The sequence below is a fragment of the Archangium sp. genome (assembly GCF_057119385.1).
On the sequence record NZ_DBNGVP010000125.1, the window covers coordinates 1 to 114,139 of the forward strand.

Sequence of the window (114,139 nt, forward strand, 5' to 3'; positions counted from 1 at the left end):
AGGTCACCACGTTGGGGTGCCGCACCAGGCGCAGCGCGGCGGCTTCCCGGTCACCTCGAGGGTGGAGGGCCACCAGCTTGACGGCGTAGGGCTTTCCGCTCCGCCTCGCGCGGTACACGGTGCCGAAGCTGCCGGAGGCGATCGTTCCTTCGATGGTGAAGCCCGCCACCTCCGTGCCAGGAGTGAGCTCAGGCACCGCCCCCCACGACTGACCGCCTTCGTCGAGCATGCATCCCTCCGGAAGCCGCAGACGCTACCAGAGAGAAGAGTGGGCGGACCCGGACCTCAGGGGTTGGGTATGCACGCGACTCCCTCGCGCTTGGAAAGGGCCGAGCGGAGCGCTGGGGACGAGCAGGTGCAGGGGCGTGTCCCGGCCCAGGGTGATGAAGGGCGCCCAGTCGTGGGGATGGGGCTGGGTGCTCCGGAGCGTGCGCATCGCCTCGCGCAGCGCCGTGGCGCGGCCCTGCCCCGCCAACAGGTGGGAGTAGTAGAGCTCCATCAGCGCGCGCGTCGTCTCGTCGTTCACCTTCCACAGGCTCATCACCACCGTCTCCGCTCCCGCCACCAGGAAGGCCCGGTGCAGTCCGTACACGCCCTGGCCGGGTTTGACGTCGCCTCGCCCCGTGTCGCACGCGGACAGGACGACCAGCTTCGTGCCCCACAAGTCGAGGCCCGCCAGCTCCAGCGCCGTCACCAGTCCGCTGTCGGGCGAGGGCGGCGCGGGACTGGAGCCGGAGGCCGCCGGGGTGGGCGCTCCAGCCAGGACGAGGCCGGAGCGCAGCATGGGGTCGGCGGGAGGCTTCGCGAGTGGATCCTCGCCCAGCGCTCCGAAGTGGCCGACGGCACGCGAGTCCTCGGACTCGGACGCGTCCCCCAGGAAGAAGCCATGGGTGGCCAGGTGGAGGATGCCGGGAGCCGGCAGACTCAGCAGCCGCGCCTTGGTGGCCTCGGGGCCCAGGAAGAGCCGGGCCTGCGGCATCAGGCGCTGGATGGACTCGGCCTCCTGCCGCGTCCCAGGCAGGGGAACGGGGGCCCAGCCCCGCTGGGCCAGGTGCTCGCGCAGCGTGGAGACGGAGCGCTCGACGGAGGGAGGGCGGCTGGCCCAGCCCGGAGTGCCTTCCTGGGTGGAAGGGGACGAGGCCGGGAGCGCGGGAAGGTGGGCGCTGAAGTCCGGGTCGGCCAGGACGACGACGGAGCTGGGGGGCGCGCTCTCCTGGGGGTGGGGCAGCAGGTTCCTCCCGGAGGGCAGGTAGATGAAGTCGAACGCGTCCACGAGGAACTGGTGGCCGTCGTGCAGGGCGGCGAAGGGCACCAGGGCCATCTGGCCATCCGGCGACAGGAAGAGCCGGCGCGTCTCCCCCAGCAGTGGCCGCAGCGGTTGGAAGACGAGGTGGTGGAGCGCCTGGGCGGGAGCCTGGAAGGCCGCGTCGCGGTTGGCCAGCGCGTGACGCAGGCGCGCGGCGGCGGCGTCGATGGGCCCGGCGGGGCCCAGGTCCTGGACGCGCACGGTGGCGTCCGGGAAGAGCACCAGCGCCAGGTAGCGCGGCTGGCCGGCGCGACGGGCCTCGGGGGCGCCGGGTGGGGGCACCAGCGGACGGTCCACGTAGGAGATGAGCTCGATGAGGGCTCCGTCCTGGGGCAGTGACGCGGCGACACGGTCGACCATCTCCGTGGGAGGGGGCCGGGAGATCAGCGCGCGCAGGGGGGCGGAGCGCCGGGCCAGGTCCACCTCGAGGGCCGTGCCTTGCGCGAAGAGCTCGTCGAGACGCCGTTGGTGGGCTTCCAGGGAAAGCGAGCCGCGGCCCTCGAGGGAGAGCTGGGCCAGCTGGCCGCGCAGCGCCCGGAGCTGCTCGAAGGTGGCGCGATCCCGAGGGCCCAGGCCGCGGTAGATGGTGCGGGAGATGTCGGCGCTCTCCTCGACGGAGCGGCCCTTGAGCAGGAGCGCGGCGCCGAGCGCCATGCGTTGGACGCGAGCGTCCTCGGGATGGGACCGCAGCAGCGCATAGAGCCGCTCCTCGTCGGAGCGCAGCAACTGGAGCACCTGGGCCAGGTGCACCTCGGACAAGCCGAGCATCTCCTGGCGCAGGCGCTGCTCGGACGTGGCGAAGGCGCGCGTGAACAGCGGCAGGGCCTCGGTGAGGCGATGCTGGGCCAGATGGCCCGCGGCCAGATGGTTGAGCGCTTCGGCGTTGCGCGGATGGTTCCTGCCGAACGTCGCGTCCCGGATGGCGAGCGCGCGCTCGTAGAGCGGCCTGGCCCGGCGGTACGACCCCTGGGCCGAGTAGAGGTCGGCGAGCTCCTGCAGCGAGTCGGCGGTGCCGGGAGCATTCCTGCCCCAGGCCGCTTCCGCGATGGCCAGCGCGCGCCGGAGGAGCGGCTCGGCGCGGGCGTACAGCCCCTGGGCCAGGTAGAGGTTGCCGAGCTTGCTGAGCGGAAGGGCGAGGTTGGGGTCCTTCTTGCCCCAGACCGCTTCCCCGATGGCCACCGCGCGCTGGAGGTACGGCTCGGCGCGGGCGTACGACCCCTGGGCCAGATGGAGGCTGCCGAGGCTGCAGAGCGCGCGGGCGACGGAGTGGCTCTTCTCTCCATGGGCCCCTTGCCGGATGGCCAGCGCTCGCTCGAGGAACGGCTCGGCACGCGCGTACAATCCCTGGGCCAGATACAGGTTGCCGAGGCTGACGACCGCGAGGGCGACCCGGGGATGGCTCTTTCCGAAGGTGGCTTCGCTGATGGCCAGCATGCGTTCGTAGAGCGGTTCGGCCCGGCCGTGCAGTCCCTGGAGCGTGTAGGACACAGCGAACGCGTGAAGCGTATCGACGAGGACGGGATGGCTCTTGCCGACAGCCGCTTCCTGAAGGGCGAGCGCGTGGGCGAAGAGCGGCTCGGCACGAGCGAACATTCCCTGGCGCATGGAGTGGAGGGCGAGTTGCCGGAGCGTGACCGCGACGTTGGGCGGGTTCTTGTCGACGGCCGCTTCCAGGAGGGACTGCAGCCGCGGATAGAGCGGATCGGCACGAGCGACCAGTCCCTGGGCCTCGTAGAGCTCGATGAGTTTCGAGAGCGGGATCGCGAGCTCCGGGGGGTTCTGGCCGAGGGCCGCTTCCCAGATGGCCACCGCGCGCAGGAAGAGCGGCTCGGCACGAGCGTACTCGGTCCGGTCCGAGTAGACGCTGGCGAGGTCGTTGAGTGTTCGCGCGAGCTCCGGGTGGTTCTGGCCGAGGGCCGCTTCCCGGATGGCCAACGCGCGCTGAAGGAGCGGCTTGGACCGCTCGAATGACCCCAGCGCCTGGTAGAGCTGGGCGAGGTGGTTGAGCGACTCGGCGACGAGGAGAGGGTTCTGGCCGAGGGCCGCTTCCCGAATGGCCAGCGCACGCGCATGGAGCGGTTCGGCCCGCTCGAATGAGCCCTGGGCCTGGTAGAGCTGGGCGAGGTGGGTGAGGGTTCGCGCGACCTCGGGGTGGTTCTGGCCGAGGGCCGCTTCCTGGAGGGTCAGCGCGCGCGTGAGGAGCGGCTCGGCCCGGGCGGGGTTTCCCCGAAGCAGGTGATGCGCGCCGAGCTGGACCAGGCACCCGGCGACGTCCGGATGGGTGTCTCCGAGCACGGCCTCCCGCAGTGCCAGCGCGTGCTCGCCCCGGGCGATGGCGTCATCGTACCTGCCCGCGTCCCAGAGCGTGGCCGCCTCGTCGAGCGCCGTCCGTGCCTCCCGCAGGCGCGCGTCCGGTGGGGCCTCCGCGTGCGCCACCGCTGCCGCACAACACACGGCCACCAACAACGACCACCCGAGAACCCGCCACATGTCATCCTCCGATCCCCGCTCCGTGGACCCCTCCACGCGGGTGGGTCCGGTGGGCAGGCCCCCCGTGAACGGCTTACGACACGCAATCGGCGGACAGCATAGGCGAGATGGAGCGCTTCACTCCGCGAGGGTGCGCACCTGTTCGCCGTCGAGCACCAGGCGCACGGTGGTCACCTGCGGCTCGCCGAAGTGGTCGTATGCGGCGCGCTCCAACTGCGGCACCAGGGCGGCGCGCAGGCCGCGGGCTCCCGTCTCGCGCTTGAGCGCCCGCGCCACCACCCACTCGCGCACCGCCGGCTCCACCACCAGCGTCAGCCGCTCGTGGGCGAACTCGCGCTCATACGCGCGCAGCACGTTGTCCTCGAGGATGTTGCCCAGCGTCTTCGCGTCCAGTGGCGAGAACGACACGATGCGGCTGAACCGTCCAATCAGCTCCGGGATGAAGCCGTAGCGCGCGAAGGCCGTCGTCTGCTCGAGCTGATCATCCGTCACCTTCTCCGCGATGGCCGTCTCGCGCTTGCCCGTCTCGCGCCCGAAGCCCATCCGCTCCTTGTGGCCGCCCAGCTCCTCCGCCGTGTGCTTCAGGCCGCTGAAGGCCCCGCAGGCGATGAACGTCAGCGCCGACAGCTCCATCGGCATGGGCGGCGTGCGGCTGGTGAAGCCGAAGTCCGGCGGGAAGTCCGCCCTCGGCGCGCTCAGCAGGTTCAACAGACTGCGCTGCACACCGAAGCCACTCACGTCCTTGGTGGTCTGCTGTCCGGCGAAGCGGGCATCGGAGCGGCTGGTGGCGAGCTTGTCGAACTCGTCCATGCAGATGGCCCCGCAGGCCGCCCACGCCGCGTCCCCGCCCGCCGCCTCGTACAGGCGCGAGAGCATCGTCGTCACGTCGTCGCCCACGTAGCCCGTCTCGGAGAACTGCGTGGCGTCCACGATGACCGTGGGCACCCCGAGAATCTCCTTGAAGAGCAGCTCCACCAGGAACGTCTTCCCGCTGCCGGTGGGGCCCAGGAACAGACAGTTCTCCCGCGTTCCCGGCTCGGGGTCCAACCCCTCCAGGTGGATGCGCCGCAGCCGCTGCAGGTGACGGTAGGCGAGCACCGACGCCGCGCGCCGGGCCTCCTGCTGGCCCCTGTAGCCCAGCTCGGAGAGGCGTTGGTCGATCTCACGGGGTGACAGCACCTCCAACGCGGCGACGCGCTCGCGGACGGACGCGTCGCGCTCGAAGTGGAGGGCCTGCAGGTGGTCGGGACGTGGGCTCATGAAGTGGGTGGCATCTTTCCGGTTCGGGACAGCCCTGGACAAGCGTTGCCTGCTCTCCATGCCAGTGCCCGCCCGCTCTCGGAGGGGGCATCCACCGTCCGAGCCGGGCCACCAGTGAACATCTCCCCGCCCTATTGGCCCACGAAACACGTTCCCCTGGCGTGAGGGTGGATAAGTAGAAGGCCATGGAACGAGCGGAGAGTACGCGAGGGCAGGCTCCTCGCCTGGGTGCCTGGGTGGAGCCGGGGGCGGGAGTGCGGTGGCGCGTCTGGGCACCGGGACACCGCGAGGTACAGGTGGTGCTGTACGGACGGGACGGCCAGCAGCCGGGCACCCCTCTGCCCATGGTGGACGAGGGAGGAGGCTTCTTCTCCGCGACCCTCGCCGGCGAGGGCCCGGGCGTGCGCTACAAGCTGAAGGTGGACGGAGAGGGGCCCTTCCCGGACCCCTGGAGCCGTTCACAACCGGACGGTGTGCACGGCCCCTCCGAGGTGGTGGTGCCGGACTTCGCCTGGACGGACGCCGCGTGGAAGGGGCCGGACCCCGAGGCCCAGGTCCTCTACGAGGTGCACGTGGGCACCGCCACGCCCGAGGGCACCTTCGAGGCCCTCATCCCCCGGTTGCGCTCCCTCAAGGAGCTGGGCGTCACCACGCTGGAGCTGATGCCGCTGGCCAGCTTCCCGGGCGTGCGCAACTGGGGCTACGACGGGGTGGACCTGTTCGCCCCGCTCGCCGCGTATGGCGGTCCCCAGGGCCTGCGGCGCCTCGTGGACGCCGCGCACGCCGAGGGGCTCGCGGTGCTCATCGACGCCGTCTACAACCACTTCGGGCCGGACGGGAACTACCTGCGCTGCTACTCGCCGCACTACTTCACCGGCCGCCACCACACGCCCTGGGGTGATGCCGTCAACTACGACGGCGAGGGCGCCGCGGTGGTGCGCCAGCTGGTGCTCTCCAACGTGGAGATGTGGATCCGCGACTACCACGCGGACGGGCTGCGCCTGGACGCGGCCCACGCCATCCTCGACGACGGCTCGCCGCACCTGCTCACGGAGATCTCCGAGCGCGCCCGGGCCTCGGCTCCCGGCCGCCGGGTGGTCGTCATCGCCGAGGACGATCGCAACGACACGCGCCTGGTGCGCTCCAAGGACAAGGGGGGCTACGGGCTGGACGGCGTCTGGGCGGATGACTTCCACCACCAGATGCGCCGCGCCTTCGCGGGGGACCACGAGGGGTACTACGCCGACTACACCGGCGGCATGGAGGACCTGGCCCGCACGCTGCGCCAGGGCTGGTTCTACGAGGGGCAGGTGTCCCAGGTGCACGGCCGCGTGCGGGGCACGCCCGCGCGGGAGGCGCAGCCCTGGCAGCTCGTGCACTGCATCCAGAACCATGACCAGGTGGGCAACCGGGCGCATGGCGAGCGGCTGGGCGCGGATGTCTCCCCGGCCGCCTTCCGCGCCATGAGCGCGCTGCTGCTGTTGTCGCCCTACACGCCGCTGCTCTTCATGGGGCAGGAGTGGAACGCGAGCACGCCCTTCCTCTACTTCACGGACCACCACGCCGAGCTGGGCAGGCTGGTGACGGAGGGGCGGCGCAAGGAGTTCGCCGGCTTCACCCGCTTCTCGGGCGACACGGTGCCGGATCCGCAGGCCGTGGAGACCTTCACGCGCTCGAGGCTCGACTGGAGCGAGGCGCGGAAGCCGGAGCACGCCGGGGTGCTCGCCCTCTACCGCGAGCTGCTGCGCCTGCGCGCCACGGACCCGTGTCTGAAGCACAACCGCCGGGACCGCTTCGACGCGCGGCCCCTGGGTGAGCACGGCCTGGTGCTCGAGCGCCGCGGCCCGAAGGGCGCGCTCCAGGTCCTCCTCAATGTGCGGGGGACGTTGGAGCACCGGCTGCCCGAGCGCGCTCCCGAGCACGTCCAGCTCGTGCTCTGGACCGAAGCACCCCGCTTCGGCGGCACCACACACGAGGCGCCGCTGCGAAGCGGGGGAGTGCGGCTCGAGGGACCCTCGGCCGTGGTGGTGCGGCTCACGGACTGAGTCCCCCGGAAGCCGGGGCGGTGTGCATCAGAACGCGCCGCCCAGCTGGAGACCGAAGTTGACGATGTTGCCGTCCTGCGCCAGTCCCAGGTCCTCGCCGCCCACCAGCCGGTAGGTGGCGCGCGCGCCGGCGGTGACGCCGCCGAACTTGTAGTCCACGCCCGCGGCCAACGGCACCTCGGTGACGACGTCGTTGTCGAAGAGGACCTCCGCGTCCTCGCTCGGGTTGAGCAAGCTCACGCCGAAGCCCGCGCCGACGAAGGGCCGCAGGTTGCCATTGGCGCCCAGCTCCGGGCCCACCTTGGCCAGCGCGCCCACGTTGTGCCGCCACAGGCCGCCGTTGATGTCCTCGAACGGGTTGCGCGAGCCCTCGTAGCCGAGCTCCAGGCCCACCAACGGCAGCGGCCGCGAGTTGGCCTGCAAGCCGAGGAATCCGCCCGGGCCCGTGTCGTCACCGATGTCACCGGTGTACGTGTTCAAGCCGCCCGTCACGGAGACGTTGAAGTCATTGAGGACGCCTCCGCTCCCGCCGCGGCCCGAGTCGTAGATGCGCTCGCCCCGGCTGGTGTCGTCGTCCGGGATGTAGTCGTCCTGGGCGAACGCGGGCACGGCCAGCAGCACGGACGCGGCGAACGCGCCGAGCCCCCATTTCGTCTTGAAGCTCATGGTGTTGCCTCCCTGTTCACCCCCCACGCATGCCGGGGGGGTCTGTCGAAAACTGGGCGTGAGCCCCGAGGACTGGAAGCGCACCCTCCGCATGCGTCCCCGCCACACCTCCCCTCCAGGCGGCCAGCGCGGCGCTCCCGGGCCCGGCTGGGGGTGGGCACGCGGAAGGTGACTTGCTATACCCGTCTGTCCCCGCCGACCTGTCAGGTCGTCAGGCAAGCAGCCGCCCGGTTTGGAGGTCCATCCGCCCGATGTGACCTCATGGGGAGGGTTGCGCTCGTAACTCCTTGAAAATCCTCAGAAATCTGAGGGAATTGATTCTGGGATCGAGTGTTTGGAGCCCAACACACGGGATGGGGTGCACGGGAAATTCCCCCGGCCGCGCCCAATCCCCTCACCACGAAGGAAGCGACACAGTGAATCGATCCTCTACCCGCGGCATGCGGCTGTCCGCCTTCGGACTCGTCTCCGTCCTCGCCCTCTCCGCCACTCCGGCGCTGGCGGCCGGCGGCTTCGTCTCCGCCTCCGCGAGTGCGAATGATGGCAACTTGCCTGGCAATGCCATCGACGGGAACCTGTCTACCCGCTGGTCCGCGGATGGCCGTGGCCAGTTCCTCACGGCGGACATGGGCTCCGTGCTGTCCCTCACCGCGCTCGACATCGCCTGGTACCGCGGCAATGAGCGCGCCAGCAACTTCGTCATCTCGACGTCCACCGATGGCACCACCTACTCGACGGCCTTCTCGGGCACCTCCTCCGGGAAGACGGCCGCCCTCGAGCGCTACACCTTCGCGGCCCGCAATGCCCGCTATGTGCGCGTGACGGTGAATGGCAACACGTTGAACACCTGGGCGAGCATCTCGGAGGTGGCCGCCATCACCGGCACCACCACGCCCACGCCCACGCCCACGCCAGGCACGGACGTCTTCGGCGTGAAGATGATCTACCCGACGAAGGCGGGCGGCGAGACGTGGTTCCTCAAGGACGACGCGCTGAAGGACACGCGCTTCGATCCGCAGGACCCCATCACCCGCAACGCGGATGGCTCCTGGAAGATGAAGAGCACCCAGGTGCGCATGCACGCGCTCACCTCCACGGGCTACGACTCGAAGAAGATCCCCACGTATGACCGGGACGTGCTGGCGGGCCGGGGCTACATGCAGGCCGCCAACGACTGGAAGAACGTGGAGATGACGGGCTTCATCAAGGTGAACGCCGCCAGCGACATGAGCGACAACTTCGCCTGGTACGCGCGCGGTGGCCGCCACACCGACTCGCTGGCCTGCGAGGGCTCCTCGTACAAGGGCAGCCTGCACTACGACGGCCGCGTGCGCTGGCAGAAGGAGTCCTGGCACGTGAGCTACGACCAGACGGCCTACAAGCCGGGCACCAGCTCGCTCAAGGGCCGCTGGGTGGGCTTCAAGTCCATCATGAAGAACGTCACCTCCAACGGGAAGCCCGCGGTGAAGCTGGAGCTGTGGCTCAACGAGAACGCGGACAAGGTGACGTGGAAGCAGGTCTACGACATCACGGACTCCGGCCAGATTGGCGGAGACGCCACCCACTGCGGCGGCGCCGTGGACGCCATGCCCATCACCTGGGGCGGCCCGCTGGCCACGTTCCGCTGGGACAGCGCCTCGGACGTGGACTTCAAGTGGCTGAGCGTGCGTGAGATCGCCGAGTAGCCATCGCCTCGCCCTCCAGGGGTGAAGCACGGGCGCGGGGAGGAAGGCTCCCCGCGCCTTTTTCATGTCCGGCGCGGGGTGGGGCGTCTATACCGGCCCCATGGAAGCACTCGAGCGTCTGTTCCACATTCGTGAGCGGGGCTCGTCCGTGGGGACGGAGCTGCGCGCGGGCCTGGTGACGTTCCTGACCATGGCGTACATCCTGCTGGTCAACCCGCAGATTCTGTCGGAAGCGGGGATGCCGGCGGCGGACGTGACGGTGGCCACGGCGCTGGGCGCGGCGTTCGGCACGCTGCTGATGGGGCTGTACGCCAACTTCCCCTTCGCGCTGGCGCCGGGCATGGGGCTCAACGCCTACTTCACCTACGGCGTGGTGAAGGGCCTGGGCGTGGACTGGCGCTTCGCGCTGACGGCGGTGTTCGTCGAGGGCCTGCTCTTCATCGTGCTGTCCTACGGCGGCATCCGCACGCTCATCCTCCGGGCCATTCCGCCGCCCATCAAGCTGGCCACCACCACGGGCATCGGGCTGTTCCTGGCGCTCATCGGCTTGCGCAACGCGGGGCTGGTGGTGGACAGCCCGGCCACGCTGGTGCAGCTGGGCGTGCTGCGCGCGCCGGGGCCGCTGCTGGCGCTGGCGGGCCTGGTCATCATCGGCGTGCTGTCCTCGCGCAAGGTGCGGGGCGCGCTGTTGATGGGAATCGCCGGGGTGGCGGCGGCGGCGTGGGGGCTGGGACTGGCGAAGGCGCCGGCCACGTGGGTGAGCGTGCCCTCGCTGCCCCGCGAGACGTTCTGGGCGTTCGACTTCTCGCAGGTGCTGACGGGGAAGTTCCTCACGGTGATGCTGGCGTTCCTGTTCGTGGACGTGTTCGACACGGCGGGCACGCTGCTGGGCGTGGGGCGCATCGGCGGCTTCCTGAAGCCCGACGGAGAGCTGCCGGGCGCGGGCCGGGGCTTCATGGCGGACGCGGTGGGCACGGTGGCGGGCGCGGTGTTCGGGACGAGCACGGTGACGTGCTACATCGAGTCGGCGGCGGGCGTGGAGGAGGGCGGGCGCACGGGGCTGACGGCGGTGGTGGTGTCGGGGCTCTTCCTGCTGTCGCTCTTCTTCGTGCCCACGCTGGCGGCCATTCCCCCGGTGGCCACGGCGCCGGTGCTGGTGGTGGTGGGCGCGCTGATGATGAGCGGGGCGCGCGAGCTGGAGTGGAACCGGATGGATGACGCGCTGCCGGCGTTCCTCACCATCGCGCTGATGCCCTTCACGTACTCCATCGCCAACGGCATCAGCGCGGGCATCGTGTCGTACGCGGCGCTCAAGCTGCTGTCGGGGCGCCCGCGCGAGGCGCACCCGGTGGTGTACGTGCTGGCGGCGCTGCTGGTGCTCCACTACGCCACCAGCGGCGGTGCCTGATTCCGAGGGGTTGGAGCCCGGGAATGGATGTCCCGCCTCCCGGGTTCCCTCCCCAGCCGCCAGTCACGGGCGCCACTTTTCGGAGACATTCGGAGGGGGGGCCCTAGGCACGCGCCTGAAAACGTGACACACGGCAATGGCTGCCCCTCACTGGGGTGCGGCCTCCGGCTCAACTCATTGAGGCCGGACAAGAAAGAAGACGAGTAATGGCAACTGGTACCGTGAAGTGGTTCAACGACGCGAAGGGCTTCGGATTCATCACGCAGGACGGCGGGGGCGAGGACCTCTTCTGCCACCACAGCGCGATCCAGTCCGATGGCTTCCGCTCCCTGCAGGAAGGGCAGAAGGTCCAGTTCGACGTCGCCCGCGGCCCCAAGGGCCTGCAGGCGCAGAACGTCCGCCCCAACTAAGACGCGCCGTCAGGACCGGCACCGGGCCTGGTCTCCTTCGCGAGGCCGGGCCCTTTTCATTGCGAGCACGAGGAGTGGCATCTCCCATCCCTGGTGCTTAACTTGAATGCTCCCGCTGGCGGCACCTTCTGTGTCCGGTGGGGCGCTTCAAGGCATTTCAACACCCTGTAGGCATGGGCCCGCTCCCGGCAAGGGGACGGGCCTGGCTCTCACCTGGGAGACCCATGACGGTCACATTCATCAAGCGTCAAAAAGAGCGCGCGCGTCAGCAGCGCAATCAGGACAAGCAGGTCAAGCGCGAGGAGCGCAAGCGCGAGAAGGCCGATCGCCCCGACCGCGTGGTGGGCGGAGCGGATCCGGACATCGCGCACATCATCCCGGGCCCCCAGCCGCCGCTGGACATGTGAGCCCTCGCTCGCCCGCCAGGGGGACACCTCTCCGGAGACTTCCGGACGGTGTCCCCTTTTCTATTCCGGGGTGCCCTTTCCGACGAGCTCGACCTTGAGCCCCCCGGGCACGATGGCCATCCGGTGCTCGGCGGAGGAGTGCTGGGAGCCCCGCATCTTGAGCACCGACATGGTCCGCTCCAGGCCCTCCGGCTTGCGCGCGTAATCCATCACCAGGATCGCATCGGGAATCGTGGACAGGTAGGGCGCCGCGGCGTCGTCCCGCACGAAGGTGCCGATGGTCTGGGTGAGCAGGGCGCTGCGGCTGTGCTCGCGGATGAGCGAGGACAGGCCGATCATGAACTGCCGGAAGCCCCGCTCCGAGGTGGAGTGCTCGATGGAGGAGATGCTGTCCACGACGATGAGCGAGGGTTTGAAGTTCGCCAGCCCCGCGCGCAGCTCCACCAGCAGATCCTCCGGGCTGGTCGCTTCCGGGTAGCGGCACTCCACCTTGAGGTTGCCCGAGGCCTCGAGCTCCTTCAGGGGCAGGCCCACCTTGGCGAAGTTGCGCATCAGGATGGGCCTGGTCTCCTCGAAGCCGTAGTAGATGACGCGCTCGCCGCGCAGCGCACCGGCCCGGGCGTACATGCCGCAGAGCGTCGTCTTGCCGCTGCCCGAGGGCCCGCGCACCAGCACGATGGAGTCGCGCAGCCACCCGCCCTGCGTCATCTCGTCCAGCCCCTTCACGCCGCTGGGCAAGCGCTCGTCCTCGTTCAGCTCCTCGCTCTGCCGCGCATCCAGCGGGAAGACGGTGAGCCCCTGCATCGTCATGGTGCAGGGGTACTCGCCCTTGTAGTGCGGACTGCGCCGGTACTTGTGCACCTCGATGGAGCGGCGGCGGCGCTCCCCATCCACGAGGTTGCGCAGCATGAGGACCGTGTCACAGACGAAGTCCTCCACGCCCAGCGTGGTGAGCTGCCCGTAGTCCGAAGGAGACTCCGCCGTCAGGAGGGAGGTGAGCCCCAGCTGCCGGAAGGCCGAGACGAGCCGGAAGAACTGGCTGCGCAGGTTGGCCTCGGTGGGCTTGGGGCTGAAGAGGGCCGTCACCGAGTCCAGCACCACCCCGGTGGCCCCGCTCTTCTTCACCAACTCGCCGACGAGGTGGACGAGCCCCTCCACGTCGAAGTTCCCGCTGACGTGCGTGGGCCCCTCCATGGGCCGCGTGAGGTCGGTGATGAGCACCTTCCCGTCCTTCACCAGGTCGGCCAGTCCGAAGCCGAGGGTGTCGGCGGTGGAGAGGAGATCCTCGCCCGTCTCCTCGATGGTGACGATGATCGTCTTGATGCCCGAGCGGGCCAGGTTGCAGGCGATCTGCAGGGACAGGATGCTCTTGCCCGCGCCGCTCCTGCCGGTGATGAGCGTCGCCCGCCCCTTGGGGATACCGCCATACGTGATGACGTCGAGCCCCGGGACTCCCGAGGGCAGCTTCTGGATGGTGCTCATTCCCTCCGCTCTACCCCGGAATGCTCCAGCAAGTCCTCGATGAGTGAGGTGTCTTCCAGGTCGCCCACCACCCAGGTTCGCGGCAGGGGGCGGTGCTGGACCAGGGTCGGCGTGAGCAGGATGTGGTCCTCCTCGGCCGATGCGGGCCTGCCCTGGGCCAGATCGACGACCTGGAAGTCCACCTGGGTGGAGTCGTATCGGGCGAGCAGGCCCTTCATCTGCCGGAGCGCGCGCAGCGACGCGGGGGAGGGACCCGCGGTGTAGAGCACCAGCTCGATGCGTGCCGTGGCTCTCTCCTGCGGAGCGGAAGGTGGGGAGACCCGGTGCGGGGGTTGTCCGGGCTCGGGTCCCAGCAGCTTCAGCACCTGGGCCACGATGTGGTCCGTGCCCCGCTCCTTGGCGATGATCTTCAGGTCCGCGGCGTCCTTCACGTCCGGACTGCCCGTGAAGATCAGGACCTCCGTGTCTCGCAGCAACCCGGCGGCAGTGGCCTGCTTCAGCATCCACGTCCCCGTCCCGTCCGGCATGTTGTAGTCGCTGATGACCAGCTGGAACCGGCGCTGCTTCAGCAGGGCCAGCCCCTCGTGTGCCCCTCCCGCGGTGGTGACGGAGAACCCCGCGAGCTCGAGCGCCCGCTCGAGGAGGTAGCGGGCGACCTCGTCATCATCCACGCACAGCACTTCTCGGCTCATGAGACAGGGATGATACCCGGACCGCTTCACGTGGAGTCCGGCAACTGGTGCGGACCCGTCGCTTGCTGTTCATCCGTGGGCGGTGTTAGGGCTGCCCGGCATGGGTGAGCTCCACGCGGCGTCCCGGTATATCGGTCTCCTCTCGCTGTCCGCGGCCCTCCTGGAAGCGCTGATGCTGAAGTTCGTCTTCAAGCGCTCGTACGACTGGCGCTCGGGCCTGGCCTCCATCGCGGTGGCGTTGATCCGCTCCGTCAACCTGTTCGTTCCCGTGGCGCTCGCGCTGCCGGGGGCGTACTGGCTCCAGAAGCACCGGCTCTTCGATGCCACGAGCCTGGGCGTGGGCTCGTGGGTCATCCTGTTCTTCGGCGTGGAGTTCCTCTACTACTGGTACCACCGGCTGGGGCACCGCACGCGCTGGTTCTGGCTCTCGCACGCGGTGCACCACACGCCCAACGAGCTCAACCTCACCACGGTGGCCCGGCTCGGCTGGACGAGCAAGATCACCGGCGCCTACGCCATCTTCGCGCCGCTGGCGCTGCTCGGCTTCTCGCCCGAGTCCATCCTCACCGCGTACAGCCTGAACCTGTCCTACCAGTTCTGGATCCACGCGGACTGGTTCCCCAAGCTGGGCCCGCTCGAGGGCATCCTCAACACGCCGTCGGCGCACCGCGTCCACCACGCGGCGAACCTCGAGTACCTGGATGCCAACTACGGCGGCGTGCTCCTCCTCTTCGACCGGCTGTTCGGCACCTATACCCCCGAGCGCGAGGACCTGCCGTGCCGGTACGGGCTGGTGCATCCGCTGCACACGTACAACCCGTTCAAGATCGCCCTGCATCAGTTCGGTCCGTTCCTGAAGGACCTGTGGAGTGCACGGAGCGCGCGCGAGGTGTTCGGCTACTTCTTCGCGCCGCCGGGCTGGCGGCCGGATGGCACGGGCGAGACCACCGAGGACATGCGGCGCAGGGCCGCGGCCGGGAAGCAGCAGGTGGTGGTGACCCAGGAGCCCGCGCCAGCGACCGCCGCGTAGCATTGGGGTAAGACGGGGGGCAGGAGGGGATTTCCATGCCGGAGAGCATCGATCTCAGCTCATGGCGTACGGGAGCGGAGGTCCACGAGTTGGAATGGCGCCAGGGCCGCTGGTCGCCCGCCACGGATGTGTCCGAGACGCCCGAGCAGCTCCTGTTCGAGGTGGAACTGCCAGGCCTGAATCAGCGGGACATCGAGCTGACCTTCGCCGGCACGCATCTCGTGCTCGAGGGGGTCCGCAATCCCCCCGCGGTGGAGGGACGGCTGCTGGTGGCGGAGCGCCAGTTCGGCCCCTTCAAGCGGGAGCTGCTCCTTCCCCGGGAGCTCGCGGAGGAGCCCGATGCGGGCTACCGCGACGGAGTCCTCACCATCCGCTTCCCGAAGCGAGGGCGCCCGGAGGGGATGGACACGGAGTCCCTGCCGGAGCCGGGACAGTGGCCGCCCATCGACGTGCTGGATACCGGGAGCGGGTTGATGCTGCTGGCGGACCTGCCGGGCGTTCCCCAGGCGGCGATCGACATGCGCTTCGAGGGGCGGACGCTGAGCCTGCGCGGGCGGCGGGAGGTGGAGACGCTGCTCCGGCGCTACCTCCAGTCCGGGCGGCGCGCGGGCGCTTTCTCCCGCTCCATCCTGCTGCCCGAGGGGATGGACGGCGAGCGCATCGAGGCCTCCTTCAAGGAGGGCGTGCTGTCCGTGACGCTGCCGGCGGGCGGGGCCACCGCGCGTCCCCGGAAGATGCTCGGGCGTTCCACCCGGCCTCCTCCCCAGGACCCGCTGCAGCAGCTCCGCGGAGAGCTGGAGGAGCTTCGCGCGCAGCACCAGTCCCTGCGCAACGAGATGGATGGCTTCTGGCTGGCGCTCGGGTGCGGGTTGCGGATCGCGCAGCTGCCCCTCCACCAGCATCTCCCGGTGGAGGTCTCCCTGCGCGACGGGGAGCCCGCCGTGCAGCGGCAGGTGATGGAGGCGGTGCGGCGGTTCGTGGAGTTCGCCGGCTTCGACGTCTGGCGGGAGTACCCCTCCGAGGGCGGGCCCTTCCTGGAGCGGTGGCAGGTGCGCACGCGCCGCAAGGAGAGCCAGCTCGAGCTCCAGCAGCGGGTGCTCCGCATGCAGGAGACGCTGGAGCTGGCCCGCTGGGGCGCGACGCAGGCGCAGGAGCCCCGGCCCGAGGACTTCCAGAACGCCGGGCATCAACAGCTCCCGGGGGAGGCCGCCGAGGCCTGGGCGGAGACCGTCTTCACGCTCGCCCAGGCCCTGCGCACGGCCGCCGCCGGGGCCTCGCTCCTGCTGGGCACGCTGTCCCTGGAGAAGCAGGAGATGGCCATGAACCTGCGCGCCCTGGGCGAGGAGGAGCTGTCCTCCCGCCTCAGGAGCTGGGCCGCGGCGGACTGAGGGCCCGCCGCCTACGCCTTGCGGAGGCCCACGACCTCCCCGTAGCCGCCGGGGATGAAGAACTCGTGGGTGTTCATGCCCATGATGCGCAGCGCGGTGGTGACGGCGTCCGCGGCCCTGGGCACGCGCTTCGAGGCCTGGCCGTTCTCCTCGATGATGTCCACCGGCACGCCGAGCCCGCGCGGGGTGTACGAGCCCACCTGCCGGTTGGCCGCCACGTTTCCACCCGCGAACATGACCGAGGTGTACGGGTGGTGGTCATCCGGCAGCGAGTAGCTGCCGTCGCTCGAGCGCGAGGCCCAGCTGCGGCCGAACTCGCTCATCACCAGCACGAGCGTGTCATCGAGCAGCGTCTTGCCCGGCTTGCCGGGAGCGGGCGCGGCCTTGAGCTCGCCGAGGAAGCGCGCGACGCAGTCCATGAGCCCGCGGCCGTGCGCGCAGCTGTAGCCGTGGCCGAAGCCGTTGTGCGTGTCGAAGTCGAGCTGCAGCGAGACGTGCACCGAGGTGCAGAGGTCCGACTTGAGCAGGCGCAACGCCAGGTCCATGCGCGGGTCCAGCCCGGTGAGGTGGAAGTTCGCCAGGCCGAACGAGTACGTGAAGGACTGGTTGGAGAGGTAGCTCGACATGTACGCGGGACGGTTGGCCGTCAGCGTGTCGATGCCCTTGGTGTTCTCCAACACGGACACCACGTCCGTCGCGAGCACGCGCGAGACGGACGCCAGCGAGCCATGCAGGCCCTCGAGGTAGTTGTCCACCTTCGCCGTCGAGCGGCCCATCATCCCCGGGGTGCGCGAGAGCGAGAAGCGCTCGATGATGTTCGTCTTCAGGGTGGCGCCGGTGGGCTGGCCGCGCGCGTCCACCTCGGCCGTCGCGGTGCGCGCATCGAGCCCCGTCCACCAGGGGTTGTCCGTGGGCTTCGAGGAGAGCTGCGGCTTGAGCGCCTGGATGGACGGAACGCGCACGGGTGAGGCGTGCGAGGGCAGTCCCATTCCAATGGGCGTGCCGCGCTCACCCGAGACGACCACGAAGGGCAGGGGCCGGCTCTCGCGGTACCTCTCGTACAGGTGGTTGGCGATGACGGAATGAACGGCGGGCGCCCGGTAGTCCGCCCCGGCGACACCGCTCATCGAGGCGATGAAGGCACTCGAGTGGTCGTTGCTGCCCTGGTCGATGCCGTGCAGCACGCTCACCTGCTCGTGCAGCGCGTAGTGCTGGAAGCCATACATGAGCGGGCTGTAGCCGCCGCGCGCGCCGGGGTTGGCGGGGTTCCACGACTGCCAGGTGCGCAGCGGCTTGTAGGGACCGTTGGCGGGCGCGAGGTTCACCACCTTGCTGGCGTCGAAGAAGACGGGCTCGCCGCTGTAGGTGGAGGGCGTGGGGACGGAGAGCGGAATGTCCGCGTCGTCCATCGGGGTGAAGTAGTACGCCGGCCGGTAGCCGCCCGGGATGTAGAGAACCACGAGCCGGGAGGGGACGTCGGTGTCCGCGGCGTGCGCGGCACTCGAGCCGAGCAGCCCCGCGCGCTCCAGGAGCGCGAACTGTCCCGCCCCGAGGGCCCACTTGAGCAGGGTGCGACGAGAAGTGGTCGTCATGGTGTCCTCGGTTCAGTAGGTGAGCCACAGCGGGTGACGGATGAGCGCCGCGCAGACGCCAATCCAGCCCAGGCGCGGGCTCTGCGCCTCGAGCGGGAGATAGACCTGCTCGAACAGCTGCCTGGCTTCCGCTTCCGAGGGCGGTTGTCCGAGCATGCGCAGGTAGAGCGCGCGCAGGTTCTTCTGCACGGCGTCCGGGTTCTTCGCGGTGGTGTCGGTGAGCGTCACGTAGCGCAGCACGGCCGTGTTGCCCTTCTTGTCCACCGCGCGCGCGCACCACGCCTGGGACATCTGCACCAGCGTCTGCGCGGCGGAGGGTCCGAAGCCCACGTCCTTCTTGCGGTACACGAGCGAGTTGCCGCCACCGAGCGCGTCGTACCGCTCGACGCTCCGGGAGTCGGAGACGTACTCGTTCGAGATGCCGGGGGACCAATCCCCGGGCCACACGAAGAGCTTGCCGCCATTCACCACGTACGCCTTGTTGCGCCAGTTGGGATCCGTGGTGCTGACGAAGTCCTCGAGCGTGAGCCCGAGCTGATCCATCAGGCTCACCACCATCTCCTCGGCGGAGAGCCAGCGGACGGAGAACGCCTGCGGATCCGCGACCTCCAGCCGCTCGGGCGGAGGAGGCAGCTCGCGAATCCAGGTCTTCACCTGGTCGATGGTCAGCGTGACGTGGCCGCTGGCGACCATCTCGTCGTAGCGCTGGCCCAGCGGCATCTGGCGGTAGCTTCCGGAGGCGGTGGCCTCGAGCAGCTGCACCAGCAGGCTGTTCTCGGGGTCTCCGCGCTTCACGTACCGCTCGTCGTACACGAGCCCGTTCTCGAAGGCGGTGAGCGAGGCGAAGAACGGCTTGTTGCCGGTGAGGTGGCAGCCCTCACACGCGGGCGCGAGCCCGAGCCGGATCTCATCGTTCCTGTTCACGGGGGCGCACGTCCCGCCATCGTCCGGGTTATCGGTGCCGCCCGGTGGTGGTTTCTCGGTGCAGGCCCCCACGGCGAGCGCCAGGGAGAGCAGCGCGGCGGTTCTCGGCATCCAACGCGGCGTACGCATCACAGACCCCTCCGCAGCTCGGGCTGCTCGAAGAGATAGCGGATGAAGGGACGGAGCTTGCGGTCGCGTGCGACGAACTCCTTCGCGAGCTTGTCGATGAAGTGCTTCTCGGAGGCCGGGTTCAGCTCCCGGCCGATGAACATGGCGTACAGCTTGCGCGTGGCGCAGCGGTCGAACTCGCCGGAGCGCACGAGCAGCTTGCCGAAGCCGAGCGGGCCCATGGTGCCGTCGCCGTGCATGCCGAGCAGCGTGTACGACTCGGGCATCGTGTCGAGCAGCACCGCCTCCGGATTGGCGGCGATCTGCTCGGGGGTGACGGGGGTGAGCACGGTGTTGGGAAGGAACGCGTTCCTCCACCGGTAGCCCGGGGAGGAGCCGTTGTGCGGATACTTGCCGGACAGCCACTCCTTGGTGATGCGCTGCTTGCCCACGCCCGGCATGAAGGGCCACGGGACGTAGTAGCTCGTGAACGGGGTGAAGTCCCACCGCTTGAAGGCGATGGCCGCGGGGTCGAGCGTCTTGTGGCAGTGCAGGCACGTTCCGCCGGTCGCGGGGTCCGTCTCGTACGGCGGGAAGTGCACGTCCGCGGGAGGCGGCGAGAAGCTCTGGCAGGCGAACATCTCGAGGAAGCGGGCGGCCCGGACGCGCTCGCGCGGGAACGAGGACAGCGCGCCCATCATGGTGGTTGGAGCCGGCCTTGCCGAGCACCTCGACGGTGGTTCCCGGGGCCCACCAGGGCTCGACCGAGTGCACCTCGGCCACGGCGGGATTGCCGTCCGGGTCCTGGTCGTTGCACAGCTTGCTCGGGGCCTTCGAGTCGTTCACGTGGTAGTACGCACCCGGGTGCAGGGTGTTGCCGGCGCACTTGTGGAGGTGGCCGGACATGTCACCCTGGTACGCGTCGCCGGAAGCACCGGTGGTGTACGCGCCCACCGCGAGCCACTCGTGCCCGAAGCGCAGCATGCGCTCGTAGAACTTCGGCGAGGCCAGTGCGTCCTCGAGCGTCGAGCTCAGGAGGGCCTCGCGCGCCTCGGGCGTGGCCGCGGACATCATCGCTTCGTATTGCTCGAGGGTCGGCGTGGTGCCGGTGAGCCCGAGCAGGATGCGCCGCATGAGCCGCGTGTCGCTCATCCGGTCATTGGGGGGTTCGACCTCTGTTGGAGCCTCGGGGCCGCATTGCTGGGCGTGCGCCTGGGTTCCGGCAATGCCTGAGATCGCGAACATCACGGCCATCATGGCCGCGCGCTTCGAGTGCAAATGCCAGTGCATGCTTCGACCCTAATGGTGTCGATATTTGCGAGTAAATAAGGGTTTCCGGGTATGCGGGTCGAGGAAGGCCGCGAGGGCACGCGGACCCGGTGCGCTCGGCCGTGCGCGGTATCACGTGTCGAGAAACCACGAGTCCTCTGGGAGAGGGGACTCAGCGCAGCAGGACCTGCTCGATGTGGGCCGCGAGCGAGCTGGGGTGGAGCTTGCCGGGGGACTCCGCCACCAGCTTCCCCTTGTCATCGAGCAGGGCGAGATACGGGATGTTGTTCGGGTACGTCCCTCCGAAGTCATCCACCACGCGCGCGAGGCTCTCGGGCTCATGGGGCGCGGCGCGCAGGGGCGTGAACACGGGGGGCGACCGCTGCAGATACCGGACGAGCTCGGACTCATCCGTGTCGAGCGAGAGGCCCACCACCTCCAGGCCCTGTTCACGGTAGTTGAGGGCCACCGCGTTCACGGTGGGGAACATCTTCCGGCAGGACGAGCACGACGAGGCGTAGACGAAGACGAGCGTGGCCTTGTTCCCCGTGCGCGTCCGCTCCAGCAGCGCGTCCACCTCCACGGTCTCGACGCGGCCGTTGAAGCCCGGAAGCTCGCGAGGTTTCTCCTCCTCGCTGGCGTCACCCGCGCTGGCCACCTTCAGCCCCGCGATCCCGGCGAGGTCGTCCGCCACCTTGGACTTCATCGCCTCCTGCTCCGTCAGGACACGCTGCCGCTCCTGGGCGATGCGCGCGAGCAGCCGGGAGGCCGCCTCCGCATCCATGCTCTGGGGAGGCACCCGGTGCAGCAGCTCCTCGATCGTCGTCATCTCCGGGTCGACATAGGCCAGGTCCGACTTCGTGGCCGTCAGCCGCCCGAAGGCGAGGTAGGCCTGGGTGTACTCCTCGGAGGGCTTCCTCTTCGTGCCGCAGGCGAGGCCCGTCATCAACAGCAGGCACGCGAGCAGCGAACGGGAGCGGAGCGATGGAGACATGTCTCCCCCAGTCTAGCGCGCGTTGGGGAAGGTCTCGAAGGGCCAGGGAGTCGCCCCGGGGCTGGCGAGCCACAGGTGCGGGGAAGCCGGGGAGCACCTCGGCCACCCGGTCGTCGTAGCGGAGCCTGCCCTCCTCGACGAGCCGCAGGATGGCCATGGCCGTGAACTGCTTGACCCCCTCCATACCTCACACCGTCCCGGCACACCGTCCCTCACCCGGAGGGACAGGGGCGGGTCAACGGCCCATCTTGATGTCCAGCGCGGGGTTGCGGCGTGGCGGCTTCTGCGCCGAGACCTTCGGGGTGAGCTTCACCGAGAACCCGGGCGCGTCGTCGGCGGACACCCAGCGCTCCGCCGTCTCGTAGTTGTCCAGCTTCAGCGCCACCTTCACCGGCTGCGCGGGGAGCGGCAGCTCCATCGGCGTCGGGCCGTACTGCTTCCCATCCACCTCCACCAACGCGCCCGCCGGCTCCGAGAGCACCTTCAGCAGCTTCGCGGGCGGGGGCTCCTCCTGCGCGGTCTGCCCGGTGGAGGGCGGCTCGGTCCGCGTCCGCACCACCGGGGCGGGCTCCGTCACCGGCTGCACCTCGGCCGGCTGCTGGCGCAACATGACGATCGCCGCCCCCGCGCACACCAGCAGCGTGCCCACGCTGGCCAGGAGGGCCACCCGCGGGATGCGCCGCTTGGGCTCGGGAACCGGTGGAATCGACAGCGTCTGGGGGCCGCGGCTGTTCGTCAGCGGCCGGGGCGGCGGAACGACGGGCGTTCCCGTCCCCCCCGGGGTGGGAAGCTTCGGGCCCGCGGGCTGATGCGATTGCGAGCGCACGCTGCTGCGCGACGAGTTGGACTTCGAGTCCAGGTCCGCGTCCTCGGCGAGCTGATCCAGGTTGGCGGGATCCGACTCGCGCGTGATGCGCTCGGTGTACAGGTCCCTCAGGTACGCGGACAGGTGCGCGTTGCTGGCCGGCAACCGGTACTGGAGGATGTAGTCCTCGATGGCCAGGCGGAAGGCCCCGCAGTCCGGGAAGCGCCCCTCCGGCGTGGGTGCCAGCGCCCGGAGCACCAGCTCGTCCACGCTCGGCGGCAGCTTCGGGTTGAGCTGCGTGGGCGGCGGCACCTGGCAGTCGCGCACCAGCCGCAGCGTCATCAGGTCCGACTCGCCCTTGAACAGGCGCCGGCCCGTCAGCATCTCCCAGAGCACCACGCCCAGGGCGAACAAGTCACTGCGCCCATCCACCGGCTGGCCGTTGGCCTGCTCGGGAGACATGTACGGGTACTTGCCCTTGAGCACCCCGGTGGCCGTGTTGGACGCGCTTCCCGCCGCCTTGGCCACGCCGAAGTCGATGACCTTCACGCCTCCGTCGAAGCCCACCAGGATGTTCTGCGGCGACACGTCCCGGTGCACCAGCTGCAGCGGCTGGCCCTGCGGGTTGCGCGCCTGGTGCGCGTAGTGCAGCCCCGCCGCGGCCTCCGCGATGATGCGCAGCACCAGCCCCACCGGCAGCGGCTTGCCCTGCGCCCGCGCGAACTTCTCCAGCCGGCGCACGTCGTCGCCCTGCACGTACTCCATGGCCAGGCAGTGCCGGCCGTCGATCTCCGTCAGCTCCAGGATGGTGATGAGGTTGGGGTGCGCCAGCCGGGCCACCAGCCGCGCCTCCTCCAGGAACATCGCGAGGAAGTCCTCATCCTCGGCCAGGTGCGGCAGGATGAGCTTGAGGACGACGAGTCTCTCCAGACCCGCGCCTCGCTCCAGCGCCAGGAACACCTGTCCCATCCCGCCGGAGGCAATCTTGCGCAGCAATTGGTACTTGCCGAAGGCAACAGCCATGACGCAACACAATAACCCGGCTTCTGAGAATCAGCGAATGTCCTCGCCGCGACATTCTGTCGCGGGAGCAGGCAGGCAACCGAGCGTTGGCCACTCAGGCTTTCAGTTTGTAGCCAGAGCGTAACGCGGCCCACGCCACGCCCGTGGCCAGCAGGGCGACAGCCACGAGGATGCTGGCGCCCAACAGCGGAGAGAAGCCGCTCTGGCCCAGCATGCCGTAGCGCAGCCCCTCCACCATGTAGACCATGGGGTTGAAGAGGCTGATGTGATTCCAGGGCGAGGGCAGCTCGCGCACCGAGTAGAAGATGCCGCCCAGGAAGGTGAGCGGCAGCATCACGAAGGTGGGGAAGAAGTTGATCTGCTCGAACTTCTCGGCCCACACGGCGGCCAATATCCCCAGCACGCTGAAGGTGTACGAGGACAGCAGCAGGAAGAGGAGCGCGGCGGGGGCGTGCTCCAGGCGGAAGCCGGTGAAGAGCGTGGCCACCGCCCAGGTGAGCCCGCCCACCATCAGCCCGCGCACCATGGCCCCGCCGATGAAGCCGGCCATCAGCTCCAGCGGCCCCAGCGGCGCCACCAGCAGGTCCACCACCGTGCCCTGAATCTTGGTGATGAAGAGCGAGGAGCTGCTGTTGAGGAAGGCGTTGTTGGCCAGGCCCATGAAGACGAGGCCCGGGACGATGAACTGCAGGTAGGGCACGCCCTCCACCTCGTGCACTCGCCCGGAGAGCGAGTAGCCGAAGACGAGGAAGTAGAGCGAGGTGCTGATGAGCGGCGAGAGGACCGTCTGGCCCGGCACGCGCATGAAGCGGCGGACCTCCTTGGCCAGCAGGGACTTCATCCCAATCGTGTTCATGTGGTCGTCGTGGGAAGTCGTGAGGAGTCGGGTGGGGCGCTCAGGCGGCGCCAGCGGCGGCGGGCTTGCCGCGCAGGATGTCGATGAGGATGTCCTCGAGGCGCGAGTGGCGCGTCTCCACGTTCCCCACCGGGAGTCCCTGGGTGTAGAGCGTGCGGAGGATGTCCCCGGCGGGAGCACAGCCCTCGCGCTCGGGGTAGGTGACGGTGCGGCCGTCGGCGGAGAGCGTGGCGCCCGCCTTGCGCACGGACTCGGGCAGCGGCGTGGTGACGGGCTCGGTGAAGGTGACGATGAGGCGCTTCTCGCCCAGCCGGCGCAGCAGCGCCTTCTTTTCCTCCACCAGCAGCAGCTTGCCCTCGTTGATGACGCCCACCCGGTCCGCCAGCTCCTCGGCCTCCTCGAGGTAGTGCGTGGTGAGGACGATGGTGGTGCCCTCGGACGCCAGCTTGCGCACGTAGTTCCACAGGTCCCGGCGCAGCTCCACGTCCACGCCCGCGGTGGGCTCGTCCAGGAAGACGAGCCGCGGCTTGTGCACCAGCGCCTTGGCGATCAGCAGCCGGCGCTTCATGCCGCCCGACAGCGCCCGCGTGAGCGAGTCCGCCTTGTTCCGCAGGTTGAGCGCGGTGAGCACCTCCATCACCCGCGCCTCGTCCCGCTTCTGCCCGTAGTAGCCCTGCTGGATGTAGAGTGACTCGGCCACCGAGAAGAAGGGATCGAAGTTGATCTCCTGCGGCACCAGGCCCACCTCGTAGCGCGGGCGCACCGGGTCGTCGTCCAGGTCGTGCCCGAAGACGAGAATCTTGCCGCTCGTCTTCTTCACCAGCCCGCAGACCGAGCCGATGAGCGTCGTCTTGCCGGCACCGTTGGGGCCGAGCAGGGCGAAGATCTCCCCGGGGCGGATGGTGAGGTTGACGTCGGTGAGGGCCGTGAGCTTGCCGCCGTAGTTCTTGGTGAGGCCGCGGAGCTCGAGCGCGGGTGTGGAGGACATGGTGGAGGACGCCTTTACCACCCCCAGGGCCGCCGGGAAGTCCCGAGCACGTTTCCGTGACGCGGGAGGGGGGAGGGGGGTCCCGGGTGGCGCGGAGCGTCGAGGGGGGGGATCCCGGCTGGAGGGCAGGGGGGCTCGGGAGAGCGGGGGAGGGGAGGACGCGGGGCGCGGCGTGGGCTGTTCTGGGTCGGAAGGGGCGGAACCCCGGGAAACCCGCGTCCTGTATCGCGAGCGGGCGGCCGAGCGCCTTGAGCCCGCCGCGGCTCCCTGGTATCCGCCAGCGTCTACGTCACCGAGTCGGAGGCAGAAAGAGCACGATGGCCCAGAATTTCATCTTCACCATGCAGGACCTGCGCAAGGTCAAGGGCGGCAAGGACATCCTGAAGGGGATCTACCTGTCGTTCTTCCCGGGCGCGAAGATTGGCGTCATCGGTCCCAACGGCTCCGGTAAGTCGACGCTGCTGCGCATCATGGCGGGCGTGGACACGGAGTTCTTCGGCACGGCGAAGCCGGACCCGAGCGCGCGCGTGGGCTACCTGGCGCAGGAGCCGCAGCTGGATCCCACGCTGGACGTGAAGGGCAACGTGGAGCTGGGCCTCAAGCCCATCCGCACGCTGCTGGACCGCTTCAACGAGGTGAGCGCGAAGTTCTCCGAGCCCATGGACGACGCGCAGATGGAGAAGCTGCTGGCCGAGCAGGGCAAGCTGCAGGACGCCATCGACGCGTGCAACGGCTGGGAGCTGGACCGGACCCTGGAGATGGCCATGGACGCGCTGCGTCTGCCGCCCGGGGACGCGGACGTGACGAAGCTGTCCGGCGGTGAGAAGCGCCGCGTGGCGCTGTGCCGGATTCTGTTGGAGAAGCCGGACCTGCTGCTGCTCGACGAGCCCACCAACCACCTGGACGCCGAGAGCGTGGCGTGGCTGGAGCAGGCCCTGAAGGAGTACAAGGGCACCATCGTCTGCATCACGCACGACCGCTACTTCCTGGACAACGCGGCCGAGTGGATCCTGGAGCTGGACCGCGGCGAGGGCGTGCCCTGGAAGGGCAACTACTCGAGCTGGCTGGAGCAGAAGCAGAAGCGGCTGGAGCTGGAGGAGAAGTCGGAGAGCGCGCGGCAGAAGACGCTCAAGCGCGAGCTGGAGTGGGTGCGCGCGTCGCCCAAGGCGCGTCAGGCCAAGAGCAAGGCGCGTATCTCGGCGTACGAGGATCTGCTCAACCAGACGCAGGAGAAGCGAGACCCGACGGGCGAGGTGACGATTCCGCCGGGGCCGCCGCTGCGCGGGCTGGTGGTGGAGGCCAAGGGGCTGCGCAAGGCGTTCGGGGAGCGGCTGCTCATCGACGACCTGAACTTCCGGCTGCCGCCCGGTGGCATCGTGGGAGTGATTGGCCCCAACGGCGCGGGCAAGACGACGCTCTTCCGGATGCTCACGGGCGTGGAGAAGCCGGACGCGGGCGAGCTGCGCGTGGGCGAGAACGTGAAGATGGCGTACGTGGACCAGAGCCGCGACGCGCTGAACGGGGACAAGAGCGTCTTCGAGGAAGTGAGCGGCGGGCTGGACTACATCGACCTGGGCCGTGCGGGGCAGATGCCGAGCCGCGCGTACCTGGCGGGGTTCGCGTTCAAGGGACAGGATCAGCAGAAGCGGGTGAAGGACCTGTCGGGCGGCGAGCGCAACCGGGTGCACCTGGCGAAGATGCTCAAGAGCGGCGGCAACCTGCTGCTGCTGGACGAGCCGACGAACGACCTGGACGTGGAGACGCTGCGGAGCCTGGAGGAGGCGCTGCTGAACTTCGCGGGGTGCGCGGTGGTGATCAGCCACGACCGTTGGTTCCTGGACCGCATCGCCACGCACATCCTGGCGTTCGAGGGAGACAGCCGGGCGTTCTTCTTCGAGGGCAACTTCCAGGACTACGAGGCGGACAAGAAGAAGCGCCTGGGCCCCGAGGCCCTGGAGCCGCACCGCATCCGCTACCGCCCGCTCACGAAGAGCTGAGCGAAGCACGGTGAACCCCTCCCTCTCCCGAGCGGAGAGGGAGTTGACTCGGGGCTCGACCCGGGGCCCGGATACCCTCACCCCGTCCCTCTCCCGGAGGGCGAGGGGAGGTTCACTCCCGGATTCCTCCTCGACGTGGGCCCTGGCCCGGAAGTGGGCGCCGCCCCGGGTCGCGCTATGGTGCCACGCCGAGCAAGAGGCCTCGCCCGAGCCCGTCCATGAACGTCGTCTTCATCTCCCCCCACTTCCCTCCTCAGTTCTTCCACTTCGTCTCCGCCCTGCGTGAGCGCGGCGTCAAGGTCCTGGGCATCGGCGACACCCCCTATGACTCCCTCCGCCATGAGCTCCGGGAGTCCCTCTCCGAGTACTTCTTCACCCCCAACCTCAACGACTACGACGCCCTCCTGCGCGCCACCGGCTACCTCACCTGGCGCCACGGCCGCATCGATCGCATCGAGTCGCTCAACGAGACATGGCTCGAGGTCGAGGCCCGCCTCCGCGAGGACTTCCACGTCCCCGGCCTCCTCCCCGCCGACATCGCCCGCCTGCGCACCAAGATGGGCATGCACGATGTCTTCAAGCAGGCCGGCGTCGCCCACCCCAGTTGCATCCCCGTCAAGGACGCCGCCGGGGTGAAGGCCTTCGCCCAGAACGTCGGCTACCCGCTCGTCCTCAAGCCCGACGTCGGCGTCGGCGCCGCCAGCACCTTCAAGGTCTCCTCCGATGCCGAGGTCGATGCCGCCCTGAAGGAGCCCCTCCCCCACTACGTCGCCCAGGCCTTCGTGCGCGGCGCCATCGTCACCTATGACGGCATCGTGGACCGCGAGGGCCACATCGTCTTCCGCCTCAGCCACGAGTACAGCGATGGCGTCATGGAGGTGGTCCTCGAGCAGCGCGACATCTCCTTCTGGAGCCTCAAGGAGATTCCTCCCGCCCTCGAGACGCTCGGCCGCCGCGCCGTGGCCGCGCTCGGTCTGCGCGAGCGCTGGTTCCACCTCGAGTTCTTCCGCCTCTCCGATGGCAGCTTCGTCGCCCTCGAGGCCAACCTGCGTCCGCCCGGCGGCTTCATGACGGACCAGATGAACTACGCCTGCGACATGGACGTCTACCGCCTCTGGGCCCGCCTCCTCACCGGCGATGACCTGCGCGACTTCCGCTACACGCCCAAGTACCACGTGTGCCACGTCGCCCGGCGCGCCTCCCGCCGCTACCGCTACTCCCACGCGGAGCTGGTGGCGAAGCTCGGCGACGCGCTCCTGCTCCACCGCGAGCTGCCCGCCGTCTACCACAACGCCATGGGCAACGAGATGTACCTCACCCGCTACGACAACCTCGCCGCCACCCAGGACGCCATCCGGCTCATCCAGGCCACCGTCTGACGCCTCAGCGCTCCTTCCAGCGCAGGAGGTACACCGTTCCCTCCTCCTCCCTGCGCACGATGGACGCGTGGGGCTCCACCGCCCCGCTCGCCTTCAGGAAGCTCACGAAGAGCGCCTCGGCATAACCCGGCGCGTCCAGCACCGAGTTCATCCACATCTCCCACAGGCCGGGCTCCAACTCCTCGAGCCGCACCTCGGTGTAGTTGTCTCCGCCGCGCAGCGCCTGCACCATCTGCCGCACCGTGCGCTTGGGCCCGAGCAGCCGCAACAGCCGCATCATCGCCTTGCCCACCAGCGTCTGCCCGTAGCCCTCCACGTGGTGCGCCGCCAGCCGCCGGAAGCCCTCCTCGCGCGGCACGCCCGGGTACACCTCCTCCAGGATGATGTGGAGGCAGTGCGTCCACTGGCTCACCGGGTAGGCCGGCAACAGCGGCCGGTCCAGGTCCAACCCCACCTGCCTCAGCCGCTCGCGCAGCCGCGGCGTCACGCGCTCCCCCACGCCGTGACGCAGCAGTCCCTCCACCACCTGGACGAAGACCCTCCGGTCCTCGACTCTGACCTCGCGGGGCTTCACCCGGGCCTCGTCAGCCGAGCAGCCAGTTCATCGCCACCGGCAGCCGACGCTGCCAGGCCGCCTCGTGGTGCAGCCCCTCCGGCTCCAGCACCAGCGCCAGCTCGTGGTCCGCGTACCCCAGCTGCTTGAGGTGGACGTAGAAGTCGCGCGTCGCCTCGCCGTAGGGCAGCGGCACGCCTCCGGGGTTGATCCACTCGTGCGTCCCGGCGTCCAGGTAGATGCGCGACCAGCGCCGGCTGTGGGACGTCCAGTGCTCGAAGAGCTTGTACTCGCTCCACATCACCGAGGGCGACAGCGCGCCGATGCGGCCGAACACCTCCGGGTACTTCCAGCCGAGGTACAGCGACATCAGCCCGCCCAGCGACGAGCCCATGATGGCCGTCCACTCGGAGCCCTGGCGCGTGCGGTACATGCCATCCACGTACGGCTTGAGCGTCTCGACGATGAAGCGGGCGTAGACGTCCCCCCGGGCCCGCACGTTGGCGCGTCCCTCGTTCCAGGGCGAGTACTCCTCCAGCCGCCCGGGGCCCGAGTCCACGGCCACGATGATCCACGGCTCCGCCCGGCCCTCGTCCACCATCCGCTCCAGCGTGAGGTTGGCACACCAGGTGTCGAAGACGGCCGACTCGGGATGGGCGAACACGTTCTGCCCGTCGTGCATGTAGAGGACGGGGAACCGGTGGTGGGGGGCCTGCTCGTACCCGTCCGGCGTGTAGATGCGCACGGTGCGGGTGAAGCCCTCCTGCGGGGATGCGAAGTCTCGGATGATGTGCACGTGACCCATGGAACGCCGGTGAGAAGCCTGTCGCAACGATAGATGGCCCCGCGCTCCCGGCCAACCCTCTCCGGGATGGAACCCCGACGCCGCCAGTGTGGGCGGACGGAGGTTTGGGTCCGCGGCCTGGATGGGCGTTTCCCGCCCGGGACACCTCGCGGGTGGGGTCCCCGAGGTGTCCTCGTTGGTCTCCTTCGTGCAGTGCGCCGGCCGCGTGAAAGCCGCCTGCCCGCCTGCCCTGCTGACGACCTGGTTGCTCCTCGCCGTGACGGGCGCGCGGGCCGAGCCGTACGACGTGGAGGTATCCCTCTCCGACGAGGCGGACCTCCGGGCGCTGTATGAGGACGGCGTCCTCGCGGAGGAGGACTTCGAGACGCTGCGGGAGTTGCTGCGCACCGGGGTGGATGTGCGCACGGCCTCGCGCGAGGCGCTGTACGCGCTGCCGGGCCTCACCTGGGCGCAGGTGGATGCGCTGCTCGCGTACCGGGCGCGGGGGGAGGGGGACTTCGCGCCGGAGGCGCTCGTCGAGGCCGGCGTGCTCACCGCGGAGCAGCTCCAGCGGGTGCGGCCCTTCCTGGCCGGGGAGGCTCGTGCCTCGAGCCCTGTCTCCGGGCGCCTGCGCCTGCTGACCGCGTATGGGGCGGCGGATGCGCTGGTGCCGCCGGTGCTGCTCCACGCCCAGGCCGAGGGCCCGTTGGGGTTGAAGGGCGGAGCCGTGGCCTCGCTCACCCGGCGGCGCCTGGAGGCCGTGCGCTACGAGCCTCGCCGCCGCGCACTGGTGGCCGGGCTGCCCGGTGTGGTGCCCCAGGTGCCGAAGCTTCACCTGCGGTGGGAGGGCGAGCACGCCTCGGTGCTGGTGGGGACGTACCGGCTGGGTTTCGGGCAGCGGCTCACCCTGGACACCACGGGCCGCCCGGCACCGGATGGCTTCGTACCCGATGATGGCTTCCAACCGCCTGGCGGCCCCGAGCGGCGTTGCATGCTGACGGGCACGGGCGCGTGTCCGGCGGAGGAGCCCCCGGGGCGTGTCACCCCGGACTTCGCCTGGACCGAGGGCTTTCGCGGCGTCGCCGGCACCGTGCGCGGGCAGGTGGAGGGCGTGACGCTGGCCTTCACGGGCTTCGGCTCGCACCAGTCGCGGGACCTGTCGCAGTACGAGCTGCTCGACACGCGGACGCGCAAGACGCCGGATGTGCTCGCCGTGCTCCCGGGGATGCGGACGCCGGGCTCCGTGCGCTTCGTCTCGCGCACCCTGCCGGATGTCTTCCACGAGCTGGCCGGGGGCGGCCATGTCACCGTGGGACTTTCCCCGAGGACCCGCGCGGGGCTGACGGGGTGGGGCGCCTGGCCGGTGTGGGCGGTGGAGGGCGCGGGGCTCGACCTGAAGCCGAGCTCGCGTTTCCCCGCGGGCGGTGGCTATGGCGCGGTGGGCGCCGATGCCACGTGGGGCGCCGGGCCGGTGGACCTCTTCCTCGAGGCCGTGCGGAGCTTCTCTGCGGCGGGTGGAGGTTTCGGTGCCGTTCAGCGCACCGTGCTCGGTGACCGGAGGCGCGAGCTGGAGCTGACGCTGCGCTACTACGAGCGCGGCTTCGACAATCCCTACAGCCGTCCCGTCTCCGGCCCGGATGAATTCGAGGGCCTGCGCGCGAGCAACGAGCTGGGCGCCCGGCTGCGCTACCTGCACCCGACGGAGGACGGCGCGTGGCGCATGACGGGCAAGGTGGACGTGTGGACGCAGCCACCGGGCGGCGAGGCCTCCGGCACCTTCCACCTGGGGACCTCCGCCCGTGTGGACTACGTGGGCGTGCCGGAGCTCCAGCCCTCGGTGTGGGTGGAGCTTCGCAACAAGGACCTCGGCCAGAACGGACCCGGGCTGTGCTTCGAGGGCGAGGACTGCGCCGGTGAGCAGTACCGCGTCGCGGGCCGTGTTCGGCTCGACGCCACCGAGAGTCTGCGATTGGCCGCTCAGTACCAGCACACCCTGGTGGGCAGCCGTCAGCGCCCCGGCAGCTTCCAGCAGGACGGCCGGGCCTCGTTCGAAGTGCTCGTGCGGCCACTGTCCTCGCTGCGCCTGCACGGACGCGCGAGCTGGCAGGACGAGGACCTCTCGGAGAACACCCGGCTCACGCAGTCCGTGCGCACCTCGCTGGAGGTGGCCTGGGACGCCGCCGCCGCGCTGGGGACGCGCGCCCGGTACGAGCTCGTGCTCGACCTGAAGGCACCCGTGGGCGCGCGCTCGCCGCCCGAGCTTCCGCAACACCTCTTCCGGCTGGAGCTGGAAGGCCGTTTCTAGATGGAGCCGACCTGGATGAGAGTCATTCCCAATCGCTGTTCTTCCCTGGCGCTGGTGCTGATGTGTGGCGCCTGTGGCCCTTTGTTCGATGACGTGGAGCCCGCTTGTGAAGGGTGGCGGCCCGGAGACGTCGTCTTCACCGAGCTCCTGCCGGACCCCGAGGGGACGGACACCGGGCAGGAGTGGCTGGAGCTCCACAACCCCGGGCGCGCGGCGGTGGACCTGCGTGGGCTGCTGCTCTACGCGGCCCGCCCGGATGGTTCGCAGGAGCGGGCCTATCTCTTCGAGGCGTCCGTGCCCGTGGAGCCGAGGGCCTATGGGGTGCTCGGCGACGTGCGCTCCGAGTCCCTGCCCGCCCATGTGACTCACTCGTACGGCGACGTCCTGGGCTCGCTGGGCAACGCGGGCGGGCTCGTGGGCCTGCGCTGTGGCTCCGTCGTCGTCGACGAGGTGCGCTACTCCGGGCCCCTCCGCTCGGGCGTGGCGCGCATCTACGACGGGAGGCTCGTCCCGGACGCGGTCGACAATGACGAGGCGGGCCGCTGGTGTGATGCGCCCGCTTCGGACGGTGGCACGCGGGCGAGCCCCGGCGCCGCGAACCCGCCTTGCGCGGAGGCCGCCACGGATGGAGGTGTGCCCGCGGGCTCGTGTCTGTCTTCACGCACGGGGACGGTCCGGAGTCTGTCGCGTCCGCGCCCGGGGGACCTGGTCATCACCGAGGTCATGGCTGACCCGAAGGCCGTGGCGGATGCGCAGGGGGAGTGGGTGGAGGTGTATGCCCTGCGCGATGTGGACCTCAATGGCGTGACGCTCGCCAACGAGGGGAGTGGCCGGGCCCTGCTCGGCGACTCGCGGTGTCTGGAGTTGAAGGCGGGCACCCATGGCGTGCTCGCGCGGAGCGCCGATACCACGCTCAACGGGGGGCTGCCTCCCGTGCTGGGAACCTTCGCGTTCGGTTTGAGCAATGGCCAGGAGCCCCATGTGCTCCGGTTGTCCCTGGAGGAGACGTTGCTCGACGAGGTGGCCTGGACGAGCGCCGCGACGCCCGGCGTGTCCCGGCAGCTCGATCCGGCGCGCAGGGATGCCACGCGCAACGATGCGCCCGAGAGCTTCTGTCCGACGCCCAAGGACTTCCGCTTCGGCCTGGGAGACCAGGGCACCCCTGGCGCGGAGAACCGTCCATGCACCTGAGGAATGGCTGGCGGGTGCTGTGCGTGGTGCTCGGGCTGGGGCTCGTCGTGCTGTGCGCGTGTGGCTCGGAGGCCGGGTGTGGACCGGGAGCTGGCGTGGTGTCGAGGGTCGTGGATGGGGACACGATCGTGCTCCAGAGCGGCGAGCGCGTGCGCTACCTGCTCGTGGACACCCCGGAGAGCACGGGCGGCAAGCATGAGTGTTTCGGCGCCGAGGCCCGGGACTTCAACCGCTCACTCGTGGAGGGACACCTGGTGCGGCTGGAGTACGGCGAGGCGTGTACCGACCGCTATGGGCGGCTGCTCGCGTATGTGACGGTGGACGGACGCGAGGTGAATACCCTGCTCGCGGAGGGCGGGTACGCCTGCGCCCTCTATGTGTCTCCCGCGGGCAGGTCCCGGCGCGCGGAGTTCGAGGCGCTCGAGTCCGCGGCTCAGCGCGCCGGGCGCGGCCTGTGGGGCCAGTGTTCTGTCGCGCCGTGTGCACGGTGAGGCCCATGGTGGGTTGAGGCCGCCCCGGTTTCGTTCACACACCCCATCTGTGGCTACATGGGAGGGAGTGTCCCTGGGTTGGGGGGAGCTGCGCCACCGTGTGCTTGCCGTGCACGTGGGGCGAGGCGAGGAATCTTCCGAGGAGCTGTCTGCCGGGGTTAAGGTGTGCCCCGGCATGATCACGAAGATCCACATCCAGAACTTCAAGTCGATCCTCGACTACACGCTCGAGCTTGGGCGGATCAACGTCTTCATCGGCGAGAACGGCGCGGGCAAGACCAACATCCTCGAGGCCTTCGCCACGGCGAGCGCGGCCGCTGACGGCACGCTTGAAATCGAGGACCTCTATACAAGAGGTGTCCGGATCGCCAAGCCGTCCATTACCATCAGCTCGTTTCTACAGAAGAAGACCATCCAAGACATCGCGCTCACGCTTACCGCCGAGGCCCGAACGTCATCTCCGGATGAAGTGGCCCCCCAGTTGGATCTTCGGTTGGTTCCAGATGCCAGCGACATCGATTCGGGCTGGCGAGTTGATGCAATCAGCAATACCCTGATTCTAGAGACTACATCCGACACGGCAGCCCTGGAGAGGCTTCTGCGACTCCTTGACAAGCATGATTTCAGCAAGGAGCCGTCCAAAGATATACTGAAGGAACTCTCGAAATTAAAACTCAAGCGTCCAAACACCTCCATCCTTCAGAAGCAATTGAAGAGCTTCTGCATCTACAATCTGAATCCACTGGCGCTGCGTGGCATCCAGAACACCAGCCGTAGACTCCCGCTGGGCATCCATGGCGAGAACCTGGACGTCTTCCTCGAGGAGTTGACCCAGGCACAGCGCCGCGAACTCGTGCGCTACAGCAAGTTCATTCCCTGGTTCGACAATCTCCTCATCGACACCCAGGATGAGCTGAAGTTCAAGGGGCACAAGCTCGGACGAAGCACTTCCCGGCTCTATTTCCGGGACCGGTTCATGAAAAAGGGCAACAACGTCTTCTCCGCCGAGAACGCGAACGAGGGCATTCTCCACATCCTCTTCTATCTGGCCCTGTTCCTGAGCGACAAGACACCGCCCATCTTCGCCATCGACAACATCGAGACCGCGCTCAACCCACAGCTCTGCCGCGAGCTGATGAAGTCCCTCGCGGCGATGGCCAAGGCGCATGACAAGCAGGTGCTGATCACCACGCATAACCCCGCCATCCTGGATGGGCTGGATCTGCACGATGACGATCAGCGACTCATCGTCATCCACCGCAACGACCAGGGGCACTCCGTGGGCAAGCGCATCAAGCTCAAGCCCCAGGCCAAAGGCGAGCCCAGTTACAAGCTCTCGGAACTGTGGATGCGCGGACACCTTGGCGGGCTCCCCAAGGCGTTCTGAACCGGGCCATGCGAATCGGAATCATCGCGGAGGGCCGGGGTGACCTCGCCGTCATCTCCAATATCTTGAGGGGACGGCTTGGCCTCGACTTCGAGGACATCCAGTTCCTGCGGCCTCAATATGCGCTCGATGAAACGGACCTCCACTCCATGTCGGAGGAGCAATTCAGCAACTGGGGGCTCGTGAAGCAGGAGTGCAAGACCGGCTCACTGTTGGAGGAGTTCCTGAACAGCCCCATCGACGAGGAGCGACTGGTCGTCATCCACATCGACACGGCGGAAGCGGAGATGGCCGGATACGACGTCACCCGTCCTTCGGGCTCGACGGGAGACTCCTCCATCGAGTTGCACAGGCGCGTCGCGGCGAAGCTCGACGAGTGGCTCTCCGGACGGAAGTCGGACCCGTTTCGCTACGCCATCGCCATCGAGGAGACCGAGGCGTGGATCCTGACGCTCTATCAAAAGAAGGAGACCTCCACCGCTCGCGATCCCAAGAAGGCGCTCAAGAAGGTGGTGGACCAGCGCCACTCGGACAAGGAGTGCAAGCAGCTCTCCCAGATGAGGGCCTACGAACACCACGACAAGCTGAGCCGGGGCTTCCGCAAGCGAAGTACGCTGGAGGACTGCGCCACACGCAATCACAGCCTGCGTCTTTTCTTGGAGTCACTTGTCTTCAATGAAGAGGGCTGACCCACGCTCCCCACCGGGTGAGGCAGCAGCGAAGGCGGAGCGGAAGAAGATGGGATTGATCCGTTTATGTGGACAGTGGGACCATGCTGCCCACTTCTGCGGGATTCAGCCATCAGTGGAAGCTCACGCTTCCAATCTCGACGCTCTGGGCTCCACCTTCATCCCAGAGCCGGAGCGTGAGCTTCTCGCGGGCCGCTCGTTCCAGCAGCTCCGTCTCCGCCACGACGAAGCCTCGGCCCAGGGGCGCGAGCGGGTGGGCCTGCCACACGCCGGGCTGCTTCACCTCTTCGCCCTCACGCACCAGGGCGGCCCTCGCTGCCGTCCAGGGGTGCGCCCCTGGGTTCCTCAGCTTCAGCACCACGGCCACCTGGACCAATGGCTCTTCACCGTCCGGGACGGCCGTGGTGTAGCGGTAGGCAAAGACTGCCTCGACGTCGAGGGCGTTGGCCGGATTCTTGGTGATGGACTTCGAGAGATCGTTGAACACGATCTCCTGAGTGCCTATCTCCATCCTGCCCCTGGCGAATAGCCCGGTGAGGGGTCCCTGTCCCTGGTACTCCGCCTGAAGTTGCTTCAGCGTTTGTACGAGCCTTTCGTTCTCCTCCCGCACCTCGCGGAGCTCGCGCTCCCAGGGCTCCTCCGGACGTCCGAAGCGGAAGACATCCACCTCCCGGGCGAGGCGGGCCGGGTGGACCACCAACATGAAGGCGACGCTCGCGGGGGCGGTGTCCCCCTCGAAGAACACCGTCAACCGCGAGGACTTCCCGTTGCGTGGTTTCCTCCTGGGCACGAGCACGAGGGTGCCCTTGTCCATGGCCACCCGCTGGAACCTCTCCGCGTCTTCCATCTCCACCCGGGCAACGCCGGAGTCGAAGACGAAGGTGGTGGAGAGCTCCGCGCTGATGCACACCTCGAGCGGCTCCCGGGCGGACTCCGCCAGTAGCTCGATGGAGCGCGCGGGCTCGTCACACGACTCCGGGTAGGGCCGACGGACCGCGGCCTGTGAGAGTGAGGAGCGCAGCAGGAGCGCGGCGGCGGAGGCGAGAAGCATGGTGGTTTGGAGAGAAGGGCGCGTCAATCGAAGTGGCGGAGTGGATGCGCATCGATGTTGGTGGAGAACGCCTCGAACTCGCCGCGGGTCTTTCCTGGCCTCAGCTCGAGGCCGCGCACGGTCGGTTCCCACAGCTCCGCGCAGATGGGAAAGGTGGTTCCCTGGGGCGTCCAGGCCCGGGTGAGGCGTGCGTAGGCGCGCCCTTCCGCGAAGTACATCTTCCCGGTGAGCACACTGTTCGCGGGCAGCTTGCCCCACCAGTCCGAGAGGAGGACCGAGATATCGCCTTCGCGCACGGGCATCCAGTGTCCGCTTCCATCGGTCAGGCGGATACCAGGTCCTTTGCCATGGAAGGGATTGCTGGCCCTGCTGAAGAGATTGCCGAGCGTCTGGGTCATGGCTTCCATGGAACCAGGCGGGCACTCCTCGGGTCCGGGGGCCTTGGCGATCTGGGCTCCCGCGCAGGCCATCTGCGTGGCGGCCGCGGCTCCAACACACAGGCCGCGCAGGCTCTTGTTGTTGGACGCCCTGGTCTGCTGCGGGTTCTTCGGCGGGGTGGGGCTCTTCTGCTGCTTCGTCTTCACGGGGGCCTCGTCCTCGGAGGACATCGCCTGGACGGCGACGGCCGCGGGGGTTGACTCCGAAAGTAGTGGAGCCGCGGCCGACCCAGTGTCAGAGGACTTGGCGGTTCGCGCCATTTCGTGACCCACGGGTGGAGGGGGCTTCACGTCGGGTCGTGTGGTCAGCCCGTACACGGCCGCCACGGCGAGGCCGAGTCCCAGTACCGCGCCCAGCCGCTTCCATGAGCGCGCCAGGCCACGTCTCGGTTGCCCCCGCGCCGCGGTGTCTCCGGCCCGCCTGCCTCTTCCCTTCGTGAAGTTGCCTCCCTGCGCGAGCCACACGCCGGGCGCGGGCGGTGTCATCAACCGCGTGGGCAGCTCCGGCCGGCGGATGCGTCGCGCGGGGGCCTCGCCCTCCAGTGCCGCCGGTACCTCCTCCCATTCGAAGAGGCTCGCCTCCCATTTTCCTCGCTCGCCGAAGGCCGCCGCCGCCATCAGCGCGTCGTGCACCTCGGCGCCGTCGCGGTAGCGCTCCCTCGGGTCCTTCGCCAGCATGCGCAGCAGCACGTCGCTCAGCGCCCTCGGCATCCGGCGGTTGATGGCCCGGGGCACGGGGACCCCCTGCGTGGCGATCGCCAGCACCAGCAGGTCTCCCAGCACCTCGGGCTTGAAGGGGTAGTGCCCCGTCGCCGCGCGGTACAGGCTCACCCCCAGCGCGTACAGGTCATCCGCGGGCCCCACCTCGTATAGCTCGCCCGAGTGCTTGCCGCGCTCCAGCCAGAAGCACATGGCCTCGGGGCTGCGCAGGTGCGTCGTGCCCGGTGGTAACGGCGCGGGCGTGAGTGGCGCGGCACCCTCGTAGGAGCCGATGCCGAAGTCCACCAGCACCGGCGCTCCGTCCGGCTCGCGGATGAGGATGTTCTCGGGCTTCACGTCCCGGTGCACCACGCCCCGCGTGTGCAACTCTCCCAGCGTCAGGGCCATCTTCGCCCCCACCCGGGCGAACTCGAGGAAGGACGTGTTGCGCGTCTCGGCCCACACGTCCAGCGGCAGGCCCGGCACCAGGTCCATGACGTAGTAGCTGTGGCCCTCGACCGGGTCCGGCCAGTGCCCGCAGCCGTGGAAGCGCACCACATGGGGGTGGACCGCCTTGTCCATCAGCAGCACCACCTCGCGCCCGGCGCGCGCGTCCCCCCGGCGCAGCGCCAGCTTGAGCGCCAGCGGCATGACGCCGGGATGATGGATGTCCTCCACCCGGTAGACGGCGCCGTAGCCGCCCACTCCCAGCCGCTCCACCACGCGCCAGTGGCCCACCACCGTGCCAGGTGGAAGTGCCTCGGGGTGGAGCGTTCGGGGCAGCGCGGGTTGTTGCATGGCCCGCCATCCTCCCGGGAAGGGGGTGACCTGGCAAGTCAGAAGCGCTCGCGGCCGGGAATGACCTCGCAAGTCATGGGACGGCTCCAAGCTCCGTCCCCTTGACATGCAACCCGTAGGTTGCATGATTCCAGGGATAGATGGACATGGACATCGTGTTCAAGGCGCTCGCGGATCCGAGCCGCCGGCAGCTCCTGGACCTGCTGTACCAGGAGAACGGGCGGACGCTCGGCGAGCTTTGCGAGCACCTGGACATGTCGCGTCAGGCGGTCACCAAGCACCTGGCCGTGCTCGAGGAGGCCCACCTCGTCGCCGTCGTGTGGCGGGGCCGAGAGAAGCTGCACTACCTCAATCCCGTGCCGCTGCAGGACATCTACGAGCGGTGGATCGGGAAGTTCGAGCGTCAGCGCCTGCACGCGCTGCACGCGCTCAAGACAAGGCTGGAAGAAGATGACGAGTCCTAAGCCGCAGTTCGTCTACGTCAGCACCGTGCGCCTCACGGTGATGCACGACGAACTCGTCGAGGGCGGCGCGATGATGAAGGGCATCTCGCAGGGCTGGCCGCCCATCCTCTCGAGCCTCAAGTCGCTGCTCGAGACCGGCCAGCCCCTGGCGATGACCACGAAGCGCTGGGGCGGCTAACCCCGGCGCCGGCGGCGGGTCAGGGCGCTCAACGTGCCCAGGCCCAACAGCAGCAGTGAGGCGTCCCCTCCCGTGGCCGAGCAGCCACTGCCCAGCAGGGCGAGGTCCGCGCCGGTGACGCGGAAGCTCCGCGTGGCCGGGGATTCGTCCACGTTGCCCGCCGCATCCCGGGCCCGCACCTGCAGGGTGTACGCCCCCTCGGCCAGCGCGTTGAGGATGAACGGCGACGGGCACGCGGTGAAGCCCGCATCGTTCACGTTGCACTCGTAGGTGACGTCCGGCTCCGTCGCGCTGAACTCGAACGTCGCGGTGTTCTGCCGGGTGAAGCCTGTCGGGCCAGAGACGATGGTGGTGTCCGGAGGCGTGGTGTCCACCGTGAAGGTGTTGATCTCGCTCCGGACGCTGCGCACCGCCAGCACCTCCGACACGGCCTGCACCGTATGCGGGCCATCGGACAGGTCCGTGGTGGGGGTGAAGGTGTAGTTGCCGCTGGCGTCGGACGTCACCCTGCCGGCCTCAATGCCATCGATGTAGAGGATCACCTCGACACCCGCGGGCAGCGCTTCGCCGGTGATGGGGGGACGGCGGTTGCTGGTGACCGCGCCGTTGCGCGGCGTGAGGATCGTGGGCCGAGCGGGCACGACGAAGCCGCCCGGCAGCACGGTGGGAGGGACATCCTTACCCGGTTGGGCTCCGTAGGCGGGCTCCGAGGTCTCCAGCTGGACTCCGGCCGTCGCGCCATTGGCGCTGATGGGGCAGGTGCCTCCCTCGGCCTGGAACAGCACCCGCCCACCGCCACCTCCACCTCCAGGCCCCACCCGGAGGGTGTTGACGTTGCCGCCGATGCCGCCCGTGGCGAGGAGTGCCCCGCAGTCGGCTGTCCTGATGACGCGCAGGTAGATGGAGCCACCCGCGCCACCGCCACTGCCTCCATCCAGGTTCGAGGCGCTGGCCGAGCCGCCCGAGGCGCTGAGGGTGCCCGAGGAGCCCGTGAGCTGCCCGGCCCGGATGAAGATGGCGCCACCTCCACGCCCTCCCGGTACGCCCGTGCCGTTGGTGCCATGACCGGCTCCTCCGCCACCGCCGAACGCCCATTGGGTCAAGGGCTCGTAGGTGAGTGCCGCGCCTCCCAGCCCGCCCACGTCCCGTCCTCCGTCGCTCGAGCGTCCTCCCTGGCCACCCACCCCGCCATGGCCACCGCCGCCTCCTCCCGACTTGACGCAGACTCCACCGCCCGCGCCATTGGCCACGTTGCCACGCCCGGTCTGGGTGGTTCCGTAACGCGTATTGACGATGCCCTCGCCTTTCTGAGCGCCCGAGGGGGCCGGCTGATCCAGTGCCGTGGTTCCCGCGCAGCCCGAGGCCCCCGTGGCATCATTCACGTACTGGCCTCCACGAAATCCAAGGGCGCTAGCGGTGATGACTCCATTGTTGTTCACCGTGGCATTGGCCAGGAACGCGACGATGCCTCCCGTGCTTCCGTCCCAGGCCGGGGCGGTGATGATGCCCGTCGAGGCGATGGTGACGTTGGTGTACTCGGGCACCCGGATGACCTGCGTCACGTTCGCCGCGTACTGCCGGACGAGCGGGGCCGTGAGCTCCAGCGTCGCCGTCGTCGTTCCCTCGGCCAGCCGCGCGAACTCCCAGCGCGCCACCCCCTCCGAAGCGGTGGTGATGTCGACCGGCTCCGGGGTCGCTGCCTTCACGAGGCTCGTCGTCTGGTGCACCAGCACCAGGTCACCGGCGGTGAAGCAGGTGACGTTTCCAGTACACGTTCCGATGGGGATGGAGGTGCTGCCCGCCGCGAGCGCCGCCGTCACGGGGGCGTAGCTATTGATGACGGTGTTGGGCGCATCCACCGAGAGCGCCAGATTGCGCCCCGTGCCCACGCCCACCGTGTCGGCCTCGGCCAGCGCCGCACTCGAGCCGAGGGCCAGCACGCACACCGCGGCCGCGAGCCACGTCTTCATGAATGGAGTCTTCATTCGTTTCCGGGGGTGACGAGGGTGAACGCCACGCGGCGGTTGGCCGCGCGGCCCTTGGCGGTCTTGTTGGGCAGCAGGGGCCGATCCGGCCCGTAACCCTTCGTGTCCAGGCGCGAGGCCTCCACGCCCTTCTTCACGAGGTAGTCCTTCACCGACTCGGCCCGCGCCAGCGACAGCCGACGGTTGGCGTCCGGGTCGCCGACGTTATCGGAGTGGCCCTCGATGACGATCTTCTCGATCTCCGGGTGCTGCTGGATGACCCAGGCCACCTGGTCCAGCATCCGGAAGGAGCGCTTCTGGATGGTGGCCTTGCCGGTGGTGAAGAACACCGCCTGTTTGATCTCCAGGCTGCCCTTCTGGATGGCCACGAGCTGCTCGTCCTTGGCCGGGCAGCCCTGGTTGGAGGCCTCGCCCTTCTGCTTGGGGCAGTTGTCCAGGTGGTCCGCCACGCTGTCGCCGTCCGTGTCCCTCGAGGGGCAGCCGCGAAGCTCCACCAGTCCCGCCTCGGTGGGGCAGGTGTCCCGGTCATCCACCACGCCGTCCCCGTCCGTGTCCTTCACCGGGCAGCCTTGACGCGCGGCCGGGCCCGCCTCGCGGGGGCACTTGTCCATGGCGTCCAGCACACCGTCTCCGTCCCGGTCCTTCGTCGGGCAGCCCCCGTTGTCGGCCGAGCCCGCCTCCTGCGGGCACTTGTCCGCCGAGTCCGGAATGCCATCGCCGTCCGAATCCTTGCCCTTCACCACGTCCGCGCAGCCCTGGTTCTCGGCGGGGCCCGCCTCGCGGGGGCACCGGTCCGCCGAGTCCACGATGCCGTCCCCATCCGTGTCCTTCACCGGGCAGCCCTGGCTCGCGGCCGGGCCCGCCTCGTTGGGGCACTTGTCCTGGTCATTGCTCACGCCATCGCCGTCGTCATCCCGCGCGGTGAGGGGCTCATCGGTCTCGGTGCCTCCCAGCGCCACGCCGAGCAGCACGCGGAAGGAGGGCGTGCCCGGCGTGTCTCCGAAGCCGGGACCTCCCAGTGCGTAGAGCTCGCCCAGGCTCCCCAGCGGCATCCGCAGGCCGGCGAGCAGCTCCAGCGAGCCCGGCTGCCGGGTGAGCGGCACGGTGCCTCGCACGTTGAGCTCGCCGCGCAGCCCGCTGCCCGTGGTGGCCAGCACCGCGCCCAGGCGCACCTCGTTGCCCACCTCGTCCTGGACGTTCTCGTCCGCGATGAGCGCGGAGGTGGGCCGCACCAGCACGCCCGCCTCCACACCGGCGCGCAGCAGGCCGAAGCGCCGGCCCACCATCACCTTGGGAGAGAATCGGAAGGTGGTGTCGCGCGCGAGCGCCTCGGCGCTGCCCACCGGAAGGCCCACGCCCAGCTCGACGGCCAGGTCCACCGGGTTCTCCCGCCGCTGCGAGAGCAGCCCCACCCTCACGTGCGCCGAGGGCGTGGACAGGCCCGTCGTCGCTGGCGCCCCGAGGCCCCGGGCGCTGAGGTCATCCCCGCTCTGCCACACCACCATGGGCAGCTGGGCGCCGAGCTCCAGCCACCTCAGGGGCGCCCACGCCACCAGCAGGTGCGCCGTGGCCCGGTGCCCCACCAGCGCGCCCACCGGGCTGCCGTCCGCGTACAACACCAGTGGATCCTTCTCGTAATGCCCCAGCAGCGAGAGGCGGAAGCCGCCCGCGGGCAGCAGCTCGCCGGTGCCCATGACCAGCGAGCCCCGGGCATTGGGGTTCAACTCCAGACGCTCCAGCTCGAACCCCGGCACGCCCGCGGGCTGCGCGAGCGCGGCCGAGGCGAGCAACAAGGTTGCGACGGCGGATAGACGCACGTGGCTCATGCTCCCTCCGTATCAACTTGTAGCCCGCTGGCAATGAATCGTCGCCCGTCGTGCCTCCGGGCCGCTCAGAACTTCACGCCGATGGAGGAGCGCAGTTGCGTGTCGAACCGCGACACTGTAGCCGGCGGGTCCGCGTCGTACGTGAGGACGAAGCCCATGCTGAAGGTGAAGCGTTCGTTGGGATGCACCGTCAACAGCGTCTCGTTGAGCACCCGCACGTCCCTCCACTGTGTCAGCCGCGGCTGCACGTACAGCGTCTCCACCAGGCTCATGTTCTTCATCAACTCCACCCGGCCCATCACGTAGCTGCTCAGCCGCGGGTCCAACCGCTCCTGCCCCGCGTCCGGCTCGCCGTCGTTGCGCAGCTGCTCGTACTCCAGCATCACCGCCGCGCCGAGCACGAGCGAGCCCGCCTCCGTGCTCCACAGCGTGAAGCGGGGCCCCGCGCCCGCCAGGCCGCGCAGCCGCAGCCGCCGGAAGGCATCCAGCTCGTGCTGCAGGAACGTCTCTCCCGCCAGCCACGGCGTGAAGCGGTAGCGGTAGCGCGCGTGCTCCAGGAAGCGGCTGACGATGAGCGTGTCCTGGGCATAGCCGTACTCGCCCCGCACCACGCCCAGCAGCGTGTGCTTCTCCGTGCGCCACTGGCCCAGCACCGTGCCGCGTGCCACCAGCAGCTCCGTGCTGCCCGTGCGCCAGTCCAGCGACAGCTCCGCCGCCCCCGACACTCCCAGGGGTGATGTCGCCTCGTCGAAGAGCGCCTGCACGTTGACGATCTGCGCCGCCGCCTCCACCGACGTCAGCAGCACCAGCACGAGCAGCCATGGAGCCACCCGCCTGAGCTGCCCGCGGGTGGAGTCGAATCCAATGTTCTGGGGAGGCGACGCCATCATTCGTCCGGGAGTCAATCAAAAGACCCCGGGGAGGTGGAGGGGCCTGTCAGCGTCCAGGTGCCCCGTGCTACGGCGACAGCAGGGCCTCGAGCCCGGGTGTCCGCCGCGAGAGCGTGGCGAGCTGGGCCTGGGACAGCCGGAGTCCCCGCAGCTCCTGCTTCAGGTCTCCCCGGAGCAGCTCTGGGTAGCTCGCCTCCGGCCCGGACACGTCCTCTCCCTCCGCCCGCGCGCTCGCGAGGGCCGCGCGCAGGTGGAAGGCCATCAGGAAGCGGGCGAGCTTCTCCACCCGCTCCTGTTCGAGGCCGAGCTCGCCTCCCAGCCGCTGCGCGACCTGGAGTGCCATCTTCTCGTCGACCCGGATGCTTCGCCGGGTGGACGTGACGGAGACGGGCCGGACCCTCTCCACCCGGGGCCCGGGCGCTCCGGGAGCACCCGCCTCCAGCGAGGCCAGGCGTGTCTCCAGACGGTACACGTGGACTCCGAGCAGTCCTCCCACGGCGAGGAGCGCGACGGAAGCCAGCATCCAGACCGGGCGGCGTGGGTTCATCGTGTCCTCCGGCTCAGTTGCCCGCCATGAAGTCGATCTGGAGGAACTGCCCCCAGTCGTTGCCGAAGGCGCCCGGATCCGTCCGCGTCACCACGAGCTCGAACCCCGTCTCCGACACGTTGCGGGTGGTGATGCTGAAGGTGTCCGCGCAGTTCCCGCACTCGCTCCGGGGCGTGACCTGGAGCGCTGGCACCGAGGAGAACGCCGCGGGGAAGGAGAGCGAGTACGTGTAGTTGCACTGGACGATCGGATAGCCGCCGCAGCTGCGGGGCGGATTCAGCACGAGCGTGCCCATCTGCACCTGGTTGAGCGGAGTGCCGCCGCCCACCTGGAGGGAGCCGACGCTCGCCCTTCCCGCAATCCACAGCCGGGCATCCTGCGGCGAGCCATCCTGGTTCTGGATGTAGTGGCCGCTGCCGGAGGGGACATCCCCACCGGACAGGGGGCTGCTGATCCACCCGGTGCCGGTGCTGCGCAGCACATTGCCCTCCGCGCCCGGCGAGGAGAGGCCCGTACCGCCGTTGCCGGGCAGCAGGACGCCGCTCACGTCGCCCTCCAGGGACACCGGGCCCCACGCGGGCGTCTCACCCCCGTGCAGCACCTGCGCGGGGGCGCCCGGGGTCAGCGCGCTCCAGCGGGAGCCATCCGAATAGAGGAGCTGTCCCGCCGCGCCCGGCACGGGCGGCAGCCGCGCATCCGAGCCCTCCGTGACGGTGCCCGGGCCCGTGCCGAACACCACCGAGAAGGTGGCCGCGGCCTGGCCATCGTAGCTGCCGCCCTGAAGTCCGGCTCCCGCCTTCAGGGACGAGGGCGTGGTGGGCACCCACTGGCGCCCATCGAAGCGCCATTGCTGCCCGGTGCTCGGCGTGGCGTTGGACACGGGCGTCTTCTGGATGGCCACGACGCGCGTGGACTCCTGCTGGCCGGTCACATCCCCGCGCAGCTCGCCCCGGAAGCGCAGGGCCTCCTCGGCGTGCCTGGCCCAGGCCGCGCTGGCCACCGGGATGAACCGCTGGTCCGTCAGCCGCACGTAGTCCCTGCCGGCGCGCAGGTAGAGCACGACGCGCAGGTCCGGCGTCGTCAGGACATTGTGGGGCCCCGGGTCGAGGTAGCGCTGCGCGAAGTCCGCCGAGGCGTCGCTCCCCTCGCGGTTGCCATCCGCGTAGATGAGCACCTCGCTGCCATTCTTCAGGGCGTAGAAGCGGCCGAACTCGGAGAACAGGAGCGAGCCCGAGGCCTCCTCTCCGAGCGTGCCACCGCTGCGCCAGTCCAGCCGGCCCTCGAACCAGCCATCGAGGGCCTTGCAGAGGCGCTCCTGCTCGTCACGCTTGTTCCCCGCGTCCTTCGCCGAGCACTGGATGCGGATGCTGACCGCGCTCGGGCTGGACTCCGCGCGCGCGGCGAGGGGGAGGGCCATCAACGCACATGTCGTGAGAAGGGGCAGTTTCGAGGGCATGCACTCTCCATCGAGGTGGGGCAACCGGTCCGCGGGTGCGGACCGGCGCGAAGGTGGAGAGCGCGTCCAGGCCGGGCAAGGGAACCGCCGCGGACGTGACAGGCCGGGTTTACAGAACAGGACCGTTGCTTGTCCCGAGGTGTCGCCTGGCGGGGTATGACTCCGGGACCGCCCGTGCACGGGCGGAGGAGGGCGCTGCGTGTTCGAGCTCGAACAGGTGTCCAGGCGTTTCGGCGGCACGCAGGCGCTGCACCCATTGGACCTGAATGTGCCCGAGGGTCGCACCACCGTCCTGCTCGGCCCGAGCGGCTGTGGCAAGTCCACGCTGCTGCGCTTGATGAACGGGCTGCTGCGGCCCGACACCGGCCGCGTCCTCTTCCGGGGGCAGCCCCTGCGCGAGGAGGACCTGCTCACCGTCCGCCAGCGGATGGGCTACGCGCTCCAGGGAGGTGGGCTCTTCCCGCACCTCACCGCCGAGGGCAATGCCACCCTCATGGCCCGCTACCTGAAGTGGCCCGCGGAACGGGTGAAGGCCCGCCTGCGCGAGCTCGTCGAGCTCACCCGTTTTCCGCCGGACGCGCTCGGCCGCTACCCCGGCCAGCTCTCCGGAGGACAGCGCCAGCGCGTCAGCCTCATGCGGGCCCTGATGCTCGACCCGGACGTGCTCCTGCTCGACGAGCCGCTCGGCGCGTTGGATCCGATGATCCGCTACGAGCTGCAGGGAGACCTGCGGGACATCTTCGCCCGGCTCGGCAAGACGGTGGTGCTCGTCACCCATGACCTGGGCGAGGGGGCGTTCCTGGGCGACCGGGTGGTGCTGATGCGCGAGGGACGCATCGTCCAGCAGGGCCCGCTCGCCGAGCTGGAGCGCGCTCCCGCGGACCCCTTCGTCACCCGCTTCTTCCAGGCGCAGCGGCTGCCTGTCTCGGGAGGACAGCCATGAGGGCTCTCGCCGTGGGTGTCTGGCTCGTGCTCGCCGCGTGCGCCGGTGCGCCATCGGAGGGCACCTCCGTGCGCGTGGGCTCCAAGAAGTTCACCGAGTCCGTCATCCTCGGGGACATGGTGACGCAACTGGCGCGGAGCACCGGCGCGCGGGCCGAGCACCGGCGCGAGCTCGGTGGCACCCAGGTGCTCTGGCAGGCGCTGCGGCGCGGGGAGATCGACGTCTACCCGGAGTACACCGGCACCCTGCGCCAGGAGATCTTCGCCGGCCGCGCGCTGCCGGATGACGCGGCCCTGCGCGAGGCGCTCGCCGCCGAGGGCCTGCGGATGAGCGCGCCCCTGGGTTTCAACGACACCTATGCGCTGGGCATGAAGGAGGCCGAGGCCGAGCGGCTGGGCATCCGGACGCTCTCGGACCTGCGCGAGCACCCGGAGCTGCGCTTCGGCTTCAGCAACGAGTTCATGGACCGCGGTGACGGCTGGCCCGCGCTGCGTGCCCGGTACGCGCTGCCGCAGCGGGACGTGCGGGGGCTCGATCATGACCTGGCCTACCGGGGCCTGGAGAGTGGGGCCATCCAGGTGACGGACCTGTACTCCACGGATGCGGAGATCGCGTACTACGGCCTGCGCGTCCTGGAGGACGATCTGCGCCACTTCCCCGTGTACGACGCGGTGCTGCTCTACCGGGAGGACCTGGCCGGGCGTGCTCCACAGGTGGTGGCGGCGCTCGGGCGGCTGGAGGGACGCATCTCGGAGCCGGAGATGGTGGAGCTCAACGCGCGGGCGAAGCTCCAGCGGGTGCCCGAGCCCCAGGTGGCCGCCGCGTTCCTGGAGCGTGAGCTGGGGCTCGCGGTGACGGTGCGCGGCGACAGCCTGGGGGCGAGCCTGTGGCGCCACACGCGCGAGCACCTGTTCCTCGTGGGCCTGTCCCTGCTGGCGGCGATCGCCGTGGCGGTGCCGCTGGGCGTGCTGGTGGCGCGCAGGCCGAGGCTGGGGCAGGGGGTGCTCGCGCTGGCGGGTATCATCCAGACGGTGCCCTCGCTGGCGCTGCTGGTGTTCATGATTCCGCTGCTGGGCATTGGGGCGCGGCCGGCCATCGTGGCGCTGTTCCTCTACAGCCTGCTGCCCATCCTGCGGAACACCGCGGCCGGGCTCACCGGGATTGCCCCCGAGGTGCGCGAGTCCGCCGAGGCGCTCGGCCTGCCACCGGGGGCGCGTCTGCGGCTGGTGGAGCTGCCCATGGCCGCGCCGTCGATCCTCGCGGGCATCCAGACGTCCGCCGTCATCAACGTGGGCACCGCCACGCTGGGGGCTCTCATCGGCGCCGGAGGCTATGGCCAGCCCATCCTCACCGGCATCCGGCTGGATGACACCTCGCTCATCCTCCAGGGGGCGGTGCCCGCCGCCGTGCTCGCACTGCTCGTCAGCGGCCTGTTCGAGCTCATCGAGAGGCTCGTGGTGCCCCGGGGGCTGCGGCTCTAATTCCCCTTCTGCTATGTCCGCGAAGGTGTGCCCCTGAGAAAAAGGGCCGACAACGCGGCCATTTCCCCTCGCCCTCCGGGAGAGGGACGGGGTGAGGGTGCCACGCCTCCAGGGTTGAACCCCCTGTCTCCATTTGAGGTCCACGGGTTCAAGAAGGGGGACAGATACCCTCACCCCGACCCTCTCCCGAGGGGAGAGGGGATATTGGTCACTGAAAGGGATTGGGGGCGCCCGGGAGGTGGCCGGTTCAGACAGCGCGCCGGGCCCGCTGCCGCCGGGCCGCCATCACCGCCAGCACCAGCACGAGCAGGGGCACGCCCAGCACCACCGGCCACAGCCAGAGCGGAGGCGCAGCCTGCACCACCGCGCGCAGCTCCGTGCCCCGGACGGTCTCGTCCACCAGGTCCACCAGGCTGTACTTCCACTCCACCGTGTCCTTCTTCTCGTTGAGCGTGCCGTTCGTCTCCGGGATCGTCTGCCCGTGCACGCGGATGACGAAGAAGTGGCTGCCCATCAGCGCCCGGGCCATCTGCGTTCCGAAGTCCTTGGCCATCCGCTCCGCCGGATCCTTCGTGCCGTCCGGGGCGCCGGGCTCGTTCTTCGGCTCGCCGAAGCGCTGGACGAAGACGTACTCGCCGAACCCGCGGCGCTCGATCTGGAAGCCCATGTCCGCCTTGCTCTTGCCCTGCTTCGCCTGCCTCGCCGCGGTGCTCCGCTCCATCGCCCGTTTCTGCAACTCGCCCAGCCGGGTGGCGTCCCTCACTGTCAGGTCGTACACGAGGTGCTGCTGCCCGTTCTCCTCGTACTCCCGGAACTCGAACTTCGTCACGTCCGGGTCGTTCTTCAACTCGGCCTCGGTGGCCTTGGCGTCCGCGCGCATCTCCTCGAGCGGGTCCTTCCCCTGCGTCCGCGCGAGGTCCAGGAACGACCTCGGCAGGCCCACGTCCAACACCACGCGCCCCGAGCCATCGGGGAGGATCCAGATCTCCTGCAGCAGATCGAAGCAGCCGGTGAGCGTGAGCAGCACCAGCGGGGCGAGCAGCCACCGCAGGCGCGGCGGAGGACGGATGGACGGGGAGGTCATGGCACCCATGGCCTCCCTTTCTATCACCTTGCCTCAGGTCTCGTGCTTGAGCGCGGCGTGGGCCGCGGCCAGGCGCGCGATGGGCACCCGGTAGGGCGAGCACGACACGTAGTCCAGCCCGATGCGGTGGCAGAAGGCGATCGTCTTCGGGTCTCCGCCGTGCTCGCCGCAGATGCCGATGTTCAGCTTCGGCCGCGTCCCCCGGCCCAGCTTCACCGCCATCTCCATGAGCGCCCCCACGCCCCGCTGGTCGATCGTGGCGAAGGGATTCTCCGGGAGGATGCGCTTCTGCAGGTACTCGCTGAGGAAGCCCGTCTCCGCGTCATCCCGCGAGATGCCGTAGGTCGTCTGCGTGAGGTCGTTCGTCCCGAAGGAGAAGAACTCCGCGTCCTGGGCGATCTGATCCGCGGTGAGCGCCGCCCGGGGGATTTCGATCATCGTCCCGAACTGGTACGCCACCTTCACGCCCTGCTCCTTCATCACCGCGCGGGCCTCGGTCTCCAGCAGCTCCTTCTCCACGCGCAGCTCGTTGCTGTGCGCGATGAGCGGAATCATCACCTTGGGGAAGACGCGCACGCCTTCCCGGGTGCACTGGCACGCGGCCTCGAAGATGGCCCGCACCTGCATGCGGACGAGCGCCGGCAGGTGGATGCCCAGCCGCACCCCGCGCAGGCCCAGCATGGGGTTGGCCTCGCGCATCGACTCCACCGCCTCCAGCAGGCGCCGCTTCTGGGCGAGCCGCTCCTCCAGGCCCTTCGCCTCGGGCTTGCCCTTCAAGAACTCCAGCCGCGTCTCCAGCGCGGTGACGTCGTGCAGCAGCTCGTCGTGGTTGGGGAGGAACTCGTGCAGGGGCGGGTCGATGAGCCGGATGGTGACGGGCTGCCCGTTCATCGTCCGGAACAGCCCGAGGAAGTCCTCGCGCTGGAAGGGGAGCAGCGTCGCGAGCGCCTCGTCCCGCTCCGCGTCGCTCCGGGCGAGAATCATCCGCTGCACGTGGGGCAGGCGGTCCGTCTCGAAGAACATGTGCTCGGTGCGGCACAGGCCGATGCCCTCGGCGCCGAGCTCCCGGGCCCGCTCGGCGTCACGCGGGTAGTCCGCGTTCGCGTACACGCCCATCTCGCGGAAGCCGTCCGCCCACCGCAGCAGCTCGAGGATGTACGCGTCCTTCAGGTCCGGGATGATGGTTTGCAGCCTGCCCGCGAAGAGCTCGCCGGTGGTGCCGTCGATGGAGACCAGCTCCCCCTCGCGGATGACGCGCCCGGCGATGGTGAGCTGCCGCTTCTCGCAGTCCACCTCCATGGCCGAGACGCCCACCACCGCGGGCTTGCCGAACTGCCGCGCCACCAGGGCGGCGTGGCTGGTGCGTCCACCGCGGCTGGTGAGGATGCCCTGCGCCGCCAGCATGCCGTGCACGTCGTCCGGCTTCGTCTCGGGGCGCACCATGATGACGGCCTTCTTCTCCTCCTTGCTCCAGCGCTCGGCGGTGTCGGCGTCCAGGGCCACCACGCCACTGGCCGCGCCCGGCGACACGTTCAACCCGGTGGCCAGCAGGTCCCCCCGCTCCTTCGCCGCCTTCTTGTCCGACGGAGCGAACTGGGGGTGCAGGAAGAAGTCGATCTGCTCCGGCTTCACCCGCAGCACGGCCTCCTGGCGGGAGATGCGCTTCTCCCGGGCCAGCTCCACCGCGATGCGCACCGCCGCCTGCGCCGTGCGCTTGGCGTCGCGCGTCTGCAGCATCCACAGCTTGCCCTGCTCGATGGTGAACTCCACGTCCTGCACGTCGCGGAAGTGCCGCTCGAGCTTCCCGCAGTAGCGCTCCAGCTGGGCGTAGAGCTTCGGGTGCAGCTCCTTCAGGGCGGAGATGCGCAGCGTGGGGCGCGTGCCCGACACCACGTCCTCGCCCTGGGCGTTGGAGAGGTAGTCGCCCTCCATCTCCGGCTCGCCGGTGGACACGTTGCGCGTCGTCACCACGCCGGTGCCCGAGCCCTCGCCCCGGTTGCCGAACACCATGGTAACGATGTTCACGGCCGTGCCCAGGTCATGCGCGATACCCGCCGCGTTGCGGTAGTCCACCGCGCGCTTGCCATTCCAGCTGCGGAACACCGCCTCGGTGGCCAGCCGCAGTTGCTCGATGGGCTCCTGGGGGAAGTCCCGCCCCGTCTTCTCGCGGATGATGCGCTGGAAGGCCTGGGTGATGGCCTTCAAGTCCTCGGCGGGCAGCGCCGCGTCGTTCTCCAGGCCCCGCTGGCGCCGGTACTCCTCCAGCACGTGCTCGAAGGGCTCGTCGGGCAGGTCCAGCACCACCGTGCCGAACATCTGCACCAGGCGGCGGTAGGCGTCATAGGCGAAGCGCGCATCCCCCGTCTCGGCGGCGAGGCCCACCACCACCGCGTCGTTCAGCCCGAGGTTGAGGATGGTGTCCATCATCCCCGGCATGGAGAAGCGCGCGCCGGAGCGGCAGGACACGAGCAGGGCGTTGTCCGGGTCCCCGAAGGTGCGGCCCGCCCGCTTCTCCAGCTTGCGCAGCGCCGCGAGCGCCTGCTCCCAGAGGCCCTCGGGGAAGCGGCTGCCCGCGGCGAGGAAGGCGTTGCAGGCCCGCGTGGTGACGATGAAGCCGGGCGGCACGGGCAGCCCGATGCGCGTCATCTCGGCGAGGTTGGCCCCCTTGCCGCCCAGCAGCTCCTTCATGTCTCCACGGCCCTCGTCGAAGAGGTACACCCACTTCTCCCGCGTGGCCTTGGAGGCGCGGGGACGCTTGGAGACACGGGCCGTCTTGGAGACGCGGGCGCTCTTGGGGGCGCGGGCGAGCCGGGGTCCGGGTTGGGCGCGGCGGGGCATGGTGAGCAACTCCGAGAAAAGGGCGTGGAAACCACGCAAGCGGAGTCGCAGCACGTGCCGTGCCAGCCGTACTTCAGGGCGATCAACCGTCGCCCGGCGCGCAATTCCTGCGGCCCCCGTGCTCCAAACTGGGGGCGCGCCGTCCAAGGGCGCAAGCTTTGCCTGCTCCCTCGCAACCTGGAGCTCCTACTACTTGCCCTGGGTGTATTGCCGCCTACTGAGTCTTGAAGAGCTGAATCTGCCATCCCCCCCTGGGTTTTGGCTCCAGTAGAGGCGGCAAGACCCTCTCCGCCACGGCTACGCGCGCCGTGTCATCCATCAAGAGCAGGAGGGGGCCTGTCCCTTGGGAAGACGGTTCCTCGGCCAGCAGGGTGTTGAGGGTACTTGCTACGGCACCCGAGCTGAGGCTGGCGTCTTTGCGTGTGGTGATTCCCGCCAGCCCCGAGATGTCGCGGTATCGGATTTGGAGCCGCTCGAAGAGGTTGAAGAACAGCTTCCGGTTCATGACACCCATGTCGAATCGAGGGACGGCCCGGAGGTCCATCAGCCATCTTGGGCGAACGTCTTCGAGCAGCGCAGTGAAGGTGCCTGCCCGAGCACCCGACATGTCCACAAGACCCAGCAGCGCAGACGGCTCAGGAAAGAGCGAGCGCTGAGCACTCGGTTCGTGACGTTTCGCGGGTGGCTTGACCGCAGCCTGCTTCGTGGGCTCGACCACCAACCGGAGATGAGAGACCGTTCCCTCTCTAGCCATGTGACGCCTCCACGTCCTGCATGAGCCTGGCCTCCAACTCCACGTAGCTCCCCTTGCTGATGTCCCAGGCCGTCTCCCAATCGGGCTCGCCAAACTGCAGGGTGCCGTCCACCGCGGATTTGAGCTCCCGGTCCTTGAGGAAGGCCCGTGCGTACATACGAGGCGCTACCCCCGTGAACGGCCTGAAGAGCACCTTCCTCTCCAGCTCTTCCTGGCCCTCGTGCTTCTTCGGAGCACTTGGCCGCAGCCAGTCACGAACAGTCATGGTGATGGAGTCCTCGTGGAGGTCCAGCGCGCGGCTCTTCGGATAGGGTTCGATGTACTGCACCTCATCCACTCCTGCGCCCACGATGTGGCGGGCGCAGTAGTGACATGGAAAGGTGGTCACGAAGAGTCGGCTGCCAGCGGTAGAGATGCCTTTACGTGCTGCGCTCAGCAATGCATCCATCTCCGCGTGAACGGCACGACTGAACTCGAGCAGCCCGCCAATCCGGGAACTGCGTAGCGCTTTCTTGAGTTCTTCTCGTTGCTCGCCCTGGAATTGAGCCAACGCGGGAATCTGTCCCAGCAGTTCCTCGATGATGGAGTTCTGCTCCTGGGTGTTGCTACAGAAGGGTTTCTTGCCGTCTGGATGCCGCTGGTAGACGCACCGGTGGTCGTGCCCCTCGGGTGTGTCGAAACCCTCGCCGTACACCCCGCCACCGGCGCGAGGGACCTCATTGGCTCCAGTGGCCACGAGGTTGCCGGCAGCATCGACCAACGAGGCACCGACCTGTCGCGACATGCAGGCGCTACGCATCTGCGCACCGTAGGCCGCATGCATGGCGGTCTCGGACGTCCTTGGGCGGACCACCTCACTGTGGGTGATGATCTTGACCAGGCGTGACAACTGGTCGGGTATGTCCCAGTCGGGGTTGGCGGTTCGTCCGTCCCTCTTGAACCGCTCCTCGCTGTTGTCGAGGAAGTAGTCGGACAGGTGGAATGCGTCCGAGACCCGTTGGCCGTACTTCTCCCTGGCCTTGGCGTCTCGTTGCATGAAGAGCTCCGCGTCCTTGCGGCCCGCGTTGCTGAACTTTTCCACGAGCCTTCCCAATCGCACTCTCTCATCACAGACGACGCCGATGAGCGCGAAGGCATTGCGGTAGATGCTCCGCAGAAGGAGGGCCTCCGCAGGATGGCGGAGCGCATCGAGAATGTAGGCGCGGCGCTTGCCGTCAGGGTGGATGGGGGTTCGGCCTGAGGCATCAGTGCCCTGCCTGAAAGCACGAGTCTGGCGGACCTTCCGACAGAGCGCGTTCGCGACGGCCGTGTGGTCGTTGCGTTCCTTGCGCATGGCATCGCCGAGGTTCTGCAGCATCGTGGCGTGGTGAAGGTTGCTACGCTGCAACCTCTTGGCCAGTTCCCCTTTGCTGGCCCACGTAATGAACTCCTCCCGGACCTGCCGAAGCGTCGACTCGTAGGCAGTGCCCGATACCGTGTCGTCCGCCAGCAACTCCGCCAGGGTCCCTTGCCGCTGGTGGGCCCAATCGATGATCTCGTCCCGTGCCTTCAGGAGCGTCACTTCGTAGGCGCCACTGGGAAGGGCCTCGTCTTCCAGAAGTTCCTTCAGCTTCTGGGCGATGGTGCTCGTGCCCGAGCCGACATGACCCACCACGGCGAAGACGAGCTCATGAGCCGCGTGGGCCTTGAACATTTCCTGGGCCCCAGACCCAGGAGTCGCATGGGTTGGCCTTGAGGAAAGAGGAATGGCTTCGGCAGCCTTGGTGCTCATTAGGGTCAGCGTACGTTGATGCCCCAGCGGCACGGAAGCCCGCGCTGGGGCGGCGGCATGTACTCCACAATCCTTCATCCGCCAATCGTGTTCACGTACGAGCCGTTGCCACTCCCGGTTCGTTCGGGAGCACAGGCGGTGTGTGCGCCTGTGCCCAGGTCCCCCCATGCTGTCCAATCGCTGGACTACTTGCCCTTGGTGTAGTCCCGGCTGGCGATGACGCCCTGCACCTCGGCCAGCGCGCGAGCACCCGAGGCCGACTCCAGCGCCTTCTCGGCGATGGCCTGCACCTGACGCTTGGCCTCGTTCAGCTCCGTCTGCAGCGAGAGGATGGCCTGCGCCTGCTTGGCGTTGGTCTCCTTCAGGGACGCAATCTCCATGCTGGCCACGCGCTGCGCCGTCTCGGCGTCCTTCTGCGCCAGGGTGAACTTCAGCTCCCAGTCGGACTTCACCTGGTTGCTCGCGATGGCCGCCGCCGCGCCCGTCTCCTTCTTCAGCACCGCCGGGAAGTCCGCCACCTGCTTGCGCAGATCCTCCAGCTCCTTCTCGCGCAGCTTCAGCGCCTCCTCGCGCACCGCCCACTCCTTCTCCAGCTTCTCCTTGCGGTCGCGCTCGGCGGCGGACTGCACCCGCATCTGCTCGGCGAAGGCGTCCTGCTCCTTCTTGCGCGACAGCTGCATGGCGTACGTGTACTCCTCCTCCGCCCGCTTGCGCGCCACCTCGAGCGCGTCCCGCTCGGCCGCCAGGTCCTGGGCGAACTTCGTGCGCGTGTCGGCGATCTCCTTCTGCAGCCGCTCCATCTCCGCCTGCAGCTCCTCCTTCTTCCGGTCGTACTCGGCCACCAGCACGTCGATGGCGCTCGCGGCGATGTCCTGGCCGTGCAGGGCCGTGAGCTCCTCCGTCTTGAGCTGGATGGCCTCGTCCAGCTGCTTGAGCTCCTCCACCAGCGCCATCACCTGCTCGTTGATGCCGGCCAGGGTGCGGTTGATGGTGAGGCCCGCCTCGGTGACCTTCTTCACCGCGGACTCGGCCGTGAGGCTGGAGACGTCCGTCAGCACGCTCTTGGCGTGGGTGGTGCGCGCCTCCTGCTCCTTGGCCGAGACCACCGGCTTGTTGCGGTTCTTCCGGGCCAACTCCTCGAAGGCGGCCTTGGTCTGCTCGGTGGTGCGGCTGCGGGAGGCCTTGCGGGCGGCGGCGGTGCGAGTAGCCATGTGTGTGATGCTCCAGGTCGGGTCCGGGTCCTCTCAGGTAGGGCCCGGACGTGGCGGTGGGAGTGCTCGGCCCCCTCTCGGGCGGCCATGCGTAAGAAATACCCAATGGGTCTGACATTCCCCGGGCTCCGAGGAGGCTCCCGGAAGGGGTTTTCCGCACCAGACCTGGGATGTCAGACCCACCCCTCCACGCAACCTCGCTGGTACGGTAGGGAAAGGCCTACGCACGCGTGCGTGGAAGGAGGCCCGGATGAGGCAGTGGACATGGCTGGCGGTGGGCGTGGTGCTGGGGGCGGGCGTGGGCGTGGCGCGCTCCCGGAAGCCGGTGGTGCGCGAGGAGATTCGCGTGAAGGTGGACGGCGTCACCGAGCGCTGGCGGCTCGAGTGGAAGGAGCCTCCCGCGCTCGCGTGCTTCGAGACGGAGGGCGTCTCGTGTCCCTGCGAGGGTTTCGCGCAGGGGGAGCGTGGCGCGTTGGAGCTCGTGCGCTCGCGCCCGGGAGGGCCCGAGGAGCGTCTCCCGCTCTCTCCGTTGTTCGCCGATGCCGGGCCGGGCGGGGCGCCCCCCCTGGCGATGTTGCGCGGCTGGGAGCCGGCCGCGGATGACGAATCCATCGACCCCGGTGAGCGGCTCCGGGTGCTCGGCCGCCGCAAGCGCGTGCGGGCGATGGTGCTCGGGGACTATGACCATGACGGGCAGGCGCGCGAGTTCGTGCTGCAGACGCAGGCCTACGGGTGCGGCATGCGCGAGGCGGTGCTCATCGGCGTGGACCGGCGCGATGGACGCGTACGCGCGCTGGGCACCGCCGAGCATCCCGGCACGCCCCTGGTGCTGGAGCCGGAGACCTGGGCGAGGCTGCGGGGCTCGGCGCGAATCGAGTCGGTCGAGACGCCGTGCGGGGACCACGGCAGCGAGCGGGAGCGGGTGCTGCGGGTGCACGCCGACGAGAAAGGGCTGCACGCCACGAGCGAGCTCTACCTGTGCACCGACACGGGGCGCGGCGCCCTGGACTCGAGCGAGGTGCTCTGAGCCGGGCGCCGCGGTTCCGCTTCAGTCCTCGTCCTTGAGCAGGAAGTCGTTGTTGATGACCTTGAACGACAGCCTGCCGCCGAGCGTGGGCGAGTGCCGCTCGGCGAGGGGGCGCACCACGATGCCCTCCTTGCGGTTGCGCGTGCCCGGGTAGAAGCCCTGGGCGAGCTTCAGGTAGTGCTCCAGGCCGTGCTCGAACGTCCGCGCGGCCTCGCCCGTGACGACGTGCTCCACCGGCACCGTGCGCAGCCCGTGCTCCGCGCAGAACGCGACGAGCTCGGCATGGCCGAGGGCGCGCCCGCTCCGCGTGTCGTGGACGCTGAAGACGAACAGGTCCGGCTCGGCGAGGCCCAGGCGGTTCTTCTGGATGCCGGGGCCACACACCTCGCCCTGCACGGCGAAGCCGGGCGGGAGCACGGTGTCGAGCTCGTACTTCCCGGCCATGCGCCACGCCGGGTGCGAGACCTCGCGCGTCAGCGCCCAGTTGCGCGAGCACGCCACCAGCTCGCCCTCCAGCGGCCGGAAGAAGGTCGCCGAGGTCCCATCCAGCTTCGTCGTCACGTAGAAGTCGTGGCCGCGCAGCTCCTCCAGCACGCCCAGCGCCGACTGGAGGCGGATCTCATCCGTCCTGGGCACCTGGCCCGGGAAGGCACCGGAGACCTCTCGCGTGTCGGTCACCACGGGCTCGTACTTCACGACGCCGAGCACGTCGCGCACGTCGGTGCCCTGGGGCGGCACCTCGCCGGGAAGGATGGAGACGGGCAGGGCGAGCCCCTGCGACAGCACGCCCCTCAGGCGCGCCGTCTTCACCCGGAAGCCTCGGGGCCGCATGAACTCCGCCCACGGGGCGCTCTCGGGCAGCAGGCTGTCGATCTCGAAGAAGACGCAGGGGTCGCCCGGGGAGAACTCGCCCTTCTTGACCACGACGTCCCAGCCCATCACCCGCGCCTTGAGGATGTTGTCGGCTCCCGAGATGGGCTCGAGGTGGTCGATGCGCTGGACGGATACGAGCTTTCTCTCCATGGCGGGGTCTCCGGGCGGGGCGGGCGGAGTGCGCGTCCCGCGGTCCCGGACGCGGGGCCGGCGCGCTTCCTGACCGGCCCGCGTCCGTGGACTTCAGGGGACCTGGACCAGCACGGCGTCGAGGGCCCGGTTGAAGCCCTGGGGGTCGTCCATCATGAGCCAGTGCGAGACGTCGGGCACGGTGGTGGTGGTGACCCCGGGGATGCTGCGCGAGGCGGTGAAGGGGTTCTCCTCCGCGGCGCCCTGGGCCTCGATGGCGAAGCGCGGCCCGGTGTAGCGGTCCAGTCCGGGGCGCGGCGAGAACGCGCCCATGGAGCGGCGCAGGGCGACGATGGTGGTGGGGTCGACACGGCCGACCGAGGCCAGGACGTGCTCGCGCGTCACGGGCCGGGCCTTGGGGCCGAGCATCTGCGCGAACTCCGCTTGCACCTGCGCGGGCCCGTAGCCTTCCGGGGGCTTGTTGAACCAGTCCTTCATCTCCTGGGGCGCCTGGCTCACGTCGCCCACCGCGTCGACGTAGAGGAGCGCGGCCAGCTTCTCCGGATGCTTCGCGGCGTAGGCGGAGATGACGCTGCCGGACATGCTGTGGCCCACCAGCACGAAGCGCTCGATGCCCAGCGCGCGCACCACGCGGTCCAGGTCCTCCGCGAGGGCCTTGATGGTGTAGACGCCGTCGCTCGCGGGCTGCGAGCCGCCATGGCCTCGCTGGTCATGGGCCACGGCCCGGCGCGAGGCCCGGACGTGGTCGAGCTGCGCGCGCCAGACCTCCAGGTCCGCGCCGAGTCCGTGGACGAAGACCACCGGCGTGCCGCCGCTTCCTCCATCGGAGACGCGGAGCTTGCCGGCCCCGCCCTCGACGAAGGTGAAGGTCTCCTGTCCGGATGGCGTGGCCGGGCGCGTCGTGGCGCATCCGAGCCAGGTGAGAACGAACAGACCGAGTATCCAACGTGGCATGGCGCTCCTCCTGAAGTGGGGCGCCAACATACCGGGGGGCGCGGTGGGGCACGGAGGCCGTCCGGGTGGGAGAGGTGTTCCACGCGTGCTGGCTCCGGAGTTCCATGGCGTCATGAAACACCCCGCTCATGTCGTCTCTTTTGCTTCTTCGTCAAGAAAGATTGAGGCTGGGAGGAGCGCCGTCCCGAGCCAGCAGCGAGAGAGGTGACCGTGAACAGCCAGGAACTCCGCCGTGCCGCCGATGTCCTCCGCTCCGCCGAGGCCCTCCTCATCGGCGCCGGTGCCGGGATGGGCGTCGACTCGGGCCTGCCCGACTTCCGCGGCACCGAGGGCTTCTGGCGCGCCTACCCGGCCTACGCGAAGCTCGGGCTCGACTTCGCCTCCATGGCCAACCCCCAGTGGTTCCGGAAGGACCCCGAGTTCGCCTGGGGCTTCTACGGCCACCGGCTCGGGCTGTACCGCGCCACGACTCCCCACCCCGGCTTCGAGTTGCTGCGCACCTGGGCCTCCCGCATGCGCCACGGCTCCTTCGTCTTCACCTCCAACGTCGACGGCCAGTTCCAGAAGGTCGGCTTCGCCGAGGAGCGGGTGCTCGAGGTCCACGGCTCCATCCACCACGTGCAGTGCCTCGGCTCCTGCCAGGGGATTGCCTCCGCCGCTCCGTACTCCGTGGAGGTGGACCCGGAGAGTTTTCGCGCCCGGCCTCCCCTGCCCACGTGCCCGCGCTGTGGCTCGCTCGTGCGGCCCAACATCCTCATGTTCGGGGACTGGGGGTGGGACTCCTCGCGTACAGAGGCTCAGGAGGAGCGGATCTCGGCGTGGATGGAGGCGGTGAAGCCCGGCTCGCTGGCCATCATCGAGTGCGGCGCGGGGACGGCGATTCCCTCGGTGCGGCACTTCTGCGAGCGCATGATGGCCACTGGCCAGGGGACGCTGATTCGCATCAACGTGCGCGAGCCGGAGGTCCCCGCGGGGGGAATCAGTCTTCCCCTGCGTGCTCTGGAGGCACTGCGGGGGATTGCACAGGAGATGGAGCGCGGGTGACTCAGGTGAGTGAGGGGGTTGGCGCCGGGCTCTCGTCCGCCCTCGGTGCTCCCACCGCCAGCCCCGCCGCGCTCAGCCGCACCAGGACGATCCACACCACGTCCGCCATCAGCAGGTGCACCAGCTGCATCCACACCGGCGCCAGCAGCAACAGGTTCACCACTCCCGCCATCAGCTGCAGCCCGTAGAGCACGCCCAGTTGCCCCGCCGCCCGTTTCGTCTCCGGCGAGGGCCTCAGCCGCGCCACCGTCGTCGCCGAGAACACCACCAGCGCTCCCACCACCACCGCCAGCGCCGGGTGCAGCACCCTCAGCCGCAGCAGCACGTGCGCCGTGGGCGAAATGTCCTGGCGGAATCCGTCCGCCAGGCTCGACGCCGGGAAGAGCGTGTCCCCCAGCGCCGCGATGGCCCCGCTCACCCCCAGCACCAGCAGCCCCACCAGGCTCCCGCCCACCAGCCACCCCGTCAGTCCCTGCTGGCGCCACGTCAGCCGCTCCCGGCCTCCCGCGAACCAGCACGTCAGCGCCATCGTCCCCACCAGCAGGAACGTGTTGATGAGGTGCGCCGCCATCCACCACGCCCGCGCCAGCGACTCGTTGCCCGCCACCATCTTGAAGAGCACCAGCCCCGCCCCCAACGCCGCCTCCGTCACCATGAAGACGAGCGAGAAGATGGCCGCCTTGCGCACCGGGTGCCCCTTCGCGTGCCCCCTCACCCCCCACACGCACAGCACCACCGCCAGGATCATCACCAGCCCGCTTGTCAGCCGGTGCGTGTACTCGATGAGCGTCTGCACGGTGGGCGCGCGGGGCACCACCTCGCCGTTGCACACCGGCCAGTGGTCTCCACACCCCGCCCCCGAGCCCGTGGCACGCACGAACGCGCCCCACAGCACCACGGCCAGCGTGTAGACGAGGGTGGACCAGCTCAGGACTCGGAAGCCTCGGGAGGACACGGAAGCGCTCATCGTCGCTCCCCTCCCTAGCCCACTTCGCCCCCGGCCGCCCCCTCGCGAGCCTCCGGCCTCGTACGTCTGGCTACTCGCCCGCTTCACCACCACCCATATCCACCGGGTATCCGAAAACCCCCCGGCTTCATCCTGGATATGGCGCTGGATGTGCCTGCCTGCTCCTGGAAGCCCCCTGGATGATTTCCAAACGGCTTCCCAGGGCCCGAAAACGTTGGCACGGCCCCTGCTACATGTCCTCTCGGTAACGATTTCGAGTTCGGGCGCCTCGGTGCCCGAAGCGCTCCGTGGGCCGGAGGCCCCCCACTTCGGCCCACGAGCGCATCTTTTCACGGCTGTAGTCGTAGCCATGCACCGCGGGTCGGGTTCGCCCCCTGTCCTGGCCCGCGGTGTTCTTTTTCAGCCCGCGATGCGCAGCCTGTCCGCCCCCAGCACCGCTGGCAGTGAGCCGAAGGCGAGCGAGCGCTCGATGACGTTGCGCAGCTCGCGCACGTTGCCGGGCCAGGTGTGCGCCACCAGCGCCGCCAGCGCGTCCGGCCCCAGCTGCGGTGGCTCCCGCCCCTCGGGGCTGAGCTGGTTCACGAAGTGGCGTGCCAGGGCGATGATGTCCTCGCGCCGCTCGCGCAGCGGGGGCACGCGCACGGGCACCACCTGCAGCCGGTAGTAGAGGTCCTCGCGGAAGCGGCCCTCGCGCACCAGCTGTCCCAAATCCCTGTGCGTGGCGGCGATGACGCGCACGTCCACGTGCGCCGGCCGCGTCTCGCCCAGGGGGAAGATTTCGCCGTTCTCCAGGAAGCGCAGCAGCTTGGGCTGCACCTCGAGCGGCAGCTCTCCAATCTCGTCCAGGAAGAGCGTGCCCCCGTGGGCGGCGCGGATGACGCCCGGGTGGTCCGTGGCCGCGCCCGTGTAGGCGCCGCGCCGGTAGCCGAAGAGCTGTCCCTCGAAGAGCTCGCGCGGCACCGCGGCGCAGTTGAAGGCGACGTAGGGCCGCTCGGCCCGGGCCGACAGCTGGTGGAGCGCGCGGGCCACCACCTCCTTGCCGCTGCCGGACTCGCCGGTGACGATGACGGTGGCGCGCGAGCCGCTCAGCCCCGCCAGCTCCGTCTTCAGCTTGCGCATGGCGGGCGAGGCGGCGATGAAGCCGGGCACCTCGGGCGCGCTCTCGGGCTCGCGCAGCGGGGGCTCCGCCTGGGCGAAGCCGCGCAACATGGCCACCTCCAGCGCGAAGCCCGCAAGGCGCGCCAGGGCGCACAGCAGGGCCCGTCCATCCGCGGGCAGCGGGCCCGCCACGCCCACGCGCAGCCGGCGGCCACACCCGTCACCGAACTCCACCCACTCGCTGGCGGGCACGCCGGCCTCGCCCAGCAGCGGCGTGGCGCGGCCTTGCGAGTCCAGCTCCTCCAGTCGCGCGGCGCGGCCGGGGAAGAGTCCCTCGAGCACCGCCACCAGCTCGCGCTGGATGAGGGGCGCGCCCATGCCGCGCACGGCGAGCCGCTCGAAGGGCACCACCAGCGACTCGGCACCCAGCCGGGGCGCCGCCTCCGGGGAGGGGGGGTGCTGCGCGGGGGGAAGGTCCGCGCTGAAGTCCATGGGCGGGGTGATGCCGTAGCGGCGCAGCTCCTCCTCGCATTGGGCGAGCACGGCCTCGGTGCCCGGCTCCCCCAGGGCGCGCGCCGTCAGGGCCAGCGTGCGGCGGGTGAGGGCGGCCTCGGGCTGATCTCCCGCGAGGGTGAAGGTGGCCAGCGAGGCTTCCAGCTTCTCGCGGGCCTCGCGCCAGTGGCCCTCGCGCACGAGCAGCAGGCCCTCCTGGCGGTGCAGCAGCGCGGTGTGCCAGGCGGAGGGGAACTGCTCCAGCATGGAGCGGGCCCGGCGCAGGGCCGCGCGGGCCTCCGGCAGCTGGAACGCGGCGGCGCGTGTCCCCACCTCGCCGATGAGGCAGTCGCGCCGCAGGTAGGGCCAGCCTCCCACCTCCAGCACCCGCGCGTGGGCGGTGGCGTAGCCCTCCGCGGCCCGCTGCACGTGGCCCTCGGCCCAGTCCGCCAGCGCCTCCGCGAAGCAGCCGTAGACGCGGGTGAGGGACTGCTGGACGGGGCCCTCATAGCGGGAGAGGCGCGCCGCCAGCTCGCGGATGTTCGCGTAGCGGCCGGTGAGGTACAGCAGGCGGGTGCGCTGCCCCACCAGGTGGTGCGGCGTCCAGCGCAGCTCCTCGGTCACCGCCTCCGCCTGGTCCAGCACCGCCTCGGCCTCGGTGAAGCGGCCCAGACGCATCAGCGCGTCCGCCTCCGCGCGCGCGGCGTAGACGAAGGAGATGCCCCGGGGGATGCGTCCGCTCCAGGCCACCTCGCGGGCGCGGCGCACCAGGGCGAGCGCCTCGTCGGGCGCGCACGCCTCGTCCAGCCGGCGCTGCGCGAGGAAGCCGAGGTTGCGCGCCTCGAGGAAGGCATAGCCCATGCGCGCCGCGCTCTGCGCCGTCTCGCGGAAGCGCCGGGTGGCCAGCGAGGCCTCGCCCCGGAAGGCCGTCTCGTGGGCGATGGCATCCGAGGCCACCAGCCGCAGCGTCGGGTCCGCCACCCCCGTGATGGCCTCCTCCAGCCGCCCGTACTGGCGGATGATGAGCTCGGGGGTGACGAGGTAGAAGGCCGCGGCGAGCTCCGCCACGCGCAGGTGGCAGCGCACCTCCCCGCTGGAGAAGACGTGGGGGCCCAGCAGCGCCTCGGCGCGCGCCACGTGCACGTTCACCTTGCCCGCGTCGAAGATGCGGCCGTCCGGCGAGGCGAAGAGGTTGGCGGCCATGGCGTGCACGTGGGCGGCGGAGTCGTCGGGCAGCACCCCCGCCTCGGCCTCGTCCAGGTGGGGCAGCAGCACGGTGAAGGCGCGCCGCACGTCCTCGAAGCCCCAGCGGTACACGTAGGCCAGGCCCGCCGCCGCCAGGGCGCGCGCGCCCGTGGAGCGCAGGGACCCCGAGGTGAGCAGCCCCAGCAGCGCGTCCTCCGCGGCCCGCCAGTCGGCCCGTTGCAGCAGCGTCAGGCAGGGAGACAGCCGGGTGCGCTCCTCGCGCGACATGTCCTGCCGGAGCAGGCTGAGGGACGGGCGGGGAGGGGGAGGCAGGGCTGGCTGGCCGCCCCCGGCGAGCTGGCGCAGGGCCTCCATCACCCGGCCCCTGGGACGGCGGGCCTGCGCGGCGGCCTCCGGGAGCTCCCAGCGGTACACCGTGAGGGGGGTCACTCCGAGCTGCCGGGCGAACGCCGCCCGGCTCCGCTCTCCGCGCAGCGCGCGAATCGCCTCGGGTCCCAATGCCTCTGCTTCGTTCCTCGACACGGCCGTCCCCTTGCGGCCCCCCACCGCCCGCTCTTCTTCGTTCATCTGGCGGGGAAGGGCAAACCTTGCTGTGGGCCTGCGAACAGGCGGGCGCCCCGCATCCATCCCCGGGTGGGGAAAGGAGCGTCATCGAATCGTGGGCAGACAGGGCGCGCCCGGTGTAACACCGGGACGTAACGCCGCCGCCGCCGGGAGACAGCCATGGCTCCGCAACCGCCTCCTCCACCGCCCGAGTTGCCCCTCCAGAAGCACCTGCGCCGCATGCTGGAGGCCCTCGCGGAGGGCCAGAAGCGCCACGCCCACTGGAAGGAGACGTGGGAGCGCCAGCACGCCGAGGAGATGGAGCGGTGGGCGGAGCGGCACGCCGAGGCGGTGGAGAAGGGGGCGGAGCGGTGGGCCCAGGGGGTGGAGCGGTGGGCGGAGCGGCACGCCGAGGGGGTGGAGCGGTGGGCCAAGGGGGTGGAGAAGTGGGCGGAGTACGTGGGCTCGCTGGGCGAGCACCTGGAGAAGAAGGAGCGCCGCAAGTGGGAGCGGCGCATGGCGCGCGAGCAGCTGAAGGAGCAGCGGCGCGCGCTCAAGCGGCAGCGGGAGCTGGAGGAGGCCAACCCGCTGATGGGGTGGGTGTTCGCGCTGGCGGCGCTGGTGATGGCGGGAATGGCCGTGCTGAACGTCCACACGCTGTGGTGGCTCATCTTCGTGGCGCTGGGCATGGGGGCGTCGGCGGCGGGGATTCTGGGCCGGGCCCGGCAGCACCAGCTCCAGGAGCGGCAGAAGCAGGGGCTGGGCGCGGGCGAGGAGGCTCGGGAGGAGGCACGGGAGGAGGCGCCCGAGCGGACCGCCGGGGCGGAGGCACCCCGGCAGGCGGAGGACCCGAGGACGGCGCGGGTGGACTCGCTGTGCGACAAGCTGCTGGCGGAGCTGCGCGCGGGGCCGGGGGTGCTGCGGGAGGTGGTGCACCAGCCGGAGCAGACGGTGGAGGGGCTGCGCAAGAGCTGCCATGAGCTGGCGCGGCGGGAGCGGGAGCTGCGCGCGTTGAGCCCGCCGGAGGAGGAGCGCCGGCTGGAGGAGGAGCGCACGAGGCTGGCGGCGCGGGTGGAGTCCGAGCGCGACGCGGTGGTGAAGGAGCGGCTGGAGAGCGCGTTGCGGCTGTTGGATGAGCAGCGCAAGCAGCGGGCGGAGCTGGCGACGGCGGCCTCGCGGCTGGAGGCCGAGCACATGCGCCTGTTCTACACGCTGGAGAATCTCTACACGCAGGTGCTGCGGGTGCGCTCGGCGGACGCGGCGGGCGCGGACGTGGCGGGGGCGGGCCTGCGCCGCAGCGTGGAGCAGCTCGGCCTGGAGATGGACGCGGTGGCCGAGGCGCTGGAGGAGGTCCACCGCGACGCGCCGCCCCGGACGCGGGTGCCCACGCGGTAGCGGCGGAGACGGTTTCCACCGGCGTGGACGGTCGCGCCCCGCGCCTGACGCATCAGGTAGACCTGTTCAGGGAGTTATACGGCTCACCCGAGGGAAGGCGGGAGCTGGAGGCGGTCGTCCACTACCTTCAGGAGCGGGGGACGAAGACTACTGGAGAAGTCACCCGGCAGGTGTTGGGTTGCGTGATGCGGGAACAACGAGTGGAGGCACTGATGTGGACAGAGGGACAGCGGCTCCGGGCGGAAGGACGCAAGGTGGGACGGGTGGAGGGACTGGCCGAAGGATTGGCCAAGGCGGTGCTTCGGATCCTCGCCGCCCGGGGTGTTCGCATGGGTGACAAGACGCGCCAGCGCATCCTGGGGTGTACGGACCTGGCCACGCTCGATCGCTGGTTCGAGCGGGCCTTGCACGCCAGGAGGCTCTCCGATGTGCTGAAGGAGCCGGGGACCTCCTCCTGACCCGGGCTCCCCGGAGTGCTCCTGTTCCTCCGCCCCGACGTCCCATCCCCGAGCTGCCCGGAGTCGTTGTCACCCCACCCGCGCACGGTGCCGTCCGTGAGGCGCACCCGGTGACAATTTTCGGACGCGGGCCCTACTCGCTGGCCTGCGCCTGCGTGCGCGCGGGCGCCGGGGCCGAGGGGTTCGACAGGCGCACCGTCTTGATGTTGAGGAACTCGAGCAGCCCGTGGCGCGCCAGCTCGCGCCCGTGGCCCGAGGCCTTCACCCCACCGAAAGGCAGGCGCGGGTCGCTCGCCACCATGCCGTTGACGGCCACCGTGCCGGCCTCCAGCCCGTCGATGAAGAAGCGCTGCTCGGCCTCGTCGCGCGTCCACACGCTGGCGCCCAGCCCGTACGGCGAGTCGTTGGCGAGCCGCAGCGCGTCCCGGGCATCCTTCGCGCGGAAGAGCACGGCCACCGGGCCGAACATCTCCTCCGTATACGCCGGAGAGCCCGGCGGAGGATGGGCCAGCACCGTGGGCGGGTACCAGAAGCCCGGCCCCGAGGGCTTGAGTCCCCCCAGCAGCAGCTTCGCCCCCGCAGCCACGCTGCGCTCCACCTGCGCATGCAGCCCGTCCCGGATGCTCTGCAGGGCCAGCGGCCCCACCTCCGTCTTCGCCTCCATCGGGTCCCCCACCACCACGCGGCGCATCCGCTCGAGGAAGCGCCGCTCGAACTCGTCATAGATGGGCGCGGTGGCGATGAAGCGCTTGGCGGCGATGCAGGACTGGCCGTTGTTGATGAGGCGGGCCTTCACCGCCGTCTCCACCGCGGTGTCCAGGTCCGCCCCGGGCAGCACCACGAAGGGGTCGCTCCCGCCCAGCTCCAGCACCACCTTCTTGAGCTGCTGGCCCGCGCGCTGGCCCACGTCGCGCCCGGCGCCCTCGCTGCCGGTGAGCGTCACCGCGCGGATGCGCGGGTCCTCGATCAGCCGGCGCACCCCCGCCACGTCCACCCGCAGCGTCTGGAACACCCCCTGGGGGAAGCCCGCGCGCAGGAAGAGCTCCTCCAGCGCGAGCGCGCACTGGGGCACGTTGTGCGCGTGCTTGAGCAGCCCCACGTTGCCCGCCATGAGCGCGGGGGCGGCGAAGCGCACCACCTGCCAGAAGGGGAAGTTCCACGGCATGATGGCCAGCACCGGCCCCAGCGGCTGGTAGCGCACGAAGCTCGTGTCCGGCGCCGTGTCCACCGGCTCGTCCGCGAGGAAGCGCCCGGCGTTCTCCGCGTAGTAGTGGCAGGCCGTGGCGCACTTGCGGGCCTCGGCGCGCGCCGCCTCCAGCGGCTTGCCCATCTCCTGCGTCATCATCCGCCCGTACGCGTCCGCCTCCGCCTCCAGCAGCTCCCCCGCCCGCTTCATCCACCCGGCGCGCTCGGCCAGCGGGGTGTGGCGAAAGGTGTGGAACGTCTCCGCGGCCCGGCGCAGCCGCGCCTCCACCTCGTCCGGCATGTGGGGGGGGAAGGTGCGCAGCGTCCTACCGGTGGTGGGCTCGACGGTGGCGAAGCTCATGGGGCTCTCCTCGAAGGCGCGGAGTGTGGGCCCGGCTCCCCGAGGGCCACAAGCCACGTGTGGGGCCCCCGTTCACGCCTTCACGCGACTTCCGGACAGGGTTGTCGCGGTGCTAGGTTCTCCGGAGATGGCATGGCTGTCATGGTTGACTGTTATTGCAAGGTTTCTGATTCAATCTTGAAGCACGAGTTTCAACTTCGACGCGTTATGTCCGTCCCCTTTGAAAATCAGGCTTTCCTTTGTTTAATATAAACGTCATGTTTCAGTGCTGACGGCACGTTCGTGAGAGCGTTCCAGTATTTTCGCGGGCTTGGGGGGTTGGCGCGGTTCCTGCTCTTTTCCCGTGCAAGTGGGACCGGTGGGGTGGCAGCAACGTTGCTTCTCCGGCCTTGTAGAAACTCTTCATTGAGGAACTCATGCGCTTCAATCTCCGCCACATCGTCCCGGTTGCCCTGCTCTCGCTGGTGGGGTGCGGTGTCGAGACTCCCGTCTCCGAGACGTTGCCGGCCGCGGCCGAGGAGCTGGGCCAGGAGCAGTCGATGCTCCAGGTGTCCGACTGCCCGGGCTGCCTGGTGGGGACGGAGGACGCGCGCTTCGTGAGCGGCTTCGAGCGCGAGAAGGTGGTGGGGGACGTCTACCACTACCGCATCCGCCTGCGCGTGGGCGAGACGGCCAACGACGTCATCACCCTGCACCGCGTGGTGCGCGAGAAGGGGGCCTGGCGGCCGGTGCGCGCCCCCGAGTCCATCTTCATGGTGCACGGGGATGCCTGGGACTTCCAGGGCGCCTTCATGTCCAGCACGTTGTCGGCCGAGGTGGCGGACAACCAGTCCATCGCCGTGTACCTGGCGAAGAAGGACGTGGACGTGTGGGGAATCGATCTGCGCTGGACGCACGTGACGGAGGCCACGCAGGACTTCTCCTTCATGAAGGACTGGAACCTGGGCACGCACGCCCGGGACGTGGGCACGGGCCTGACGGTGGCGCGGGCGGTGCGCACGCTGACGGGCAGCGGCAACCAGAAGATGAACCTGCTGGGCTGGAGCCGCGGGGCGCTGGTGGGCTACGCCTACATGAACGCGGAGACGCAGCGGCCGCAGGGCCTGCGCCACGTGAGCGGCTTCATCCCGGTGGACATGGTGATGAAGTTCGCCCCCGAGGCCGAGCAGCAGCGCCAGTGGGCCTGCGTGCGCGCGGCCGTGGGGGAGGTGGCGCTGGGCTCGGGGCGCTACGAGGGGAACCTGCTGGGCCCGGGCGCGGGCGTGGCCATCCAGTATGTGGGGCAGAAGGCCAGGCAGCATCCGAACGAGCCCGCGCAGCTTCCGGACATCCCGCTGCCGCCCATCACCTACCGGCAGCTGGGCGTCCTCGTGGGAGGGGCGACCTTCTCGCTCCTCACCAACGAGTTGTACGGCATCCAGCCGTCGGTGCCCTTCTACCACTTCTCCCAGGCGAAGGCGTTCTCCGGAGGCCTGCCGACGGCGCTCGAGAACGTGAAGGAGGAGGCGTTCTTCGACTTCCTCAGCACCGCGCATCCCTACCAGAGCTTCACGGAGATGGTGGAGAGCGATCGCCTGCAGTGCGGCGACGAGAGCCTGCCGTATGACGACCACCTGTCCGAGGTGAAGGTCCCGGTGCTGTACGTGGGCGCGGGGGGTGGCTTCGGCGACTATGGCGTGTACAGCGCGAAGCGGCTGGGCAGCAAGGACGTGAGCGTCCACCTGGTGCGGAAGCAGGAGGAGGCCGCGAACCGCATCGCCGATTACGGCCACGCGGACCTGTTCCTGGCCAAGGACGCGGACAAGGACGTGTGGGAGCCCATCTACCAGTGGATGAAGAAGCACTGAGCGCCGGGGCGTTGCCGTCGCCCCGGTGTCCGGGCCTCGCGCAGACGCGGGGCCCGTTTTTTTCCGGGGGCACGGTGTGCCCCGTGGGGGGACTCCCCGCCCTTGCCCGGCTCCTTAGATTGTGAGCCCGCGCCCGGGATGGCCCCGGGCCAGAGCGAGGCACCCCCCGTGGTCGACAACATCTGGACCGAATTCGCTAGGAGCTACGACGCCATCTGCTCCCAGCTCAACTGCTACCGCCGCATGGCCGCGAAGGTTCTCCGCGACACGGAGGGCCGCAAGTACGTCATCGACGCCGGGTGTGGCACGGGGCTGTTGAGCCAGCCGCTCGTCGAGCGGGGCCAGACGGTGGTGGGCTTCGACAACAACCCGGCGATGCTCGGGCTGGCGCTGAGCAAGCAGGCGCGGGCACCCGAGGAGGCGCGCCGGCGCTGGAAGGTGCTGGAGGGGGATGTGCGCACCTTTCCCCGGGAGGTGCCGGGCGAGGCGGACGCCGTGTTGCTCAACAACGTCCTCTTCTACGTGCGCGAGCCGGAGCGGGTGTTGCGCCAGTGCCTCGGGCACCTCAAGCCGGGCGGCGTGGTCATCGCCACCGGCCCCCGGCAGCGGCCGGACCTGCGCAAGGTGATGACCAACTCCATCGAGGAGTGGAAGGCGGAGGGCCGCTGGGACGAGCCGCTGCGGGCCGCCACCGCCTACCACGTGGACCTGACGCGCAGGCTCGTCACGGACCCCAATGAGATGGTCACCTTCTTCGAGCCGGAGGCGCTGGTGGACACGCTGAGGCGCCTGGGCTTCTCGCGGGCGCTCGCGGCCGACGGCGACGACTACTACGGCGAGAACTACTACGTCTGCATGGCGCGCTAGGGGTCCGGAGGCGCTGTGGCTGGTCCCCTCTCCCTTGGGGAGAGGGGACATCCACGACACGACTAGGCGACCAGGCCCAGCAGGCGCGCGTCGTGGATGATGCGGTTGCCGTCCACCTTGAGGCGGGTGGTGAGGAAGGGCGCGATGTCATCCGCCTTCTTGTGCAGGCGCGCGTAGTTGTTGTCGTAGATGCGCGTCACGATGAGCTGCGCCGAGGCGATGATGCGCTGCAGGTTGTGCTGCAGCTCGTTGCCCTCCATGAGGAGGTGCAGCTCGCAGATGTACTTGCGGTTGTTCTCCAGCAGCGTGAAGAGGCCCTTGCGCTGCTCGCCGTTGGGCACCCGGGCCTTGGCCCCGGTGGTGACGACGACGGAGAGCTGCTGCCGGTACGCCTCGTAGGACTCGCGGAAACGCTTGTCCACGACGAAGAGGTCCTGCGGGCTGGGCGGCTGCTCCCAGCGGATGAAGAAGACCTTGTTGATGAGGCCCGTCTTGAAATTCGGAGGAGCAGCGGTAGCGGTAGCGAAAGCGGTCATGGGACCATCACTCCCAGGAAGCGGGCCGGGAAGGCCCTCGGAAAGGTATTCCGAGCGCCCGACGTGCCCGGCTCGATCACAATGGCGCTGCCAATCTGGTGATCGAACGCCCGAAGCCCAAGTGCACCCCGCGCCGTCTGCCGTCGAGCGCACGAATCCAGGGGCCGCAGTGTCGGGGAGCACACGCATCCGTGGTGCGCGAGGGGGAGGAGGGGTGGCGAAGGCTCCGGGAAGGTAGGAGCGCACCGGGTGGAGGGCCATAGTGAGACCATGCGACTCACATCGCGGGCGCTGTGGGAGCGCTTCCACGGAAGGCTGGGCGCCGACGGCATCGGACTGTTGGCCTCGCTGTTGCTGCTGGTGACGGTGGGGCTGGGGTTCATCGCGCTGTCGGACGAGGTGCGGGAGCAGGAGACGCAGCACTTCGACGAGCGGGTGCTGCTGGCGCTCAGGCGCGCGGACAACGCGGAGGAGCCCCGGGGCCCGAGGTGGCTGGCCGAGGCGGCGCGGGACGTGACGGCCCTGGGAAGCGTGTCGGTGCTGGCGCTGGTGGTGTGCGCGGTGAGCGGCTTCCTGGTGCTGGTGCGGCGCTGGAGGACGCTGGCGCTGGTGGTGGGCTCGACGGTGGGCGGGACGTTGCTGAATGGCTTCCTCAAGAGCCACTTCGCCCGGCCGAGGCCCACGGTGGTGCCGCACCTCACACACGTGCTGACGGAGAGCTTCCCGAGCGGGCACGCGATGCTGTCGGCCATCGTCTACCTGACGCTGGGGGCGCTGGGGGCGCAGTTGGTGGAGCGGCGGTGGCTGCGGGCGTACCTGATAGGGGTGGCGCTGTCGCTCACGCTGCTCATCGGCGTGACGCGGGTGTACCTCGGGGTGCACTACCCGACGGACGTGCTGGGCGGGTGGATGGCGGGGCTGGCCTGGGCGCTGCTGACGGCGGTGGTGGCGCGGAGGGCCAAGCGGCGCAGCCCCGGGCTGCGCGAGGAGTCCCGGGGCGACACCGCGCCCTCATGAGCCGGAGAACAGGGGCCCGTGGGGGCGCACGGGCAGGCGGATGCAGAAGGCCACGCCCTTGGGGTGGTTGTCCTCCACCCAGAGCCAGCCGCCGTGGGCCTGGATGGCACGGCGGCAGAAGGCGAGCGCGAGCCGGTTGCCGCCCTCGGCCCGCCCGGAGCCGGGCGTGTGCGCGTCGGGCAGGTGGGCGTCGAAGAGGTGGGCGCGCGCGGCGGGGGAGATGGCGGGGCCCTCGTCACGCACCCGCAGCTCCAACAGGCCGGGCTCGGGGTTGGAGGCCTCCAGCGTCACCCGGCTGCTGCCCAGCGCGGTGAACTGGAAGGCGTTGTCCAGCAGGTTGACGAGCGTGCGGCGCAGCAGCTCCCGGTCCGCGGTGACGAGCGGCTCCACCAGCTTCACGGCCTGGGAGAAGCGGCGCGGGGAACTCACCAGGCGCTGCTGGAAGTCGCGTGCCACCTCGGAGAGCAGGAGGTGGGCGTCGAAGGGCGTGGCGTTGAGGGGGAGGGTGTCCTCGTCGCCGCTCGCGTCCAGCAGGTTGGAGACGGTGCGGTGCAGGGTGTCGGCGGCGTCGCGGATGTCCCGGGTGGTGCGCTGCACCTCCTCGGGCAGGTGCGGGCGGTAGAGCGTGAAGGCGGCGTTGGTGAGGATGCTGGACAGGGGCGCCCGGAAGTCGCGCATCACCTTGTGGAGCAACTCGTCCTTCTGGCGCTGGACGTTGGCGAGGGTGTCGCGCTGCGAGCGCAGCTCCTCCTCGCGGCGCTCCAGCTCGCGCACCCGGAGCCGCAGCTGCAGCTGGGCCTCCACCTGACGCCCGAGCACGGCCAGTGCGTGCTCCTGCTCCGGGGAGAGGTGGCGCGGCTGGTGGTCGATGACACAGAGGGTGCCCATGTTGAGGCCGCTCGCGCCCTTGATGGGGATGCCGGCGTAGAAGCGCACGTGCGGTCCCCCGGTGACGAGCGGGTTGTCATGGAAGCGCTCGTCGTCGTGGGCATCCTCCACCACGAAGAGCCGCTCGCCGAGGATGGCATGGGCGCAGAAGGCCAGGTCGCGCGGGGTCTCGGGGGTGTCCAGCCCGACGCGGGACTTGAACCACTGCCGGTAGTGGTCCACCAGGGACACGAGGGCGATGGGGGTACCGCACAGCTGCGAGGCCAGACGCGTCAGCTCGTCGAAACCGGCCTCCGGCAGGGTGTCGAGGATCTCGAGGGTATCCAGCGCGGCGAGGCGCGCTTCCTCCTGGGGATGCGGGGGGGCAACCTTCATGGGTTCGTTCTCCGGAGAGGAGACTCGCGCCAACCATGCCCGACCACAGGGTTGCTTCACAGAAGTTGTTGTCCAGGGCCCGCCTGTCCGCCCGTGGCTCGTCCGGCGGGGAAGGGGGCGTGAGGGTCAGGACGATGGCTCGGGGTCCTCGGCTCCCTTCTTCTCGTCCAGCGTCTTGCGCCACTGCTCGAACTGCTCGAAGAGGGAGAAGGGGTGGAAGGCGAGGTGATCGATGTTGCGATGGTACGCCGCGAGATAGGGCTCGCCCCCGAGTTGGATGACGGCCTGTGAGGGCCGCTCGGGCAGACTGTAGAACCAGGCCCGGGCCTGCTCCCGGGTATCGAAGCTGGCCACCGCCGGAGGAGGGCGGCCGTCCTTCATCATCTCCTCGAAGTGGTACTCGATGGAGTAGGTGGAGACCAGCTTTCGGAAGTTGCTGTCACGGTCATACATGACGACGTGGTACTGGTCCGCGATGAGCACGTGAGCATGGTAGGGCGGTCTGGGGTGGTTCTTCAGCCACGCCTCCGCCTCTTCGCGCGTTGCGAAGGAGGCGACGACCATCAGCGGTCCCTCGGTTCTGAACTCCTGGCGGTAGTCGTCGAATTCATACCGCTGGCCCGTCGTAATGATGAAGTGGAGCGCATCGGCCGCGGTGAGAAGCAACTCCTTCTCCTCCGCAGACTCGGTCTTCTCATGAATCAAGCCAAGGAGGTTGATGGCTTCGAAGACGGGGCTTTGGGGTCTCATGTGATGCCTCGGTGATGTGGAGCCCAGCAGGGAGCGTCAGGATGCCAGGAGCACTGCGGGTGCTAGGACGACGAGCCCCGCTCCGGCGGAAACCGTGACGAAGGCCACTCCGGCGATGACGACAATGCTGCCCACCAGAATGCCCTGGTGATGGTGCTTCAACCAGTCGACGGCTTCGTCCACGGCCGAGAACTCCTGGCGCTGACGGCCCTCCAACTCCCGGCAGTCATCGTAGGCTTGTTGGCATTGCCCACGGCACCACTGATCCTTTCCACCCATCTTCCGCCCTCCAGATCTGATGTGTCCGAAGCCCCGAGGCAGAGGGCGGCTCATGCACATCTTGATGCATTGGTCGTTCTCCGCATCACAGTCGCGCTGGTAGGTCTTCGCGACGCGCACGATGCGGCCGTACGTCGATTCACGAGTGCTCGTGGGAAGCCGGTACCACGAGAGGTCGAACTCCTCGGCATGCCGCCAGTCGTAGGTGACCTGGCCGCCGGGAGACTCCTGGATGACGAGCACGTATTGGGTCAGTTCCTCGGCAGTGGGCGCAGCGCCGTAGCGGGTGGCGCTGCACGAGATGAGCAACACGCAGAGGAGCGGGGCGATGAGTCTTGCTGGTACCATTCAGGTGGGAGCGGAGTCTGGAGGGGCGTGAACCGTTCACCGTCGCGGTTAGCACGGTGGATCCTCTGACTCAACGCATGTTCCGCCCTGCTCGTGGCGGGGCGTCCACCTTGTGGACCGGATTCTTCCGCGCCCGGGGTCAGCGGCCCGCCGTCACCTTCGTGAGCAGGCAATGGCGGCTGCGGTTCACGAGCGTCAGCGCGCTGTGCCGCTCGAAGACGCGCGCCTGCTCGCTCACGTCACGGACGTTGACGTACAGCAGGTAGATGTCGCGTGGCGCGTGCTGCCATGAGCTGGCCACCCGGGTGATGACGCGCTCCATCGTCGGGTCATCGAAGGGATTGAAGAAGAAGCACAGCAGCGGCTCGGCCGGCGGCTCCCAGTCGAGCGCATCCGCGCACACCGGCTCCAGCGAGAAGCACTGCTGTTCAGGACTCCGGTACCCGCTGAGATTCTTGACGGCCACCTCGTGCAGCCCGGGCGCGAACTCCACGCCGACGATGCGCCGGAAGGGATACGCGGAGGCCAGCATGAGCGCCTTGCCCTTGCCGGAGCCGTAGTCCACGAAGGTGAACCGCTCGAGGGGCAGGCGGCTCTCGCGCAGCGCCGCGTGGAACAGGCGGGGCCAGATACCCCGGTACAGGCCATTGCCTCGCCCGGCCTTCTCGGGAGGCACGCCGACCTCCGTCAGCGGGGCCTCGCCCGCGGTCTCGACTCCGTGGGTCTGGTCGAACTCCCGAGCGAGCGCGCTCTCCCTCGCGAGGTTGCGCGCGAATTCACGACGGGCCGGCACGACGTGCCAGGCAACGGCGCTCGTCGCATGCAGGAGCGCGGTCTGCAACCCCTGCGTCCTGGCCAGGTTCACGAGCTTCAGGGTGCCATGCTGGAGCCAGCTGGCCACGGCGGTGAGGTCATGGCCGGAGAGGAGGGAGGACACGCTCATGCCCGCATGGGGTAGGGCGTGCACCCGGGATGTGCCAGCCAGCCACCTCGCGTCTCCGTCCTGGCCCGGACGGTTGGCCTCGGGTTTCAGTGCGCGGCTGCGCAGACGCGGCCCGCCGAGCGGAGTGGAACGCTCACGCCATGACGGTGCTGGCCCCCTCGGCCTCGGGGGTGGCCGGACCGGGCACCACCTCGCGGCGCTTCCACAGGAAGTACACCGCCGGATAGACGAGCAGCTCCAGCAAGAAGCTCGTGGCCAGGCCGCCCACCATGGGCGCGGCAATCCGCTTCATCACGTCCGCGCCCGTTCCCGTGGACCACATGATGGGCAGCAGGCCCAGCATCGCCGCCATCACCGTCATCGCCTTGGGCCGCACGCGCTTCACCGCCCCGTGGATGATGGCCTCCTCCAGGTCGCCCACGGTGCGCAGCCTCCCGCGCTCCTTCGCCTCGTCGTGCGACAGGTCGAGGAAGAGCAGCATGAAGGCACCCGTCTCCGCGTCCAGGCCCATCAGGGCAATCATCCCCACCCACACCGCGATGGACACGTTGTAGTCGAGCGCCCAGAGCAGCCACACCGCGCCGATGGCCGAGAAGGGCACCGCCAGCATCACCAGGCCCGCCTTGAAGGCGGACTTCGTGTTCATGTACAGCAGCCCGAAGATGAGCACGAGCGTGAGCGGGATGACGAGCTTCAGCCGCTCCCGCACGCGCAGCATGTTCTCGTACTGCCCGCTCCACGTCATGGAGTAGCCCACCGGCAGCTTCACGCTCGCCGCCACCGCCTCCTTGGCGCGGTCCACGAAGCCACCCACGTCGTACTTGGACGTGTCGAAGTCCACGTAGACGTAGCCGGTGAGCATCCCGTTCTCGTTGCGGATCATCGAGGGGCCATGGGCGAGCACCACGTCCGCGATGGCCTCCATGGGAATCTGCCCCTTGCCGTCCGGCAGCGGCAGCAGCACGCGCTTGAGCGACTGGAGGTCCTCGCGGTAGTCCCGCGCGTAGCGCACGTTGATGCCGTAGCGCTCGCGGCCCTCCACGGTGGTGGACTGGTTGTCTCCGCCCACCGCCGTCATCACCATCATGTTCGCGTCGTCCACGCTCAGGCCGTAGCGGGCGAGCTCGCCCCGCTTGAGGACGAAGTCCAGGAAGTAACCGCCCGCCACGCGCTCGGCGAACGCGCTGCGCGTGCCCTCCACCTTCGCCACCGCCGCCTCCGTCTCACGCGCGATGCGCTCCACCGTGGCCAGGTCCGCGCCCATGATCTTGATGCCCACCGGCGTGCGGATGCCCGTGGACAGCATGTCCAGCCGGCCCTTGATGGGCATGGTCCACGCGTTGGAGATGCCCGGCAGCTGGAGCGCCGCGTTCATCTTCGACTCCAGCTCTGCCTGGGTGATGCGGTCGCGCCAGAACGGACGCAGCATCCCCTTCAGCCACTCGGGCGCCCAGCCGCTGTACCAGCGGGGCACCTCGCGCCACTGGGACTCGGGGCGCAGCAGCACCGTCGTCTCCATCATCGTGAACGGCGCCGGGTCCGTGGACGTGTTGGCGCGGCCCGCCTTGCCGAAGACGCGCTCCACCTCGGGGAACTGCATGAGCAGCTTGTCCTGTACTTGCAGCACGCGCTGCGCCTCGGCCACGGACATGCCGGGCTCCACCGCCGACGGCATGTAGAGGAGGGTGCCCTCGTTGAGCGGCGGCATGAACTCGCTGCCCAGGTGCAGGTACACGGGAATGGTGGTGGCCACCAGCACCGCGCTCACCGCCAGGGTGGCCTTGGCATGGCGCAGGACGAAGCGGCAGGGGCCCTCGTAGATGCGGTGCATCAGCCGGCTGATGGGGTGCCGCTCCTCCGAGTAGTACTTGCCCACGAGGGCGTGTGTCGCCAACGACGCCAGGAATCTCGGGCGGAAGTGGAAGGGCTCCACGCGGGCGAAGAGCATCCGCATGGCCGGGTCGAGAGTAATTGCCAGCAGCGCGGCGATGGCCATGGCGAGGTTCTTCGAGTACGCCAGCGGACGGAAGAGGCGGCCCTCCTGGTCCACCAGCGTGAAGATGGGCATGAAGGCCACGGCGATGACGAGCAGGCTGAAGAACACGCCCGGCCCCACCTCCATCAGCGCTTCCAGCCGCACCTGGTGGAAGTCGCCCTTCTTCCCGTCCTTCATCCAGTGGTGGATCTTGTTGTACGCGTTCTCCACCTCGACGATGGCGCCGTCCACGAGCACGCCGATGGAGATGGCGATGCCGGCCAGCGACATGAGGTTGGCGTTCAGCCCCATCGCGTACATGGGGATGAAGGCCAGCGCCACCGACACCGGAATGGTGACGATGGGCACGATGGCCGACGGGACGTGCCACAGGAAGATGAGGATGATGAGGGAGACGATGAGGATCTCCTCCACCAGCTTGTGCGTCACCGTGTCGATGGCGCGCTCGATGAGGTCCGAGCGGTCATAGGTGGTGACGATCTCCACGCCCTCGGGCAGCGAGGGTTTCAGCTCCTCGAGCTTCGCCTTGATGCGCTCGATGACGTTGAGGGCGTTCTCTCCCTGGCGCATCACCACGATGCCGCCCACCACGTCGCCCTCGCCGTCCAGGTCGGCCACGCCGCGGCGCAGCTCGGGGCCCAGCGTCACGGTGGCCACGTCCTTGATGGTGATGGGCGTGCCTCCCTGGGACTTGAGGACGAGCTTCTCGATGTCCTCCACGCTCTTCACGTAGCCCCGGCCGCGGACCATGTACTCGCGCCCGGCCACCTCCACCAGCCGTCCGCCCACGTCGTTGTTGCCCTGGCGCACCGCGCGTACCACCGCGTCCAGTGACAGCCCGTAGCTCGTCAGGCTGTTGGGATTCACCGTCACCTGGTACTGGCGCACCTGGCCGCCCACGGTGGCGACCTCGGAGACGCCTGGCACGCTTTGAATCTGATAGCGCAGGAACCAGTCCTGGTAGGAGCGCAGCTCGTCCAGCCGGTGCTTGCCGCTCTTGTCCACCAGCGCGTACTGGAACACCCACCCCACGCTGGTGGCGTCCGGGCCCAGCTCCACCTTCACGTCCGATGGGAGCTGGGGGGTGATTTTCGACAGGTACTCGAGCACCCGCGTGCGCGCCCAGTACATGTCCGTGCCGTCCTCGAAGATGACGTACACGTAGCTGAAGCCGAAGTCGCTGAAGCCGCGCACCGCCTTCACCTTCGGGGCGCCCAGCAGCGCGGTGGTGATGGGGTAGGTGACCTGGTCCTCGACGATGTCCGGGCTGCGGTCCCACCGCCCGTAGACGATGACCTGGGTGTCGGACAGGTCCGGCAGCGCGTCCAGTGGCGTGTTCCGCATGGTCCACCACGCGCCGATGAGCGCCACCACGGTGGCCGCGATGACCAGGTACTTGTTCTCCGCCGAGAAGCGGATGATGGCTCGGATCATGGGCTCAGTGGCCTCCGTGGCCGGAGGCGGCGGAAGGCGTCGCCGCGGGGGGCGAAGCGGGAGGAGACGCCGGAGCGCTTCCCGAGGAGGATGAGGCAGCCAGCGCCGCCAGCGAGGCGCGCAGGCGCGATTCGGAGTCGACGAGGAAGTTGGCGCCGGTGACCACCTCATCGCCCGCCTTCAGGCCCGACGTCACCTCCACGCTCTTCCCATCCGTCTCGCCCAGGCTGACCTCGCGGGGCTGGAAGCGTCCGCCGCCGAGCGCCACGAAGACGACCTGGGTGGTGCCGGTGGGAACGACGGCGTCGGCGGGAATCTTCAACCCCTCGCGGGTCGTGCCCCGGAGCACCACCTCGCCGAACATCTCGGGGCGCAGGTCGCCTTCGGGGTTGGGGAACTCCAGCCGCACCTTGATGGTGCGCGTGGCCGGGTCGAGCACGGGGTCGAGGAAGGCCACCTTCCCGGCGAAGATGCGATTGGGGAACGCCTTGAGCTGGAGCGTGGCGGGCATGCCCACCTTCACGTGGCGCAGCTCGTTCTCGTACACGTCGGCGAGCACCCACACGCGTGACAGGTCCACGATTTCATAGGGCGTGGCGCCCACTTCCAGCCGCGCGCCCTCCACCACGTCCTTCTGGGTGATGACGCCGGAGATGGGCGACACCAGGGTGAGGGAGCGGGTGGCCTCGCCCGTCTCGGCGAGCCGCTCGAGGGTGGCCTGCGGCACGTCCCACAGCTGCAGCTTGCGCCGGGCCGCCGAGACCAGGGCATCACCATCCGCGGACATCCCGGACTGGCCCAGGGCCTGACGCGTGCGCAGGGCCAGCAGGTACTCCTCCTGGGCCGCGAGCAGCTCGGGGCTGTAGACGGAGAAGAGCGGCTCGCCCCGCTGTACCGGCTTGCCGGTGAAGTCCGCGTACACGCGCTCGACGAAGGCGGGCACCTTCAGGGTGACGCGGCGCACGCGGGTCTCGTCCATGGCCACGCGGCCATTGGTCCGCCAGGTTCCTCCGACCTTGCCCTCCGTCACTGGCGCGGTGCGCAGACCGATGAGCTGCTGGCGCGCGGGGTCGATGGTGACAGGCGCCAGGCCGTCGACCGCGGGGGCACCCGGATCTCCAGCGGAAGCCGACGCGGGCGTCATCGGCACCAGGTCCATGCCGCAGATGGGGCACTTGCCCGGGTGGTCCTGCACGATGCTCGGGTGCATGGGGCACTGGTACTTCGTGGCCGCCGGCTCGGAAGCAGCCGGGGAGTCCGTGGCCGGGGTGGCCGGCGCGTGGGCCTCGTGCGCGTCATCCCCGTGCGACAGCAGGTGCACGGCGCCACCGCCGAGGACAGCGCTGCCCAGCGCCGTCACGGCGAGCGCAACGGCACCGAAGCGGCGGCGCGCGGGAGGCGGCGAGGGGGGCAGTGGGGGAGTCTCGAGAGACATGGGTTCTCCAGGGCTACATCCCTGACATGGAGGAAGAGGAAGAAGAGGCGGCGGCACCCGGCGAGCCACCCGTGGGAGCGGCGCCACTCGCGGGAGCGGACGGAGTGCTTCCCGCCCCGGGCATGCCGCCCGCCGCCTGCGCGGTGCCGCCAATGGAGGCCACGGGCTCCAGGCTCACCTCCGCCTGGGCGATGACGAGGCGCTGCGCGTCGACGAGGGTGCGCAGGTAGTCCTCCTCGTCGCGGATGATGCCGGTGTTGGCCTCCAGCACCGAGGCGAAGGAAGCGCGCCCGACGCGGTACTGCGTGAGGGTGCTTTCCGCGGTTGCCGCCGACTGCATCAACAGACCGTCGCGGTAGATGGCCGCCGTGTCGCGCAGCGCGGCCAGGGCGATGAGGCGCTCCCGCACCCGGAGGCGCAGCACCTGCTCCAGGGCCTCCACCGCACGGGCCGAGGCATCGGCCTGGGCACTGCGCTCGGCCACCACGCGGTCCTGCTTGCTCCCGGAGAAGATGGGCAGCGGCACGCCGATGTTGGCCTGCCACATGGGAGGGAAGTCACCGCCGCGCGGCATCACCCCGGCGCTCACGGTGAAGTCGGGCAGGCGTTCCTTCCGCGCCAGCGCCACCTGCTGCCCCGCCTGTGCCACCAGCGCGCGCTGTTGGGCCAGCTCGGGGCTGCGCTCGAGCGCGTCCTTCTCCGTGGCTTCGACGTCGCCGGGCTCGGGCACTCCCAGGTCTCGCACGCGCGTGGTGGTGGGCAGGGGCGTCTCCAGGGGCCGGCCGCTCAGCCGGTTCAGCGTCTGCACCCGGACGCGCTCCTCGGCCTGCAAGGCGATCCGCCGCTGGCGCAGCCGGTTGAGCTCGAGCTGGGCGCGCAACAGGTCGGACTGGGCGCCCTCGCCGGTCTCGTAGCGGATGCGGGCCATCTCTGCCGACTGCTTCCAGAGGGTCTGGAGCCGCTCCAGCAGCATCAGCCGCTCACGCGTCAGCAGCAGCTCCAGGTAGCCCCGGCGCACCTCGGCCTCGATGGACAGCCGCACCCGCCCCATCTGCGCCGACGCCGCCGTGGCGCCGAGCTTCGCGACCTCGGAGCGCAGCGCGCGCTTGCCGGGGAAGGGCAGGGACTGGGAGACCATGATGCTGAAGTAGCTGGTCTCCATCTCGCCAATCATGAGGCCGTTGAAACCGTCGTTCTGGATGCCCAGCTGCAGCACCGGGTCTGGCAGGGCACTGGCCTGGGGCACGCGCTCCCGGGCGGCCCGGACGGGGGCCTCGGCCTGCTGCAACTCGGGGCGTGTCTTGAAGGCTTCCGCGAGGAGCTCCTCGAGCGTCGGGTCCGTGGGCGTGCGAGTCTCCTCCTGGGCGAGCGTCACCAGGGGCGAGCACAGCACCAGCACGAGGGCGAGGGACCCGAGCGCATGGCGCCGCCCGCCTGGGGTGGAGACGGGCTGGGAGAGGTCGTGAGGGGTTCGCACGGCGAGGGGTTGTGCAGGGGGTGTGCCACGGGCCGGAGCCCCTCCGGGCGAGGCGGTCCGAGGGGCGCGGGGGGTTCCAGGCCCGGAGCTACCGGCGCGACAGGAGCCCGGGGCGTCACGGTGTAACCGGGGGAATCACATGGGCCCGGGTGAAACCCCGGCCTACGCTGGGAAGGGCAACTGGCACCCGGCTTGCGTAGTACTGGTGGTGGAGGAGCGCTCATCCATGCAGGTCCCCTCGGGCACGGCCCGGCGTCTCAGTCTGGCCCTCGCCGCCCTGGTCTCCCTCTTCGTGGTGTCATCCGTGCTGGTGCTCGTGCACATGCGGGAGATTCATTCCCGCATGGTCGAGATGCAGGCGCGGCAGCATGCCGTCCGCTCGGCGCTCGAGGTGGCCAGCGCCATCCGCGACACCTACGCGCACCAGGCCCACACCCTCATCCTGGGCAACGACAGCCACATCCACTTCTACGAGACGGCCGCCCGCCGGGTGACGCGGCTGACGGAGGAGATGAAGGCGCAGTCCCTCGGGCCCGAGGAGCGCGCCTGGGTGGAGGACATCGAGCGGGCACAGGGCTCGTTGGACACGCTCTTCCGCGAGGCGCTGCTGCCGGCGGTGCTGGCGGGGCGGAAGGAGGACATGGAGCGCGAGCATGGCCGGGCGTTGGGGCTCGTGTCGCAGATGGAGGAGCGCACGGACCGGCTGGTGAGCCACTTCAACCACTCGGTGGACGCGGCCGAGGCCCGCGTGGCCCAGCTCCAGAGCTCCGCCTTCCAGTGGACCCTGTTCTTCCTGGTGGGCGCGCCGCTGCTGGCCATCGGCGTGGGCGTCTACATCGTCCGCTCGGTGGCGCGGCCCGTGGCCCGGTTGCGCGAGGGCGCGGCGCGGCTGGCCGCGGGGGACATGCATGCGCGCATCGACATCGCGACCCCCGACGAGTTCGGCGAGCTGGCCGGACAGTTCAACGCCATGACGGCGGCGCTGCGCGAGCATCAGGAGCGGCTGGTGCAGAGCGAGAAGCTCGCGGGAATCGGCCGGCTGGCGGCGGGCGTGGCGCATGAGATCAACAACCCGCTCACCGTCATCCTCGGCTATGTGGGGATGATGAAGAAGAAGGCGGAGGGGAGCCTGCGCGAGGACCTCCAGGTCATCGAGGACGAGGCGGTGCGGAGCCGCGACATCGTCGAGGATCTGCTCGCGCTCTCCCGCCCCTTGCCAGCGCAACCCGAGCCGGTGGACCTGCGTGCCCTGTGTGAAGAGGTGGTGGAGCGGCTGCGGCAGGGTGGGCAGTTGGGCGCCGTGCAGGTGGAGGTGGAAGGCGAGGCGCGGACCGCGGGACACCTGACGAAGCTGCGCCAGGTGGTGCTCAACCTGATGCGCAACGCGGTGGATGCGTGCGGAGAGACGGGGCGTGTCCGGGTGCGCCTGGTGCAGACGGAGAAGGGAGCGGAGGTGCACGTGGAGGACACGGGCCCGGGCCTGAGCGTGACGGCGCGCGAGCGCCTCTTCGAGCCCTTCTTCACCACGAAGCCCAGCGGGACGGGGCTGGGGCTGGCCATCAGTCAGAGCATCGTGCAGGCGCACGGGGGCAACCTGGAGGCCGCCGCCGGTACGGGGCCGGGCGCACACTTCACGGTGTGGCTGCCCGCGACGTCGCAGGGGAGGGCGTGAGACATGGAGACGCGCGGACGTGTGCTGGTGGTGGACGACAAGGAGAACATCCTCAAGCTCTTCGCCCGGCTGCTGGGTGACACCTATGAGGTGACGTGCGCGGAGGACGGGGCGCGCGCGCTGGCGCTGGTGGAGGCGCAGGAGTTCGACGTCGTGGTGTCCGACGTCCGCATGCCCGGGGCGGACGGCTTCGAGGTGTTGCGTACCGTGAAGTCCCGCTACCCCGATACCGAGGTGGTGATGATGACGGGCTACGCCACGGTGCCGGACGCGGTGGAGGCGATGCGGGCGGGAGCCTTCGACTACCTCCAGAAGCCCTTCCTCCCGGACGCGCCCGTCGAGCTGGTCGCTCGGGCGATGGAGCGCCGAAGGTTGCGCCTCCAGGCGGAGAGCCTGGGGCCGAAATCTCCGAGCTCGGACTTCGCCTTCGCCGGGGCCGTGGGCCGCGGCGCGGCGATGCAGGAGGCACATCGTCTCCTCGAGCAGGCGGCGCGCCTGGACATCACCGTGCTGCTGACGGGCGAGACGGGCACGGGCAAGGAGCTGGCGGCGCGGGCCGTCCACCTCAACAGCGCCCGGCGGGAGAAGCCCTTCGTGGCCGTCAACTGTGGAGCCCTGCCGGCGGAGCTCGTGGAGAGCGAGCTGTTCGGCCACGGCAAGGGCGCCTTCACCGGCGCGGCCCAGGCGAAGGCGGGCCTCTTCGAGGAGGCCCACGGTGGGACGCTCTTCCTGGACGAGGTGGGCGAGCTGCCGCTGAACGCACAGGTGAAGCTGCTGCGCGTGCTGCAGGAGCGCGAGGTGCGGCGCGTGGGCGAGACCCGGCCCGTGCAGGTGGACGTGCGGGTGGTGGCGGCCACGCACCGGGACCTGCGTGCGGCCGCGGCCCAGGGACGCTTCCGCGAGGACCTCTTCTACCGGCTCAACGTCTTCCCGGTGCAGCTGCCGCCCCTGCGCGAGCGCAAGGAGGACATTCCGGTGCTGGCGGCCCACCTGCTCGACAAGCACTGCAAGGCGATGGGGCGCACGCTGGAGGGGATGACTCCGGAGGCGCTGCGGACGCTCGTGGGCTACCCGTGGCCGGGCAACGTGCGCGAGCTGGAGAACGCCCTGATGCGCGCGGTGGCGGTGGCCGCGGGGCCTGGCGTGACGGAGCGGGACCTGCCGCCCGAGGTGCGCGAGCGTCAGGAAGGTTCCCTGCCGGGGGGAGCGGCGAAGCATCTGCCCTACCGGGATGCGCTCGACCTGGCCAGGGACCGCTTCTCGCGCGAGTACCTCACGGCGCTGCTGCGCGACTTCGAGGGCAACGTCACCCGCGCCGCCGAGCACGCTGGCATCGAGCGCGAGAGCCTGCACCGGCTGCTCAAGCGCTACAGCATCCGCTCCGACGACTTCAAGCCGCGGTAGCTACTGGATGGTGACGAGCCCGCCGATGTGGTCCATGGCGCACGCGTAGCGCAGCGTGCCCGACTCGCTGGGGGTGAACTCCAGGGTCACCGGCGTGTTCAGGGGCAGGGGCTGGTTGATGCCCAGGTCGTCCAGGATGATCTCCTTGGCGCACGTCTTGTCCGTCTTGCGGGTGATGACGAGGCGGACGGTGTGTCCCGCCTTCACCGTCACGTTGGCGGGCTCGAAGCCCTTGGACGTCACCGTGATCTCCACGGTGCGCACGCCGCTCTTGTTGGCCGGGGCGGCGGCGAGCGTGAGGGCGGTCAGGGCTCCCATCAGCAGGGTCTTCATGGGTGGCTTCTCCGGAAGTGAGTTTCCGCTCCCAGGCAAAGCACGGCGCGTGCCGGGGTCCGCGCGCGCCTGTTCTCGCGGGGTTGGGGCGCGGGGGCTCGGGTGGGCGTGTCCATGGGGGTTTCCCTGTAACCCGCCCGGTCACGGTCGGGAGGGCTGCCGCGCCTGGCGGGTATGCGGTGGGGGGCCTGGTTGCATGGGTGCTGCCCCGTGGTAGTCAAACGCCGTGGACGATCTCGACGCCCGCCGCCGTGAGCAACACAAGCAGCGCCTGTCCTGGATGCCGTGGCTCTACTTCACGCTCAAGCCGCGCCACCGCGCCTGGGCCGAGGCCTGGCAGAAGGAGGTGCAGGACAACCTGCGCGCGCTGGAGACGGTGGAGATCGCCGAGGGCTGTTTCATCTCCCCGGACGCGAACCTCTTCGCCGAGCCGGGCCGGCCCATCCGCATCATCGGCCCTGGCGTGAGCATCGCCGCCAACGCCTTCGTGCACGGGCCCGTGGTGCTCGAGGCCGGCGTGAGCCTCAACGCGCGCGTCAGCCTGGATGGGGGCGCCGGGGGCATCCACATCGGCGAGGGCAGCCGCATCGCCACCGGTGCCACCCTCTATGCCTTCGATCATGGCCTCGCCCCGGACAGGCCCGTGCGCGAGCAGCCCGTCACCTCTCGCGGCATCGTGCTCGGCAAGGACGTGTGGGTGGGTGCCAACGCGGGCATCACCGATGGCGTGCGCCTGGGCGACCACGCTGTCGTGGGCATGGGCGCCGTCGTCACCCGTGACGTGCCCGCCTGGGCCATCGTCGCCGGTGTCCCCGCCCGCGTCATCGGCGACCGCCGCGAGCGCCGCCGCTCCGGCACTCCCAGTGCGTCCTGGTCACCACCAGACGATTCGGATCCATAACCACCGGACTTTTCTAGAAAATTCTGTCAACTCCTGAGAAACCGGTAGCTGGGCAACGGCCGTGAATTGACGTGGTTTCATTCGTGGGCCTTATGCTGGTGACATCTCCGACTGAGCAGCTCCCCGGGGGAAAGGAGCGCGGTATGGCGTACCAGCAGCTCTCGCAGGTCATGGCCTTCGAGGGCGAGACCCCCTCGAGCAGCACCTTGTCCCGCATGGGGATGGTCGCCCTCGCCGAGAGCCTCCGCTCGGGACTGTCGGCGGACGCACTGCGCTACCACTTCCTGGCCGAGCAGCTCAGCGAGGTCGTCTTCCACCTCGATGGCCAGGGCAACCTCACCTTCCTGGGCCCCACGTGGACGGCCCTCACGGGGCTGGCCGTGGAGGACGTGCTCGGCCAGCCGCTGGCGGAGATGGTGCACCCGGAGGAGCGGCCGCGCGTGCAGGCCATGCTGGACGCCATCGCCGCGCGGGTACAGGCCTCGTTCCGGCTCGAGCTCAAGCTGCTGGCGGCTGGTGGCCCCCGGTGGGTGGAGCTGGCCGCGCACAGCTCGCCCACGGGCCAGGGCGAGGTGCTGGGCACGCTCGCGGACGTCACCGAGCGCCGGCAGCTCCAGGCGCGGCTGCAACAGTCGGACAAGCTGGCCACGCTGGGCATGCTCGTGCCGGGCTTCACGCACGAGATGAACAACCCGTTGGCCTTCATGCTGGCCAACCTCGACTACCTGCTCTCCAGCATGGGGGACGTGGCCGGGTCCGCGCCGGCCTCGCAGGTGGCCGAGTGGCGCGAGGCGGTGGGCGAGGTGCGCGAGGGCGCCGAGCGGTTGCGGCAGCTGATCGGCCACCTGCGCAGCTTCCGCTCGGAGTCCCAGGGGCCGGTGGACCTGAACACGCTGCTCGACTCGGTGGGGCAGATGGTGTCCAGCACGCTGCGCTCGCGCGGGCGGCTGGTGCGCGACTACGGGGCCCGGGCGGTGGTCGCCGGCAGCGAAGGCGGACTGCGTCAGGCGCTGCTCAACCTCGTGCTCCACGCCGTGCTGTCGCTGCGGGATGGGGGAGACACGGAGGAGAACGAGGTCCGCCTGGTCACCCGCGAGGCGGGCGGCGGCCACGTGGTGGTCGAGGTGCATGACACCGGAGCCGGCCTGCCTCCCGAGCAGCTCTCGCAAATCTTCGAGCCGGGCTTCACCCCGCGCGAGGCCCGGCCGGCCTTGTCGGTGTGCCGGGACATCGTCCGCGGGCTCGGCGGCGGCATCACGGTGACGTCCGTGGTGGGCCGGGGGACCGTCTTCCGCGTGACGCTGCCGATGGCCTCCTGAGTTCCTAACCTTCATGAAGGGCCGAGACCCGGCTCTTCCTGGAGGTTGGCGTGGGGTCGTTCATCCGTCGGGGGGTGCTCGCACTGCTGTTAGTGCTCGCCGCCTGCGGCCAGCGCGGTTCGCGCGAGGCCCGCATGGACGGAGGGCTCCCGGTGGGGCGGGGCGGTCAGGGGCTCGGGGGCACCTGTGCCGGGCAGCAGTCGTTCCTCATCGGCAGTGGCATCCACGACATCACCGGTCCCGCCGCCGAGGTGGGGATGATGGGCTACGTGGAGCTGAAGCAGCAGACGGCCGGCATCCACCAGCGTCTGCGCTCGCGCGCCTTCGTCATCGCCTCGCCATGCAACGGCAAGCGCGTGGTGTTCGTGAGCGTGGACCTGGGCATGGTGTTCCAGGGCGTGAAGCAGGAGGTGGTGCGCCGGTTGAAGGCCGCCTTCGGGCCGCTCTACTCCGACGACAACGTGCTGCTGAGCGCCACGCACACGCACAGCGGGCCCGGGGGCTACTCGCACTACGCGCTCTACAACCTGAGCACGTTCGGCTTCGAGCCGAAGAACTTCGAGATCATCGTCCAGGGCATCTACCAGTCCATCGTGCGCGCGCACGAGCACCTGGCGCCGGGCCACATCACCCTGGCGGCGGGGGACCTGCTCGACGCGAGCCGCAACCGCTCGCCCGAGGCCTACCGGCTCAACCCCGCCGAGGAGCGTGCGCGCTACGCGGACGACACGGACAAGCGGATGACGCTGTTGCGCTTCACGAAGGACTCGGGCGCGGAGGTGGGGCTCATCAACTGGTTCCCGGTGCACCCCACGTCCATGGGGGAGGACAACCGGTACATCAGCGGCGACAACAAGGGCTACGCCTCCTATCTCTTCGAGAAGGCCAAGGGCACGCGCTACGACGCCACCGGGGATACCTTCGTGGCGGCCTTCGCGCAGGCCAACGAGGGGGACGTGACGCCCAACATCTTCGGTGGCGAGGACGGTGGCGGCCGGGACGACTTCGACAGCACGGCGCTCTCCGGGCGCAAGCAGTACGAGCGCGCCGCCTCCCTGTACGCGAGCGCCAGCATGCCCCTCACGGGCGGCGTGGACTACCGGCACGTGTACGTGAAGATGGATGACGTGGAGGTGTGGCCCGCCTTCACGGGAGGCCCTCCGGCGCACACCTGCACGGCGGCCTTCGGCATGTCCATGCTGTCGGGCGCGGAGGACGGGCCGGGCGTGGGCGGTGGCGAGGGCGCGACGTGCGCCGCCATCCATGACCTGTGGAGCGCCTTCACCTGCACCACCACCACCACGGCCTGCCAGGCGGAGAAGCCCATCGTGCTGGAGATGGGCTCGATGAAGCCCTTCCCGTGGAGCCCCGAGGTGCTGCCGCTGCAGCTCGTCACGCTGGGCAACGTGGCGCTGGTGGCGGTGCCCTTCGAGCTGACCACCATGGCGGGGCGCCGCCTGCGCGAGACGGTGCGGGCGCACCTCGGGCCCGCGGGGGTGACGGAGGTGGTCATCGCCGGCCTGGCCAACGCCTACGCCGGTTACGTGGCCACGCGCGAGGAGTATGCGAAGCAGGACTACGAGGGCGCCTCCACCCACTTCGGGCCCTGGACGCTGGCGGCCGTGCAGCAGGAGTTCGACGCGCTGGCGCGGGCCCTGCGCGAGGGCTCGCCGGTGCCTCCGGGGCCCACGCCGCGCGACCTGTGCCACCAGCAGAGCCGGCTGCGGCCCGGAGTCCTGCTCGACGACAAGCCGCTGTGGGCGCACTTCGGGGACGTCTTCTCCGATGCGCGCGCGTCCTATTCGCGGGGCGAGACGGTGCGCGTCACCTTCTGGGGCGGACACCCGAAGAACGATCCACGCCTCCAGGGCACCTTCCTGCGCGTGCAGCGCCGCGCGGGCCTCTTCTGGGAGGACGTGGCATACGACTGGGACTGGGAGACGAAGTACACGTGGCGGCGCAGCTACTGCATGCCCACCCTTGCCTGCTCGCACGTCCTCATCGAGTGGATCATTCCCCCGGATGCCGTTCCCGGCACCTACCGCATCGTCCACGAGGGCGACTGGAAGTCCGGCTGGGATGGCCGGGTGCGCCCGTACCGGGGCACCTCGCGCACCTTCACGGTGAAGTGAAGGCGCTCAGCTGCAGGTGCGGTCCGGGTTGCAGTTCTTGTTGCACTTGCGGCAGGCCTCGCCGCCCTTGCCGCACTTGTCCTTCAGGTTGCCCGGCTCGCAGACGTTGTTCGCGCAGCAGCCCGCGCACGAGTTGGGGGTGCACCGGCACGTCCCCTGTACGCACTCCTGGCCCTGGGCGCACGGGCCACTGCTTCCGCACTTGCACTGCCCACCCACGCAGCGGTCCACCGTCAGGTCGCTGCACGCGGGATTGGCGCCGCACACACAGACGCCGCGGGCATCGCACGTGTCCGCCTGCCGGGGATCGCACGCCACGCAGCTGTTGCCGCCCGCGCCGCACGTCTCCGGCGAGGCGCTGGTGCAGACGCCGTTGTCGCAGCACCCCGTGCACCCCAGGCAGAAGGTGTCCGAAGTGGAGGGCTCCAGCCGCAGGGTGACGTCCACCTCGTGCCCATCGCGCAGCTGCACGGTGCTCTCGCCCCGGGCCACCACGCTTCCGTCGCGCAGGCCCTCGACGTACACCTTCGCCTGGGCGCCGTTGGCGGCGTCGTCCCCCAGCACCACGCGCAACGTCTCCCCGCTGGAGAGCAGCCGCGCCGGTTGCTCCGGAAGCACGTGGGGCCCGAAGGGCTCTCCTTGCTGCACCGTGCCCCACACCCGTACCTGGGTGAGCAGCAGCGTGGGATCGAACTCCGTGGTGACGTAGAGCGCCGTGCCCGAGGCCGTGCCCGAATCCCGGCACGCTCCCAGCAACAACACGGCGCACACGAGCACCAGCTTCCAACCCCTCCGGGTCGCCGTATCAGGTCCGCGCATCATGGCACACACGAGGGTATTCATTGCGCACAGCCCGGGGTGTGTACTGGAGTCCCCCCCGTCGAGCCCTGGACGTTCCCACCTCGTGAAGTGATGGGAAGCGGACACCTGGAGTGTCTCAGAGCTGCGCCAGGGCTTCTTTCAGGGCCCCCGGATGTGGAGCCACGGACGGTCGGTGTGGCGGGTGCAGCCGCGTCAGCAGCTCGCGCAGCCGGGGCGAGGGGTTGATGAACTGCAGGCCGACGCCCGGAGACATGCGCCAGGCACGCGCCTGGGCCGAGTCCACGTGCCGCACCACCTCGCCCACGCATTCCACCTCCTCGCCGCCGATCAACAGGGTGAACTCGAGACGGGTGAAGATGTGAGGGAAGGGTTCCGCGCAGCACATGAAGAGGCCGCCGCGGCTGAGCTCGCTGCAGTGCACCACCACCGAGCCGGCGTCCCGGGCGCGCCGCACCCGGGCCGTCCAGGTGGGCGGCGGGGTGGGATCATTCGGATCCGGCAGGGTCGGGAGCCTGGGGATGGGCGTGTTGCCGGGCTCGGAGGCCACCTGCGCGGCCTGGGCCAGCCGGGAGGCCTGGGGCCGCGAGGCGGGCTCGGGCTGTACGGAGGCGAGCAGGGCCTTCTTGAGCTCGAGCGCGCTGGCGAAGCGCTCCGAGGGGTTGCGGGCCAGGGCGCGCAGCAGGACGCGGGAGAGCGCCTCCGGCACGGCGGGCGCCAGCTCGTGGGGCGCGCGCAGCGGGGCCGGCGGCTCCGAGGAGAGCACCAGCTCCGCGATTTGTCCGCGCGGGTAGGGCAGCTGGCCGGTGAGGAGCAGATAGCCCGTCACGCCCAGCGAGTAGACATCCGCGCGCCCATCCACGGGCTGGCCCGCCCACTGCTCCGGGGCCATGTACGCGGGGGTGCCGAACACCTGCCCCGCCATCGTCTGCTCCGGACCACCGGCGCCGTGCAGCGCCTTGGCCACGCCGAAGTCGAGCACCTTGAGCGTGGGGCGCTCGCCCGGGCGCTCCATCATGAGGAGGTTGTCCGGCTTGAGATCCCGGTGCACCACGCCGCTGCGGTGCACGGCCTCCAACGCGTCACAGGCCTGGGCGAGCAGCCACGCCACCAGCTCCGGCTCCGCGGGGCGCTGCATCCGCGACAGGGGCACTCCGTCCAGGTACTCCATGACGAAGTAGTGCAGCCCGTCCTCGGACTCGTTGATGTCGAAGATGCGGACGATGTTGGGGTGGCCGATGAGGTTCACCGTGCGCGCCTCGGCGTAGAAGCGCGCGCGCAGCCGGTCGTCCTGGGCCATGGTCGGGTGCAGCACCTTCACCGCCACCCGGGCGCCGATGATGGTCTGCTCGGCGAGGTACACCGTACCCATGCCTCCGCTGCCCAGCAGCTGGGTGAGCCGGTAGTGCCCGAGTGTGCGGCCGCGCAGATCGAACAGGGCAGGAATCGTTCGCGGAACCGAGTCCGAAGACTCGGCCCCCGTCCAGGTGACCTGTTCGATACACGGGGCGCTGACGGGATGTTCTGACGAACAGTTCTCGCAGTGCATGGCGGCTACCCAACACCTGCAAGGGCCATGCTCCCTTTCTGAGAGGCGGGAAGGGGCCGGAGCGGTGTCGTGAGGGGTGGGCCATGGCGGGAAATCAAGGCGTTGCAGTGCCCACCAGCGCACGCCTCCGGGGAGCGCCGGACGCGTTGCTCAATTCGTTCAGCCAGACGTGGGTAGGATTGATCAAAACTTCCACATCTCCCGGGTTTCAATCGATCTTCTGCTCTCGCTGCCCGGCTGCGGTGGATGTGCAAAAAGCACGGGCGAGCCGGGGAGGACACACGCGTGGTCATCATCGTCATGGGGGTGTCCGGGTCGGGGAAGACGACGGTGGGACAGCGGCTCGCCGCGGCGCTCGGGTGGCGGTTCCGGGACGCGGATGATTTCCACCCTCCCGGCAACATCGCGAAGATGGCCGCGGGCACTCCGCTCACGGACGAGGACCGCGCGCCCTGGCTCTCGGTGCTGCGGGAGCTGGTGGGGAACGCGCTGGCGGCGGGGGAGTCGCTGGTGCTGGCGTGCTCGGCGTTGAAGCACTCCTACCGGGAGCGGCTGACGGTGGACGCGGCGCGGCAACGGTGGGTGTACCTGCGGGCACCCCGGGAGCTCATCGCCGAGCGGTTGAAGGCGCGTCAGGGCCACTACATGCCGGTGTCGCTGCTCGACAGCCAGCTCGCGGCGCTGGAGGTGCCGGAGGACGCGCTGGTGGTGGAGGCCACGGCGGATCCGGACACACTGGTGGCCACCCTCCTCCGGGAGCTGGGGCCGCGGCCGGCCTCCTGAGCGTCACTCCAGCTCGTCCAGCTCGCGGAAGGCGGGCCATACGAAGGGCGGCACCGTCCAGCGCTCGCGCAGGCGCGTCTCCAGCGTCTCCAGCGTGCGGGCGAGTCCCGGGAAGCCCTCGACGGGGGCGAGCAGGGTCCGGCAGCGCGCGAGGTGGTGCAGCAGGGCGGCGCGCTCGGAGAGGCCCGGAGCCCACTCGCGGTCCTCCTCCAGCACGCGCGGGTGCAGCCACTGGAAGAGGTTCACCGTGCGCGCCAGCGCCACCGTGGCCCGGGCGTGCACCCAGGCCGAGTCCGCCTGGGCCGCCTCGCACTGTGAGGACAGGGTGATGCGGTAGGTGATGTCCGCGCGGGCGATGAGCTCGTCCGGCAGGGGCACGGTGACGAGCCACATCAACGCGTCGTACAGCGCGTGCCGCATGCCCGCGTACTCGAAGTCGAGCAGGCGCGGGCCGCCGGGGGTGAAGAGGACGTTGCCCGGCGCGAGGTCCCCGTGAGTGAAGGCGAGGAAGGGCCCCGGGTTGGCGAGCGTGCGCGCCACGTTCTGCAACTCCTCATGCAGGCCCGGCGCCGCCTCGGCCTCCACCGCCGAGAGCCAGCGCAGCAGCCGCCCCTCGTTGTCGAGCAGGAAGCGCGCGTTCTCCACCCGCACGCGCTGGGGGCGTGGCGGCAGGGCCTGACGGACGAGCTCGTACTCGGACTGGAGGCCCAGGGTGCGCGCGTGGAGCTGTCCGGCGAGGCGCGCGGTGGCGATCAACCCTCCGGTGGCCGCGCGGGCATCCTCTCCGCGCAGCAGCTCCTCCAGCGTGCGTCCGCGTCCCAGGTCCTCGAGCACGAAGAGGCGCGCGTCCACGTCGGCGGCGAGCAGGCGCGGGCCGAACTCCAGTCCCTGGCGGGTGAGGAAGTCCGCGCCGGCCTGGTCATCGAGCCCGCACACGGGGTCATCCCGGAAGTGCTTGAGGATGATGGCCGGCACCGGGCCGCCGCGCACCTGGGCGCGCACCACCACGCTGCGCGACTCGGTCTTGAGAAGCTCGGGGGCGCCGAGGAGCACCGGGCGGCCCCAGGCCGAGGACAGTGCACGGGCTGCGTGGGCCAGCAGGGAGGTGAGGTCTGGCGGGCTCAGGACCGCCGCTCCACCGTTGCCCCCAGCCGCTCGAGCAACTCGCGGTACCACGTGAAGGCCCGCTCGGTGCGTCCCGGCAGGGCATGGGTGCCCCACAGCACGGTGAGGGTGCGGCGCGTGCCGGCGTGCGTCTTGGTGCGCTGCGCGTCCTTCACCGCGTTGGCGCAGGGGCCCTCCGCGTCGAAGAGGCACAGCAGTCCTCCGAGGTCGATGCTCTGCCCGGAGGCGTTGAAGACATACGAGGCGCCCTCGGGGGCGATGCCGATGCGCAGGGGCTCCTTCGCCCGCTCCGGGTCCACCACGCTGATGGGCAGCCCGCTGTGCAGCGACACCGCGTTGCACACGTCCACCGCCGCGTTGATGGAGCCGAGCGTCCCATCCCCCGCCGCCCGCACCAGGTACTCCGAGGCCGGCTTGCTCCGGCCCGTGGGCTTGAAGCCGCCATGGCGCAGCAAGTCCCTCACCGCGCCGCGCACGGCGTCATCGGCGCTCAGGGGCGCCGGAGCGTCCAGCTTCAGCAGCGCCACCAGCCACTCGGGCGAGGGCTGCTCGGACAGGGGCTTGGGGAAGGTGGCCTCGAAGGCCACCGTGTCCAGCAGGGGATGGGAATCGACGGTGAGCACGCGGTCCTTCTACTCGAAGAGGCGGCTGGCCATGCGCTGCATCTTCTTCGCCTTGTCCGTGTACGGCGGGAAGAAGGTCTGCAGGAAGGCAATGGGGCCCTGGCGCAGCACCGCCCGTTCGTGGCTGAACGTCCGGAAGCCGTACTCGCCGTGGTAGTTGCCCACGCCGCTCTCGCCGATGCCGCCGAAGGGCAGGTCCGCGTTCGTCAGGTGCACCACCGTCGTGTTCACGCACGTGCCTCCCGCGGACGTCTCGGAAACGAGACGATCCACCGCCGCCTTGTCCTGGCTGAAGATGTACATGGCCAGGGGCTTGGTGCCCGCGCGGATGTGCTGAATCGCCTCCTCCGTCCGCTGGTAGCGCAGCACCGGCAGCACGGGGCCGAAGATCTCCTCCTCCATGATGGGGGCCTCGGGCTTCACGTCCGCCAGCACCGTGGGGGCGATGTAGCGGCTGGAGGCGTCCACCACGCCGCCCGTCACCACGCGCACCCCGCTGGCCACCGTGCGCTCCAGCAGCCCGTTCACCCGGGCGAACTGCGCGTCATCCACCATGCGGCAGAAGTCCGGCGTGGCCTTCCGCGCCTCCTCCGTCTTCCCGTAGAAGCGCTCCAGCGTCTCGCGCACCTTCGCGAGGAACTCCTCCTCCTTGGAGGCGTGCACCAGCACGTAGTCCGGCGCCACGCACGTCTGGCCGCCGTTGAGGAACTTGCCGAAGGCGATGCGCTCGGCCGCGGCCTTCACGTCCGCGTGCTCGTCCACCACCGCGGGCGACTTGCCGCCCAGCTCCAGCGTCACCCCGGCCAGGTGCTTCGCCGCCGCCTCCATCACCTTGCGCCCCACCCGCGGGCCTCCGGTGAAGAAGAAGTGATCGAAGGGCAGCTCCAGCAGCGCCTGGCTCTCCTGCGCGCCTCCCTCCACCACCGTCACCTCGGACGGGTCGAACACGTCCCGGACGAGCTGCGCGATGAAGGCCGACGTGTGCGGCGTCTTCTCGCTCGGCTTCACCATCACGCAGTTGCCCGCCGCCACCGCCGCCACCAGCGGGGAGAGGGTCAGCTGGAAGGGGTAGTTCCACGGCGCGATGATGAGCACCACGCCCTTGGCCTCGTAGCGCACCTCGCTGCGCGTGCCGGCGAGCAGCATCGGCGTGCCCACCTTGCGCGGCTTCATCCACTTCGCCAGGTGCTTGATGGCATGGTCCAGCTCCAGCAGCACCAGCAGCATCTCGCTCGTCTCCACCTCGGCCGCCGGCTTGCGGAAGTCCGCGTGGATGGCCTGATAGAGCGCCTCGCGCCGCTCCACCACGGCGCGCCGGAGCTTCCTCAGCTTCTCGACGCGCTCCTTCGCGCTCGTCCTCGACACCTCCCAGCGCCGTGCCCGCAGGCGCTCGAAGCTCTCCTGGAAGGGATTCTTCCGGCCCTGCTCCTCCATGCTCACCACGCGCATCGCGTCCTCTCCTCGGGAAGGTCTTCTGGGTTGAAGGGTTGGAAAAGCGTGTGACTCAGCGGGACTCCAGCCCGCGCAGCGAGGTAGTGAGCGCGTCCGCCAGCTCCCGCGTGAAGTCCACCCGGAGCGGCTCCAGGTGGGGGGCGGCCTCGTGCACCTCGCGCACCACCGGGGACAGGTCCGCCATCTGCCGCAGCCCCACCACCAGCGCGTGCACGTGCAGGAAGAAGCGCACGCCCTCGCCCGCCTTCAGGAAGGGCAGCCGCTTCTCCACCAGCGTCCCCGCCCGCACCACCGCCTCCAGCAGCCGCTCCTTGAAGGTGCGCACCTGCTCCACCGTGACGTTCTGCTCCAGCACCGTCTGCAGCCTCGCCAGCAGCCGGGTGAGCGGCTCCTCCCCCTCCAGCGTCTCCGCCACCGTGCGCGCTACCCGCGCCCCCGTCCACCGGCCCTCGCTCCGCCCCAGCGCCTCCTCCAGCCGCGCGAACCACGCGAAGAGCTGCTCCTCCAGCAGCGCCAGGAAGAGCGCCTCCTTCGTCGGGAAGTAGAGGAACACCGTCCCCTTGGCCAGCTTCACCCGCTCCGCCACGTCCGCCATCTTCACCTCGTCGTACGAGGTGGCCCGGTACAGCTCCAACGCCGCGTCCAGCAGCTGCCGCCGCCTCGCCTCCTTGTCCTCTTCCTTCCTCGCCCGCTGCGGCATCACCCGCTTCGCCGTGTTGCTGACCATGAGTCATTGCGTAAGGGGCACGCCTCCGGCTGTCAAGTGACCTGAGGTCATCTGTTCACGAGCGGAGAAACTCGCGGTGGCCCGGCCGGTGTGCGAGCATGTGGGCATGCGTCCCATCCAGGCGGAGTTGCTCGACGGCGGCGCGCTGTACCGGGAAGTGGTGCTGGGCAAGCTGGCGCACGCGCGCGAGTCGGTGTGGATAGCCACGGCGAACGTGAAGGCCATGTACGTGGAGCAGGCGGGAGAGTTCGTGCCGCTGTTGCAGGTGCTGGACGGGCTGGCGGCGCGAGGGGTGGCGCTGCGGCTCTTGCACGCGGAGCTGCCCAGCCGGCCCTTCCGGGCGGAGTTCGACAAGCGCTCGAGGCTGGTGCGGGGCGGGTTGGAGCTGAAGGTGTGCCCGCGGGTGCACTTCAAGACGGTGCTGGTGGACGGGGCGTGGGCGTACCTGGGCAGCGCCAACCTCACCGGGGCGGGGCTGGGGGCCAAGGGCGAGGACGTGCGCAACTTCGAGATGGGCTTCGTCACCGAGGACTTCGACGTCATCGACCGGGTGACGGCGCTCTACGAGTCGGTGTGGAGCGGGGCGGAGTGCCGGGGCTGCCGGCTGCGCGCGGTGTGTCCGGACCCCATCCTCCCCGCGAGCGCACGGCCGGCGAAGAAGGAGTCCCCCGGCGGCATCCAGCTGGGCAAGGCGCGGCGGTTGGTGCGCGGACGCGGCCGGCCGGGCCGCTAGAGGGCCCGTACATTCCCACTGTCCGGAATGTTACAATCGCGTCCCGATGACGGCTGATGCCTCTGGGATGCAGGCCCTGCGCCGGGTGAAGCGGAAGAACTACTTCGTCTGTGCCGCCCTCCTCTTCGGGGGATTCATTGGCCACGGCCTGGCGGCGGGCGCCTTCTCGCCGGCGCTCGCGCTGGCGTACGGGGGGTGGGGCGCGGGCTTCCTGGGCATTGGCCTGGCGGTGGGGGCGGGGTGGATCTCCGTGGGGGCGACGGGGTTCTGGTCCGGGTCCGTGTCGCTCGTGGCGGCGACGGCGCTCGTCCACCTCACGGGGGGGCCGCTCAGCCCCTGCTTCCCGATGCTCAGCGCCATCCCCTTCGCCATCGCCATCTTCACGCCGGACACCCGCGTGCCCACGGTGGTGGCCTGCGGGGGCATGCTGCTCTCGGTGGCGGTGCTGGACGTGCTGGCCGGCCTGCCGGCGCGCGAGCTGCTGGCGCACATGGCGAGCTTCGGGCTGATTGGGGCCATCGCCGTCGCGGGCTCGCACACGTACCGGCGCATGAGCGACGCGGAGAAGACGGCGCAGCAGGAGCGGCTGGTGGCGCAGCAGGAGCGGCTGGTGGTGCTCGAGCAGCTGGCCGAGAGCGAGCGCCGCCGGATGAAGGCCGAGCGCGAGCGCGTGGAGGTGGACCGGCTGGTGCTGGTGGGGCAGCTGGCGGCCGGGGTGGCGCACGAGGTGAACAACCCGTTGGCCTTCGTGAAGTCCAACCTCGGCTTCCTGGAGCGGGAGCTGCGCACCGAGGGCGGACCGTTGGACGTGGGCGAGCTGCGGGACGTGGTCGCCGAGACGCAGGATGGGGTGATGCGCATCCAGCAGATCGTCATGGACCTGCGGCGCTTCTCGCGGGAGATCGACGAGGGTGACGAGGGGCAGGCGGAGGATGCCATCCAGGAGGCGAGGCGGCTGGCCTCGGTGCGGCTGCGGGGCCTGGGGGACGTGACGCTGGAGATTGGCGCGGGGCTGCCGCCGGTGCGGCTGGGGCAGCGGCACCTGGTGCAGGTGCTGTTGAACCTGCTGGTGAACGCGGCGGACGCGGTGGAGGACGCGGAGCCGGCGCGCCGGGCGGCCATCGCGGTGAGGGCGCGGGAGGTGGAGGGCGGGGTGCGGTTGGAGGTGGAGGACAATGGCCCGGGGATTCCCCAGGAGGTGCTGGCGCGGCTCTTCGAGCCCTTCTTCACCACGAAGCCACCGGGGAAGGGGACCGGGCTGGGGCTGGCGCTGTGCCGCGAGTACGTGTCGCGGGTGGACGGCTCGCTGCACGCGGAGAACCGCCCCGAGGGGGGCGCCCGTTTCGTCCTGTGGTTGCCAGCGGCGGGCGAGCACGTCTCCGCTTCGGCCTCCGCCGCGGCGTGAATGTGCCCATTTCCCCTCTCCCGAGGGGAGAGGGAATATGGAGGGAATATTGTGGACTCAGGGCGTCTTGCGGTGCCGGGCCCGCCAGGCGCTGGGGGACTCGCCGGTCATCTTGCGGAACAGGCTGCTGAAGTGCTGGAGCGAGGCGCACCCCACCTCCACGGCCACCGAGGTGAGCTTGGCATCGCTCTCGAGCAGCAGCGCCTGCGCGGTGCGCACCTGCACCGTGTTGAGCTCGGCCTGGAAGGAGGTGCCGGCCTCGCGCAGGCGGCGCTGGAGCGTGCGCTCGGACATGCCCAGCTCCCGGGCCACGTCCGCGAGGCCGGCGTCCACCAGCCGGTGGCGCAGCACCCGGTGCAGCTCGCCGAGCAGCGGGTGCTGCCCCATCTGCTGCATCACCAGGTCGTTCAGCTCGTTCATCAGGGCGCGGGACTCGGCCTCGGGGCGGCCCAGCCAGGCGAGCGCCTCATTCGCATCCGCGAAGGCCCGCGTGGGGTAGCCGGAGCTGACGAGGCTGTAGAAGCCGCCCACCACCGCGCCCGCCATGCCCTCGGGGCGCACCAGCGCCTGGCGCCTCACCGTCTGGGAGAAGCCGGAGATGCGCGGCGCCATGTACTTCACCAGCACGGACAGGCCGTTGGCGTCCGGGGCCTCCACGCGGCTGGCGTCCACCAGCGACAGGTGGGGCGCCGCGGGCGCCAGCTCCACGTCCAGCACCTGGGTGAGCCGCTGGATTTGCGACTCGCCGGGCCTGCCCCACACGGTGAACCCGCACAGCTCGGGCGTGGCGTACCAGTGGAAGAAGTTCTCTCCCGTCAGATAGCGGCCGATGGGGTCTCGGAGGTAGTCGTCGAGTCCTTCTGCGGGGCGCACGGCGCGGGAGCATAGCGCTTGAGGAGCCGGACCACCCAGGACGGATGGATGGGGGCCAGCGGGGTTTGCAGTGCTGGACGAAGCAACCCCTCGGAAGCCAGCCGCTCGGTGAGGGCCGGCAGCTCCCGCCAGGGCGCCTGGGGGCGCAGGTGGTGGGCCTGGTGGTAGCCGGCGTTGAAGCACAGCAGGTTGTACAGCCGGGACGTGGACGTCACGGCCAGCGAGTCCCGGCGGGTGGCGTCCGTCTCGTGGTGGGCCGCCAGGTTGAGCAGGTGGATGGACAGCTGCCCCGCGAGCATCATCCCGAAGTAGGACAGGGCCAGCCAGGGCCGCCACAGCGCGAGCGCCACCAGGGCGCCCTGCAGCAGGACGAAGTCGAGCACCAGCTCGGCGCGCTGGCCCTTCCTCTGGCCGGCGGCCTTCCACACCTTGCCCAGCAGCCCATAGGGCCAGAGCCAGGGGGTGAGGGTGGAGCGCACCAGGTACGTCACCGCGCCCTCTCCGGCCCGGCGCCGGCCCCAGTCCCCCTCTCCATCGTTGTACCGGTGATGGTTGAAGTGGTGGAGGTGGTAGCCGCGGTAGGCGAAGCCGCACGCCACGCCGAGCGTGCGAGACACCAGCCACCGCAGCGCCCGGGGGCGGGCGATGGGCTGGTGCATGTGGTTGTGCAGGACGGCGTAGTTCCAGAAGAGGAGGAGGAAGCCCGTCACGAGCAGCGTGACGCGGCCCGTCATGGGCAGGGTGTCCCAGCTCACCAGCAACGCGGCGAGCCAGGTGCACCAGAGGCCATGGACGGCGAGGTGGGACACATCCAGCGTGGGGGAGGCGGAGGGGTGGTGGGACATGGCCCCTTCGATGTACGCACGCGGGGTGTGAACTGCTTCATTGCAAGCGCCAATCGGTTGCGCCAGCGCGAAAATCCGGACGTTCCCGGCCCCCTCTGACAGGCGGTGGATCAGTCCTCGCCCTCGCGGCGCAGGGTGGAGGCCATGAGAGAGAGGGCGCGGATCTGCGTGCTGTTGAGCTTGCGCACGTTGCGCAGCAGGCGCCGCATCGCGGGCTGCTCCTGCTCGGCCGGGGGCGGGGGCTCCTCCCAGACGGGAGGCTGGGGCGAGCTGAGCGCGAGCATGGCATCCGCGGACATGTGCAGGGCCAGGCAGATGCGGCGCAGCGTGGGGACGCTCGGCATGAGGAGTCCCCGCTCCAACCGGCCGTAGACCTCGGTGGCCACGCCGATGCGCTCGGCCACGTCCGCCTGCGTCAAGCCGGCCTTGAGCCGGGCTTCCCGGGCCGCGTCTCCCAGGGCCTTGGACAGCTTCAGCTTCGCCTCGCGCTTGCTCCGGCGGGGGCGCGGGGGAGCGGGAGGGGGAGGGGGAGGGGTCTGCTCGGGGGGGACTTGAAAAGTAGTCTTCGACGCCATGGCTCCGTCCTGACTCCTCGCTGGCTTATATGACTTCGCAAGTCATGTGTCAGCGGCGACTTCGGAAGTGGGTTGAGGGGTGAAGGGGGCACGAAAGGAAAGAGGCTCCCGGCGCGTGTTGGTGGCACGTGCCGGGAGCCTCTCGAGGCATCAAGGAAGAAGCCGTGCTCCTCCCAACGGATGCCCATGGGTGTTGGCAGGGGCCCGGTGTCACCCGCACCTGGCCCCTGCACGAGCCAACCGGTGGCGCTACCCGGAAGGACTCGCGTGTCTCGTGTTACCTCTCAGCTTGAGTCTGGCAGCCCCACCTGTCAAGTCACCTGCGTCAAGGATTCAGGGCCTGCGGAGGACGCGGAGCGCTGTACCCCGGCAGGTAGCATTTGCCCTCCAATTCGTAGGCATCGTCTCCGCAGGGCGGACGGGCCGCGATCTCGACCCAGCAGCCACCGCGGAGGACGATCTCGTGCCGCGACTTGCACGGTGGGCGGTTCTGACCCCGGAAGGGCCCCTGGGGCATGGGAAGGGCAATGACATCCGTTCCGTTCGTGTAGAGCGCCGAGGCGGGGTCCGGGCCGTCCACGGTGAGCACCGGCGGCGCGACGGCGGGCGTGGTGGGCCCTGGCGTGGCGTGCGTCCACGGCGTCACCCCGAGCGCCAGCAGCAGGGCGATCAGGGCTCCTCCGCTCGGGGGGCGCGAGCGCGGAGGAGAGGGCTTCTGGGGTCCGGCCGTCAGATGGTCCCGCGCCTCGGGGCGTGTGTCGATGCGCATCAGTGCCACCGCCCACCGCTCGAGCATCCACGTGAGCTGCCGGGGTTGTCCGTTCGCGGGCGCGCGCTCCACCTCCAGCGCGAGGTAGGGCGGGGTGACGTTGGCGGTGGCGCGCACCTGCCAGTCCTCCTCCGCGCGCAGATCTCCTTTCGGTGCGGGCATGAGCACCAGGGCCGGGTTGCCCGTCTCGGTGTTGCGCGCCTCGTACAGCCGGCCCAGTCCGCCACCGATGCCACGGTAGCGTTTGAGGACGCGGTAGGGTTCCGGGGGTCCATCGTCCGGGTGGATGTCTTCCTTCTCGTCTTGCTGCTCCATGGGGTGTCCTCCCGGAGAAGACTCCTAACACACCGGGCTGACCAATCGAGTCGGGTGGAAACAGCGGGAGGTCTCGGACCACGTGTGCCCTGGGGGGCGGTGGACGCGGGGGGGCCGGCGAACCTGTTGGCTGGAAAGAGCGCAAGAGGTCTTGAGCTCTTGTTCCCTACCCGTGATGTTTTGTATACCAACAGTGAAGCCGGGAAAGTTCTTGTCCGGCTCGTTCAATACGAGAGGAGACCTACCTATGAGGTTCAAGTTCACGCCTGCTCTGGTCGTTACCGGGTTGCTCGTTTGTGTTGGGGGCGCGGCCGCGTCCGTCGGCAAGCAGAGTCTGGATGACGCTGGAAGCCAGCAGGGCGCGACTGCGCTGACCGGTGTGCAGACGGTTGAGTCCGCACCGGTCGAGATCCCCTCGGGCTCCACCGCCTCGGTACGTGCCTACTGCCCGTCGGGCATGCGCGTCATTGGCACCGGGTTCTACAGCTCCATCACCGATGTGGGGTTCGTGAAGGCCTATGGCTCGTTCGTCGGCGGCTTCTTCAACAACAAATCTTCCATCCCCGTCTCCGTTCATGTGCAGGCGATCTGCGCATTGGAGACGTCGGGGCTGACGGCGCTCTCGAAGAGCGAGGACTTCGAGCGTGACGTGCGCCAGCTCTCCGAGCAGTGGCAGCTCATGCAGCAGGACGCCAGGTAGCGTTCATTCCAGTGCGGCCGGGCTGTCCGCGAGGCGGCCCGGCCCGTGTGTGGAGCGGTGGACGCACCCCTCCCTGATCGCGCGGAGGCCCGAGAAATCGGCCCCGGCGCGATTGTCAACTCCCGAGGTGGGTCAGGACGGAAAAGTCCCAACCATTTCAGGGGTTTACCTCGCATGACGGTCTGACATATGGTGGCGCGCTCCCGGGGTCCCCCGGGTACCGGAGTCCCCGCGTTCCCAGGCGCGGCGGGCTCCTGGCGTGCCCCGGTAGGGAGGGCTGTTCAGGCCGTGAGCGAAGAGCGTCCGGACGCGCTGCTCAAGAGCGCACTCGAAAAGATCGTCTACTTCGAGGCTCGTGCCGAGCAGCTCAACCACGAGCTGACGTCCACGCGCGAGGAGATGGAGCACCTGCGGCGCGAGCTGGCCCAGTCCGAGGAGCGCGAGCTGGCGCTGCGCCGCGAGGTGGCCGGGCTGGAGGTGCGCCTGGGCCGCATGGCCTCCGAGCGCGAGGAGCTCACCCGCCTCAACCAGGCCCTGCGCACCGAGCGCAGCCAGCTGCTCGGCAAGCTGCTGGAGGCCAGCCGCATCCGCACCTCGGACGGCCGTGAGCGCGAGGAGGAGGACGACGACGGCCTGGGCATCGACCTGGCCTCGTTCATCTCCCAGCTGCGCAGCGAGGCGCTCGAGCGTCCCGCCGTGACCGCGTCCGCGCCGTCCGCCCCCGCCTACCCGTGGCCCTCCCAGTCCGAGCCGCAGCGCCCGCAGGAGGTGGAGCAGCCCGCTCCCGCGCTCGCGATGGTGTCGGCGTCCGGCTCCGCCGCGAGCGTCTCCCCGGTGATGCAGCACGCGCAGCGCCTCTTCCTGGAGGGGCGGCTGGCGGTGAGCCCCGGGCAGATGGCGGAGCTGTCCGGCGGCGGCGACGAGACGCTCTTCGGCTTCTCCGTGCGCGAGCTGTCGGCGCCGGATGCCACCTCGCGCGTGCGCGCCGCCGAGCGCCTCAAGGCCCTGGGCCAGCCGGCCGCCGCGCCCGCCCTGGCCACGGCGCTGCACGCGGAGAAGGACCCCTCCGTCCAGGTGGCCCTGCTGGCCGCCTTCGCCGAGGTGGGCAAGGAGGAGGGCGTCCTCGTGGTGTCGCCCCTGCTGGCCTCCAACGTCCCCGAGGTCCGCATCGCCGCCCTCAAGGCGCTGCTGAGCATCGCGCCCCAGGAGGCCGCGCCGCACCTCGCCCAGGCCGTGAAGGACCCGGACCGCTCCGTGCGCCGCCGTGCCTCACTGCTGGCGCTGGGCCTGGAAGGGGAGGGCGCGCGCCGGCTCGGCGAGGAGGCCATCCACGATCCGGACTCCGAGGTGCGCAGCCTCGCCGCCCTGGCGCTCGGCGCCGGCAGCGGGGAGCACGCCCGCATGCTGCTGCTCGAGGCCCTCAAGGATGACGAGGTGCGCGTGCGCCGTTCCGCCGCGCAGAGCCTCTCGCGCATCCTCGGCCATGACGTCTCCGCCGTGGTGGACATGGACGAGGGCCGGCGCCGCCGGGAGATCCGCCGCCTCGCCACGCTCCCCGTGCAGCCCGTGCGCGCCTCGCTCCTCCCGAAGCCCGCCCCCCGCGCCGCCGCGCCCGTGGCCGCTCCCGCTCCCGTCGCCCCGCCGGCCGTGCGAGCTCCAGTGCCCGTCGCTGCCCCCGCTGCCGCCGTGCGTCCCTCGCCGGCTCCGTCCATCGCCCACCGGGCCGCGGTACCGGCCGCTGCTTCCGCTCCGGCCCGGGGCTCGGCCCAGCAGGCCGTCCGCACCGCCGCGGCTCCCACCTCCGCGCCAGCCCAGCCCGTGGCGCGTCCCGCCGCGCGCCAGCCCGTCTCCCCGGTGGAGGCCCTGTGTGGACCGCTGATGTCGGAGATTCGCGCGGCCATCCGGGGCCGCTCGCTCGGGGAGCTGGCCTCCGGCATCTCCGCGCCCCCCGAGCTGGCCGAGGAGGCGCTCACCCTCCTGGTGGCCAGGGGAGCGATCATCCGGCGAGGTCACAAATACTTCGCCGCTTGAGGCAAGGTATGACCTCCCCGGTCTCGACGAAGGGTTCTGAGGATTCTCCATGGACGCGCCGACGTACAGCTCCAAGCAGGTGGCCGAGATGCTCGGCTTGCCACCGAAGTCCATCGCCTCGGCGCTGAAGCAGGACAGCTACACGGGCGCCGAGGTCTGGGCCCTGCGCACGCAGCTGGGCGCGTTCCCGCCGTCACTCGGCCGCCGCAAGCAGCTCTTCCTCAACTTCAAGGGCGGCACGGGCAAGACGTCCCTGTCCACCTCCTACGCCTGGCGCCTGGCGGAGCTGGGCTACAACGTCCTCATCGTCGACCTCGACAGCCAGGGCCACGCCACCAAGTGCCTGGGCTTCGAGGGCGAGGACTTCGACAAGACGCTCCTCAACGTCCTGGTGCGCAAGTCGCCCATGTCGGAGGTCATCCAGAAGTCCTCCCTGCCCAACCTGCACTTCGTCCCCTCCAACCTCACCATGTCCACGGTGGACCTGGCGCTGATGCCCATGGCGGGACGCGAGTTCAAGCTGCGCAACGCCCTCAAGGAAGTGGAGGCGCAGTACGACGTCATCGTCTTCGACGCGCCGCCCTCCTTCGGCCTGCTCAACCTCAACGCGCTGATGGCGGCCAACGACTTGTTCGTCCCGGTGCTGGCCGACTTCCTCTCCTTCCACGGCCTCAAGCTGCTCTTCGAGACGGTGCAGAGCCTGGAGGAGGACCTCAACCACGTGCTGGACCACGTCTTCATCGTGGTCAACTCCTTCAACGCCACCTTCAAGCTGGCCAAGGAGGCGCTGGAGGCGCTGCAGACGCACTACCCGGAGTACCTGCTGCCCACCATCATCCGGCAGTGCACCAAGTTCGCCCAGGCCTCCAGCGAGGGCCGGCCCGTCTTCGTGGCGGACCCCAGCTCCAAGGGGGCCATGGACATCGAGGCCCTCATCCAGAATGTGCTTCCCCGCTTGCGTGTGGGCACGGCTCCCGGTACCGATGATAGCGGCGCGCAGCGGGCCGGTTGACGTATAACCCCGTCTCTCCCGCTCTCAGGCTCGTCTCGTCCATGAAGAAGGCCTTCGAACAGAACGTGTCCCGCGCCAAGCCGCGCCTCCGTCTGGGTGCATTCACCGGCGTCGTCGATCCCGCCGCGCCCGAGGAGCCGCAGGAGCAGCCCCCGCAGGCCCTGGCCCAGGAGTCCGACCAGGCCCCGGCCCCCGAGCCGGAGCCGGCCCCCGAGCCCGCCGCGACGGCCGCCCACGACCTGTCCGCCGAGGTGCGCGCCCGCGTCGAGCGCGCCCGCGCGCCGCGTCCCACCGCCTCCGAGGTGATTGACGCCGCCCTGCGCGCCCCCGCCGTCCAGGCGCCCCAGGAAGTGCCCGCCGCTCCCGTGGCCCGGGCCGAGCCGCCCGAGCACGAGGTGGAGGTGCAGACGCCGGCTCCGCCCAAGGAGGACCTGGACAACCAGGCCCGCCGCGAGCGGCTGAAGGAGCGCCTCAAGGCGGTGCGTGAGAACCCGCGTCCCGAGCCCCTGCCGGCCAGCGTGGCCGAGGCGGGCCTGCGCGCGGTGGAGCGCATCTCGGCGCTGCAGTCCGAGCTCACCAAGGTGAAGGCGCTCAACCTCACGCTCACCCAGGAGCTGGAGGTGTCGCGGCGCCAGGCGGAGAAGGCCACCGAGGAGGCCCGCCTGCGCATGGACGAGGCGCGCCGGCTCGCCACCGACATGGAGGGCCGGGTGAAGCTGCTCGGCGACCTCGAGCGGGAGCTGGCCGCCCTGGAGGGCGAGCGCGACGAGGCCCTGCTGTCGCTGCAGGAGGCCCGTCAGGCCATGCAGGCCCAGGCCCAGGAGCGCTCCACCCTGGAGGCCGCCGTCGCCGAGGCCAAGCGCGCCCTGGCCGACAGCCTCTCCGAGGAGGAGCGGCTCGCCGGGGAGCTGGAGTCCGCCAAGGACGAGGCCTCCGCGCTGCGCCGCACCGTGGACACGCTCCAGGGCGAGCGCGATGTGCTGGCCCAGCAGGTGGCCTCGCTCACCGCCGAGCGCGCCGAGCTGCTCGAGGCCCGCAAGGCGCTCGAGGCCGTGCACCGCGCCCTGAGCCAGGCTGTTTCCCGCTAGTCCCCGGGTACAGTCTCCTCCTGCTTCCGAAGCCCGCCGGTCCTCGTGACCTGGCGGGCTTTCTTGTGTCTGGAGCCCTGGAGAGCAGGCGGAGCGCCAGCACGGGTTTGCCGCATCCGGAGGGGAGTCGGAGCTTTACCGGCGAACCCGGGGGGGTGGTGTGCTCCGTGCGCTCCACGGTTCTCCCGAGACACTCAAAGGAGTGACACGTGGCTCTAGACCTCTTCAAGGAGAAGGGTGTCCCCCTGGACCGCCAGCGGTTCACCTGGAAGGACCTGACACGGAGGATGATCAGCAAGCTGGATGACGACGCCTTCACGCGCGTGCGTGTCATCCTGATGAACGGCATCGAATCCGAGTCCGTGCGCTTCAGCCACGCCTGTGCCCGGATGAACCGGGAGCTCCGCGAGCCGCTCGCCCTCATCCGCCGGGTGGAGCACTTCCAGCAGACGCTGGTCAACTGGCTGAATCCGGGGAACCAGTCCCCCCTGGAGACCACGCTCGGCTACGAGCAGACGGCCATCGAGGTGACGGCGAGCGTGGCCCAGCACGAGCCCGATCCGTACCTGGCCCAGACGTACCGCTTCGGCATGCTCGAGGACTTCGATCACCTGTACCGGTACTCGGCGCTGTACGACCGGCTGTGCGGCAAGGATCCGAACACCATCACCCAGAGCTATACGGACATCATTCCCGGACGGCTCACCGCCATCGAGCACCGCCATCCGCTGGACGACGTGCGCCGGCCGTATGAGGCGCGCACCGCGGCCCCCATCACCAGGCTCAACGCGCTGACCATCGTCTCGGCCGAGAACCAGGTTCACACGTACTACATGAACATCGGGCCGAGCTTCACCGATCCGGTGGCGCGCCAGCTGTACGCGGAGATCGCCGCCATCGAGGAGCAGCACGTGACGCAGTACGAGTCGCTGTGCGACCCGGGCGAGTCGTGGCTGGAGAAGTGGCTGCTGCACGAGGCCAACGAGGTCTACAACTACTACAGCTGCCTGCGGTCCGAGACGAACCCGCGCATCAAGGAGGTGTGGCAGCGGTTCACGGACTACGAGCTGGGGCACCTGCACTACGTGATGGAGCTCTTCCAGCGGCTGGAGGGGAGAGACCCCGCCGAGGTGCTGCCCCGGGAGCTGCCGGAGCCCATCGGCTACCACAGCCACCGCGAGTTCGTGCGCAAGGTGCTGATGAACGAGGAGGGCCTGAGCGCGAAGGGCACCGGGTTCGTGCCGCGCGCCGAGGAGGCCGAGCGCACGCTGCTCTACCGGCAGCAGCTCAACTCCGAGGGGAGTCCATCCGCGATCGCCTCCGCCGGCTACCGCTGGCGTCCGGGCACCGAGCTCGCGGAGGAAGCCGAGCGCGTGAGCACCCTGGCCGAGGGGAGGATCCAGTAATGGAACGCAAGGCGAGCGAGATGGGGATGAACCGGACGGGCATCAGGGTCCACCCGGTGAAGAGCAGGGAGACCGTCGAGGGCTCCGAGAAGTTCGCGCCGGACATCCCGGGGGATGCGTCGGTCATCGCGAAGCAGCGCCAGGACTTCGCGCGGGAGGCGGGGAACCTGGGCACGGTGCCGCCGCCGAACCTGAAGGGGATGGCCAAGGCGGCGATGGACCTGCTCAAGGGCGGCCGGGCCACGGTGCTCGTGGACAAGCTGGGCCAGCGTGCCGGCTTCGAGCGCACGGGGACGCGGCTGTACGAGCTGGCGCTGTCCAAGCTGGACGTGTTCGGCACGTGGGACGGCGGGCCCTCGCGCGAGCAGTTGGAGAAGATCCGCCGGGACGAGCTGTCACACTTCGCGCTCGTCAAGCGGACCCTGGAGAAGCTGGGCGCGGACCCCACGGCGCTCACGCCCGCGGCGGAGCTGCAGGCCAACATGTCCGAGGGCGTGCCGAGGATGCTGGCGGATCCACACGTCAACCTGCTGCAGTCGCTCGAGGGGCTGCTGACGGCCGAGCTGGTGGACAACGCGAGCTGGGAGCTGCTCATCGAGCTGGCGCGCGAGCTGGGGCACCAGGAGCTCGCCGAGGACTTCCAGCGGGCGCTGGACGTGGAGCAGGAGCACCTGGCGCTGGTGCGGGCCTGGATCGCGGCGGGAACGAAGCTGGAGGCGAGGGTGGGCGAGGAGGCCGCGGGAGCCCCGGCGTAGCGGACGGACGGACGCCCCCTCTCCCACGAAGACGTACCCATGGAGGTCGTGACGATGCTGGAGCAACACAATCCGAACAACCCTGCCCTGCGCAACCCGTCCCTGCGGAAGGAGTCCTTCGTTGCCCTGGGGACCATCGGGGCGCTCACGGCGGGCACGGCGCTGCTCGGAGGGAGCGTCTCGAACAGCGGGCAGCTCTGGTACAAGCGGCTGCGCAAGCCGGGCTTCACGCCGCCGCCGTGGGTATTCGGTCCGGCGTGGACGGTGCTGTACGGGCTGATGTCCATCTCCGCCTGGAGGGTGTGGAACCGGCCGGCGGGCCCCCGGCGCTCGTGGGCGCTCGCCCTGTGGGGGCTGCAGCTCGGCTTCAATGCGCTCTGGTCCCCGCTCTTCTTCGGCAAACACCGGCAGCGCGAGGCGCTCGCGGACATCGCCGCACTGGGCGTGAGCCTCGCGGCCTACACCGCGGTGGCGCGCAAGGTGGACACGGGTGCGGCGTGGATGATGGTGCCCTACCTGGCCTGGGTGGGCTTCGCCAGCGCCCTCAACGAGGAGATCGTCCGCCTCAACCCGTGACATGATGCCCTCCTCTTCTTTCGGAGGGCTCCATGGAGCTCCGCATCCAGAACCTGTCCAAGCGCTATTCCAACGGCACCCAGGCGCTCCAGGACGTCACGCTCACCATCAAGCCCGGCATGTTCGGGCTGCTCGGGCCCAACGGCGCGGGCAAGTCCACGCTGATGCGCACCCTGGCCACCCTCCAGGAGGCCGACAGCGGCAGCGCCACGCTCGGTGACATCGACGTACTGAAGGACAAGGACGCGGTGCGCCGGGTGCTCGGCTACCTGCCCCAGGACTTCGGCCTCTACCCGAAGGTGACGGCCGAGGATCTCCTCACCCACCTGGCCACCCTCAAGGGCATCTCCAACGCCCGCGAGCGCAAGCAGGTGGTGGACGCGCTGCTGCAGCAGACGAACCTCCACCACGCGCGGCGCAAGCAACTCGGCGGCTTCTCCGGCGGCATGCGCCAGCGCTTCGGCATCGCCCAGGCGCTGCTCGGCAACCCCAAGCTGCTCATCGTGGACGAGCCCACCGCGGGTCTCGATCCCGAGGAGCGCGTGCGCTTCCACAACCTGCTGAGCGAGATCGGCCAGGACGTCATCGTCCTCCTCTCCACGCACATCGTCTCGGACGTGCGCGACCTGTGCCCCCAGATGGCCGTGCTCAACGGGGGCAAGGTGCTGCTCACCGGCGCGCCCGAGAACATCATCGCGCGCCTGGAGGGCCGCATCTGGAAGAAGTTCGTGGACAAGGCGGAGCTGCCCAGGCTCCAGGCCGAGCTGCCCATCATCTCCCACCGGCTGCTGATGGGGCGCACGCTCGTGCACGTCTACAACGCCGGGGCGCCGGACGCCTCCTTCGCGCCGGCCGTGCCGGACCTCGAGGACGCCTACTTCGCCACCATCAAGGGACACCTCGCGCAGGAGCCGGCTGCCGGCCTCCAGGCCATCGCGGGCTGAGGAGCCACCCACCATGCTCTCCATCGCGCTCTTCGAGCTGCGCCAGCGGCTCAAGCTGCTGTCCACCTGGGTCTACTTCGGCGTCTTCTTCCTGCTCGCCTGCCTGGCGATGAACGCGGCGGGCGGTGCCTTCAAGACCATCATGCTGGGCGGAGGCACCGGCGGAAAGGTGCTCGCCAACTCGCCCTACACGCTGAGCAACCTGCTCTCCCTGCTCGGCTTCTCCGGAGTCATCGTCACCGGCGGAGTGATGGGCCAGGCCGTCTACCAGGACTTCGCGCACGGCACGCACACGCTCTTCTTCACCGCCCCCATCTCGCGCGCCCGCTACCTGCTGGGCCGCTTCCTCGGGGCCTTCCTCACGCTCGTCATCATCTTCTCGAGCATCGGCCTGGGGGCCCGCTTCGGCGCCTCCATGCCCTGGCTGGAGGAGAGCCTCATCGGCCCCACCGTGCCGGGCTCGTACCTGCGGCCCTACCTCGTCAGCATCCTGCCCAACCTCTTCTTCACCGGCGCGCTCTTCTTCGGGATGGCCGCGCTCACCCGCCGCATCCTCCCCGTCTACGTCGCCAGCGTGGTGCTGCTCGTGGGCTACCTCATGGGCAGCAGCCTGTTGAGGGAGCTCGACTCGAAGTGGCTGGGCGCGCTGGTGGATCCGTTCGGCATGAACGCGATGCGTCTGGTGACGGAGTACTGGACGTCCGTGGAGAAGAACACCGTCCTGGTGCCGCTCGAGGGCTGGTTCCTCCTCAACCGACTCCTCTGGGTGGGCCTGGGCGCCGTCATGCTCGGCTACACGCTCCTGCGCTTCCAGCGGACCCACGCGCTGGCGGGCGGCCGCGTGGAGGCCCCCGTCGAGACCGAGGCGCCCCGAGCGGTGCTCACGGTGCCCTCCGTCACGCGGGACTTCCGGGACGGCACCTTCCTGCGGATGCTCCCGCGCCTGGCGTGGCTGGACCTGAAGGAGACGGTGAAGAACGTCTACTTCCTGGTGATGGTGCTGGCCGGCATCATCATGGTGTTCGGCGCCTCGCGCACGCTCGGCTTCATGTTCGGCACCCCCGTCTACCCGGTGACGTACCTGGTGCTGGACCTGGTGGGCGGCGGCTTCAGCCTCTTCCACGTCATCATCATCACCTTCTACTCGGGCGAGCTCATCTGGCGCGAGCGCGACGCGCGCATGAACCAGCTCTCGGACTCGCTGCCCGTGCCCGGGTGGCTGCCCTTCCTCTCCAAGCTGCTGGCGCTCATGGGCGTGCAGGTGCTGCTCAACGCGGTGCTGCTCGTCTGCGGCGTGCTGGTGCAGCTCTTCAACGGCTACACCCACCTGGAGCCCGGCCTCTACGTCACGGAGCTCTTCGGCTTCCGGCTGTTGGACCTGTGGCTGCTGTGCATGCTCGCGGTGCTCATCCACGTGCTGGTGAACAACAAGTACCTGGGCCACTTCGAGATGGTGCTCTACCTGCTGTCGAGCACCTTCGCCTCGGAGTTCGGCTTCGAGCACGGCCTGTACAACTACGGCGGCGCGCCCAACCCCACGTACTCGGACATGAATGGGTACGGGCCCTTCGTGGGGCAGATGGTGTGGTTCCGCGTGTACTGGGCGCTCGTGGCGGTGGCGCTGGCCTTCGTCTCGCACCTGTTCTGGGTGCGGGGCACGGAGACCCATCCCCGGTGGCGGGCGACGCTGGCCCGCGCGCGGGCGTCGCTGCCGGTGCGGGTGGGCCTGGCGCTGTCCGTGGTGGGCGCCGTGGCCGTGGGCGGCTTCGTCTTCTACAACACCAACCGCCTCAACGTCTTCCGCACGGAGCACGAGGAGCAGGCGGAGTCCGCCGACTACGAGAAGAAGTACAAGCCGCTGGCGAAGGTGGCGCAGCCGCGCATCGTCTCGGCGAAGGTGGAGGTGGATATCTTCCCCGAGGAGCCGCGCATGAGGGCCCGGGGCACCTTCGGGCTCGTCAACAAGACGGCCGAGCCGGTGAAGACGGTGTACGTCCACCTGCCCGAGGACCTGAAGGTGTACCGGCTGGCGGTGGCGGGCGCCGAGTCCGCGTCCGAGAAGGACACGCGGCTGGGCTTCCACACGTACACGCTGCCCACGCCGCTGGCGCCGGGGGCCTCGGCCGAGCTCCAGTTCGAGCTGGGCCTGGAGCCGCGCGGCTTCCGCAACAAGGGCGCGGAGACGTCGCTCGTGGAGAACGGCACCTTCCTGCCCAGCTCGCTCTTCCCGCGGCTCGGCTACGTGGCCGCCTTCGAGCTCCAGGACGACCAGACGCGCAAGAAGCATGGGCTCGCGCCCAAGGAGCGCATGGCGGACGTGAACGACCTGGAGGCCCGGCGCAACACGTACATCGCCTCGGACTCGGATTGGATCACCTTCGAGGCCACGGTGAGCACCTCGCCGGATCAGATCGCCATGGCCCCGGGCTACCTCCAGCGTGAGTGGACGGAGAACGGACGGCGCTACTTCCACTACACGATGGACAGCCCCATCCTGAACTTCTACTCGTTCCTCTCCGCGCGCTACGCGGTGAAGCGCGACACGTGGAACGGCGTGGCCATCGAGGTGCTCCACCACCCGTCCCACGCGTACAACGTGGACCGGATGATCCAGGGCGTGAAGGACGCGCTGGAGTACTACACGAAGAACTTCGGGCCCTATCAGCACCGGCAGGTGCGCATCCTCGAGTTCCCCCGCTACGGCACCTTCGCCCAGTCCTTCCCCAACACCATTCCGTACTCGGAGGGCATCGGCTTCATCGCGAAGGTGGATGATGATGACCCGAAGGACCTGGACTACCCCTACTACGTGACGGCCCACGAGGTGGCGCACCAGTGGTGGGCGCACCAGGTCATCGGCGGCAACGTGCAGGGCTCCACGCTGATGTCCGAGACGCTCTCGCAGTACTCGGCGCTGATGGTGATGAAGAAGAAGTACGGCGAGGCGCGCATGGGCCGCTTCCTGCGCTACGAGCTGGATGGCTACCTGCGCGGGCGCGCCTTCGAGCGCAAGAAGGAGACGCCGCTGCTGCTCGTGGAGGGCCAGCAGTACGTGCACTACAACAAGGGCAGCCTGGTGATGTACGCGCTGCAGGACTACATCGGCGAGGACAACCTCAACCGGGCCCTGGCCGCGTACCGGCGGAAGGTGGCCTTCCAGCAGCCGCCGTTCACGAACTCGCCGGAGCTGCTCGCCGAGCTGCGCGCGGTGACGCCCGAGCACCTGCAGTACGTGCTCCATGACTTCTTCGAGCGCATCACCCTGTACGAGAACCGGGCGCTCAAGGCGACGTACACCGAGGTGGCGGGCG

The 114,139-nt window shown here is 69.8% G+C and carries 92 protein-coding genes and 3 pseudogenes (1 of these 95 cut by a window edge); 42 read left to right on the forward strand and 53 right to left on the reverse strand.

The window, feature by feature from the left end; all coding sequences use genetic code 11:
- The 3 genes and pseudogenes from AC16DP_RS30390 to AC16DP_RS30400 all read right to left on the reverse strand — a co-directional run.
- Positions 1–229 (reverse strand): annotated as a pseudogene (locus tag AC16DP_RS30390) (hypothetical protein); the annotation flags it as partial.
- Positions 230–253: 24 nt separating this feature from the next.
- On the reverse strand, positions 254–3,796 hold the full coding sequence (locus AC16DP_RS30395) for a tetratricopeptide repeat protein (RefSeq protein ID WP_329731386.1): 3,543 nt from the start codon (positions 3,794–3,796) through the stop codon (positions 254–256).
- A 117-nt stretch (positions 3,797–3,913) separates the two neighbouring features.
- Entirely contained in the window at positions 3,914–5,056 is a 1,143-nt protein-coding gene (locus AC16DP_RS30400; protein ID WP_329731387.1) for an AAA family ATPase, read from the reverse strand.
- Positions 5,057–5,241: 185 nt separating this feature from the next.
- Between AC16DP_RS30400 and treZ the strand changes: the two genes are divergently transcribed.
- Positions 5,242–7,101, forward strand: coding sequence for a malto-oligosyltrehalose trehalohydrolase (treZ, locus tag AC16DP_RS30405; protein WP_329731388.1), 1,860 nt, complete (start codon positions 5,242–5,244; stop codon positions 7,099–7,101).
- Between the two features lie 27 nt (positions 7,102–7,128).
- Here the strand turns inward: treZ and AC16DP_RS30410 are convergent, their stop codons facing one another.
- Complete coding sequence (locus AC16DP_RS30410) at positions 7,129–7,767, reverse strand: hypothetical protein (protein ID WP_329731389.1); 639 nt, start codon at positions 7,765–7,767, stop codon at positions 7,129–7,131.
- A gap of 416 nt (positions 7,768–8,183) precedes the next feature.
- Between AC16DP_RS30410 and AC16DP_RS30415 the strand changes: the two genes are divergently transcribed.
- From AC16DP_RS30415 to AC16DP_RS30430, 4 genes are all read left to right on the forward strand, one after another.
- Positions 8,184–9,452 (forward strand): discoidin domain-containing protein, encoded by a 1,269-nt coding sequence (locus tag AC16DP_RS30415; protein ID WP_329731390.1) that lies wholly within the window; start codon positions 8,184–8,186, stop codon positions 9,450–9,452.
- Between the two features lie 100 nt (positions 9,453–9,552).
- Positions 9,553–10,860, forward strand: a complete 1,308-nt coding sequence (locus AC16DP_RS30420) for an NCS2 family permease (RefSeq protein ID WP_329731391.1) — start codon at positions 9,553–9,555, stop codon at positions 10,858–10,860.
- A gap of 206 nt (positions 10,861–11,066) precedes the next feature.
- Positions 11,067–11,270, forward strand: coding sequence for a cold-shock protein (locus AC16DP_RS30425; RefSeq protein WP_329731392.1), 204 nt, complete (start codon positions 11,067–11,069; stop codon positions 11,268–11,270).
- Between the two features lie 224 nt (positions 11,271–11,494).
- On the forward strand, positions 11,495–11,677 hold the full coding sequence (locus AC16DP_RS30430) for a hypothetical protein (protein ID WP_329731393.1): 183 nt from the start codon (positions 11,495–11,497) through the stop codon (positions 11,675–11,677).
- Positions 11,678–11,737: 60 nt separating this feature from the next.
- On the opposite strand, the gene kaiC is transcribed toward AC16DP_RS30430, so the two are convergent.
- Both kaiC and AC16DP_RS30440 read right to left on the reverse strand, forming a co-directional pair.
- A complete protein-coding gene (kaiC, locus tag AC16DP_RS30435) occupies positions 11,738–13,159 on the reverse strand; it encodes a circadian clock protein KaiC (protein WP_329731394.1) in 1,422 nt (473 codons plus the stop codon).
- Positions 13,156–13,851 (reverse strand): response regulator, encoded by a 696-nt coding sequence (locus AC16DP_RS30440; RefSeq protein WP_329731395.1) that lies wholly within the window; start codon positions 13,849–13,851, stop codon positions 13,156–13,158. The genes kaiC and AC16DP_RS30440 overlap by 4 nt, the downstream gene beginning before the upstream one ends.
- A 100-nt stretch (positions 13,852–13,951) precedes the next feature.
- On the opposite strand from AC16DP_RS30440, the gene AC16DP_RS30445 reads away from it, so the two are divergent.
- Positions 13,952–14,881 carry a sterol desaturase family protein gene (locus AC16DP_RS30445; protein ID WP_329731396.1) on the forward strand — a complete coding sequence of 310 codons (930 nt, stop codon included), beginning with the start codon at positions 13,952–13,954 and terminating at the stop codon, positions 14,879–14,881.
- A gap of 35 nt (positions 14,882–14,916) precedes the next feature.
- Positions 14,917–16,269 (forward strand): Hsp20/alpha crystallin family protein, encoded by a 1,353-nt coding sequence (locus tag AC16DP_RS30450; protein ID WP_329731397.1) that lies wholly within the window; start codon positions 14,917–14,919, stop codon positions 16,267–16,269.
- An 11-nt stretch (positions 16,270–16,280) separates the two neighbouring features.
- Here the strand turns inward: AC16DP_RS30450 and AC16DP_RS30455 are convergent, their stop codons facing one another.
- The 9 genes and pseudogenes from AC16DP_RS30455 to AC16DP_RS30495 all read right to left on the reverse strand — a co-directional run bounded on the left by AC16DP_RS30455 (position 16,281) and on the right by AC16DP_RS30495 (position 24,828).
- Entirely contained in the window at positions 16,281–17,861 is a 1,581-nt protein-coding gene (locus tag AC16DP_RS30455) for a DUF1501 domain-containing protein (RefSeq protein WP_329731398.1), read from the reverse strand.
- 12 nt (positions 17,862–17,873) lie between these two features.
- Positions 17,874–18,914, reverse strand: coding sequence for a hypothetical protein (locus AC16DP_RS30460; protein ID WP_329731466.1), 1,041 nt, complete (start codon positions 18,912–18,914; stop codon positions 17,874–17,876).
- Positions 18,914–19,594 carry a hypothetical protein gene (locus AC16DP_RS30465; RefSeq protein WP_329731470.1) on the reverse strand — a complete coding sequence of 227 codons (681 nt, stop codon included), beginning with the start codon at positions 19,592–19,594 and terminating at the stop codon, positions 18,914–18,916. The genes AC16DP_RS30460 and AC16DP_RS30465 overlap by 1 nt, the downstream gene beginning before the upstream one ends.
- Before the next feature lie 298 nt (positions 19,595–19,892).
- A pseudogene (locus tag AC16DP_RS30470) lies at positions 19,893–20,183 on the reverse strand (hypothetical protein); the annotation flags it as partial.
- Between the two features lie 151 nt (positions 20,184–20,334).
- Positions 20,335–21,156 (reverse strand): TlpA family protein disulfide reductase, encoded by an 822-nt coding sequence (locus AC16DP_RS30475; protein ID WP_329731399.1) that lies wholly within the window; start codon positions 21,154–21,156, stop codon positions 20,335–20,337.
- Between the two features lie 73 nt (positions 21,157–21,229).
- Positions 21,230–21,340: pseudogene (locus AC16DP_RS30480) on the reverse strand (serine hydrolase); the annotation flags it as partial.
- A gap of 51 nt (positions 21,341–21,391) precedes the next feature.
- Positions 21,392–22,984, reverse strand: coding sequence for a serine/threonine protein kinase (locus AC16DP_RS30485; RefSeq protein WP_329731400.1), 1,593 nt, complete (start codon positions 22,982–22,984; stop codon positions 21,392–21,394).
- 94 nt (positions 22,985–23,078) lie between these two features.
- Complete coding sequence (locus AC16DP_RS30490) at positions 23,079–23,840, reverse strand: ABC transporter permease (RefSeq protein ID WP_329731401.1); 762 nt, start codon at positions 23,838–23,840, stop codon at positions 23,079–23,081.
- Positions 23,841–23,880: 40 nt separating this feature from the next.
- Positions 23,881–24,828 carry an ABC transporter ATP-binding protein gene (locus tag AC16DP_RS30495; RefSeq protein WP_329731402.1) on the reverse strand — a complete coding sequence of 316 codons (948 nt, stop codon included), beginning with the start codon at positions 24,826–24,828 and terminating at the stop codon, positions 23,881–23,883.
- Positions 24,829–25,145: 317 nt separating this feature from the next.
- On the opposite strand from AC16DP_RS30495, the gene ettA reads away from it, so the two are divergent.
- Both ettA and AC16DP_RS30505 read left to right on the forward strand, forming a co-directional pair.
- On the forward strand, positions 25,146–26,825 hold the full coding sequence (gene ettA, locus AC16DP_RS30500) for an energy-dependent translational throttle protein EttA (RefSeq protein ID WP_329731403.1): 1,680 nt from the start codon (positions 25,146–25,148) through the stop codon (positions 26,823–26,825).
- A gap of 218 nt (positions 26,826–27,043) precedes the next feature.
- On the forward strand, positions 27,044–28,204 hold the full coding sequence (locus AC16DP_RS30505) for an ATP-grasp domain-containing protein (protein WP_329731404.1): 1,161 nt from the start codon (positions 27,044–27,046) through the stop codon (positions 28,202–28,204).
- A 4-nt stretch (positions 28,205–28,208) separates the two neighbouring features.
- On the opposite strand, the gene AC16DP_RS30510 is transcribed toward AC16DP_RS30505, so the two are convergent.
- Positions 28,209–28,778 (reverse strand): DUF2378 family protein, encoded by a 570-nt coding sequence (locus AC16DP_RS30510; protein WP_329731405.1) that lies wholly within the window; start codon positions 28,776–28,778, stop codon positions 28,209–28,211.
- Positions 28,779–28,788: 10 nt separating this feature from the next.
- On the reverse strand, positions 28,789–29,562 hold the full coding sequence (locus AC16DP_RS30515; RefSeq protein WP_329731406.1) for an alpha/beta hydrolase: 774 nt from the start codon (positions 29,560–29,562) through the stop codon (positions 28,789–28,791).
- A 166-nt stretch (positions 29,563–29,728) separates the two neighbouring features.
- Between AC16DP_RS30515 and AC16DP_RS30520 the strand changes: the two genes are divergently transcribed.
- The 5 genes from AC16DP_RS30520 (at position 29,729) to AC16DP_RS30540 (ending at position 35,604) form a co-directional block, all read left to right on the forward strand.
- Complete coding sequence (locus tag AC16DP_RS30520; RefSeq protein WP_329731407.1) at positions 29,729–31,846, forward strand: ComEA family DNA-binding protein; 2,118 nt, start codon at positions 29,729–29,731, stop codon at positions 31,844–31,846.
- Between the two features lie 15 nt (positions 31,847–31,861).
- Positions 31,862–33,037, forward strand: coding sequence for a lamin tail domain-containing protein (locus AC16DP_RS30525; protein WP_329731408.1), 1,176 nt, complete (start codon positions 31,862–31,864; stop codon positions 33,035–33,037).
- On the forward strand, positions 33,028–33,528 hold the full coding sequence (locus tag AC16DP_RS30530) for a thermonuclease family protein (protein ID WP_329731409.1): 501 nt from the start codon (positions 33,028–33,030) through the stop codon (positions 33,526–33,528). Before AC16DP_RS30525 ends, AC16DP_RS30530 begins: the two co-directional genes overlap by 10 nt.
- Positions 33,529–33,703: 175 nt before the next feature.
- Positions 33,704–34,915: an AAA family ATPase gene (locus AC16DP_RS30535; RefSeq protein WP_329731410.1), complete on the forward strand. Its 1,212-nt coding sequence runs from the start codon at positions 33,704–33,706 to the stop codon at positions 34,913–34,915.
- An 8-nt stretch (positions 34,916–34,923) separates the two neighbouring features.
- A complete protein-coding gene (locus AC16DP_RS30540) occupies positions 34,924–35,604 on the forward strand; it encodes a hypothetical protein (protein WP_329731411.1) in 681 nt (226 codons plus the stop codon).
- Positions 35,605–35,716: 112 nt separating this feature from the next.
- Here AC16DP_RS30540 and AC16DP_RS30545 read toward each other — a convergent pair whose 3' ends face one another.
- The gene (locus tag AC16DP_RS30545; RefSeq protein ID WP_329731412.1) at positions 35,717–36,655 is read right to left on the reverse strand and encodes a DUF2381 family protein; all 939 of its coding nucleotides are present in this window, start codon (positions 36,653–36,655) and stop codon (positions 35,717–35,719) included.
- A 23-nt stretch (positions 36,656–36,678) separates the two neighbouring features.
- Positions 36,679–38,589 carry a serine/threonine protein kinase gene (locus AC16DP_RS30550; protein ID WP_329731413.1) on the reverse strand — a complete coding sequence of 637 codons (1,911 nt, stop codon included), beginning with the start codon at positions 38,587–38,589 and terminating at the stop codon, positions 36,679–36,681.
- Positions 38,590–38,735: 146 nt separating this feature from the next.
- Here AC16DP_RS30550 and AC16DP_RS30555 point away from each other — a divergent pair, with 146 nt between their 5' ends.
- Entirely contained in the window at positions 38,736–39,053 is a 318-nt protein-coding gene (locus tag AC16DP_RS30555) for an ArsR/SmtB family transcription factor (RefSeq protein ID WP_329731414.1), read from the forward strand.
- Complete coding sequence (locus AC16DP_RS30560) at positions 39,040–39,231, forward strand: SRPBCC family protein (RefSeq protein WP_329731415.1); 192 nt, start codon at positions 39,040–39,042, stop codon at positions 39,229–39,231. The genes AC16DP_RS30555 and AC16DP_RS30560 overlap by 14 nt, the downstream gene beginning before the upstream one ends.
- Here AC16DP_RS30560 and agmC read toward each other — a convergent pair.
- The 5 genes from agmC to AC16DP_RS30585 form a co-directional block, all read right to left on the reverse strand.
- Positions 39,228–41,201, reverse strand: coding sequence for an adventurous gliding motility protein AgmC (gene agmC, locus AC16DP_RS30565; RefSeq protein ID WP_329731416.1), 1,974 nt, complete (start codon positions 41,199–41,201; stop codon positions 39,228–39,230). The genes AC16DP_RS30560 and agmC overlap by 4 nt on opposite strands.
- A gap of 11 nt (positions 41,202–41,212) precedes the next feature.
- The gene (locus AC16DP_RS30570; protein WP_329731417.1) at positions 41,213–43,042 is read right to left on the reverse strand and encodes an OmpA family protein; all 1,830 of its coding nucleotides are present in this window, start codon (positions 43,040–43,042) and stop codon (positions 41,213–41,215) included.
- Between the two features lie 65 nt (positions 43,043–43,107).
- The gene (locus tag AC16DP_RS30575) at positions 43,108–43,932 is read right to left on the reverse strand and encodes a DUF481 domain-containing protein (RefSeq protein ID WP_329731418.1); all 825 of its coding nucleotides are present in this window, start codon (positions 43,930–43,932) and stop codon (positions 43,108–43,110) included.
- 67 nt (positions 43,933–43,999) lie between these two features.
- Positions 44,000–44,479: a hypothetical protein gene (locus AC16DP_RS30580; RefSeq protein WP_329731419.1), complete on the reverse strand. Its 480-nt coding sequence runs from the start codon at positions 44,477–44,479 to the stop codon at positions 44,000–44,002.
- Positions 44,480–44,492: 13 nt separating this feature from the next.
- Positions 44,493–45,935: a hypothetical protein gene (locus AC16DP_RS30585; RefSeq protein WP_329731420.1), complete on the reverse strand. Its 1,443-nt coding sequence runs from the start codon at positions 45,933–45,935 to the stop codon at positions 44,493–44,495.
- Positions 45,936–46,134: 199 nt separating this feature from the next.
- Here AC16DP_RS30585 and AC16DP_RS30590 point away from each other — a divergent pair, with 199 nt between their 5' ends.
- Together AC16DP_RS30590 and AC16DP_RS30595 are read left to right on the forward strand one after the other, a co-directional pair.
- The gene (locus tag AC16DP_RS30590; protein WP_329731421.1) at positions 46,135–46,878 is read left to right on the forward strand and encodes an ABC transporter ATP-binding protein; all 744 of its coding nucleotides are present in this window, start codon (positions 46,135–46,137) and stop codon (positions 46,876–46,878) included.
- Positions 46,875–48,359, forward strand: a complete 1,485-nt coding sequence (locus AC16DP_RS30595; RefSeq protein WP_329731422.1) for an ABC transporter permease/substrate-binding protein — start codon at positions 46,875–46,877, stop codon at positions 48,357–48,359. Before AC16DP_RS30590 ends, AC16DP_RS30595 begins: the two co-directional genes overlap by 4 nt.
- A gap of 247 nt (positions 48,360–48,606) precedes the next feature.
- On the opposite strand, the gene AC16DP_RS30600 is transcribed toward AC16DP_RS30595, so the two are convergent.
- The 5 genes from AC16DP_RS30600 to AC16DP_RS30620 all read right to left on the reverse strand — a co-directional run bounded on the left by AC16DP_RS30600 (position 48,607) and on the right by AC16DP_RS30620 (position 56,017).
- Positions 48,607–49,443, reverse strand: coding sequence for a hypothetical protein (locus tag AC16DP_RS30600; protein ID WP_329731423.1), 837 nt, complete (start codon positions 49,441–49,443; stop codon positions 48,607–48,609).
- Positions 49,444–49,476: 33 nt separating this feature from the next.
- Positions 49,477–52,281 (reverse strand): pyruvate, phosphate dikinase, encoded by a 2,805-nt coding sequence (gene ppdK, locus AC16DP_RS30605; protein ID WP_329731424.1) that lies wholly within the window; start codon positions 52,279–52,281, stop codon positions 49,477–49,479.
- Between the two features lie 214 nt (positions 52,282–52,495).
- Positions 52,496–53,035, reverse strand: coding sequence for a hypothetical protein (locus AC16DP_RS30610; protein WP_329731425.1), 540 nt, complete (start codon positions 53,033–53,035; stop codon positions 52,496–52,498).
- Positions 53,028–54,728, reverse strand: coding sequence for an anti-phage dCTP deaminase (locus AC16DP_RS30615; RefSeq protein ID WP_329731426.1), 1,701 nt, complete (start codon positions 54,726–54,728; stop codon positions 53,028–53,030). The genes AC16DP_RS30610 and AC16DP_RS30615 overlap by 8 nt, the downstream gene beginning before the upstream one ends.
- A 263-nt stretch (positions 54,729–54,991) precedes the next feature.
- Positions 54,992–56,017 carry a coiled-coil domain-containing protein gene (locus AC16DP_RS30620; RefSeq protein WP_329731427.1) on the reverse strand — a complete coding sequence of 342 codons (1,026 nt, stop codon included), beginning with the start codon at positions 56,015–56,017 and terminating at the stop codon, positions 54,992–54,994.
- A 250-nt stretch (positions 56,018–56,267) separates the two neighbouring features.
- Here AC16DP_RS30620 and AC16DP_RS30625 point away from each other — a divergent pair, with 250 nt between their 5' ends.
- Positions 56,268–57,044 (forward strand): hypothetical protein, encoded by a 777-nt coding sequence (locus AC16DP_RS30625; protein ID WP_329731428.1) that lies wholly within the window; start codon positions 56,268–56,270, stop codon positions 57,042–57,044.
- A gap of 21 nt (positions 57,045–57,065) precedes the next feature.
- Here AC16DP_RS30625 and AC16DP_RS30630 read toward each other — a convergent pair whose 3' ends face one another.
- Positions 57,066–58,067, reverse strand: a complete 1,002-nt coding sequence (locus tag AC16DP_RS30630) for an RNA ligase family protein (protein ID WP_329731429.1) — start codon at positions 58,065–58,067, stop codon at positions 57,066–57,068.
- A 93-nt stretch (positions 58,068–58,160) separates the two neighbouring features.
- Complete coding sequence (locus tag AC16DP_RS30635; protein ID WP_329731430.1) at positions 58,161–59,021, reverse strand: alpha/beta fold hydrolase; 861 nt, start codon at positions 59,019–59,021, stop codon at positions 58,161–58,163.
- A gap of 210 nt (positions 59,022–59,231) precedes the next feature.
- Between AC16DP_RS30635 and AC16DP_RS30640 the strand changes: the two genes are divergently transcribed.
- Complete coding sequence (locus AC16DP_RS30640) at positions 59,232–60,065, forward strand: SIR2 family NAD-dependent protein deacylase (protein WP_329731431.1); 834 nt, start codon at positions 59,232–59,234, stop codon at positions 60,063–60,065.
- A 1-nt stretch (position 60,066) separates the two neighbouring features.
- On the opposite strand, the gene AC16DP_RS30645 is transcribed toward AC16DP_RS30640, so the two are convergent.
- Together AC16DP_RS30645 and AC16DP_RS30650 are read right to left on the reverse strand one after the other, a co-directional pair.
- On the reverse strand, positions 60,067–61,032 hold the full coding sequence (locus AC16DP_RS30645) for a COX15/CtaA family protein (RefSeq protein ID WP_329731432.1): 966 nt from the start codon (positions 61,030–61,032) through the stop codon (positions 60,067–60,069).
- Between the two features lie 399 nt (positions 61,033–61,431).
- A complete protein-coding gene (locus AC16DP_RS30650) occupies positions 61,432–64,395 on the reverse strand; it encodes a sigma-54 dependent transcriptional regulator (RefSeq protein ID WP_329731433.1) in 2,964 nt (987 codons plus the stop codon).
- 156 nt (positions 64,396–64,551) lie between these two features.
- On the opposite strand from AC16DP_RS30650, the gene AC16DP_RS30655 reads away from it, so the two are divergent.
- A complete protein-coding gene (locus AC16DP_RS30655) occupies positions 64,552–65,766 on the forward strand; it encodes an AAA family ATPase (RefSeq protein ID WP_329731434.1) in 1,215 nt (404 codons plus the stop codon).
- A gap of 212 nt (positions 65,767–65,978) precedes the next feature.
- Positions 65,979–66,224: a hypothetical protein gene (locus AC16DP_RS30660; protein WP_329731435.1), complete on the forward strand. Its 246-nt coding sequence runs from the start codon at positions 65,979–65,981 to the stop codon at positions 66,222–66,224.
- Between the two features lie 133 nt (positions 66,225–66,357).
- On the opposite strand, the gene AC16DP_RS30665 is transcribed toward AC16DP_RS30660, so the two are convergent.
- Complete coding sequence (locus AC16DP_RS30665; RefSeq protein WP_329731436.1) at positions 66,358–67,770, reverse strand: NAD-dependent succinate-semialdehyde dehydrogenase; 1,413 nt, start codon at positions 67,768–67,770, stop codon at positions 66,358–66,360.
- Between the two features lie 416 nt (positions 67,771–68,186).
- Between AC16DP_RS30665 and AC16DP_RS30670 the strand changes: the two genes are divergently transcribed.
- Together AC16DP_RS30670 and AC16DP_RS30675 are read left to right on the forward strand one after the other, a co-directional pair.
- Positions 68,187–69,617, forward strand: a complete 1,431-nt coding sequence (locus AC16DP_RS30670; protein ID WP_329731437.1) for a hypothetical protein — start codon at positions 68,187–68,189, stop codon at positions 69,615–69,617.
- Positions 69,618–69,785: 168 nt separating this feature from the next.
- The gene (locus tag AC16DP_RS30675) at positions 69,786–70,484 is read left to right on the forward strand and encodes a class I SAM-dependent methyltransferase (RefSeq protein WP_329731438.1); all 699 of its coding nucleotides are present in this window, start codon (positions 69,786–69,788) and stop codon (positions 70,482–70,484) included.
- Positions 70,485–70,546: 62 nt separating this feature from the next.
- On the opposite strand, the gene AC16DP_RS30680 is transcribed toward AC16DP_RS30675, so the two are convergent.
- On the reverse strand, positions 70,547–71,020 hold the full coding sequence (locus tag AC16DP_RS30680) for a hypothetical protein (protein WP_047854881.1): 474 nt from the start codon (positions 71,018–71,020) through the stop codon (positions 70,547–70,549).
- Positions 71,021–71,290: 270 nt separating this feature from the next.
- Here AC16DP_RS30680 and AC16DP_RS30685 point away from each other — a divergent pair, with 270 nt between their 5' ends.
- On the forward strand, positions 71,291–72,037 hold the full coding sequence (locus AC16DP_RS30685; RefSeq protein ID WP_329731439.1) for a phosphatase PAP2 family protein: 747 nt from the start codon (positions 71,291–71,293) through the stop codon (positions 72,035–72,037).
- Here AC16DP_RS30685 and AC16DP_RS30690 read toward each other — a convergent pair.
- From AC16DP_RS30690 to AC16DP_RS30720, 7 genes are all read right to left on the reverse strand, one after another.
- Complete coding sequence (locus AC16DP_RS30690) at positions 72,032–73,300, reverse strand: GAF domain-containing sensor histidine kinase (protein ID WP_329731440.1); 1,269 nt, start codon at positions 73,298–73,300, stop codon at positions 72,032–72,034. The two genes, AC16DP_RS30685 and AC16DP_RS30690, sit on opposite strands and share 6 nt — an antisense overlap.
- 126 nt (positions 73,301–73,426) lie before the next feature.
- A complete protein-coding gene (locus AC16DP_RS30695; RefSeq protein WP_329731441.1) occupies positions 73,427–74,050 on the reverse strand; it encodes a head protein in 624 nt (207 codons plus the stop codon).
- Between the two features lie 36 nt (positions 74,051–74,086).
- Complete coding sequence (locus AC16DP_RS30700) at positions 74,087–74,677, reverse strand: hypothetical protein (RefSeq protein ID WP_329731442.1); 591 nt, start codon at positions 74,675–74,677, stop codon at positions 74,087–74,089.
- A gap of 139 nt (positions 74,678–74,816) precedes the next feature.
- The gene (locus tag AC16DP_RS30705) at positions 74,817–75,620 is read right to left on the reverse strand and encodes a class I SAM-dependent methyltransferase (RefSeq protein ID WP_329731443.1); all 804 of its coding nucleotides are present in this window, start codon (positions 75,618–75,620) and stop codon (positions 74,817–74,819) included.
- Between the two features lie 133 nt (positions 75,621–75,753).
- A complete protein-coding gene (locus tag AC16DP_RS30710; protein ID WP_329731444.1) occupies positions 75,754–79,050 on the reverse strand; it encodes an efflux RND transporter permease subunit in 3,297 nt (1,098 codons plus the stop codon).
- 4 nt (positions 79,051–79,054) lie between these two features.
- Positions 79,055–80,485 carry an efflux RND transporter periplasmic adaptor subunit gene (locus AC16DP_RS30715; protein WP_329731445.1) on the reverse strand — a complete coding sequence of 477 codons (1,431 nt, stop codon included), beginning with the start codon at positions 80,483–80,485 and terminating at the stop codon, positions 79,055–79,057.
- A gap of 13 nt (positions 80,486–80,498) precedes the next feature.
- Positions 80,499–81,962 (reverse strand): TolC family protein, encoded by a 1,464-nt coding sequence (locus AC16DP_RS30720; RefSeq protein ID WP_329731446.1) that lies wholly within the window; start codon positions 81,960–81,962, stop codon positions 80,499–80,501.
- Between the two features lie 226 nt (positions 81,963–82,188).
- Here AC16DP_RS30720 and AC16DP_RS30725 point away from each other — a divergent pair, with 226 nt between their 5' ends.
- Both AC16DP_RS30725 and AC16DP_RS30730 read left to right on the forward strand, forming a co-directional pair.
- Complete coding sequence (locus AC16DP_RS30725) at positions 82,189–83,634, forward strand: sensor histidine kinase (protein ID WP_329731447.1); 1,446 nt, start codon at positions 82,189–82,191, stop codon at positions 83,632–83,634.
- A gap of 3 nt (positions 83,635–83,637) precedes the next feature.
- The gene (locus AC16DP_RS30730; RefSeq protein WP_329731448.1) at positions 83,638–85,038 is read left to right on the forward strand and encodes a sigma-54-dependent transcriptional regulator; all 1,401 of its coding nucleotides are present in this window, start codon (positions 83,638–83,640) and stop codon (positions 85,036–85,038) included.
- Here AC16DP_RS30730 and AC16DP_RS30735 read toward each other — a convergent pair whose 3' ends face one another.
- The gene (locus AC16DP_RS30735) at positions 85,039–85,371 is read right to left on the reverse strand and encodes a cupredoxin domain-containing protein (protein WP_329731449.1); all 333 of its coding nucleotides are present in this window, start codon (positions 85,369–85,371) and stop codon (positions 85,039–85,041) included.
- Positions 85,372–85,651: 280 nt separating this feature from the next.
- Here AC16DP_RS30735 and AC16DP_RS30740 point away from each other — a divergent pair, with 280 nt between their 5' ends.
- From AC16DP_RS30740 to AC16DP_RS30750, 3 genes are all read left to right on the forward strand, one after another.
- On the forward strand, positions 85,652–86,272 hold the full coding sequence (locus AC16DP_RS30740; RefSeq protein WP_329731467.1) for an acyltransferase: 621 nt from the start codon (positions 85,652–85,654) through the stop codon (positions 86,270–86,272).
- 143 nt (positions 86,273–86,415) lie between these two features.
- Positions 86,416–87,591: a two-component system sensor histidine kinase NtrB gene (locus AC16DP_RS30745; RefSeq protein WP_329731450.1), complete on the forward strand. Its 1,176-nt coding sequence runs from the start codon at positions 86,416–86,418 to the stop codon at positions 87,589–87,591.
- 134 nt (positions 87,592–87,725) lie between these two features.
- A complete protein-coding gene (locus tag AC16DP_RS30750) occupies positions 87,726–89,723 on the forward strand; it encodes a neutral/alkaline ceramidase (RefSeq protein WP_329731468.1) in 1,998 nt (665 codons plus the stop codon).
- A gap of 6 nt (positions 89,724–89,729) precedes the next feature.
- Here the strand turns inward: AC16DP_RS30750 and AC16DP_RS30755 are convergent, their stop codons facing one another.
- Entirely contained in the window at positions 89,730–90,545 is an 816-nt protein-coding gene (locus AC16DP_RS30755) for a hypothetical protein (RefSeq protein ID WP_329731451.1), read from the reverse strand.
- 115 nt (positions 90,546–90,660) lie between these two features.
- The gene (locus AC16DP_RS30760) at positions 90,661–92,091 is read right to left on the reverse strand and encodes a serine/threonine-protein kinase (RefSeq protein WP_329731452.1); all 1,431 of its coding nucleotides are present in this window, start codon (positions 92,089–92,091) and stop codon (positions 90,661–90,663) included.
- A gap of 285 nt (positions 92,092–92,376) precedes the next feature.
- Between AC16DP_RS30760 and AC16DP_RS30765 the strand changes: the two genes are divergently transcribed.
- Entirely contained in the window at positions 92,377–92,874 is a 498-nt protein-coding gene (locus tag AC16DP_RS30765; RefSeq protein ID WP_329731453.1) for a gluconokinase, read from the forward strand.
- A 3-nt stretch (positions 92,875–92,877) separates the two neighbouring features.
- Here the strand turns inward: AC16DP_RS30765 and AC16DP_RS30770 are convergent, their stop codons facing one another.
- From AC16DP_RS30770 to AC16DP_RS30785, 4 genes are all read right to left on the reverse strand, one after another.
- Positions 92,878–93,927: a phosphotransferase gene (locus tag AC16DP_RS30770; RefSeq protein WP_329731454.1), complete on the reverse strand. Its 1,050-nt coding sequence runs from the start codon at positions 93,925–93,927 to the stop codon at positions 92,878–92,880.
- Positions 93,928–93,995: 68 nt separating this feature from the next.
- A complete protein-coding gene (locus AC16DP_RS30775) occupies positions 93,996–94,622 on the reverse strand; it encodes a hypothetical protein (protein ID WP_329731455.1) in 627 nt (208 codons plus the stop codon).
- 9 nt (positions 94,623–94,631) lie between these two features.
- Entirely contained in the window at positions 94,632–96,071 is a 1,440-nt protein-coding gene (locus AC16DP_RS30780) for an aldehyde dehydrogenase family protein (RefSeq protein ID WP_329731456.1), read from the reverse strand.
- Positions 96,072–96,126: 55 nt separating this feature from the next.
- Complete coding sequence (locus tag AC16DP_RS30785; protein WP_329731457.1) at positions 96,127–96,801, reverse strand: TetR/AcrR family transcriptional regulator; 675 nt, start codon at positions 96,799–96,801, stop codon at positions 96,127–96,129.
- Positions 96,802–96,907: 106 nt separating this feature from the next.
- Between AC16DP_RS30785 and AC16DP_RS30790 the strand changes: the two genes are divergently transcribed.
- Complete coding sequence (locus tag AC16DP_RS30790) at positions 96,908–97,534, forward strand: phospholipase D-like domain-containing protein (RefSeq protein WP_329731458.1); 627 nt, start codon at positions 96,908–96,910, stop codon at positions 97,532–97,534.
- Between the two features lie 46 nt (positions 97,535–97,580).
- Positions 97,581–98,939 (forward strand): sensor histidine kinase, encoded by a 1,359-nt coding sequence (locus AC16DP_RS30795; protein ID WP_329731459.1) that lies wholly within the window; start codon positions 97,581–97,583, stop codon positions 98,937–98,939.
- Positions 98,940–98,996: 57 nt separating this feature from the next.
- On the opposite strand, the gene AC16DP_RS30800 is transcribed toward AC16DP_RS30795, so the two are convergent.
- The 4 genes from AC16DP_RS30800 to AC16DP_RS30815 all read right to left on the reverse strand — a co-directional run bounded on the left by AC16DP_RS30800 (position 98,997) and on the right by AC16DP_RS30815 (position 102,316).
- On the reverse strand, positions 98,997–99,674 hold the full coding sequence (locus AC16DP_RS30800; protein ID WP_329731469.1) for a helix-turn-helix transcriptional regulator: 678 nt from the start codon (positions 99,672–99,674) through the stop codon (positions 98,997–98,999).
- Between the two features lie 80 nt (positions 99,675–99,754).
- A complete protein-coding gene (locus AC16DP_RS30805) occupies positions 99,755–100,657 on the reverse strand; it encodes a fatty acid desaturase family protein (RefSeq protein WP_329731460.1) in 903 nt (300 codons plus the stop codon).
- A 110-nt stretch (positions 100,658–100,767) separates the two neighbouring features.
- Positions 100,768–101,232: a helix-turn-helix transcriptional regulator gene (locus AC16DP_RS30810; RefSeq protein WP_329731461.1), complete on the reverse strand. Its 465-nt coding sequence runs from the start codon at positions 101,230–101,232 to the stop codon at positions 100,768–100,770.
- Between the two features lie 325 nt (positions 101,233–101,557).
- A complete protein-coding gene (locus AC16DP_RS30815; protein WP_329731462.1) occupies positions 101,558–102,316 on the reverse strand; it encodes a hypothetical protein in 759 nt (252 codons plus the stop codon).
- Between the two features lie 247 nt (positions 102,317–102,563).
- Here AC16DP_RS30815 and AC16DP_RS30820 point away from each other — a divergent pair, with 247 nt between their 5' ends.
- The 9 genes from AC16DP_RS30820 to AC16DP_RS30860 all read left to right on the forward strand — a co-directional run.
- Positions 102,564–103,016, forward strand: coding sequence for a hypothetical protein (locus tag AC16DP_RS30820; protein WP_329731463.1), 453 nt, complete (start codon positions 102,564–102,566; stop codon positions 103,014–103,016).
- A gap of 288 nt (positions 103,017–103,304) precedes the next feature.
- The gene (locus AC16DP_RS30825) at positions 103,305–105,047 is read left to right on the forward strand and encodes a HEAT repeat domain-containing protein (protein ID WP_329731464.1); all 1,743 of its coding nucleotides are present in this window, start codon (positions 103,305–103,307) and stop codon (positions 105,045–105,047) included.
- Between the two features lie 49 nt (positions 105,048–105,096).
- Positions 105,097–106,059 carry a ParA family protein gene (locus AC16DP_RS30830; protein WP_483956903.1) on the forward strand — a complete coding sequence of 321 codons (963 nt, stop codon included), beginning with the start codon at positions 105,097–105,099 and terminating at the stop codon, positions 106,057–106,059.
- 41 nt (positions 106,060–106,100) lie between these two features.
- Positions 106,101–107,147 (forward strand): extensin-like protein, encoded by a 1,047-nt coding sequence (locus AC16DP_RS30835; protein WP_483956904.1) that lies wholly within the window; start codon positions 106,101–106,103, stop codon positions 107,145–107,147.
- A gap of 209 nt (positions 107,148–107,356) precedes the next feature.
- Positions 107,357–108,553, forward strand: a complete 1,197-nt coding sequence (locus AC16DP_RS30840; protein ID WP_329729726.1) for a hypothetical protein — start codon at positions 107,357–107,359, stop codon at positions 108,551–108,553.
- Positions 108,553–109,308 (forward strand): ferritin-like domain-containing protein, encoded by a 756-nt coding sequence (locus AC16DP_RS30845; protein WP_329729725.1) that lies wholly within the window; start codon positions 108,553–108,555, stop codon positions 109,306–109,308. Before AC16DP_RS30840 ends, AC16DP_RS30845 begins: the two co-directional genes overlap by 1 nt.
- A 39-nt stretch (positions 109,309–109,347) precedes the next feature.
- The gene (locus tag AC16DP_RS30850; protein ID WP_329729724.1) at positions 109,348–109,884 is read left to right on the forward strand and encodes a TspO/MBR family protein; all 537 of its coding nucleotides are present in this window, start codon (positions 109,348–109,350) and stop codon (positions 109,882–109,884) included.
- A 32-nt stretch (positions 109,885–109,916) separates the two neighbouring features.
- Positions 109,917–110,828: an ABC transporter ATP-binding protein gene (locus tag AC16DP_RS30855; RefSeq protein WP_329729723.1), complete on the forward strand. Its 912-nt coding sequence runs from the start codon at positions 109,917–109,919 to the stop codon at positions 110,826–110,828.
- Between the two features lie 13 nt (positions 110,829–110,841).
- Positions 110,842–114,139 carry the 5' portion of a M1 family aminopeptidase gene (locus AC16DP_RS30860; RefSeq protein ID WP_329729722.1) on the forward strand. It continues 275 nt past the right edge of the window, so the window shows 3,298 of its 3,573 coding nt (coding positions 1–3,298); it begins with the start codon at positions 110,842–110,844; its stop codon lies off the right edge, out of view.

What these genes read in the sequence shown, in the direction of transcription:
- AC16DP_RS30395 (WP_329731386.1), bottom strand. Translation starts at nt 3,796, where the DNA reads ATGTGGCGGGTTCTCGGGTGGTCGTTGTTGGTGGCCGTGTGTTGTGCG.
- AC16DP_RS30400 (WP_329731387.1), bottom strand. Translation starts at nt 5,056, where the DNA reads ATGAGCCCACGTCCCGACCACCTGCAGGCCCTCCACTTCGAGCGCGAC.
- treZ (WP_329731388.1), top strand. Translation starts at nt 5,242, where the DNA reads ATGGAACGAGCGGAGAGTACGCGAGGGCAGGCTCCTCGCCTGGGTGCC.
- AC16DP_RS30410 (WP_329731389.1), bottom strand. Translation starts at nt 7,767, where the DNA reads ATGAGCTTCAAGACGAAATGGGGGCTCGGCGCGTTCGCCGCGTCCGTG.
- AC16DP_RS30420 (WP_329731391.1), top strand. Translation starts at nt 9,553, where the DNA reads ATGGAAGCACTCGAGCGTCTGTTCCACATTCGTGAGCGGGGCTCGTCC.
- AC16DP_RS30425 (WP_329731392.1), top strand. Translation starts at nt 11,067, where the DNA reads ATGGCAACTGGTACCGTGAAGTGGTTCAACGACGCGAAGGGCTTCGGA.
- AC16DP_RS30430 (WP_329731393.1), top strand. Translation starts at nt 11,495, where the DNA reads ATGACGGTCACATTCATCAAGCGTCAAAAAGAGCGCGCGCGTCAGCAG.
- kaiC (WP_329731394.1), bottom strand. Translation starts at nt 13,159, where the DNA reads ATGAGCACCATCCAGAAGCTGCCCTCGGGAGTCCCGGGGCTCGACGTC.
- AC16DP_RS30440 (WP_329731395.1), bottom strand. Translation starts at nt 13,851, where the DNA reads ATGAGCCGAGAAGTGCTGTGCGTGGATGATGACGAGGTCGCCCGCTAC.
- AC16DP_RS30445 (WP_329731396.1), top strand. Translation starts at nt 13,952, where the DNA reads ATGGGTGAGCTCCACGCGGCGTCCCGGTATATCGGTCTCCTCTCGCTG.
- AC16DP_RS30450 (WP_329731397.1), top strand. Translation starts at nt 14,917, where the DNA reads ATGCCGGAGAGCATCGATCTCAGCTCATGGCGTACGGGAGCGGAGGTC.
- AC16DP_RS30455 (WP_329731398.1), bottom strand. Translation starts at nt 17,861, where the DNA reads ATGACGACCACTTCTCGTCGCACCCTGCTCAAGTGGGCCCTCGGGGCG.
- AC16DP_RS30460 (WP_329731466.1), bottom strand. Translation starts at nt 18,914, where the DNA reads ATGCGTACGCCGCGTTGGATGCCGAGAACCGCCGCGCTGCTCTCCCTG.
- AC16DP_RS30465 (WP_329731470.1), bottom strand. Translation starts at nt 19,594, where the DNA reads ATGATGGGCGCGCTGTCCTCGTTCCCGCGCGAGCGCGTCCGGGCCGCC.
- AC16DP_RS30475 (WP_329731399.1), bottom strand. Translation starts at nt 21,156, where the DNA reads ATGTCTCCATCGCTCCGCTCCCGTTCGCTGCTCGCGTGCCTGCTGTTG.
- AC16DP_RS30485 (WP_329731400.1), bottom strand. Translation starts at nt 22,984, where the DNA reads ATGGCTGTTGCCTTCGGCAAGTACCAATTGCTGCGCAAGATTGCCTCC.
- AC16DP_RS30490 (WP_329731401.1), bottom strand. Translation starts at nt 23,840, where the DNA reads ATGAACACGATTGGGATGAAGTCCCTGCTGGCCAAGGAGGTCCGCCGC.
- AC16DP_RS30495 (WP_329731402.1), bottom strand. Translation starts at nt 24,828, where the DNA reads ATGTCCTCCACACCCGCGCTCGAGCTCCGCGGCCTCACCAAGAACTAC.
- ettA (WP_329731403.1), top strand. Translation starts at nt 25,146, where the DNA reads ATGGCCCAGAATTTCATCTTCACCATGCAGGACCTGCGCAAGGTCAAG.
- AC16DP_RS30505 (WP_329731404.1), top strand. Translation starts at nt 27,044, where the DNA reads ATGAACGTCGTCTTCATCTCCCCCCACTTCCCTCCTCAGTTCTTCCAC.
- AC16DP_RS30515 (WP_329731406.1), bottom strand. Translation starts at nt 29,562, where the DNA reads ATGGGTCACGTGCACATCATCCGAGACTTCGCATCCCCGCAGGAGGGC.
- AC16DP_RS30525 (WP_329731408.1), top strand. Translation starts at nt 31,862, where the DNA reads ATGAGAGTCATTCCCAATCGCTGTTCTTCCCTGGCGCTGGTGCTGATG.
- AC16DP_RS30530 (WP_329731409.1), top strand. Translation starts at nt 33,028, where the DNA reads ATGCACCTGAGGAATGGCTGGCGGGTGCTGTGCGTGGTGCTCGGGCTG.
- AC16DP_RS30535 (WP_329731410.1), top strand. Translation starts at nt 33,704, where the DNA reads ATGATCACGAAGATCCACATCCAGAACTTCAAGTCGATCCTCGACTAC.
- AC16DP_RS30540 (WP_329731411.1), top strand. Translation starts at nt 34,924, where the DNA reads ATGCGAATCGGAATCATCGCGGAGGGCCGGGGTGACCTCGCCGTCATC.
- AC16DP_RS30545 (WP_329731412.1), bottom strand. Translation starts at nt 36,655, where the DNA reads ATGCTTCTCGCCTCCGCCGCCGCGCTCCTGCTGCGCTCCTCACTCTCA.
- AC16DP_RS30550 (WP_329731413.1), bottom strand. Translation starts at nt 38,589, where the DNA reads ATGCAACAACCCGCGCTGCCCCGAACGCTCCACCCCGAGGCACTTCCA.
- AC16DP_RS30555 (WP_329731414.1), top strand. Translation starts at nt 38,736, where the DNA reads ATGGACATCGTGTTCAAGGCGCTCGCGGATCCGAGCCGCCGGCAGCTC.
- AC16DP_RS30560 (WP_329731415.1), top strand. Translation starts at nt 39,040, where the DNA reads ATGACGAGTCCTAAGCCGCAGTTCGTCTACGTCAGCACCGTGCGCCTC.
- agmC (WP_329731416.1), bottom strand. Translation starts at nt 41,201, where the DNA reads ATGAAGACGTGGCTCGCGGCCGCGGTGTGCGTGCTGGCCCTCGGCTCG.
- AC16DP_RS30570 (WP_329731417.1), bottom strand. Translation starts at nt 43,042, where the DNA reads ATGAGCCACGTGCGTCTATCCGCCGTCGCAACCTTGTTGCTCGCCTCG.
- AC16DP_RS30575 (WP_329731418.1), bottom strand. Translation starts at nt 43,932, where the DNA reads ATGATGGCGTCGCCTCCCCAGAACATTGGATTCGACTCCACCCGCGGG.
- AC16DP_RS30580 (WP_329731419.1), bottom strand. Translation starts at nt 44,479, where the DNA reads ATGAACCCACGCCGCCCGGTCTGGATGCTGGCTTCCGTCGCGCTCCTC.
- AC16DP_RS30585 (WP_329731420.1), bottom strand. Translation starts at nt 45,935, where the DNA reads ATGCCCTCGAAACTGCCCCTTCTCACGACATGTGCGTTGATGGCCCTC.
- AC16DP_RS30595 (WP_329731422.1), top strand. Translation starts at nt 46,875, where the DNA reads ATGAGGGCTCTCGCCGTGGGTGTCTGGCTCGTGCTCGCCGCGTGCGCC.
- AC16DP_RS30600 (WP_329731423.1), bottom strand. Translation starts at nt 49,443, where the DNA reads ATGACCTCCCCGTCCATCCGTCCTCCGCCGCGCCTGCGGTGGCTGCTC.
- ppdK (WP_329731424.1), bottom strand. Translation starts at nt 52,281, where the DNA reads ATGCCCCGCCGCGCCCAACCCGGACCCCGGCTCGCCCGCGCCCCCAAG.
- AC16DP_RS30610 (WP_329731425.1), bottom strand. Translation starts at nt 53,035, where the DNA reads ATGGCTAGAGAGGGAACGGTCTCTCATCTCCGGTTGGTGGTCGAGCCC.
- AC16DP_RS30615 (WP_329731426.1), bottom strand. Translation starts at nt 54,728, where the DNA reads ATGTTCAAGGCCCACGCGGCTCATGAGCTCGTCTTCGCCGTGGTGGGT.
- AC16DP_RS30620 (WP_329731427.1), bottom strand. Translation starts at nt 56,017, where the DNA reads ATGGCTACTCGCACCGCCGCCGCCCGCAAGGCCTCCCGCAGCCGCACC.
- AC16DP_RS30625 (WP_329731428.1), top strand. Translation starts at nt 56,268, where the DNA reads ATGAGGCAGTGGACATGGCTGGCGGTGGGCGTGGTGCTGGGGGCGGGC.
- AC16DP_RS30630 (WP_329731429.1), bottom strand. Translation starts at nt 58,067, where the DNA reads ATGGAGAGAAAGCTCGTATCCGTCCAGCGCATCGACCACCTCGAGCCC.
- AC16DP_RS30635 (WP_329731430.1), bottom strand. Translation starts at nt 59,021, where the DNA reads ATGCCACGTTGGATACTCGGTCTGTTCGTTCTCACCTGGCTCGGATGC.
- AC16DP_RS30645 (WP_329731432.1), bottom strand. Translation starts at nt 61,032, where the DNA reads ATGAGCGCTTCCGTGTCCTCCCGAGGCTTCCGAGTCCTGAGCTGGTCC.
- AC16DP_RS30650 (WP_329731433.1), bottom strand. Translation starts at nt 64,395, where the DNA reads ATGAACGAAGAAGAGCGGGCGGTGGGGGGCCGCAAGGGGACGGCCGTG.
- AC16DP_RS30655 (WP_329731434.1), top strand. Translation starts at nt 64,552, where the DNA reads ATGGCTCCGCAACCGCCTCCTCCACCGCCCGAGTTGCCCCTCCAGAAG.
- AC16DP_RS30660 (WP_329731435.1), top strand. Translation starts at nt 65,979, where the DNA reads ATGTGGACAGAGGGACAGCGGCTCCGGGCGGAAGGACGCAAGGTGGGA.
- AC16DP_RS30665 (WP_329731436.1), bottom strand. Translation starts at nt 67,770, where the DNA reads ATGAGCTTCGCCACCGTCGAGCCCACCACCGGTAGGACGCTGCGCACC.
- AC16DP_RS30670 (WP_329731437.1), top strand. Translation starts at nt 68,187, where the DNA reads ATGCGCTTCAATCTCCGCCACATCGTCCCGGTTGCCCTGCTCTCGCTG.
- AC16DP_RS30680 (WP_047854881.1), bottom strand. Translation starts at nt 71,020, where the DNA reads ATGACCGCTTTCGCTACCGCTACCGCTGCTCCTCCGAATTTCAAGACG.
- AC16DP_RS30685 (WP_329731439.1), top strand. Translation starts at nt 71,291, where the DNA reads ATGCGACTCACATCGCGGGCGCTGTGGGAGCGCTTCCACGGAAGGCTG.
- AC16DP_RS30690 (WP_329731440.1), bottom strand. Translation starts at nt 73,300, where the DNA reads ATGAAGGTTGCCCCCCCGCATCCCCAGGAGGAAGCGCGCCTCGCCGCG.
- AC16DP_RS30695 (WP_329731441.1), bottom strand. Translation starts at nt 74,050, where the DNA reads ATGAGACCCCAAAGCCCCGTCTTCGAAGCCATCAACCTCCTTGGCTTG.
- AC16DP_RS30700 (WP_329731442.1), bottom strand. Translation starts at nt 74,677, where the DNA reads ATGGTACCAGCAAGACTCATCGCCCCGCTCCTCTGCGTGTTGCTCATC.
- AC16DP_RS30705 (WP_329731443.1), bottom strand. Translation starts at nt 75,620, where the DNA reads ATGAGCGTGTCCTCCCTCCTCTCCGGCCATGACCTCACCGCCGTGGCC.
- AC16DP_RS30710 (WP_329731444.1), bottom strand. Translation starts at nt 79,050, where the DNA reads ATGATCCGAGCCATCATCCGCTTCTCGGCGGAGAACAAGTACCTGGTC.
- AC16DP_RS30715 (WP_329731445.1), bottom strand. Translation starts at nt 80,485, where the DNA reads ATGTCTCTCGAGACTCCCCCACTGCCCCCCTCGCCGCCTCCCGCGCGC.
- AC16DP_RS30725 (WP_329731447.1), top strand. Translation starts at nt 82,189, where the DNA reads ATGCAGGTCCCCTCGGGCACGGCCCGGCGTCTCAGTCTGGCCCTCGCC.
- AC16DP_RS30730 (WP_329731448.1), top strand. Translation starts at nt 83,638, where the DNA reads ATGGAGACGCGCGGACGTGTGCTGGTGGTGGACGACAAGGAGAACATC.
- AC16DP_RS30735 (WP_329731449.1), bottom strand. Translation starts at nt 85,371, where the DNA reads ATGAAGACCCTGCTGATGGGAGCCCTGACCGCCCTCACGCTCGCCGCC.
- AC16DP_RS30740 (WP_329731467.1), top strand. Translation starts at nt 85,652, where the DNA reads ATGCCGTGGCTCTACTTCACGCTCAAGCCGCGCCACCGCGCCTGGGCC.
- AC16DP_RS30745 (WP_329731450.1), top strand. Translation starts at nt 86,416, where the DNA reads ATGGCGTACCAGCAGCTCTCGCAGGTCATGGCCTTCGAGGGCGAGACC.
- AC16DP_RS30750 (WP_329731468.1), top strand. Translation starts at nt 87,726, where the DNA reads ATGGACGGAGGGCTCCCGGTGGGGCGGGGCGGTCAGGGGCTCGGGGGC.
- AC16DP_RS30755 (WP_329731451.1), bottom strand. Translation starts at nt 90,545, where the DNA reads ATGATGCGCGGACCTGATACGGCGACCCGGAGGGGTTGGAAGCTGGTG.
- AC16DP_RS30760 (WP_329731452.1), bottom strand. Translation starts at nt 92,091, where the DNA reads ATGCACTGCGAGAACTGTTCGTCAGAACATCCCGTCAGCGCCCCGTGT.
- AC16DP_RS30780 (WP_329731456.1), bottom strand. Translation starts at nt 96,071, where the DNA reads ATGCGCGTGGTGAGCATGGAGGAGCAGGGCCGGAAGAATCCCTTCCAG.
- AC16DP_RS30785 (WP_329731457.1), bottom strand. Translation starts at nt 96,801, where the DNA reads ATGGTCAGCAACACGGCGAAGCGGGTGATGCCGCAGCGGGCGAGGAAG.
- AC16DP_RS30790 (WP_329731458.1), top strand. Translation starts at nt 96,908, where the DNA reads ATGCGTCCCATCCAGGCGGAGTTGCTCGACGGCGGCGCGCTGTACCGG.
- AC16DP_RS30795 (WP_329731459.1), top strand. Translation starts at nt 97,581, where the DNA reads ATGACGGCTGATGCCTCTGGGATGCAGGCCCTGCGCCGGGTGAAGCGG.
- AC16DP_RS30805 (WP_329731460.1), bottom strand. Translation starts at nt 100,657, where the DNA reads ATGTCCCACCACCCCTCCGCCTCCCCCACGCTGGATGTGTCCCACCTC.
- AC16DP_RS30810 (WP_329731461.1), bottom strand. Translation starts at nt 101,232, where the DNA reads ATGGCGTCGAAGACTACTTTTCAAGTCCCCCCCGAGCAGACCCCTCCC.
- AC16DP_RS30815 (WP_329731462.1), bottom strand. Translation starts at nt 102,316, where the DNA reads ATGGAGCAGCAAGACGAGAAGGAAGACATCCACCCGGACGATGGACCC.
- AC16DP_RS30820 (WP_329731463.1), top strand. Translation starts at nt 102,564, where the DNA reads ATGAGGTTCAAGTTCACGCCTGCTCTGGTCGTTACCGGGTTGCTCGTT.
- AC16DP_RS30830 (WP_483956903.1), top strand. Translation starts at nt 105,097, where the DNA reads ATGGACGCGCCGACGTACAGCTCCAAGCAGGTGGCCGAGATGCTCGGC.
- AC16DP_RS30835 (WP_483956904.1), top strand. Translation starts at nt 106,101, where the DNA reads ATGAAGAAGGCCTTCGAACAGAACGTGTCCCGCGCCAAGCCGCGCCTC.
- AC16DP_RS30845 (WP_329729725.1), top strand. Translation starts at nt 108,553, where the DNA reads ATGGAACGCAAGGCGAGCGAGATGGGGATGAACCGGACGGGCATCAGG.
- AC16DP_RS30850 (WP_329729724.1), top strand. Translation starts at nt 109,348, where the DNA reads ATGGAGGTCGTGACGATGCTGGAGCAACACAATCCGAACAACCCTGCC.
- AC16DP_RS30855 (WP_329729723.1), top strand. Translation starts at nt 109,917, where the DNA reads ATGGAGCTCCGCATCCAGAACCTGTCCAAGCGCTATTCCAACGGCACC.